Genomic DNA, 112,817 nt, shown 5'->3' on the forward strand with positions numbered 1-112,817 from the left:
CCCTGAACAACGCCTTCGCGCAGCGCCAGATCTCCATCGTCTACAGCCAGCGCAACCAGTACATGGTGGTGCTGGAGATCGATCCGAAATTTCAGACCGATCCGTCGAACCTCGATCGCATCTATGTCGCGGGAGCAGGGGATGCCCAGATCCCGCTGTCGGCGCTGGTGAAGGCCGAGCGCGGCCTGTCGCCACTCGCGGTGTTTCACTCGCAGTCGCTCCCGTCGACCACAGTGTCGTTCAACCTGCTGCCGGACGTGCCGCTGCAGATCGCGACGGCCAACATCCAGCGCGCCGTCGACGAGCTGCACATGCCCGAGGGCATCCGCGGCATGTTCGACGGCAATGCCGGCGATTTCAACAAGGGCAGCGGCCGGCAGCCGCTCTTGATCCTGTCGGCGCTGGTCGCGATGTATATCGTGCTCGGCGTGCTCTATGAGAGCCTGGCGCATCCGCTGACGATCATCTCGACCTTGCCGTCAGCCGGGCTCGGCGCGCTGCTCGCGCTGCAGGTGACCAACACGCCGCTCACGGTGATCGCCTTCGTCGGCATCATCCTGCTGATCGGCATCGTCAAGAAGAACGGCATCATGCTGGTCGACTTCGCGCTCGAGGCCGAGCGGCAGCGCGGCATGTCCTCGGCGGATGCGATCTTCGAGGCCTGCCGGGTGCGTTTCCGGCCGATCCTGATGACCACGCTCGCGGCGCTGTTCGCCGGCCTGCCGCTGGTGGTCGCGACCGGTCCCGGGACCGAGCTGCGCCGCCCGCTCGGCATCACCATCATCGGCGGCCTGCTCGTGTCGCAGATCCTGACGCTCTACACGACGCCGGTGATTTATCTGCTGATCGACCGGCTGCGCCGCCGCTCCGGGCCGGAGCCGCTGGCCGCGCCGGCCGAATGAGCCGTTGTGGTGGTCCCTGCAGACGCGTATAGGCGCGCCATGTCCGACCATTTCCATGATCACCCGCCGCTCGCCGCCGAGCCGCCGCCCGACTGCCCGCGCTGCCAGAAGCCCGAGCCGCTCTGCATCTGCGACAGCGTCACGCCGCTCGAGAGCCGGCTAGGGTTGCTGATCCTGCAGCACCCGCAGGAGCAGGACCGCGCGCTCGGAACGGCGCGGCTCGCCGCGCAGCATTTCCAGAACGCCGTGGTGAAGGTCGGGCTGTCCTGGCCGAGCCTCGCCAAGGCGCTGGGACGGCCGGTCGACGATCCCTCACGCTGGGCGATTCTCTATCTGGGCTCCGCCAAGGCCGCCGAGCTCGATCCCGAGAGCGAGGTCGTCGCGCTGACCCGCAAGGGCGAGGTCGCCGAGAACCAGCGCGCCATCCTCAAATCGATCGAGGGCGTGATCCTGCTCGACGGCACCTGGAGCCAGGCCAAGGCGCTGTGGTGGCGCAATCCCTGGATGCTGAAGTGCCAGCGCGTGATCCTCGGCCCGCGCCGTCCCTCGCGCTACGGTCAGCTGCGCCGCGAGCCCCGCAGCGACGGGCTGTCGACGATCGAGGCCGCCGGGCTGCTGATGGCGGCGCTCGAACGCCGCCCGGAGATCGCCGCGACCCTCGAGGCGAGCTTCGAACGCATGCTGGCACGGTATCGGGAGGTGGAAAAAGCCCATCCGGAGCTGACGCCGCGGCCCAAGCCCCGCGCCAAGCCGGGCTGGCGCCGCCGTAAACGGCGGGTTTAGGAACCGCGGGTACGCTTCTTGCATTGCAGCATGGAAAAGGATTCAAGCCATGCAGGAAGCAGAAAAGTCCAATGTGGTGCAGTTCCGGGATTACGCGCCGCGCCTTACCGGCCGGTCAGGTTCCGACCGCGCCAATGTGTCGGCGGGCGAGCGGGGCGCGGTGCTGACTTGGCCGCGGGCCCAGGCCGCCTATCCCGGCGGGATCGACGATCTCCCGGTCTGACGCCGGGTCCGGCGCAGTCGGTGGTCGAACCGCTTGATTTGATTGAGTGGAGGCCACGACCAGAATTGAACTGGTGTAAACGGTTTTGCAGACCGCTGCGTAACCACTCCGCCACGTGGCCTTATGGGCGGAGCAATATAGGCAATCGCTCGGTTAGGCAACCACTCTCATCGTGTGGCGGACAGCAGCGGTGATGCCTGTGGGGCGACGGGACATCCGAGACTCTCGACCGGTTTGATCAACTCCGCAGGCGAGGTCTGGGAGAGGCTGCCTACCGTGCGTTGCGCGAGAACTCGGCTGCGGCTCACCTCGGGACCGAGCGCAGGCATTCGTCGATCGACCCGACTGGTGTGCAGGATTCCATCTCACGCGCCGGATGACTGCTGCACGCGCGATGACGCGCAGCAGCGACGATTGTTGGAAAGATCGCGGCGAAATCGCGCAGCGCGCCTTGATTTCGTCAGGTTGTGTTGTTCTAATTATTCTATGTCAGGGTGCGCTGCGGGATGCGGGCTGAAGAACAGCATTCCCTGAACTCACACGACATCACGCGCAAAACATCACACGCAAAGAGCAGAGATGGACGATCACCCGACACGCCGTTCGGTGGTTCTCGGCACGCTTGCCGCTTGCGCATCGGTTGCGAGCGCCGCCGCCGATGATGATGATCCTCGCAAGGAGAAGCGGCCGCAAAAAGGCGACGTGCTCGTGTTCTCGGAGGACGCGCGAGAAGGTCAGACGATCACGCTCGACGACATGAAAGTCGGTGAGCCGCCGGTTCACGCATGGCCGAAGGATGCGGCGAACGCGATCGTGCGCGACGGCTCCCGTTTGAACGAAGTGCTGATCATCAGGCTCGATCCCAACGAGCTCGATGACGACACGCGCCCGCGCGCTGCCGAGGGTATCGTCGCCTATTCGGCGATCTGCTCGCATGCGGGATGCCCGGTGACGGCCTGGATCAAGGCCAGCGAAGGCAACGACGACGTCTTCAAATGCATGTGCCACAACTCCGAATACGATCCGCGCCGCGGCGCGCAGGTGGTGTTCGGTCCCGCGCCGCGCCGGCTCGCCGCGCTGCCTCTGGTCATCAAGGACGGTGCGCTCGTGGTCGCTGCCCCGTTCATCGGAAAGGTAGGTGGCCAGCAGGGCTGATGAGATCTCGTGTGCCTATCGGAACTCGCATCGTCACAGACAACGTCGTGAGCATCGCCACGGCGAGCCAAGAAGCGAACAACGAAGCAGGGGAGGTTTGTCCATGTCCGTCACGTCCAGCACGATCAAGCAATGGCTCTTATCGAGCGCCGTCGCATTCACCTGTCTCGCCGCACCCGCGGCAGTGGCCGGCCCGATCGACAACTACAGTCCCGTCACGCCCGCTCGGCTCGAGAACCCGGAGCCCGGCAATTGGATGCTCTATCGCCGCACCTATGACGGCCAGGGCTACAGCCCGCTCGATCAGATCAACACCACTAATGTGAAGAGCATGGTGCCGGTGTGGACCTTCGCAACCGGCGTGATCGAGGGCCATGAGGCGCCGCCGCTGGTCAACAACGGCGTCATGTTCATCACCACGCCGATGGGGCAGGTGATCGCTCTGAATGCCAAGACCGGCGATCAGTATTGGCGCTACAAGCGCGAGCTGCCCGACGATCTGTTCCAGCTGCATCCAACCAATCGCGGCGTCGGCCTGTGGCAGGACAAGCTCTACCTCGCCACCACGGACGACCACCTCGTCGCGCTCGACGCCAAGACGGGCAAGGTGCTGTGGGACAAGAAGGTCCAGGACTACAAGAAGGGCCAATATCTGACGCTGATGCCGCTCATCGTCGACGGCAAGGTGATGGTCGGCGGCTCCGGCGGCGAGTTCGGCGTGCGCGGCTACGTCGTGGCCTACGACGCTGAGGACGGCAAGGAGCTGTGGCGTACCTTCACCATTCCCGGCGAGGGCGAGCCCGGGCATGACACGTGGAGCGGCGATGACTGGAAGTCAGGCGGCGGCTCCGCCTGGATGACCGGCACCTACGACAAGGATACAAAGACGGTTTATTGGGGCGTCGGCAACGCGGCGCCGTGGCCGGGCGGCTTGCATCCCGGTGACAATCTTTACACCAGCTCGGTGATCGCGCTCGATCCTGCCACCGGCAAGATCAAGACGCACTTCCAGTATCACCAGAACGACTCATGGGATTGGGACGAGGTCGATGCGCCCATGCTCGTGGACCTGCAGCGCGACGGCCGCAGCTTCAAGAGCCTGATCCATCCCGGTCGCGACGCCATCTTCTGGGTGCTCGAGCGCGCGCCCGAGCGCATCAACTACGTCAACGGCTGGAACTTCGTCCACACCGACGTTTGGAAGGGAATCGAGCCGGAAACCGGACGGCCGATCGTCGATCCCGCGCACAAGCCGACGCTCGGCAAGCGCGTCGATTTCTGTCCATCTCTGTGGGGCGGCAAGGATTGGCCGTCAGCCGCCTACAGCCAGAAGACGCGGTTCGTCTACGTGCCGGCGAACGAGAACTTCTGCGGCGGCTTCACCGGCGAGAAGCTGCCGCTCGTTCCCGGGCAGCTGTGGCTCGGCACCAAGGCCGAGGACATCGGACTGACAGTGCGGCCCGGCGCTGATCATTTCGGCGAGCTGCAGGCGTGGGATCCGGCCTCCGGTAAGAAGGTCTGGTCGCACAACTTCCCGAAGTCGCAGCTGTTCGGCTCGGTCACCGCGACGGCAGGCGATCTCGTTCTGGTGGGCGGCACCAACGACCGGATGTTCCGGGCGTTCCATGCCAAGACCGGCGAGCTGCTGTGGGAGCAGAAGACGAACTCCGGGATCATGGGCATGCCGGTCGCCTATGAGGTCGATGGCACGCAGTACATCGCCGTGCAGTCCGGTTGGGGCGTCGACGCGCAACGCATCCAGGATGCGCTCGCCAAGGGGAATACCGGACTGGAGGACAACGTGCCGCAAGGCGGCGTCGTCTGGGTCTTCGCCGTCAAGAAATAGCTGGCGTCACCTGCATGGCGGTGGCCGCGTGCCGCCGCCATGCAGTCACCTCAAGCACCGGTCAGGCGAGGGGGAGTGAGGCGGAGGGATATGATCTCTGTTTCAGGCCGCGAACGAATCCCGTCCGGAAGAGAACGGCGGATGCGACTCAGCAGGCCGCGAACCAGCCATCCGGAAACGGGATCAGCGGCCAAGCGCCTTGGTTGTCGTTGGCTGCTTTGGGGAGGGGACGAACTGAAAACAAGCGGGCCATGGAATCGGTCTCAAGCTCTGGCGCAATAGCCGTTCTGACAACGTCCATCAACAGTTCGTATTCAGCTTCGCTCATCGTCCCCTCGCGCTATCGCGAGCAGAATGGCAAAGCTCCACTTTGTTCAAATTGAGCGGATCATTCAAAATTTAACGATCGCGCATTGACGACCTAATTGGTTACCGGTGCCTTTCGTTCCTGTCACAGGTATCGCAGTCTGCGCATCTGCGGTGTGAACGAGGTCACATCCGCTGGAACATAATCGATCCTAGATGGCTCCTCGCGCCGAGCCTCCGGGTTGGGTGCCAGGATACGCGGGAGATCGTGGATGAAGACGCGAAGCGTACGACGATGTGTCCCTGGTTGCCGCTCCTCGCAACGCGCAACGCTGAGGCTCTTCATCGCCCGCTACGTCCGGAACGCGGTCAAGCGGCAGGCGAGACCGGTTGCGGTGCAGCAGCGATAGCGGTCTATCGATGCTACGGCGAGTGGCGGGCGAATCGCTGTGCGCCTCAGTGTCCGACGCGGCGTCTGCCGTTTGACTTTATTGCCGCGTCATGGCTGGGACGGCGAGGGGCTCACTCTCATGCATCAGAATGTCGCGCATCAATTGCGACAGATCCCGCGGCTTGAACGGCTTCGCCAGCCGATGCAGGCCGACGACCCTTGCCGAGAGACCGAGGAAGTCGGGAGTGCCGCGTCCGGATTCCAGCACCAAGCCTGACATCATCACGATCGGCATGTTCGGCCGGGCCGCTCGCGCCGCCCTGATGACGTCATTGCCGTCCATATCGGCGAGGTTCAGATCGATCAGGGCTGCGGCAAAGTCGTCGCGGGCGACCGCATCCATCGCCAACCGGCCATCGGTGACGGCCGTGACCGCGTAGCCTTCGCGAACCAAAAGATGCTGGATGACACAGCACACGCCGACTTCGTCATCGACGACCAGGATGTTCGTCATGATGCTCTCCTGACAGATGTAGACGCGGCACCAGGTTGCCGGGCTTCGATCAGCAGTCGCTGACGAACTTCGATCGCACGATCCACCGCTTCGAGCAGATCGAGAATGTCGAACGGCTTCTGCAACGCTGCCGTCGCGCCGAGCTTGATGGCCATGCCGAGGAAGTCGGGAGCTCCCTGCTTCTTATCGGTGAAGGCGTAGCCGGAAATCGCGATGAACGGCACGGTCGGATCGATCTTGATCAGCTCGCGGATGGTTGCGATCCCATCCATGCCCGGCATGAACATGTCGATCACGACGGCGTCGAACGACACGCCGCCAATCAGTCGGATGCCCGTTGGACCGTCCGGCGCAAGGAAAACGCCAAACCGCTTCTTCTTCAATAATGTTTCCAGCGCTGCGCGCGTGGCGGAATCATCGTCAATAATGAGTACAGTAGGCATGGGCCACCATCAGTATGGGATGGACTGAAGGACGCTCACGCTACAAGGACAACGGACTCGTAAAGGACAAAGTAATTAACACTGAATTAGTTGTTTCAATTTTGCAACCAGGAGTTTTACGGAACCCTCCGTTAGTCTGTCGCTGACATGCGATGTGCACTATGCGATGAACATGGAACTATGAGAGCAGCTTAGACGGTAATTAGTTATCTAGCGGCTCAGACTGGCTTGAGCACTGCGACAATCACCAGTCCCACTGCTATGAGCGCGGCGCAGCCCAGCCGCTGCGGTGTTGCGCGCTCCTTGAGGACCAGTACGCCGATCAACGTCGCAAACAGGACGCTGCATTCGCGGAAGGCGACCACGTTCGCGATCGGATTACGGCTCAGCGCCCACAGGAACACGGCGAAAGACGTGAGACCCAACAGGCCTGCGATCAGCACGGCCACGAGGGACTCGCGGATATCGGACATGATGCCCGGACCGCGCTGTAGTGTCGCCACGATGAAGAACACGAGGCTGTCGAGCACGATCACCCAGGCGGTGAACGAGGCCCATCCCTCCGGTTGCCGCGTGCCTGCGGCATCAATGACGGAGTAGGCGGCGACCATTGCAGCGGCAAGAATCGCGGCCGCGAACGCACGGCGGTCAATCGCACCGTGAACGCGGTCGCGCGCCAGCCCGAGAATGCCGACGACGATGACTGCAATGCCGGTCAGCTGTCCGGCGTGAGGCCATTGTTGCAGCCCGAGATAGGCGAGCAGCGTGGCGAACAGCGGCACGGTTCCGCGGGCGATTGGATAAGCGCGTCCGAACTCGGCCGAGCGGTAGGCCGTCGCGAGACTGATCTTGTAGCCGGCGTGCAAGACCAGCGAGGCGAGGAGGATTGGCCAGGTTGATGGCGAAGGCGCCGGGACGAAGAACAGAAAGGGCAGCGTCAGCACGCTGCTCACAAGGCCCATGCCGGCAAGGATTGAGACGCTGCTGCCGGTCTTGACGATGGCATGCCAGGTCGCGTGAAGCAGACCTGCGAGCAGCATCAGGATTGTGGCAATCGGGTCCAACCGGTGCGGGCCTTGATGAGCGACGACAGGCGATCAGCTCTCAGGCCGCCAGCCCGCTGCCGCAAAATAGGGAACGGGGTCGCGATCGAACGCCTGGCGCGAGATGATTCGGCTCGATGGCGAGACCGGGAGCTGTTCCCATTCCTGCCGATCGACGAATCTCAGCGAGGCAATCTCGTCTCCATCGGGCGTCAGCGTGCCGCCGATGACCACTGCCTCGAAGGCGATCACCGTATAGTAGGTCAGGTCGCCATTGGGGTAGCGAATCATGAATTCGGGGCCGCCGAATACGCCGAGCAGGCGCTGCGGCCGGACCACGAGCCCGGTCTCCTCGAAACATTCGCGGCTGGCCGCGTCGGCTGGATGCTCATTCGGGTCAATGGCGCCGCCAGGCAGGGTCCAAAGATTCGTCTCGGCGTCGCGCCCCAGCAAGATGCGGCCGGTATCGTCGAACACTGAGATGGAAACTGCGGTGGTTGCCAGGAGGTCGTGGCCGATCTTGCTGCGCACGGCTTTGAGATGATCGGAAATCGGCATCGCTGATGGTCGCCTGAGAGGGAGGCCTCGCTTGCCCGAGCGCCCCCGCGCCGTCAAGGCAGGGCATCTCGCGCCGTCATCGCCTTGGCCGCGTGATCCGTGGACGTCAGATTTCAGTCGCATACTCAGCAAGCGAGCAGCGAAAGGGACGGCCGGGGATGTCTTGGGAAGAAGAACCATTCGGCGCGGCCAGAATGGCTCCCCGGGCTGGATTCGAACCAGCGACCATTCGATTAACAGTCGAATGCTCTACCGCTGAGCTACCGAGGAACAAGCGAAGCAGTGTTCGCGAGTGCGGCTGCGTATAACAAAGCCTTTTCGCCTTGCATAGAACGAAATCGCATCCCGGTGACATTTGCGGGATCGCTGGATTTATATTTTAAATTCAGTGGCTTGTCTTGATTTTGAACGCTGAATGGGCAGCCGCCGCCCACAGTTGGATGACAGGAATTTCACTTGGAGGGGATCAAATCGACATCGATAGTCAGGAGGAACTTGCCAGTGCCGGGGTCACGGAGTCTTGTCAGATGCCGAACACCATCGTCCAGTTTACCCAGACAGTCACCGCGCCGTCGCTGATTCCCGACCCCGTCGCGCGTCTCAGCGATGACGAGTGCCTCACCCGATTGGCCGACGCGGTGACGCGCGGCGATTCGGAGCATCTGGATGAGATCGTGCAGTTGATCGGCCGGCTGGCCGTGGTGATCGAGTAGTCTCATCCGTCGCATCACAGCATCTGCCGTGGACGGTCCCGCGGCAACGCGCGGTGTATCCGTTGAACCGCGTGTTGCCTTTTCGGGAGCCTTGTACCAAAAGATTGCGCAGATCGTTCGCGGTTCGTCCGCTTTGCTTGCAGGTCTGCTCATGTCTTCATTCGCGACGGCGCGCCAGAAAATGGTCGATGGTCAGGTCCGGACCAACGACGTCACCGATCACCGCGTGCTCGACGCATTGCTGACCGTGCCGCGCGAGGCCTATGTGCCAGCCGATCGGCAGGCGCTGGCTTATCTCGATCTCGACCTCGATGTATCTGAATCACCGGCAGCGAAGCGGTTCCTCATCAAGCCCATGCTGATCGGGAAAATGTTGCAGGCCGCCGAGATCAAGCCGACCGACAGTGTGCTCGTGGTGGGCTGCGCCACCGGCTATCTCGCGGCCCTTGCCGCCAAGCTGGCCGGCAGCGTGATCGCGACCGAGGTCGACCCGGCCTTGGAAGGGCACGCCAAGCAGTTGCTGGCTGCTGCGGAAGGCTGCCCGGTCGCGATTCGCGTCGCACCCGCTGTGCAGGGCGATCCGGCCGACGGTCGCTTCGACGTGATTCTGTTGAATGGCGCCACCGAGATCCCGGTGGATGGCCTTTGCCGCCAGCTCAAGGAAGGCGGCCGCCTGGTCGGCGTGTTTGCCAAGACGAAGCCCGCACGTGCCATGATCTTTACGCGATCGCATGGTGACATCGGCAGCAGGGTCCTGTTCGATGCCGCGGCACCGGTTGTTCCCGGTCTCGAACGCGTCCCCGAGTTCGTGTTTTAAGTCGTCCTACGAATCGTCCTGCCGACTCGGTTGAGCGCGCGGTGATCCCGCTCGCGCAATGGGATTTCGTTTGGTCGTCTTCACGGCTGCAGACGGGCGAAATTCTGTTTCAAATCAGAAGTGTGGCCCGGATGCTGCACGTGCGGAGATTTCGGCAGCAGTTCCAGGGGAGGGTGGTTCCGTTGCGCTTGCTTGGGGAATAAGGTGCCAAGTGCGCGGGAGTCTCTTCAACAGGTTACGGCCCGGCTCTGGCGTTCGAGCCGGTAACAAAAGAATGGAACAGGGATGTTTGGGGTGAAGCTCGTCACCGCGGCGGCGGCTGCGGTTCTCGTGATGGCTTGTGCAGGCCCGATGCCTGCGCTTGCCGACACGATCGAGGCTGCGCTGGTGCGCGCCTATCAGAACAACCCGCAACTGAACGCGCAGCGGGCTTTCGTGCGCGCGACCGACGAAGGCGTCCCCCAGGCGCTGTCGGGATATCGCCCTAACGTGAAGCTGCAGGCGACCGGCGGCGTCTCGTATACGGACTTGCAGACGGCTCCTGGCGCGCCGGCGGCCCACGGCCTGCAGAGGCCGCGTAGCGTCACTTTGATGGCCAACCAGACGCTCTACAACGGTCAGCAGACGGCCAATGGCGTCCGGAAGGCCGAGGCGAGCGTCTCCGGTGAGCGCGAAGGCCTGCGGGTCCTTGAGCAGAACGTGCTGTTGTCGGCCGCCACCATCTATATGGACTATCTGCGTGACGCGGCGATCGTCGAGGTGCAGCGCAGCAATACGCGGGTGCTGGAGCAGACGCTGAAGCAGACGCGCGACCGCTTCAATGTCGGCGAAGTCACCCGCACGGACGTTGCGCAGTCCGAGGCGCAGCTCGCGGCCGGCCGGACGCAGCAGCTCACGGCCGAAGCGAATCTGACTGCAACCCGGTCCAATTTCCGCCGCATCATCGGCAGCGAACCAGTCAATCTCACGCCGGGCTCACCTGTCGATCGGTACCTGCCCCCGACGCTCCAGCAGGCGGTGGAGACGGCCCTGACCGAAAGCCCCGCCGTCACCTCCGCGATGTACGGCATCGATATTCAGTTCCTTACGCTGAAGATCAACGAAGGAGCTCTGCTGCCGACGGTCACGCTCCAGGCCTCGGCGAGCGAATCGTATGAAACCTCGGTCCAGTCGTACAAGGCGTTCAATGCCGCGGCGACGGCAACCCTCACCGTGCCGATCTATCAGGGCGGTGGTGAATATGCGTTGATCCGGCAGTCGAAGGAGACGCTCGCTCAGCGCCGTCTCACCCTCGAACAGACGCGCGATCAGGCTCGTTCCGACGTGGTATCGGCATGGGGCAAGCTGCTGGCCGGCAAGGCTCAGGTGCAATCGGCGCAGGCTCAGGTCTCAGCCTCGGAGATCGCCCTGAACGGCGTCCGCGAGGAAGCCAAGGCCGGCCAGCGTACGACGCTCGACGTGCTCAACGCCCAGCAGGCGCTGGTCAATGCCCGGGTATCGCTGGTGACCGCCCAGCACGACCGCGTCGTCGCGTCCTATTCGGTTCTGCAGACGGTCGGGCGTCTGTCGCCGCAGGTTCTGAACCTGCCAACCACCACCTACGATCCGAGCGTGCACTACCAGCAGGTCCGGGACAGCTGGGCGGGTGTGCGGACCCCCGATGGTCGTTAGTCAAATCTTAATATCAGTGCAGATCCCCCGGTCCTTGGCCGGGGGATTTTTTTATGGCACATGCTGTAGTTGTGATGAATGCGCGACGCTTGGCTGGCGAACTCCGTGCTCCACCGGTTCGCGGCGGGCGTTGCTTGCATTCATTTGTTGCCATGACATAGCCTCAAAATGGCCGCCGAACGATTCGGACTACGTCGGATGTTCTTCCAAGAATAGACGCCGATATGGACAGTATCGTTCTGTTGTTTTGCATCGATCTGGCCTCGTCTGGAGACAAGTCGGCATGTCCGTTGAGAAGTTCACGCCACTTGAATCCGGCGCCCGGGACTTTTGCGCTGAGCCGGTTCGTGCTGCGGCGTCGCTGATTTGGAGTCGGAAATGACGCAGCCTGCAAAGGTCCAAGAACCCTCCATGGAGGAGATTCTGGCGTCGATCCGGCGTATCATTGCCGACGATGAAGCCAAGCCGCCGGCCGCGGAGAAGGCGGCGGCGCCGGAGCCCCTGAAGGCCGAGAAGCCGGCTGCGCCCGCACCGGCGCCGAAGCCGGTCATGAACGACATCCCGCCGTCCAAGATTGCTCCGGCTGCCGCGAAGCCCGCGCCGCCGCCGGCACCACCGCCGCCTGCGGCAGGACCGAGCAACAGTCAGGACGACATTGACGCATTGCTGGCGGGTTTGGATGAGACGCCTCCAGTCGCAGAGGCTCGGCCACCGGAACCCGAGCCTGAGCCCGAACCAGAAGTACTCGAGTTGACGGACGACATGGCCGTGGCACCACCACCCGCTCCAGCACCCGCCCCAGCCGCTGCTTCCTTCAAGAAAGTGGAGCCGCAGGACGACATCGAATTCATCGAGGCAGGCCGGTTGAACAAGAAGGCTGTCAGCTTCGAGACCCCGTTCGAGCCGGTGGCGCCGAAGCAGCCGATCCTGGCCCCGCAGACGGTCAATGCCGTTGAGTCGGCGTTCAACGCGCTCGCCAATACGGTGCTGAGCAACAACGCCCGGACGCTGGAGGATCTCGTCAAGGAGATGCTGCGCCCGATGCTCAAATCCTGGCTGGACGACAATCTGCCGGCCTTGGTCGAGCGCATCGTCAAGGCCGAGATCGAGCGCGTCTCGCGCGGCGGCCGCTGAGGCTCCGGGCCCAGGCTGGCGCGCCGGTTCGACGTGTGGGAGCGTTGCGGCGGCTCGCCGTCTGCTCTCATTGTTCGCCGCCGCTGTTGACTTGGCGGGCGGCGGCGGCTTTCTAGCCGTTTCAAGCTGATGCTGCCCGTCGGATCGGGGAAACGCTCTCCTTAAGGGCGCGATCCGTGGCCGGACATCGGTCCGAAAAGAGCCCAAGCACCAAGAGCTTGCGCGAGCTTTTTCAGGTCGCGACCAAAGACCAGGACAAGTTCCGCGACATCCCGAATTGGACAGCCGGCCTCGAGCCAGCTGGGAAATGTCATGATCGAGAAGAATTACCAGCCCGCCGACCTCGAAGGCCGCATGTCCCTGGTCTGGGAGGATGCGCGCGCGTTCTCCGCCGGCCGCCCCGACCGCCGTGGGGCCGACCCCTTCACCATCGTGATCCCGCCGCCGAACGTCACCGGCTCGCTGCATATGGGGCACGCGCTCAACAACACGCTGCAGGACATTCTGTGCCGGTTCGAGCGCATGCGCGGCCGCGACGTGCTGTGGCAGCCGGGCACCGACCATGCGGGTATCGCCACCCAGATGGTGGTCGAGCGCCAGCTGATGGAGCGCCAGCAGCCGGGCCGCCGCGAGATGGGCCGCGAGAAGTTTCTCGAACGCGTCTGGCAGTGGAAGGACGAGAGCGGCGGCACCATCATCAACCAGCTCAAGCGCCTCGGCGCGTCCTGCGACTGGGGCCGCGAGCGCTTCACCATGGACGAGGGCCTGTCCAAGGCCGTCGTGAAGGTGTTCGTCGAGCTGCACCGCGCCGGCCTGATCTACAAGGACAAGCGGCTGGTCAACTGGGACCCCAAGCTTTTGACGGCTATCTCTGACCTCGAGGTCCAGCAGATCGAGGTCAAGGGTAACCTCTGGTATCTGCGCTATCCGATCGAAGGCAAGACCTTCAGCCCCGAGGATCCCTCGAGCTTCATCGTCGTCGCCACCACGCGTCCCGAGACCATGCTCGGCGACAGCGCCGTGGCCGTGCATCCCGATGACGAGCGCTATCAGCATCTCGTCGGCAAGCGCGTGATCCTGCCGCTGGTCGGGCGCGAGATCCCGATCGTCGCCGACACCTATTCCGATCCGGAGAAGGGCACCGGCGCGGTCAAGATCACGCCGGCGCACGACTTCAACGACTTCGAGGTCGGCCGCCGCCACGGCCTGCCGCAGATCAGCATTCTCGATCGCGAGGGCTGCATCGCCCTGGTGGACAACGAGGACTATCTGCGCGGCCTTCCCGAAGGCTCCGAGGAGTTCGCCAAGGAGTTTCATGGCGTCGAGCGTTTCGCCGCGCGCAAGAAGATCCTGGAGCGGCTGGAAGCGTTTGGCTTCCTCGAGCGTATCGAGCCGAACACGCACATGGTGCCGCATGGCGACCGCTCCGGCGTCGTCATCGAGCCGTATCTGACCGACCAGTGGTATGTCGACGCCAAGACCCTGGCGCAGCCGGCGATCGCGGCCGTGCGCTCGGGCGCGACGACGTTCGTGCCGCGCAACTGGGAGAAGACGTACTTCGAGTGGATGGAGAACATCCAGCCCTGGTGCATCTCGCGCCAGCTGTGGTGGGGCCATCAGATCCCGGCCTGGTACGGTCCCGACGGCAAGGTGTTCGTCGCCGAGACCGAGGAGGAGGCCGTCGGCCACGCCATCGGCTACTACGTCGAGCAGGAGGTCATCACGGCCGAGCAGGGCCGCGAGATGGCGCTCGACCGCAACAAGCGCGAGGGCTTCATCACGCGTGACGAAGATGTCCTCGACACCTGGTTCTCCTCGGCGCTGTGGCCGTTCTCGACGCTCGGCTGGCCCGACGATACGCCGGAGGTGAAGCGCTACTACCCGACCAACGTGCTGGTCACCGGCTTCGACATCATCTTCTTCTGGGTCGCCCGCATGATGATGATGGGCCTGCACTTCATGAAGGAGGTGCCGTTCTCGACCGTCTACATCCACGCGCTCGTCCGCGACGAGAAGGGCGCCAAGATGTCGAAGTCGAAGGGCAACGTCATCGATCCCTTGGCGCTGATCGACGAGCACGGCGCCGACGCGCTGCGCTTTACGCTCGCCGCGATGGCCGCCCAGGGCCGCGACATCAAGCTGTCGACGCAGCGCGTCGAGGGCTACCGCAAGTTCGCCAACAAGCTCTGGAACGCCAGCCGCTTCGCCGAGATGAACGGCTGTGCCGTTCCCGAGGGTTTTGATCCCGCCGCGGCCAAGGAGACGCTCAACCGCTGGATCGCGCACGAGGCGGCCGCCGCGACGCGCGAGGTCACCGAGGCGCTGGAGGCCTATCGCTTCAACGATGCGGCCAACGCGATCTACCGCTTCGTCTGGGACGTCTATTGCGACTGGTATGTCGAGCTCTCCAAGCCGACCTTGCTGGGCGAAGAGGGGCCGGCCAAGGACGAAACCAAGGCGATGGTCGCCTGGGCTCGCGACGAGATCCTCAAGTTGCTGCATCCCTTTATGCCCTTCATCACCGAGGCGCTGTGGGAGTCGACGGCGAAGCGTGAGAGCCTGCTGACGCTGGCGCCCTGGCCGCATCGTGTCGATACGCCGACGGTTGCCGAGATCGCCGCGTTGTCGGCCGCGAGCTTCGGCGATCCGCTGGTGCCGCCGGTGCTGGTGTCGTTCGACGCCGCCAGCTTCAAGGACGAGGCGGCGGAAGCGGAGATCGGCTGGGTGGTCGATCTCGTCACCGCGATCCGCTCGGTCCGCGCCGAGATGAACATCCCGCCGGCGACCCTGATGCCGCTCGCTCTCGTCGGCGCGTCCGCCGAGACGAAGGATCGCGCGCCGCGCTGGAGCGAGGTCATCAAGCGCCTCGCCAGGCTGTCGGACATCTCCTTCGCCGACACCGCGCCGGAAGGCTCCGCCCAACTCGTCGTCCGCGGCGAGGTGGCGGCGCTGCCGCTCAAGGGCGTCGTCGATCTCGCCGCCGAGCGCACCCGGCTGGGCAAGGAAATCGCCAAGGCCGATGCGGACATCGAGCGCGTCGACAAGAAGCTCGGCAACGAGAAGTTCGTCGCCAACGCGCCGGAGGAGCTCGTCGAGGAGGAGAAGGAGAAGCGCGAGGCGGCGCTGGCGCGCAAGGCCAAGTTCCAGGAGGCGCTGTCGCGGCTGCAGGGCGTCTGACACGACGCTCTCTCTCCTCCGTCATTGCGAGCGCAGCGAAGCAATCCAGGGTCCCACGCGCAGCCCCTGGATCGCTTCGTCGCTTACGCTCCTCGCGATGACGGTGGGAAGGGCTTGCTCAGGAAGCGCGAGCCTTTCAGGCCGAAGCGCCAAGGCTTCTCCACTGCCTTGGTGATGCCGATGCGGACGCCCGTGACGACCTCGACATCGTCAGGTCGCGCGAACAGCTCGATCGGGGAAGCATCGAGCGGCAGCGCGTTGTGCGCGATCGTCACGCCCATCGCCTCCGTCAGCTTGCCCGGCCCCGAGCATAGCATCCGCACATCCTCCAGCCCGCGCCGCCGCCTCATCTCGTCGATCCCCAGCGTCGGCTCGATCGCCCGGATCAGCACGGCGCTCGCCGAGCCCTCCGGCTCGCAAACGAAGTTCACGCACCAATGGATGCCGTAGGAGCGGTAGACGTAGGCAAAGCCGGGCGGGCCGAACATCACCTGGTTGCGCGGGGTGGGCCCGCGGAACGAATGCGCGGCCGGGTCGGTGTGGTGATAGGCCTCGACCTCGACGATCACGCCGCCGACGCCGTCGACCAGGAACGTCGCCCCGATCAGTTCGGGGGCCACCTGGAGCACATCGCGGGCGAAGAACGACCGCGTGAGCCGCTTGCCTGCGCCGCGTGTCCGAGGCCGTGAAACTCCGGGAGTTTTTGCCGGTTTTTGCGCCATTCTCGAGAAAATCTGCCGGGATGAGCGCCCGCAGGCGCTGCCCATATCTGCCATGCCCTGGTATCCTCGGCCAGCCGGTTGCGGCGCGGCCCGGCACGGAATAGCTAGGGCGCAACAGGATTTGCAGGTCCCATGGTCACGATCGTCGACATCAACGCGAACACGCCGCTGCGCCCTCGCCACCCCGAGAAGGTGAACCGGCCGGACTCGGTCTCGCCGGCCAAGCCCAGCTGGATCCGGGTCAAGGCGCCGACCACCCGCGGCTATGCCGACACCCGCAATATCGTGCGCGAGAACGGTCTCGTCACCGTGTGCGAGGAGGCCGGCTGTCCGAACATCGGCGAGTGCTGGGACAAGAAGCACGCCACCTTCATGATCATGGGCGACACCTGCACGCGGGCTTGCGCGTTCTGCAACGTCAAGACCGGCATGCCCGCCGCGCTCGACGCCGTTGAGCCGGAGCACGTTGCCGAAGCGACCTTCAAGCTCGGCCTCGCCCATGTCGTCGTCACCTCGGTCGACCGGGACGATCTCACCGACGGCGGCGCCGCCCATATCGCCGCGACCATTCGCGCCATCCGCGCGAAGTGCCCGACCACCACGATCGAGGTGCTGACGCCGGACTTCCTGCGCAAGGACGGCGCGCTGGAGCAGGTCGTCGCCGCCAAGCCGGATGTCTTCAACCACAATCTCGAGACGGTACCGTCGCGCTATCTCTCGGTCCGCCCCGGCGCGCGCTACTTCCACTCGATCCGGCTCTTGCAGCGGGTCAAGGAGATCGATCCGACCATCTTCACCAAGTCCGGCATCATGGTCGGGCTCGGCGAGCAGCGCCACGAGGTGCTGCAGGTGATGGACGATCTGCGCTCGGCCGAGGTCGATTTCCTGACCATCGGGCAATATCTGCAGCCGACCAAGAAGCACCACGCCGTGATGAGCTTCGTCACGCCAGAGGAGTTTTCGAACTACGAGACCGTCGCCTACACCAAGGGTTTTCTGATGGTGTCGGCGAGCCCGCTCACGCGCTCCTCGCACCACGCCGGCGAGGATTTTGCCAAGCTGAAGGCCGCGCGCGACGCGCTCGCGCGCTGATCGAGACCAGATGCCGAGATTTTCCAACAAGCGCCGCGTCGCGCACACGGCCGACAAGATGTTCGACCTCGTCGCCGATGTCGAGCGCTATCCGGAGTTCGTGCCGCTGTGCGAGCGGCTGGTGGTGCGCCAGCGCAATGCGAAGCCTGATGGTACCGAGGTCGTCGTCGCCGACATGACGGTGTCGTTCAAGCTGGTGAAGGAGACTTTCACCAGCCGCGTTACGCTGGATCGCGCCAAGCGCAACATCCTGGTCGAATATGTCAGCGGGCCGTTCTCCAGCCTGGAAAACCGCTGGAGCTTCGAGCCGCGTGAGCAGGGCGCCTGCGAGGTGACGTTCTTCATCGCCTACGAGTTCAAGAGCCGCATGCTGGCGATGCTGATGGGCTCGATGTTCGACACCATCTTCGCGCGGATGTCTGCGGCGTTCGAGAAGCGGGCGGACGCGATCTACGGGCGCAAGCCGGCGGTGTCGTCGACCTAAGGCTCGTTGATCGCCGCCAGCGATTGATCTCCGGCGGCGCCTCAATCTCCGCTGTCGTCCCGGCGAACGCCGGGACCCATAACCACAGGATCGCGTGTGGCGGCACGCGCGTGACTCCGATCTCGTCTCACAACATCCGCCGCGGCGTATGGGTCCCGGGTCAAGCCCGGGACGACGGCGGTGGGTGGGGCTCGCGGTCTACCAACTCACAGCGAACGCTGTATCAACTCACAGCGAAACGAACGCCGATCGAACAGCGTCGCTGTAGGATTCCTATCCACGTTTCAAACAGCTGCCCCGCGGCATCGTCGCGGAGCCGGTCTGATCGCGGACCTGTCAGCCTGCGATCTTTCCTACGCCGCCTGCACGGCGGTCAAAAAGTCCTTCACCTTGCCGCGCAGGTCGTCGGCATGCTTGGAGAGCTGCCCGGCCGCGCCGAGCATCTGCCGCGCGGCGCCGCCGGCGGATTCCACGGTCTGGCTGACCGAGCCGATATTGGTCGCGACCTCGCGGGTGCCACTGGCGGCCTGGCTCACCGAGCGTGCGATCTCCTGCGTGGCGTGGCCCTGCTGATCGACCGCGGTGGCGATCGTCTTTGCGATCTCGCTGATCTGGCCGATGGTGCCGCCGATGCCCTGGATCGCCGCGACGGTGTCGCTGGTGGCGCGCTGCATGGCGCTGATGTGGGCGGAGATCTCGTCGGTCGCTTTCGCGGTCTGGCTCGACAGGCTCTTCACCTCGGAGGCGACCACAGCAAAACCGCGGCCGGCATCACCGGCGCGCGCCGCCTCGATGGTGGCGTTCAAAGCGAGAAGGTTGGTCTGGCTCGCGATCGCATTGATCATGTCGGTCACGGCGCCGATCTTGGCGGCGGCATCTGCCAGGCTGTTGACGAGGTCATTGGTACGGGAGGAGGCCTCGACTGCCTCGGCGGCGATGGTCGAGGAGGTCGCGACCTGGCGGTTGATCTCGCTGACCGAGCTCGATAGCTCCTCAGTGGCGCCGGCGACCGACTGCACGTTGGACGAGGCCGAGCTCGAGGCGGAGGCCACCAGCGCCACGCGCTGGGTAGCCTGGTCGGCCGTGGCGGTCAGCGACGCCGCGGTGGTCTCGACCTCGCGCGAGGCGCCGGAGATCGCGTTGGCAATGGCGCCGACGCTAGCCTCGAAATCCTTGGCGATCCGGTCGAGCGCGCGCTTCTTCTCCTCGCGCGCGGCGACGAGATCGGAGAGATCGCGACGAAAGCTCATGACGTAGGTCTGGCCTTCGATCGTGGTCGGCACCAGGGTGATCTGCACCAGAGCAGGGCTGCCGTCGGCGCGCTTGGTGGTCCACTCGAAGCTGGCATGGCCCTCGCGCCTAGCCTTGGCGTCCATCTCCTTGACCACCTCGGCGGACCGCTTGCCGTTGGGCTGGAATTCCGGCGCCATCGTCGCCGGCGAGCGCGACAGCAGATCCTGCTTGCTGCGGAAGCCGCCAAAGCGCACCGCCGTCTCGTTGCAGGCGATGATCTTGCCTTCGGACATCACCAGGATGGCATCGCGATTGCGTTCGAACACCTCTGCCATCAACAGGTTATGCGTGCGATCAGCCGACTTGCCGGAGAAGAAAGCCATTGGGGGTCCCGAATCCACTGTCAGAGAAGAATGAGCGAGACGTAGCAGGGCAAAATTAACCAAAACCTTTCCGGCCGCGGTCGCTGCCCGTAATCTTTCGATCCGTCGGACCGGACAATGACGGAGGCCCGACGCAGCCGCCGATGTCCCGCGGCGCAAGCGCGCCCGAGCTGTTGGGATCGACGGACCCCCGGACAATCACGAGGGCGCAGGGAATGCCGGGCGCTGGCCGCAACCCATGGCCCGCCTGCAACAAAAAAGCAGGCGGCAGTCACCACAGGTCCAGCCGACATCCGGCATTCCCTGCGCGATGGTCTTCACGCTTATACGCAGTCTCCCCGGGGACCGGCTGTCTTGCCCCCGTGGCCGGCGGATCATCACCGCCGGCGTGACACCAGCATCGGGGTGTCAGGACGCTGCGACTTCACGTCCGCCAAGTGCCGTTCGTCGGCACGCCCGAAGGCGCGCTGCGGCCCCTCGGCGGCCATCGCCTCCCCACCTCGCGTATCGTGACGATCGCGATGCGCCCCTCGTGTCGAGGTGGGATGAGGGGAGGGAAACATGAATTCTGGAAAGACGAAAGCGGAATATTTTCGCGGTGAGGACTGGACAGTGAGTCGGGCGTTGAGCGCGCTGGAGAAATTCGTCGTGCCGCGCACGGTTTCTTGTTCACCCTCGGCCGGCTGAAGGCTCAGCAAGGCGGCTGACACATGTCGGCGGCGCAGCTGATTTGCCCGACGGGTGGGCTATGCTGACGCACGACCTCTTGGGAATGCTCCATGTGACCCTGCGGCTATGCTCTGCTGAATTGAACGTTCGACTGTCTGATCCCCAACCATTCGGAGAAGAAAGCAAACTGATGTCACTCTCTCAACGCTACGACGAGGCGCTGGTCTATGCAGCGCAGCTCCATCGCACCCAACTCCGCAAGGGCAGCAACGTACCCTACATCGCGCATCTGCTGAGCGTCTCCAGCCGCGTGTTGTCGGCCGGCGGCAGCGAGGTGCAGGCCATCGCCGGCCTGCTGCACGATGCCGCCGAGGACCAGGGCGGCCAGGCCACGCTGGACGTCATCCGGCAGCGGTTCGGCGACGGTGTCGCCGAGATCGTCGCGGACTGCACGGATTCCTGGGTCGAGCCGAAGCCGGAATGGCGCCCACGAAAGGAAGCCTATCTCGCCAAGCTGCCGCATAAGCCGGCGTCTTCGCTGCTGGTGTCGCTTGCCGACAAGGTCGACAATGCCGAAGCGATCGCGCGCGATCTCGACGATGTCGGAGACGCGGTCTGGCAACGCTTCACCGGCGGAAAGCACGGGACGATCTGGTACTACCGCACGCTGAGCAGGATTTTCGATCAGGCGTTGCCGGGGCCGTTGGCGCGGCAGCTTGCACGGACGGTGGGTGCTTTCCCGTCCTGACCGGTTGGACAGGACAGGCGTCGGTCCTGGGGCGTCTCCTGGGCGGGTCTATCGGCCGAGCTTCTCGGAGAAGAACCTGACGACCTCTGCGTCAAACATCCGATGAAATGCCGCGCGGTCGAATGTCGAAGGCGTGTCAGTACAGATGCGCGGCACAGCGGCTGCCAGCCCGGCAGAGCAGGGTGCAAGGAACGCATAGTGGCCCGATGGCACGATGTGAATTTCCGGCTGACCCGGCAGGCTGCCCGCAACCCGCGCGGTGCTCTCGGGATCGGCGCCGTAACCGCCGAATTGGGAGCGCCAGATCTGTAGCGGAATCTGAATGCTCGCCAAGTTGGCGTCGGCGAACGGTCCGGATGGCACCGTGTCGGCGAGAACAGTAGCCCTGATCCGGCGATCACGGGCGAACGATCTGGGCACATCGCCGTTGCGGACCTGATCACAGAAGGGCGAGGATTCGGTGCAGTAGCGCATGACCCGGCTGAAGTCCGGATCGGCGCCCGCCAGCACCAATCCCGTAAAGCCTCCCTTGGAGAAGCCGAAGAATCCGATCCGCTCAGGATCGATCGCACCTTTGTCCTTCCAGTCGCTCACCATGAAGTCGATCAGGCGTACGATGTCGGCGGGCCGTGACGTCCAGGTCGAGAGGCTGTCGCGCTGGGCGTCGTCGCCAACACTGTCGCCGGGATGGCTGATCGCAGCGACGATGAAGCCGGCGTCGGCCAGGGCCTCGTTGAGATCGTGATGCTGGCCGAACCAGCCGCCGCGGCCGTGCGAGAACACGATGAGCGGGAGCCTGGCGCCCTTGATCGGGCAGTCCTTGACGCCGGGCAGCGTCTTGGTGCCGGTGACTTCAAGGTTGCCGAGAGGCACCTCCTGTGCCGCAGCAGTGCAAGGCGTCCAGATCGCGCCTTTCAGCTCGGGATCGCCGTCGAGAAGTTGAAGGCCGGCGGCGTGAACGGAGGAGCTGAGGAGCAGCAGCGCCAGGGCGAGCGCGGGATAAGTTCGATACAAAGCATGATCTCCTGGAGGTGAACGATGGGGCCGTGCTATCGTAGATTGTCATGCATAGTCGTATGTCATGACGGCGCCCGTTGCGTTCACTGCGTGGGCAGCGAGCGAACACAAGATGGTTTGATCGCGCCGTAGCTTTGGTCCGCAGACCAATCGTGCGGCATGCACCATTCTGTAGGGTGGGCAAAGGCGCGCCCCCATCGCAACTTGGTAACGCACTGCGCGACCGCGCCGTGCCCACCGCTCCCGCGCACCGCCACCGCGGTGGGCACGCGTCCGCCCAATGGCGGTCGCTTTGTCCACCCTACGAGGCCGACGAAGCGCTGGAGGACTACGGCCTCACGCGCGCGAACGGTGGAGACCTTTCCGTCCTAACAGTTTCGACAGGCGGGTGTCGATCTTTCGCTGGATTGGCAGATGACAACCTCTGATCGATCAGGTATAGAGCCGGCCATGATCACCGTCGCCACCCATCGTTTCGGTCGTTGGACGCACCGTAGCTCGCGGGCGGCGGGAGGATCACGCATGATCTGATGATATGCAGTCTTTGATCCGAACAGCCGCCAGCAACCTGGCGGCTTTTTTATTGCCGGCAGGTTCTTCTTTTCGAGGGGAGCACGCCATGCCGAGCACGACCGACGATCCGAGCCTCAGCGTCACCGAGACGCGTGGATTGCGTGGTGTCGCGCATGCGCCGCGGATCTTCGAGCGCGGTCGCGATCACTCAGCGCGACGTCCTGCCTCGCCGAAGCCTGGGGCCAACGTCTACTACTTGCCGCATGCGGCTGCCGAGCCCGGCGGCGCTGAGCCCGAGTCAAAATCGCTGCTTCGGCTCTGGTGGGCACGCTGGCGCGAGCGCCGCCGATTCGCCAGGGAGCTCCCCTGGCTCGCCGACGAAGTGCTGGAGGACTACGGCCTCACGCGCGACGAAGCGCGGCGGTTGTGCCGACGGCCATTCTGGCGGGAATGAAGGCTTGAGCTGAGACGGACACGTCAACCCACCCGCACCTGTCATCCCGGGCAAGCCGGAACGGCGCACAGCGCCGGGGAGGCGCCGACCCGGGATCCATACTCCGCAGCAGGTGTGGTGAGAGAAGATCGGAGTCACGGACGTGCCGCCACACGACATCCTGTGGTTATGGATCCCCGCTTTCGCGGGGATGACGACTGTGGGTGGGGCGGCAGCTTCGCTCAACCTGGCGAGCGCAGGCGCACCAGATCATCGAAGATCGTCCGACCCGGAATAATCCGAACCAAGCCGCCGAGTCGCGAGCGGTGCAGGACTTCCCACCTACCGCTTGCGGGTCTATATTCATCCATGACCACTTTGCTTGACAAAGCTTTCGATGTGGCACGCCAGCTTCCGGCCGAAGAGCAGGACGAGTTGGCGCGGGTGCTGCTGCGGCTGACGGGGCACGACGAGGCTCACGTCGAGTTGACCCAGGCAGACCTTGCTTCGTTGGCAGGATCTCTTCGCGAGGCGGATCGGCGCCAGTTTGCGACAGATGACCATATCAATGCGATATGGGCCAGGCACGGTCTCTGAAGCTTCGCTTCAGGACTCGCGGGCACCGAGGGCTCGAGAGCGTTCTCCACTATCCCACGATCTGAAATAGGGTGAACTCGAGGTCGGCGCGGTCCGAGTGCCCCAAAAGGGCTGCTACCCTCGCGGTAGCACTTGAGTGCAGACGGGATTTGTGTCGGCCAATATCCATCTCTTACTGTTCGCCGGCACCCGCGCTTGGACGGCTATGCCGGTGAGGAACTGAACGAGTCGGCGATGACGTTGAATAACTCAATATGAGCCTTGACGCCGAGAACGTAGTCGGCCGCATCCCGGCAGCGAGCGTACTCCTCGAAGCCCGGTACGAGCCGCTCGAGCGCCAAACCACCTTGCAGATCGTAGACGAAGTCGCGCTCGTCGGCATGATAGATCTTGAACTTCAGAGGTGGCGTGATGCAGGAGGGATTGCCACCCAGGTCGACGCTGACCTCGAAGACCAGATCGCCGATGTTCTTTCGCCAGCATTTGCGTAACGCTTTGAAGTCCAGTGACTTGCAGAATGCGTCGACAAAAGGGATGACTTCCCGCTTCCTTCCCGTCCATCCCGTCGTCTGAACGGCGAAGCGGTCGGTTTCCGCTTTGTGTGCCTCGTCGAAGAAGGCCACCTCCGCTTCCCGAAAAGCCGTATCGACCCATATCCTTTTGAATCGATGGAAGAGACATTTGATGAGAGATGGATAGGGATAGTCCGGCTCCAGAAAATCCCTGGCGGCGAACAACTCATCGAGAAAGGACGAGCGATATTCAGGCTCTATCTGAAAGACGCGCTGGTCAGGCGCACTCTTTCCAAGGGTCTGCATCGTCTCCCGCGCCGTCTCATCCCAGTATCGATTGACCAGGTTCGACTGCTCTTCGCCGCAAAACTGAACAACCCGATCCTGCCAGATTCGATGAAGCCCAAAGCCAAGCGCCTCGAATGCAACCTGGGTTGGCTGTCGGCCGGACCAAGTCGTCACGGCGCGCAGCAGCGGATGACCACTCATTGGTCCCTCAAGAAGGCTCCTTCACTCGCAATCACGATGCTGCGTGAGCACTGAACTTTCAAGGGCAACTAAGCCCGCGGCCGCCTTGGTGGCCGCTTCACTGGATGCAACCGCGGCGTACGCGCCACGCGGGGACGCAGCCGCGTCGCCGCGGCGCGCTTCGGCTTGGCCGGCACTTGCGGTCTCGCCAACTCCATCAACATCCGCAACGCCTCCAGCACCGACCGTGTCCGCACCGTGCTGCGGCCGATGGCGCCGAAGCGGTGTTCGCGGTGGGTGATGCGGCCGTCGCGGGCGGCGACGGCGAAGTGGACGAGGCCGACCGGCTTGCCGGGGGTGGCGCCGCCAGGGCCGGCGATGCCGGTGATGGCGACCGCGAGGTCGACGTCGGCGCGCTCGAGGGCGCCGACAGCCATCTGAATCGCGGTCTCCTTGGAGACGGCGCCGAAGGTCTGCAGGGTCGAGGCCTCGACGCCGAGCATCGCGCGCTTGGCCTCGTTGGAATAGGTGACGAAGCCGCGGTCGATGACATCGGAGGAGCCGGGGATCTCGGTGAGAGCGGCGGCGACCAGGCCGCCGGTGCAGGACTCGGCGGTCGCGATCATCAGCTTGCGCGACCGGCAGAGGTCGAGCAGCGAGCGGGCCAGCGCGCTGGTGGAGCCGATTTGACGTTCGCTCGCCATGTCCCCGGTCGTCCTCGAACAAATCCAGCTGCAGAACTGACTTTTCCTGCGGGGGTAGCGTTTGAGTCGAGACGCTGCCGCGGGCTCGGTTCACCTCGCCCCGCTTGCGGGGAGAGGTCGGATTGCATCGTCAGATGCAATCCGGGTGAGGGGGTACAGGTCTCACCGCACACACCACCCGTGCGGCTGCCCCTCACCCCAACCCTCTCCCCGTGAAGAACGGGGAGAGGGAGCGCAGCGCCGTCGCGGCGCGAGCGCGAGTCCATCTTCAGGACGAGACCTGTCTCGTACCTCAATCTGCTGGTCGGTCGGCTACAATCAGATCAATCCTGCCTCAATCAACTACACGCCCCACGGCAGCCGGATCGTCGCGCTGGCGGTTGCGGCGATGCCTTCCTCGCGGCCGGTGAAGCCGAGGCGCTCGCTGGTGGTGGCTTTCACGGCGATGCGGGAGATGTCGACGCCGGAGATTTCGGCGATGCGGGCGCGCATCTGGTCGCGGAGCGGGCCAATCTTCGGGCGCTCGCAGATCATCGTGACTTCGAGATTGGCGATGCGGCCGCCGCGCGCGGCGACGCGCTCGATGGCGTATTTGAGGAACTGGTCGGAGGAGGCGCCCTTCCACTTCATGTCGGAGGGCGGGAAGTGCGAGCCGATGTCGCCGTCGGCCAGGGCGCCCAAAATAGCGTCAACCAGAGCGTGCAGGCCGACATCGCCGTCGGAGTGCGCCAGGAAGCCCTTGCTATGCGGCACGCGCAGGCCGCACAGCCAGATATGGTCGCCTTCGCCGAAGGCGTGCACGTCGTAGCCGGTGCCGGTCCTGATATCGCCGAGCGATGCGGCCAGGCGCGCTTCCTCGCGCACGAAATCTTCCGGGGTGGTGAGCTTCATGTTTGCAACATCGCCTTCAAAGGTCGCGACGGTCAATCCCGCCCATTCGGCAATCGCCGCATCATCTGTGAACTCGGTGAGGCCGTCGTGCGCCGCGCGGCGATGCGCCTCGAGGATCGTGTCGAACTTGAAGGTCTGCGGCGTCTGCGCGATGCGCAGCTTTGCGCGCTCGGGTGTCGCGGTGATGTCGCCGGCGGCGCCGACCTCCTTGATCGTATCGGTGACGGGCACGACAGGGATCGCGGCGCCGGTCTTGTTCGCAGCTTGAATCGCGCGCGAAATCACCGCTGGCGTCACGAAGGGACGGGCAGCGTCGTGGATCAGGACGATGTCCGGCTTGTGCGGCACCAGCGCTTCGAGGCCTGCGAGCACCGACGCCTGGCGTGTCGCGCCGCCATGCGCGGGCGCTTCGTGGCGCAGGCCAGACACGGCGGCATTGAAGACGTCGATGTCGTCGGGGCTCACCACCGGCTGCACCACGCTGACGTCGGGATGCTCCGCGAAAGCCGCGAGCGCGCGATGGATGACGGTGCGGCCGCCGATCGTGCGATATTGCTTCGGACCGCCGGCGCCGGCGCGCAGGCCGCGTCCGGCCGCGACGAGAATGGCTGCAGTCCGCTGAGAAGTCGTCATGGGAACAGGGTATCGATGCTGATGAGATGAGGGAGCGGTGAATGGTCGCGGCTTCTTACATCCGCAGAAGATGTTAAGCGAGCGGGATCACACATCGCATGAGGCGCGGGGGCGAGTCGGGCTGAGGTGAGTGGTGCATAATCACCTCACGGGACAGCTTGGTTTGGGCTCTCGGCCTGTCTGCACCGAGCCATGCAGAAATCCGGCAGCTCCCGGGTTTACCATGACTGCCGAACAAGCATATTTTGCTGCACTGCACTTGAAATGCTGATGGTCTTGGCTAAAGTGTAGGCATGACGCTTGACTGCCCAAGAATTGTGCTTGAGAGTGCTGGGCAGACGCAATGATGCGGCGATGAGCTTTAAGAGTCGTTCGTGACCGGTCCGGCCAATACACCAGCCAAAGCTTTGAAGATAGGCGACGTTTCGCTCGCGAACCGCGCCATCCTCGCGCCGATGTCGGGCATCACCGACGCACCCTTTCGCCGACTCGCCGCCGAATTGGGCGCGGGCCTGGTGGTCTCCGAGATGACCGCGAGTGATGATCTCGTACGCGGGCGGTGGATATCCCGGTTGCGCTGCGAGGCGAACGGTGTCGGTCCCCATGTCGTCCAGCTCGCCGGCTGCGAGGCGCATTGGATGGCCGAGGGCGCCAAGGTCGCCGCGGACGGCGGCGCCGATATCATTGATATCAACATGGGCTGCCCGGCGCGCCACGTCACCGGCGGCCAGTCCGGCTCGGCCTTGATGCGCGATCTCGATCATGCGCTGACCCTGATCGAGGCGACCGTCGAGGCCGTCGACGTGCCCGTGACCCTGAAGATGCGGCTCGGCTGGGACGAGCGCAGCCTGAACGCGCCGGAGCTGGCGCGCCGCGCCGAAGCGGCCGGCGTGCAACTGATCACGGTGCATGGCCGCACCCGGCAGCAGTTCTACAAGGGCGAAGCGGATTGGCGCGCGGTGCGCGCGGTGAAAGAGTCCGTCGACCTGCCGGTGATCGTCAATGGCGACATCACGAGCTTCGAGGACGCCCGTGAGGCGCTGGACGCCTCCGGCGCCGATGCGGTCATGATCGGCCGCGGCGCGCAGGGGCAGCCTTGGCTGCCCGGCCAGATCGGTCGCCGCCTCGATGGCGGCGCGGAAGAGGGCGCGCCGGAGCTTGCGCAGCAGCTGGTTTATCTCACCGCGCTCTATGACGAGATCTGCCGCCACTATGGCGAGCGGGTCGGGCTGCGCCACGCCCGCAAGCATCTCAGCTGGGGGCTCGACGTCGCTGCCCAGCACGCGAATGCGCCGGCTGAAAAATTGAAGGCGTGGCGCGAACGTATCCTGACATCCGAGCAGCCGTCCCAGGTGCGCCGGGCGCTGCGCGAGGCCTTTGACGATTTTGCCTGGAGTGCAGCCGCATGAGCTCAGCCGCAGAACAGCGCAAGCGCCTTCCGTCCGATGGCGATGCCATCCTCAACGCTCTGCCGAATCCGGTACTGGTCATCGGCCCGGACGGCATGATCATGGACGCCAACATGGCGGCGGAATCGTTCTTCGATTCCTCAACCCAGTTCCTGCAGCGGCAGTCGCTGAAGAAGCTGGTGCCGTTCGGCTCGCCGCTGCTGGCGCTGATCGACCAGGTGCGCACGACCAACGCGCCGGTCAATGAGTACAAGGTCGACCTGGGCACGCCGCGCACCGGCGCCGACCGGCTGGTGGATTTGCACGTCGCGCCGCTGCCGGAGCGGGCAGGGCACATCGTCGTGATGCTGCAGGAGCGCACCATCGCCGACAAGATGGACCGGCAGCTCACCCATCGCAGCGCCGCACGCTCGGTGATCGCGCTGGCCGCGATGCTGGCGCATGAGATCAAGAACCCGCTGTCGGGCATCCGCGGCGCGGCGCAACTGCTGGAGCAGCAGGCCTCGTCGGAGGACCGAATGCTGACGCGGCTGATCTGCGACGAGGCCGACCGCATCGTCACGCTGGTCGATCGCATGGAGGTGTTCGGCGACGATCGCCCGGTGGCGCGCGGGCCGGTCAACATCCATTCCGTGCTGGACCACGTGAAGCGGCTGGCGCAGTCCGGCTTTGCCCGCAACATCCGCTTCATCGAGGACTACGATCCGTCGCTGCCGCCGGTGCTCGCCAACCAGGACCAGCTGATCCAGGTGTTTTTGAACCTAGTGAAGAATGCCGCCGAAGCGGTCGTCGACCTCGGCGCTGACGCCGAGATCCAGCTCACCACGGCGTTCCGCCCGGGCGTGCGGCTGTCGGTGCCCGGCAAGAAGTCGCGGGTGTCGCTGCCGCTGGAGTTCTGCGTCAGGGACAACGGCCCCGGCGTGCCGGAAGATTTGATGCCGAACCTGTTCGATCCGTTCGTGACCACCAAACCGACCGGAAGCGGCCTCGGTCTTGCATTGGTCGCGAAGATCATCGGCGACCATGGCGGGATCATCGAGTGCGAGTCGCAGCCGCGCAAGACGACCTTCCGGGTGCTGATGCCGATGTACAGCGCCAGCAAACAACCAGACCAAAGCAATCGCGATGACGTTTCGGGGACGCCGTTGCGTGCCTCACAGGGATCAAATTGAGGACCACCTATGCCTGCAGGTAGCATTCTCGTTGCCGACGACGATACGGCCATCCGCACGGTCCTGAACCAGGCGCTGTCACGCGCCGGCTACGAGGTGCGGCTGACCGGCAACGCCGCCACCTTGTGGCGCTGGGTGAGCCAGGGCGAGGGCGATCTCGTCATCACCGACGTGGTGATGCCGGACGAGAACGCGTTCGACCTGCTGCCGCGGATCAAGAAGATGCGGCCGAACCTGCCGGTCATCGTGATGAGCGCGCAGAACACCTTCATGACCGCGATCAAGGCCTCCGAGCGCGGCGCCTATGAGTATCTGCCGAAACCGTTCGACCTTAAGGAGCTGATCGCGATCGTCGGCCGCGCCCTGGCCGAGCCGAAGGAGCGGGCGGCGAGCCAGCCCGACGACAGCGAGTTCGAATCGATCCCGCTGGTCGGCCGCTCGCCGGCGATGCAGGACATCTACCGCGTGCTCGCGCGGCTGATGCAGACCGACCTCACGGTGATGATCTCCGGTGAGAGCGGCACCGGCAAGGAGCTGGTGGCGCGCGCGCTCCACGACTACGGCAAGCGCCGCAACGGTCCGTTCGTCGCGGTCAACATGGCGGCGATCCCGCGCGACCTGATCGAATCGGAATTGTTCGGCCATGAGCGCGGCGCCTTCACCGGCGCCAACACCCGCGCCTCCGGCCGCTTCGAACAGGCCGAGGGCGGCACCTTGTTCCTGGACGAGATCGGCGACATGCCGATGGAGGCGCAGACGCGGCTTTTGCGCGTGCTGCAGCAGGGCGAATACACCACCGTCGGCGGCCGCACCCCGATCAAGACCGACGTGCGCATCGTCGCAGCCTCCAACAAGGACCTGCGCATCCTGATCCAGCAGGGGCTGTTCCGCGAGGATCTGTTCTTCCGCCTCAACGTCGTGCCGCTGCGGCTGCCGCCCTTGCGCGAGCGCATCGAGGATCTGCCGGATCTGGTCCGCCACTTCTTCGCACTGGCCGAGAAGGACGGGCTGCCGCCGAAGAAGCTCGACGCCGCGGCGCTGGAGCGGCTCAAGCAGCATCGCTGGCCGGGCAACGTGCGCGAACTGGAGAACCTCGCCCGGCGCTTGGCCGCGCTCTACCCGCAGGACGTCATCACCGCTTCGGTGATCGATGGCGAGCTGGCGCCGCCGGCCGTTACCACCGGCTCGAACGCGCCGACCTCGATCGACAATCTCGGCGGTGCCGTGGAAGCCTATCTGTCGTCGCACTTCCAGGGCTTCCCGAACGGCGTGCCGCCGCCGGGCCTGTATCACCGCATCCTCAAGGAGATCGAGATCCCGCTGCTGACGGCCGCGCTCGCGGCCACCCGCGGCAACCAGATCCGCGCGGCCGACCTGCTCGGCCTCAACCGCAACACGCTGCGCAAGAAGATCCGCGACCTCGACATCCAGGTCTACCGCAGCGGCGGCTAGTCCCGAACACATCTCCCCCGACGAGGTCGGGGGAGACCGCCTGCCAATCAGGCGCAGTGCGACCGCGGCTCGCAGCACAAGCCCGCACTCAAAGCACTCGTCAGCACGGCACACGTCGGCACCCCTCAGGGCGCAGATGCGTCTTTGCGCGTGCTCGGAGGGGCTCGGCATGCCGTTTCCATAAAATGAAACGTCGTTGCATTCGTATTCTTCGTCCCCTATGGTGCCCGCAAGCTTGGCCGGCAGACGGCCCAACAAGGCACCACGGAGGAACGGAATGGACAGCGTGGCTGCGCGCGCGGCGCCGGCATTCGACATCACGCCGACGATGCGCAAGGTGATGCGACGCATCATCCCGTTCATCTTCGTCTGCTACGTCGTCAGCTATCTCGACCGCATCAATGTCGGCTTCGCCGGCCTGCAGATGAACCGCGATCTCGGCCTGACGCCGTCGCAGTTCGGCTGGGGCGCCGGGCTGTTCTTCCTCGGCTATTTTCTCTGCGAGATCCCCAGCAACCTGATGATGCAGCGCGTCGGCGCGCGGCTGTGGATTGCGCGGATCATGATCACCTGGGGCCTGCTGTCGACGCTGACCTGCCTCGTCACCGGCCCGGTGAGCTTCTCGGCGATGCGCCTCCTGCTCGGCATGGCGGAGGCCGGCTTCACGCCGGGCGTGTATCTCTATTTCACCTACTGGTTTCCTGGCGTCTGGCGCGGCCGCGCGACGGCCGCCTTCCTGGTCGGCATTCCCGTCGCCAACATGATCGGCTCGCCGGTCTCGGGGGCGCTGCTGACGATGGACGGCTTTGCCGGCCTTGCCGGGTGGCAGTGGCTGCTGATCATCGAGGGGCTGCCGGCCGTGCTGCTCGGCATCGCCTGCCTGTTCGTGCTCTCGGACCGTCCGGGCGAGGCCAAATGGCTCGATGCCGACGAGCGGCGCGAGCTCGATGCGCGATTGACGGCGGAGCAGGCGACGCTCTCCGCCCGCCACGGCAACACACTCCGCGATGCCTTTGCCAATCCGAAAGTGTTCGTGCTGGCGCTGGTGAATTTCTGCGGCATCTGCGGATCGCTCGGCGTCGGTCTGTGGCTGCCGCAGATCGTGCGCGGCTTCGGCGTCAGCTATGTCGCCGTTGGATTCATCTCCGCAGCTCCCTACGCGCTAGGGGCGGTCTGCATGCTGCTCTGGGCGCGCCTGGCCAATCGCGCCCGCCATCGGCTGTGGTTCGTCTGCGGCGCGCTGGCGACCGCAGGTGTGGCGCTTTCGGTCAGCGCGAGCTTCGCGTCGCCGCTGCCGGCCATGCTGGCGCTGACGGTGACCGTGGTCGGCATCCTGTCGTTCCAGGCGACCTATTGGGCGATTCCATCCGGCTTCCTGACCGGACGCGCGGCAGCGGCCGGGCTCGCGCTGATCGTGTCGGTCGGCAATCTCGGCGGCTTCGTCGGTCCCTACATGATCGGCTATCTGCGCGAGACGACGAAGAGCTTCTCGGCGCCGCTTTATGTCCTCTCCGCGATCCTGCTTGTCGGGACCGCCGTGATGTTCGCGCTCGGCGACCCCGCCCGCGACACAGCCTCAGCAAAGGAGATCGCATGATCACCCGCCGCCGCCTGTTGGCAGCCGGCGCCGTCGCCGCGATGGGCGTCCGGACTGCAGCCGCCGACACCGTGCCCAACTCGGCCGGCTCGGAGCCGCCCAAGCTCAAGGCGCCGGCCAACGCCTGCGACAGCCATCACCACATCTACGACGCGCGTTTCCCGGTCTCGCCGCACTGGCGCGGCGGGCGGCCGGACGGCGCAACGGTTGCCGACTATCGGCTGTTGCAGAAGCGGCTCGGCGTGGTGAGGCATGTGATCGTGCAGCCCTCGACCTACGGCGTCGACAACCGCTGCCTGCTCGACGCGCTCGATCAGTTCGGCGCGGAGGCGCGCGGCATCGTCGTCATCGACGAGACCATCGATGATGCCGAGTTGAAGCAGATGGACCAACGCGGCGTCCGCGGCGTCCGCGTCAACTTTCTGACGCCGCAATCCTGGGGCGTCACGACGGCGGAGCGGCTGGAGCAGACTGCGAAGCGGATCGCGCCGCTCGGCTGGCATGTTCAGGTCCTGATGTCCGGCGATCAGATCGCGCAGCACGAGGCCGTGCTGGCGGCGCTGCCGGTGCCGGTCGTGTTCGACCATCTCGGACGCATCCCGCAGCCGATCGGCCTGGCGCATCCCGGCGCGCAGGCGATGCTGCGTCTCGCGGACAAAGGCCGCGGCTGGATCAAGCTGTCGGAGCCCTATGCCGACACCAAGGTCGGTCCGCCGGACTACACGGACACGAGCGCGGTGGCGCGCGCCTGCGTGCAGGCGGCACCGGACCGGGTGATCTGGGGCAGCGACTGGCCGCATCCGACCGAAAAGGAGAAGCCGGACGATTCGCTGCTGTTCGACCTGTTGTCGAGCTGGGCGCCGGATGCTGCGATTCGCGAGAAGATCCTGGTCGGCAATCCGGCGCGGCTGTTCGGCTTTGCCTGACGCGAGGGCGTCAGGCGTGCGAATACATCGGCAATCCCGGCGTCTCGAGATCGGCGCGAAGGATCGAGCCGGTCCGGCTCTCGGTGATGAAGAGGCTGCGATTGTCCGGGCCGCCAAAGGCGAGATTGGTGGTGCCGACGCCAGCACATGAGACGATGCGGTCGAGCGGCTCGGCGACAGGCGAGACACGCCAGACTGATCCGAAGCCGGTGTGACAGATCAGGAGATTGCCGTTGCGATCGAGCGCGAGGCCGTCGGGTCCACCGGGACCGCCGTGCAGGTTCACGAACACGCCGACCTTGGTGGTGATGCCGCTCGCCGGCAGCGGAATGCGCCAGACCTGGTTGGCGCGGGTGACGGCGACCAGCAGGAACGTCTCCTCGGGGTCGACCACGATGCCGTTCGGGCTCGGGATCGTGTTGACAAGACAACTCAGCCGACCGTCGGTGTCGAGCCGCCAGACACGGCCAGTCGGATCGTGCATGCCGGTCTGGCCCTGATCGGTGAAATACAGCGTGCCCGAGCGTCCGAACACCAGATCGTTCACACCCTTGAAGCTTTCGGTTGCAGCGGTCTCCAGGAACGGCGTCACCCGGCCGCTGCTGGGATCGAGCAGCATGAGGCCGCGCTTGTAGTCGGTGATGAAGATGCGGCCATCAGCATGGATCTTGAGCCCGTTGGGCCAGCCGTCATATTCGCTGATCAGCGTCCACGTGCCGTCGGGATCGATCCGGAAGATGCGGCCGAACGGAATGTCGGTAACGTAGAGCCGGCCCTGGCGGTCGAAGGAGGGGCCTTCGAGAAAGCTGTCGATGGCGCGGCCGCCTTGGTTGGCGTCGGCCCAGGCGCTGCGCTGGGGCTTGCGGAAATGATCCGGCAGCCGGGTGAAGACCTGCGTGTCGACGCGGCGCGGCGGTGCGAACCAGCTCATGTCGGAAATCCATAGAGTTCGGCGGGCGAGTCGACCAGGACCCGCTGCAAGGTCGCCTGGTCCGGCATCGCGTTAGCCATCAGGTCGAACAACTCCGCATCATCGGGTTTGTCCTCCGCCTTGCGGGTGGGATGCGGCCAGTCGCTGCCCCACACCATCCGCTCGGGAGCCGCGCGAACATAGGCCGCCGTGATCGCGGCGCTCTCGGCAAAAGGCGACCGGCTGCTGAGGTAGGCGCCCGACAGCTTGACCCAGGTGTTACCCTTGTCGAGCAGCCGGCGAATGATCGCATAGGACGGGCTTTTGACTCCCTCGGCCGGCAAGGCCCCGAGATGATCGATCACGATCCGCGACGGCAGGCGCAGCAGCATGTCCTGCGCGGCCTCGAGCTGCTGCGGGCGCATGTTGATCTCGCAGTGCCAGCCGAGCGCCGCAAGCCGCGGCGACAGCTTTTCGAGCGAGCCGACCGACAGCGGGCCGGGGAAGGGCAGGTTGAAGCGCACGCCACGCGCCCCGAGCGCGTCGAGCCGTTTCAGCTCGGCGTCTGACACGTCCTCGGCGACGACGGCCACCATGCGGAAGTTATCGGCGCCGAGCGCCTTCATCGACGCGAGTTGCAGGCTGTTGTCGGTGCCATAGGTCGACGGCGTCACGAGCACGCCGCGGGTGGTGCCGATCCGGCGCTGCAGCGCCTTGTAGTCGTCAGGCGACGCGTCGGGCGGCGTCAGCGCGGCGCCCGGCGTCGTCGGATAGCTGGCGTCGTAGGTGTGGAAATGGCAGTCAGTCGCGCGCGGCGGCACCTTGCTGGCGGGCGGCGCGGTCCCCGCCGACCAACGCACGGCGTCGGCGGATTGGCTCCATGTCGAGCGGGGCAGGGTGGCGAGCGTCGCGGCGCCGAACAGCAGGCCGCGCCGCGAGAGCTGAGAGACTTGTCCCATGTCACGCCTCCTTCGCGGCGGCCAGGATCGTCGTCTCGGTGCTACGTGACCGGCTGATGACGAGGACCAGCCCGGCGCCGATCATGGTGACGATCGCGATTGGCAGCAGCGCCAGACCATAATTGCCGGTCGCATCCAGCACGCTGCCGTAGATGTTGACCATCAGGCCGCCGCCGATCAGGTTCGACACCGCATTGATCATCGCAAGGCCTGCTGCGACCGATCCCGCACCGAGCCATCCCGACGACAGCGCCCAGAACGGGCCCTTGAAGGCATAGGCGCCGACAAGGACCAGGCTGAGCAGAATGACCGTGCCGATCAGGGAATGGACAACGAAGACACCCAGGAAGCCGAACGAGATCAGCAGCAGCGTCAGCGCGGTGTGCCAGCGGCGTTCGCTCGTTCTGTCGGAGTGGCGGCCCCACAGCACCATCAGCACGCAGGCCACGCCGTAGGGAATCGAGTTGATCAGGCCGGTCTCGAGGTTGGTGAGGCCGAATGACTTGAGGAACTGCGGCTGCCACACCCCGAGCACCGATCCGGCGGCCGAGGCGCCGGAGCAGGCGAGCGCCATGGCCCAGACGATCGGGTTGCGCAGCAGATGCAGGAACGATCCCCAGCCGGTCTTGGCGGCGGCCGATGGGCGGCCCGCCTTCTCGCGGTTGAGCTCATTGCACAGCCAGGTGCGCTCGTCGTCACGCAGCCATCGTGCGTCCTCTGGACGATCGGTCAGAATGGCGAGGCAGATCAAGCCAAGCACCACGGTAGGAACGCCTTCGACGATGAACAGCCATTGCCAGCCGCGAAGGCCGAGCAAGCCGTCCATACCGAGCAGCAGGCCGCCGAGCGGCGAGCCAATGAAACTCGCGGCCGGGATGGAGATGCCGAACAGCGCGATCATGCGGCCGCGATAGTTCGCGGGCAGCCAGTAGGTCAGATAGAGCAGCACACCGGGAAAGAAGCCGGCCTCGGCGGCGCCGAGCAGGAAGCGCATCACGTAGAAGGAATGTTGGCCCTGCACGAAGGCCATACCGGCCGAGATGATGCCCCAGCTGATCATGATCCGCGCGATCCAGCGCCGTGCGCCAAAACGCTGCAGGGCCAGATTGCTCGGCACTTCCATGAGAAAATAGGAGAAGAAGAACAGGCTGGCACCGAACCCGAACACAGCCTTCGACATGCCGAGATCGTGCACCATCTGCAGCGACGCCATGCCGACATTGCCGCGATCGAGAATCGCGAACAGATAGCAGATCATCATGAAAGGCATGATGCGCCACGACACGCGGCGCATGGTCGTCTGTTCGAGCGCACTCGGCGCCGCCGCAGCTTCAGCCATGTTGTCCTCCCAGATTGTTTGTTGGTCGTTGCTCAGGCGATGCTGAGCTGCTTCCTGTTGACGATCGCCCGTCGGTCGATGGTCTTGCCTTCGAGAACGTCCAAGACGTGATTGACCGCGACCACACCCATCGCATCGCGGGCTTCCTGCGTGCTGGCGCCAGCATGCGGGGTCACGACCACATTCGGCAAGGTCAGCAGTGGCAGATCGGGCCGCGCCGGCTCCTCCGCGAACGAATCCAGGCCGGCGCCGGCGATGACGCCGTCGCGCAGCGCCTCGAACAGAGCGGTCTCGTCGATCAGCCCGCCGCGGGCGGTATTGATCAGGATGGCGTTGCGACGCATGCGGGCGAGCTGGTCGCGGCCGATCATGTTGCGGGTCTGCGGCGTCAACGGGCAGTGCAGGCTGATCACGTCGCTCGCTGCGAGGATCGCATCGAGGCTGTCGACACGCTCGGCACCCGCTATTTTGGCGTCATCCGGCATGTAGGGATCGAAAATGCGCACCTTCATCTGCAGCGGCTGAACCAGGCCGACCAGGATGCGGCCGATCTCGCCGAAGCCGATCACGCCGAGGCTGCGGCCGAGCAACTGCGCCCCCTTCGTCGTCGCCTTGTCCCAATGTCCGGTCTTGATGCGCGCGTCGAGGTGAGGGATCTCGCGGGCCACAGCGAACATCAGCGCGAAGGCCAGCTCGGCGACGGATTGTGAATTGGCGCCGCGCGCAACGAACACGGGGATGCCCCGCCGGTCGGCGGCGTCGACATCGATATTGTCATAGCCGACGCCGTGCTTGGCGATCGCCTTGAGCTTCGGCGAGGCGCCGATCACCTGGTCGTCGATCTTGCCTTGCCGCACAATGATGCCGTCGGGCTGTTCGCGGGCTGCGATCTCCGCCAGCTCCTGAGGGCTCGCATATCGCGGGTTATCGACCAGCACCGCACCGCGCTGGGCAGCGATCGCCGTCGCCTCTGCGGTGAGGGCCGGGCCGGTGATGAGAAGTTTGTACCGCATGTCGCTGCCTCTGCTTGCTGGCGGCAACGCCCACCCACGGGCTCGCGATGGCGGCTCAGCCCGACCACAGCATTGTGCTGCAGGCCCGCTCCTTGACGAGATGCTGACCGTTTCCCGCGCCGTATTTTCAAATTGAAACGGCGTTGCATTTTTTGTACGTATCGCCGCGACGGCTCATTTTGTCAACCGCCGATCGGCAGAGCCGCAGGGACGATCGCAACGAGGAGCCAGCCATGACCGTCGGTTTTCGTATTTATCCAAATCCGAAGCAGAAAGTTTCCAAGGACCTGGTCGAGCGGTATCGAACGCTCCCGGTCGCCAATGTGAGCGACAGCATGTCCCGCATGACCGCCGCCGGCCCGCGGCTGCGGCCGATGCATGGCGGCGGCGTGCTCGCAGGCCCGGCGATCACCGTGAAGGCGCGCCCCGGTGACAATCTCATGCTGCACAAGGCGCTGGACATCGCGGAGCCCGGCGACGTCGTCGTGGTCGATGCCGGCGGCGACCTGTCCAACGCATTGATCGGTGAGATGATGATTGCGCATGCCGAGCGGCGCGGCCTCGGTGGTGTCGTCATCAACGGCGCCGTTCGCGATGCCGCCGCGATTCGCGCCGGCAAGTTTCCGATCTTTGCCGCTGGCGTGACCCATCGCGGCCCCTACAAGGACGGTCCCGGCGAGATCAATGTCCCGATCGCGATCGACGGCATGGTGATCCATCCGGGCGACCTCGTTCTCGGCGACGACGACGGCCTCGTCTGCGTGCCGCTCGCCGACGCTGAGGCGGTGTTCGCCGCGGCGAAGAAGAAGCATGAGGCCGAGACAGCGCAGCTCGAGGCGATCGCGGCCGGCCGCAACGACCGGTCTTGGGTCGATGAGGAATTGAAGAAGCGCGGCGTCGAATATATGGGCTGAGCCTCTGTTCGAACGGCGTGAACTTCGCCTCGCGGATGTGTATACGATCCTGAAACGGCCGCCCGATTGGCGGCCGCTTCGGGAATCACGACGTGGCGAAGAAATCGAGCACTTTGAAATCGAGCACGCGCAGCAAGACACCAAAGTCCGCGGCGCCGTCCGGCCTGAAGGGCGTCTCTGCCGTCGATCGCGCGTTGAGCATCTTGACGGCGTTTCAGCGCGGCGACGGCGAGGTCAGTCTCGCGGAGCTGACCAGGCGTACCGGACTGATCAAGACGACCGTCATGCGCATGGCGCTGTCGTTGGAAAGCTTCGGTCTGATCCGGCGCGTCGACGACGGCGGCTACCGGCTCGACGCCGAGGTGATGCGGCTCGCGGCCTGCTATCAGCACGCCTTCGGCCTCGCCGATCATGTCACGCCCGTGCTGGAGAAGCTGGCGCGCTCGACCGGCGAAACCGCTTCGTTCTACACGCGGCGGGGCGATCAGCGCCTCTGCCTGTTCCGGGTCGAAAGCGCGAACCAGATCCGGATGCACGTCCAGCCTGGCGATCTCCGCCCGATGGACAAGTCGGCCATCGCCCAGGTTCTCCGCCACTTCGACCGCGGCCGCGCTGCGGCCGAGATCGAGGTGCCGATCTTTACCAGCGGCGTCACCGACCCGCATTCGGCGGCGCTTGCGACGCCCGTGTTCGGCCCGGGTGGTGCTTTGCTGGGCGCTCTTGCTTTATCCGGCCCGGTGACCCGGTTGACCGCGGAGCATGCCGAGGAGATCCGGCCGCTGCTGAGGACGGCCGGGGTCGATTTGACCACGGCATGTGGCGGCTAGGGGCCAAGTCCGCCCGGCGGATGCGGGTACGATGGTTCCAAGATACCGCCGTCCGGAAAGCGCCGCAGATGAGAAATATTGTAGACAAACCCGCGACGCGCTTCCGCGCCGTGGATTTGTCGCAATTTGGCAACAGCGTGGTAGGAATGCATCAGTCCGATTCTTCAGGACGTGCCGCGTTCACATCACCCAATTTGCCGGAATGACCAGCGCAGACACCTCGGCCACCCCCTTCGATTCGACGCCCGGCGAAAGCCGGCGCTGGACCTGGCGCACCTGGCTGGCGCCGGTGGCGGTCGGGCTCGCGCTGCTGTCGGCCTTCCTCACCTTCATCGTGCTGGTCGGCCTGAGCCCCATCGAGCCGACGCCCGAGGTCGTTAGCACCTTCCTGCTGATCGATGCCGGAACGATCCTGATCCTGGTCGGGATCATCATCCGCGAGGTCTGGCAGATGGTCCAGGCCCGGCGGCGCGGCCGGGCGGCGGCGCGGCTGCACGTCCAGATCGTCAGCCTGTTCTCGGTGATCGCGGTGCTGCCGGCGGTGCTGGTGTCGCTGGTCGCCAACGTCACCATCGACCGCGGCCTCGACCGGCTGTTCTCAGGACCTGCGAAAGAGGCGATCCAGAACTCGCTGACGGTCGCACGCGCCTACACCTATGAGCATGCGCAGCTGATCCGCGGCGACATCCTCGGTATGGCCAACGACATTGCCCATGCGCGGCCGCTCTATGATCAGGACCGCGGCACCTTCCGCGAGCTGCTCACCGCCAGCGCCGCCTCGCGCAATCTGCCGGGGGCGATGCTGATCGACAAGGACCGAACGGTCCTGGAGACCGCCGAGACCGGCATCCAACAGACCTTCCAGACGCCGCCGGCCGACTTCCTCAGCAACGTCAACGAGACCGAGCCGCAGATCGCGGTGTTCCCCGACGCCAACTACGTCGCCGCCGTGATCCGCCTGCGCGCGTTCAACGACACCTTCCTCTATGTAGCCCGGCTGCTCGATCCGCGCGTGATCGCGCAGCTCAAGCAGACCGAGACCTCGGTCGCCGAATATGCCGTGGTCGAGTCGCGCCGTCTCGGCATCCAGGTCGCCTTCGCGCTGATGTTCGCGGTGATCGCGCTGACGATTTTGATGGCTTCGGTGCTGATCGGCTTGAACTTCGCCAACTGGCTGGTGTCGCCGATCCGGCAACTGATGAATGCCGCGCATACGGTGGCGACCGGCGACCTCAACGTCCAGGTCCCCGTGCATCGCTCCGAGGGCGACCTTGCCCAGCTCGGCCAGACCTTCAACAAGATGACGCAGGAGCTGCGCACCCAGCGCGACGAGCTGGTCAGCGCCAGCGATCTGATCGACAGCCGGCGCCGCTTCATCGAGGCGGTGCTGTCCTCGGCCTCAGCCGGCATCATCGGCGTCGATGCGTCGGGCAGCGTGGGCATCCTCAACCGGTCGGCCGAGAAGCTGATCGGCCACGCCGAGCAGGAGGTGCTCGATCATCCGCTCTCCGAGGTGCTGCCCGAACTCGACGACATGATGAAGACCGCGCGCGAGGGCAAGCAGCGGCTTGTGCAGGGACAGATCACGATCCAGCGCGACGGCCACGAGCGTAATCTGTCGGTAAGGGTCACTGCGGAACAAACAAACCAGGCGCGCGACAGCTACATCATCACGCTCGACGACATCACCGAGCTCGTCTCAGCGCAGCGTACCTCGGCATGGGGCGACGTCGCGCGGCGGATCGCGCACGAGATCAAGAATCCGCTGACGCCGATTCAACTGTCCGCAGAGCGGATTCGCCGCAAATTCGGCAAGGTCATCACCGAGGACAAGGCCGTATTTGAGCAATGTACCGAGACGATCGTGCGGCAGGTCGACGACATCAGGCGAATGGTCGACGAGTTCTCGCGCTTTGCTCGGATGCCGAAGCCGGTGATGGAAGGCGAGGACGTTGCCGACGCCGTCCGTCAGGCCGTGTTCCTGATGAAGGTCGCGCATCCCGAGATCGATATCGAGACCGACATCAAGCAGGATCCGCTGCGCGCGCAGTTCGACCGCCGGCTGATCTCGCAGGCGCTGACCAACATCATCAAGAACGCGACCGAGGCGATCGAGGTGGTGCCGGAAGAGGAGCTGGGCAAGGGCCGCATCGATGTCGTGGCGTCGCGCGAGGGCGATGACGTGTTGATCGACGTGATCGACAACGGAATCGGCCTGCCGAAGGTGGCGCGGCAACGGCTGCTCGAGCCCTATGTCACGACGCGCGCCAAGGGCACGGGCCTTGGTCTTGCGATCGTCGGCCGCGTGCTTGAGGACCACGGCGGCAAGCTGGAGCTGAAGGACGCCTCCGATTTCCGTCCGGGCCAGCGCGGCGCGTGGATGCGGCTGCGTTTTGCCGTCTCCGGCCAGGCCGCGCAACCAGGAGCGAAGGAGCAGGCAGCCGCCTCCAGCAATCCGCAGATGACAGAGCCGGGCGGGGAAACCCCGAGCACGGTTCAAGCGACCAACGATCAACCAAAAATCCAAGCTGCAACCGGCAGCTGACGAGACAGGCGTGACCCATGGCGAGTGATATTCTGATTGTCGACGACGAAGCCGATATCCGGGAGCTGGTTGCCGGCATCCTGGACGACGAAGGCTTCACGACTCGAACGGCTCGCGACAGCGATTCGGCGCTCGCCGAAATCGCGGGCCGCCGGCCGAATCTGGTGTTTCTCGACATCTGGCTGCAGGGCTCCAAGCTCGACGGTCTGCAACTGCTCGAGCAGATCAAGAAGGATCACCCGGATCTGCCGGTCGTGATGATCTCCGGCCACGGCAACATCGAGACCGCGGTCGCCGCGATCAAGCGCGGCGCCTATGACTTCATCGAGAAGCCGTTCAAATCGGACCGGCTGATTCTCGTCGCGACGCGCGCGCTGGAGAATTCGCGTCTGAAGCGCGAGGTGCGCGAGCTCAAGCAACTCGCGCCGACCGCCAGCACGATGACCGGCCGGTCGCCGTCGATGAACCAGCTGCGCCAGACCATCGAGCGCGCCGCCAAGGCCAACAGCCGCATCCTGATCGTCGGACCTCCAGGCTCCGGCAAGGAGCTCGCGGCCCGCACGCTGCACGCGCAATCGCCGCGCGCCGAAGGCCCGTTCGTGGTGATCAACGCGGCTGCGATCACGCCGGAGCGGATGGAGGAGGAGCTGTTCGGCATCGAGCAGTCCAATGGCGAGCAGTCGCGCAAGACCGGCGCGCTCGAAGAGGCGCATGGCGGCACGCTGTTCGTCGACGAGATCGCCGACATGCCGCGGGAGACGCAGAACAAGATTCTGCGCGTGCTGGTCGACCAGACTTTCCAGCGCGCCGGCGGCACCACCAAGGTGCACGTTGATGTGCGTATCATCTCCTCGACGGCACGGAACCTGGAGGAGGAGATCGCCAGCGGCCGCTTCCGCGAGGATCTCTACCACCGCCTATCGGTGGTTCCGATTCGCGTGCCGCCGCTGTCGGAGCGCCGCGAGGACATTCCCGAGCTGATCGACTATTTCATGGACCAGATCTCGATCACGACCGGCCTGCCGAAGCGGCAGATCGGCCAGGACGCGATGGCCGTGCTGCAATCGCATGTCTGGCCGGGCAACGTCCGCCAGCTTCGCAACAATGTCGAGCGCGTGATGATTCTCGCCGCCGGCGGTCCGGAGGTGATCATCACCGCCGACATGCTGCCGCCTGATGTCGGCTCGATGGTGCCGGCGATGCCGACCAGCAACAATGGCGAGCACATCATGGGCCTGCCATTGCGCGAGGCGCGTGAGGTGTTCGAGCGCGATTATCTGATCGCGCAGATCAGCCGCTTCTCCGGCAACATCTCGCGCACTGCCGAGTTCGTCGGCATGGAGCGCTCGGCCCTGCACCGCAAGCTGAAGGCGCTCGGGGTCGGCTGAGGCGATCGCTAGGCAAAGTTTGCCGGGTTGGACGAATTTACATTGGAAAATTCGTCCGGCACCGGATATTTACGGGCGAATCCGGGTGTTTTGGAACCAGGGTCGACGCAAGCGGCTTGCCTAATATGCTCGCCTGTCCTCTAATCACGCGTCCCGTGATCCCTCGAGGGGGATCTCAATGGATCATGGGTCACCGCGGCGGCACCGAAGCCGGCAATCGGGTCGTCGCAGGTCCAATAAGAAAAAGCACAAGACTGCGAGATAACAACAATGGCGGCAGACCGCGCACAAAACCTACAAGACACCTTTCTCAACCACGTCCGCAAAACCAAGACGCCGCTCACGATCTTCCTGGTCAACGGCGTGAAACTGCAGGGCATTGTCACATGGTTCGACAATTTCTGCCTGTTGCTCCGGCGCGACGGTCACTCGCAGCTCGTCTACAAGCATGCGATCTCCACCATCATGCCGGGCGCCCCGATCCAGCTGTTCGAGGGCGGCGAGGACGCCTCTGCGTGAGAGTAACCTGATTGGAACCCCGAGATCGCGAAGGGGCCATCGGCCTTTCGGGGCCCGATGACGTCAAGACAACGGGCCGAGTCATCGTGGTCGGCCCGTATTTGCGGACACGCCCTGGCGATGACGGTGCGGCCAGCCAATCCGACATGCGTGATGTCGAGGCGCGGATCGACGAGGCCGCCGGGCTCGCGCGCGCCATCAACCTCACCGTGGCCGAGTCCATTCTCGCGCTGATCGGACAGATCCGTCCGGCAACCTATCTCGGCAAGGGCAAGGTCGACGAGATCGCAGGCGTGATCGCGGGCCAGGGCGCTGAGCTTGTCGTGATGGATTGCGCGCTGTCGCCGATCCAGCAGCGGAATCTGGAGAAGGCCTGGAACACCAAGGTGCTCGATCGCACCGGCCTCATCCTGGAGATCTTCGGCCGTCGCGCGAAGACCAAAGAGGGCGCGCTGCAGGTCGAGCTCGCGCATCTGAACTATCAACGCAGCCGCCTGGTGCGGTCGTGGACCCATCTCGAACGGCAGCGCGGCGGCTTCGGCTTCATGGGCGGTCCGGGCGAGACGCAGATCGAGGCCGACCGCCGGCTGATCGGCGATCGCATCACGCGGCTCGAGAACGAGCTCAAGAAGGTGCAGGCGACGCGCCGGCTGCATCGCGCCGGCCGCCAGCGCGTGCCGTATCGCGTGGTCGCGCTGGTCGGCTACACCAATGCAGGCAAGTCGACGCTGTTCAATCGGCTGACGCGCGCGGACGTGCAGGCGGCCGACATGCTGTTCGCCACGCTGGATCCGACCCTGCGCGCGATCAGCCTGCCGCATGGCGGCAAGGCGATGCTGTCGGACACCGTCGGCTTCATCTCCAACCTGCCGACGCAACTGGTCGCCGCCTTCCGCGCCACGCTCGAGGAGGTGCTGGAAGCTGACGTCATCCTGCATGTCCGCGACATGTCGCATGAGGATGCCGAGGCGCAGCAGCACGACGTCGAGCTGGTGCTCAGCCAGCTCGGCATCGATCCCGAAGCGACCGACAGCATCATCGAGGTCTGGAACAAGATCGACCGGCTCGACGAAGCCGCCCGCGAAAACCTCGCCAACATCGCCGCGCGGCGTCCGCCGGAGCGCCCATGCCTCATGGTCTCGGCCGAAACGGGCGAGGGCGTCGACGTGCTGCTGCAGGCGATCGAGGACCGCCTCGCGGCCGCGCGCACCACGCTCGATCTCACCATCGACGCGGCCGACGGCGCCGGCATCTCCTGGCTGCACCGCAATGCCGAGGTGCTCGCAAAGGAGCTGCACGAGGGCCACTACGACATGACCGTGCGTGTCGACGCCACCAAGCGCGACATCGTGGTCGAGCGCTATCACGGCGTGCCGCGAGTCGCCTGATCGACGCTCTCGCGACGAACCCAGCCTGGGCTTGTCCTGTGCCGGACAGATGGCCCACCTGCATCCTGATCTCATCGCGGCTTTAGAGCGGGGTGACGTCGACGTGCAGCACTGCCGCGCGTCCGGCGTCGACGGCTGCGAGGCAGCGCTCGATCGCTGCATCGAGCGCTTCCGGATCGTCGACGCGCTCGCCATGGGCGCCGAAGGCACAGGCGATGTCGGCGAGACGACGCTGCTCGTCCTGGCGTCCGGTCGAGAGCCGCGACAGGAAAGCGTCGCTCTGCTGTGCGGCGCCATTCGGATAGACACGTTGGACCGAGGCCTTCACCGCCTGCCATCCGGCATTGTCGAGGATCACCGTGAAGATCGGCAGCTGATACTGCTGCGCGACGGCGTAGACGGAATCCGGGGCGGCGAAGTGATAGGCGCCGTCGCCGATCACCTGCACCACGCGCGTTTTGGGATTGGCGAGCCTGAGGCCGAGCGCCATGCCGCCGCTGAAGCCGAGGCCGCCGCCAGCGAGGCCGACATAAGTCATCGGCTTGGTGCGACGGATCTGCTGTTGCAGGACGGGCGCGTTGCGGACCGCTTCGTTGAGCACGATGTCGTTCTCCGACAACAGCGCCTGCAGCCGGGCAAACAGATGGGCCGGGTTGATTGCGCCGGTTCGGCCCTTCTGCGCGGCCGCGGCGATCCGCTTGGCCTGGGCCGCCTCGCGCGCCGGCTGCCAACTTGCGATCCGGTCGCGCACTTTTCTCAGATAGACGTCGTCGCCGCGCGCGACGACGATCTCCAGCACCTGGCGCAGGATCACGGCTGAATCGCCCTGGATGCGCAGATCCGTCGCAAAGCCCCACATCGGGATGTCGGCCTTGAGGGCGTCGACATCGATCTGGATCCAGCGCAGTTGGTCGGCCACTTTCAGCGCCTGCGGAATGAACGGCACGTCGATGTCGATCAGGAGCCCGAGGTCGGCATCCGCAATGAGCGCGGCAGGATCCGAGCCGGCGAAGCAGGGCGAGTCCTGGCAGATGTTCATGGTGACGGGATTGAACTCGGCGACGCGGATTCCGCACACCAGCGCCAGCCGCTCGAGCACGGAGACGGCCTCGGCACTGCGTCCAAGATAGGCCGTCAGCGCGATCGGATTGTCCGCGGTCATCAGCGCGTCCGCGATCGCCTCTGCGCGCTCCGGCTCGATCCCTCCGGCTTTGACGCTGCCGTAACGCGCGGGCAGGTAGGCCGGCATGGCGTCGGCGGGCCACGTCTCGGCGAGGGTCTCGCGCGGCAGCATCATGTAGACCGGGCCGGGCGGATCGCTGTGCATGAAGGCGGCCGCGCGCGCCAGCGCCTCCTTGACCACCACGCCCGAGGGCAGCGTGTAGTCCCACTTGACGTAGGGCCTGACGATGCTGGCCTGGTCAAAGCTGTGCTGCACGAAGTGGACGTAGGTATCACGTCCTCCCGGCAACTCGCCATGAACCGCGAAGGGCGCGCATCCCGCGACCAGCAGCACCGGCAGCCGGTAGCGGAACGCATTCTGGATGGCCATGGAAGCGTTGGCCGTTCCCGCATCGACGTGGACGAACACGGCCTGGCCGCGGCCGGTCAGCGCCGCATAGCCCATCGCCATGTGCACCGCGACCACCTCGTGGGGGCACAGGATCACCTCGGGGTGAACACGGCCCTCGCTGTCCCAGCGCGCGATTTCCTCGATCAGCGATACGTGATCCGTGCCGAGATTGGCAAAGATGTAGTCGATGCCGAGGTCGACGAGCGCCTCGAGGAAATAATGCGCGGTGGTGTGGCTGGCCATGGCGCGCGGACGCGGCTCAGGCGAGGACGGCATCGTCACGGCGCATACCCTCGGGCTGCTTTGCGATGCCCCGCAGGCGCTGGAACAGCTGTCCCGGCTCGCGCGGCGCGGTCAAGCCGCGCCAGGCGATGTGCGAGTCCGGCCTGAGCAGCAGCAGGTTTTCCGCGAACGCATAACCAGCCTTGGCGCGGTCGACGTCCACGAGCGTCAGCGGAACGCCCTGGTCGGCTGCGGTCTTCAGCATCGAGCTCGCATCGACCGAGGGATCGAACCGGACCAGCGTGTAGGCGGGACCGAGCGCATCCAACAACGATCGTCCGTCCGCGAGCCAGACGTGCGGCGCGCGCGCGCCGGGCACTGTGGACGCGGTGAAATGGCCCATCCCGTAAGGCGGCGGCGTCTCGCCATCATAGGAGATGGCCGGCGACTGATCGTAGTAGTAGCCGAAGTTCAGGCCTGCGCAGCAATATTGCTGCACGTTGAGGTCATAGGCGGCCTGTCCGACCTTGCTGCGCGCCGCATCGCCGGCGGGACCGTCCATCTCCACCTCGGCAGGGACCGAGCGGCGCTGGCTTATCACGGCGAGCGCGTGGTTCATCGCGAAATGCGACACCTGCTCGGTGATCGGCTGGCGCTCCGCTTCATAGGCGTCGAGCAGGGCAGGGGCGGCCCATTTATGGATGACGCCGGCGAGCATCCAGCACAGGTCGACCGCATCGGCGATCCCGGCATTCATGCCGTAGCCGGCATACGGAATCCACAGATGCGCGGCATCGCCACAGATGAAGGCGCGGCGATCGCGGAAGCGATCGGCGACCAGGCGGCGGCCGATCCAATCCTCCTTGCTGATGATCTCGTATTTGAAGTGGTCGTCGACGCCGAGAATGGTGCGCAGCGCCCAGTCGCGATCGACGCTGTCGAACTCGACCTCCTCGGCGGCGAGGTGGTTGTGGATCAGCCAGTTGTCGCGGCCGTCGATCGCGACCGTGGTGCCGCAGCGGCGCGGGTTGAGCGACATCGTCATCCACGCCGGCTTCTGCGTGATGAGGTCCTTCAGCGCGGGCGCGTGGATGTAGGTCGACTGTACCCGCTGCACGACATCGGTCCCGCCAAGGCGGGAGCCGATCAGCCGGCGGACCGTTGAGCGGCCGCCGTCGCACCCGATCAGATAGTCGGCCGAGATGGTGATGTCCTGGTCAGAGTCGAGATCGCGGGCGTGGGCGATCACGCCGCTGTCGTCCTGCTCGAAGCGGTCGAGTTGAACCCGGTTGAGGATCTTGATGCGGGGCTGCGCCTCCGCGCAGGCGAACAGGATGGGCTCGAGATAGATCTGGTTGATCCGATGCGGCGGCTCGGGCGTCGGCCAATCCGTGTCGGGCCCGCCAGTGGCCGTGTAGCGATCCCGGCGGGAGGGGATGGGGATGCGCGTCAGCTCGCGGCCGACGACGGCGGTCCGGTACGCGCAGTCGTTGGGGAAATCGGCGGGCAGGCCGCCTTCGCGCACCTCGCGGACGATGCCGAGCCGGCGGAACACCTCCATCGAGCGCGCGGAGACGTGGTTGCATTTCACGTTCGGCGGCTCGCCTGCGCGCCTGATCTCGGCGACCACGACGTAGATGCCGCGCGAGGCGAGATCCATGGCCGCGGTCAATCCGACCGGGCCGGCGCCCACGATGAGGACCTGGGTTTGTAACGTCTTCATGTCAGTGTCTCTTGCTTGAATGCTACGCGCGCTCGGCGGCCGAGAGCGGATTGCGTTGGGTGTCGTCGGCGATCGGAAGGCTGCCGCGCATGCTGAGGACGGCCAGTCCCAGGATTACCAGCGCGGAGAACAGTTGCGGCACCGCGCTGGCCTGGAACAGCGAGGCGACGTCCCATTTGGCCGCGAGCATCATCCCACCGATGGTGACGCCGAGGATCGAGCCGAAGCGGCCGATGCCCAGCGCCCAGCCGATGCCGGTGCCGCGGATGTAAGTCGGGTAGATCCGCGCCGCGTAGGCGTTGCAGCCGATCTGTCCGCCGATGACGGCGACGCCGGCAATGAAGACGGCCGGCACGAGGATCGGCAATGAGGCGCCGGCGACACCGATGGTGATGATCGACAGGAAGCCGGCGACATAGGTCACGAACAGGACGCGGTCGAAGCCGAACCGTTCGATCAGCAGGCCGAGCCCGATGGTGCCGAGCATGCCGCCGAGCTGGAACGCCACGCCGACGGCGATCGCCGCCTGGACCTCGAGGCCGACACCATGCGTCAGCGTCGGCAACCAGCTGTTGAGGAAGTAGATATCCATCATGTTCATGAAGAACATCACCCACAGCAGCAGGGTCGGCACCAGGCGGCGGTTGGTGAACAGCTGCGGCAGCAGGAAGCCCTTGCCCTTCTCCTCGACGATCGTGAACTGCGCATCGGCCGGAAGCCGCGCCGAGGGATCGATGCGCATCAGCAGCGTGCGCACGCGGTCGTTCTTGTTGGCGTCGAGCGCGAGCAGCGACAGCGACTCCGGCAGCCACAGGATCAGGATCGGGCAAAGGATCAGCGGCAGCGCGCCGCCGACGATGAAGATGACCTGCCAGCCATAGGCGGTGATGAGCTTGGCCGCGACCGCTCCGCCGATTGCCGAGCCCAGCGACACCGTCATGAACATCAGCATGATCAACAGCGTCCGGCGACGCTGCGGCGCGTACTCGCCGGTGAGCGCGATGGTGTTCGGCAGGACGCCACCGAGCCCGATGCCCGTGACGAAGCGCAACATCACGAGGTCGGAGACGCTCGTGGCCTGGCTCGTCGCCAGCGATCCCAGCGCGAACACGAGGACGCCGGCGACGACCAGCCATTTGCGTCCGAGATAGTCGGCGAGGGCGCCGAACACGAGCGAGCCGACCATGACGCCGAACAGCGAGGCGCCGAACACGGGGCCCAGGGCTCCCGGCGCGACGTGCAGGTCCTTGCTGAGGACGGGCGCGACGAAGCCGAGCGCCTGGGCATCGAAGCCGTCGAGCCCGACGACCAATGCGCACAGGCAGATCACCCTGATCTGGAATTTCGATAACGGTCGTTCGTCGACGTAGCGTGTGAGATTGATCGCCTGCGACAATTGTCCCTCCCCGTGAGCTTGTTGTTACCTCGCGCCTTCGGTGGCGCCGGCTGTTTGCAAATATGTTGCATGTTCAAAATCTTTCGATTAGCCACAAAATTCTCATTCATTCATGAGGAAAGCTAATGCCCCCGACCCTGCGGCAATTGGAGGCCCTGGTCCTGGTGTATCGGCTCGGCAGCATCACCAAGGCGGCCGCGGAGCTGCGGGTCACGCAGTCGGCGATCAGCCTGCTGATCCGGCAGATCGAGGAGAATTTTCAGCTCAAGCTGTTCGATCGCACGACGCGGGCGCTGCACCCGACTGCGGCCTGCCGTGAGGCCATCACGGCGGCGGAACGCATCCTGGCCGGCGCACAAGGGCTGTCGCAGCGGATGCGCGACCTCGCCGAGATCAAGACGGGCCGAATTTCCATCGCGGTGTCGGCAGGTGTCGCCTCGGCGCTGCTTCCGCGGGTGTTCGCGACCTTTCGGTCGCGGCATCCCGAGGTCAGCATCGATCTGCGCGACGTCGCGCCCGACGAGCTGTTCACGATCGTGATGGCCGGACAGGCCGAGTTCGGCCTCGGCAGCGTCGAGGATGAGGGCGTGCCGGAAGTGCGGGTCGAGCCGCTGATGCAGAGCCCGCTGTCAGCCATCGGCGTCAGGGACGGCCGGTTCGAGAAGCACCGCCGGCTGACCTGGGACAGCATCATGAGCTCCGACCTGATCACGATGCGTCGCGGCACGCGCATTCGCCGCCAGATCGACGAGGCGCTGGCGGAGAGCGGGCGCGCGCTGAAGCCCGCATGGGAAGTGTCGCTGATCACGACCGCGCTGGCTCTCACGGCGGAGGGCGCGGGGTTGAGCATCCTGCCCGCGCACATGCTGCCGAAGACTCAATTCCCGATGCTCGCTGCCATCCCGCTCTCGCAGCCGACCATCTCCCGGCATGTCTCGCTACTGAGCCGTGCCGATTTCGGCTTGTCGCCGGCGGCGCAGCGTTTCGTGGAGATCGCCAAACGGATGCTGTCCAACAAGGCCGGCTGATTTCGGCGCCGGGGAGAAAGGCTACTTCTCCAGCGCCTTTGCCTCGTTCCAGAGTTCGTCCATTTCGTCGAGCGAGGCCTCTTCGAGCGTGCGGCCTTTGGCGGCGAGGGCTTGCTCGATATGGCCGAAGCGGCGTTCGAACTTGGCGTTGGTGCCGCGCAAGGCGGTCTCAGGATCGACTTCGGCGTGACGCGCGAGGTTGACCAGTGCGAACAGCAGGTCGCCAGTCTCTGCGGACAGCTCCGTCGCGTCCTTGTTGTCGAGCGCGGCCTCGATCTCGTCGGCCTCCTCGCGGATCTTCTGCAGCACCGCACGCGGATCGTTCCAGTCGAAGCCGACGGTGGCGGCCTTCTTCTGCAGCTCCATCGCGCGCACCAGCGCCGGCTGTCCGGCTTTCACGCCTGACAGCAGCGACGATTTGCTTGCCTGCTCCTCGGGCGGCCGGCGCGCCGCGCGCTCTGCCTTCTCCTCGGCCTTGATCCGGTCCCAGGTGCCCTTGGTCGGCTGTGTGACCTTGCCGTCCTTGTCCGGAAACACGTGCGGATGGCGACGGATCATCTTCTTCGTGATGCCCTCGACGACGTCGCCGAACGCGAACGCGCCTTGCTCCTCGGCGATGCGGGCATGATAGATCACCTGCAGCAGGAGATCGCCGAGCTCCTCGCGCAAATCGTCGAGATCCTCGCGCGTGATCGCATCGGCGACCTCATAGGCCTCCTCGATCGTGTAGGGCGCGATGGTCTGGAAGGTCTGCTCGACATCCCATGGGCAGCCGGTGACGGGCGTGCGCAGCGCCGCCATGATCTCGATGAGGCGGGAGATGTCGCGGGAAGGGGTCATGGGCAGGTCCTGGCAGCGTCCTCGGATCGCGCCCTGTATGCCTCAAGGGGCAGGCGCGTCCCAGCAAAAACGGCTGGAACGCGGTCGCCTCCGACGGGTTGGCCGGACCGGGTGATGGTGCTAAGCGGAGCCCATGAGTGAGCAGGATGCAACCGCCCTGGTGCTGTTCTCCGGCGGGCAGGATTCCACGACCTGCCTGGCCTGGGCCCTCGACCGCTTTGCGCGCGTCGAGACGATCGGTTTCGCCTACGGGCAGCGTCACGCGATCGAGCTGGATTGCCGCGCCCGACTGGTGGAAGGCCTCGCGCAGCTGCGCCCCGAATGGGCGGACAAGCTCGGCGACCACCATACGCTGGACATCCCGACATTGGCCTCGATCTCCGAGACCGCGCTGACGCGCGACGTGGCCATCGAGATGGGCGCCGACGGACTGCCCAACACCTTCGTTCCGGGCCGCAACCTCGTCTTTCTGACCTTTGCTGCCGCCTTGGCCTATCGGCGCGGCATCCGCCACATCGTCGGCGGCATGTGCGAGACCGACTATTCCGGTTATCCGGACTGCCGCGACGAGACCATCAAGGCACTGCAGACCGCGCTGAGCCTCGGTATGGCTCGGCCGTTCGAGCTGCACACGCCGTTGATGTGGCTGTCGAAGGCATCGACCTGGCAGCTGGCCTACGATCTCGGCGGCCGCGGCCTGGTCGATCTGATCCGCGACCAGTCGCACACCTGTTATCTCGGCGAGCGCGGCGCGCGCCACGAATGGGGCTATGGCTGCGGTCAATGTCCCGCCTGCGAGCTGCGCGCAAGAGGCTGGCGCGAGTACATCGCCGTCGGCGGATCGTCCTGAATAAAAGCGGGGCCGTCCGGCCCCGCGTCAGATCGGCAATGATCGTGTACGGAGGTCAGGCCGCCTCGTGATCGGACGGCTCGCGCTTGCTGACGATCACGAGATCGCTGTCGGCGTCGTCATCGGCTTCGGAGGCTTCGTTGGCGGCAGCGGAGGCCGCCTGGGCGGCGAGACGCGCGGTGATGTCGTCCTTGGCGTCCTTGCCGCTCTTCTCCCAGGCCGGCGCATTGAGCACGACGATGTCGTCGTCATCGGCGTGATCGGCGGGCACGATCGAGGGCGACTTGGCTTCGACCACGCGCAGCGTCGGCGCCTGTGCCTCTGCGGCAACCTCTGCTTCTGCGTCAGCTTCCGCCTCTGCGTCGGCCTCGACGTCCGCAGCCTCGGCGGCGGCAGGCTCTTCCGCGACCTCGACAGCCACGTCGGCGTCGCTCTCCTGAGCAACCTCAGGCTCGGCGACGGCTTCCGCTGCTGACGCGGTCTCGTTCGCTTCGGCAGATGCGACGGCAGCCTCAGGGGCGGGCTGATCGGATGCTGCAGGCGTGCTCGGCGCCGGCGCCGCGTCGTCGCTGGCGGCGAGGCCGAGGTGCTGCGAGATTTCCTTGATCACCTTATCGATCGCCACGAGCACGCGGTACTCCGGGATCGAGGCCATGTGCTGCTCGAAGCGGGTGCGCGCATATTGCAGCGAGTCGATCACGTCGGTCGCGATCGATGACGACGACGCGGCGGTGCCGTGCAGGGCTCCGGCCGCCTTCTCGGTCGAGCTTTCGATCAGCAGGAAGGCCTCGTATTGCGGGATCGATTTGAGCTTCTCGTGGTAGTCCTGACGCACGCTCGCGAGCGTGTCGACGATCGCAGCGAAAGACTCTGACGCAGGCATTTCGACGTCCCCTCAACTCCATCAAAGAAGATGCGCGGGACGCTACGGACGGACTGATGAACGTTCAATTTCGCGCGAATACGGCTCTTCGCATCATGTATACCCGGCCGTTAAGCTGGGACGGTCAAATGCCACGCAAGCTGGTCACGCAAGCTTAACGATACGTGGTGGGCTCAGCCGGCGAAGTCCTCCGGCCGCAGCTCGATCGGCTTGCCATGCGGGGTGCGGTCGGCGGCGTGATCCCACGCCTCGCGGTAGCGCGCGAGGCTGGTGGACGTGGTGACGCCCTTCTCGGCGACCAGTCGCTCCAAGGTCGCGAGCCAGTGCCTGTAATAGGTGTCGCCGCAATCGGCATCTCCCGCAGCTTGCGCGTGAGAAATCTCCTCGGCGAGTGCAGCGGCCCATTCCGGCCAGCTGAACAGGCCGCGCGCGTGCAGCGTCACCGCCATCGCGAAGGCGTGCGCCTCCCATGGCTCGCGAAACACCGGCCCGTCGGCGTCGACGGGAATGCCGGGGAGGGCGCGTGTCGCCTCCAGCGCAGCGTCACGATCCGCCAACGTCATGCGCGCTCCAGATACGGCTCGAAGGCGTCGACCGTCACCTCCAGCAGCGGATCGGGCGCGTCGGCCCACAGCTCGGCGCCGCTGAACGACACCGTGTAGAGCCATTGCGGGTCCTCGCCATGGCCATGCGCGTTGCTGTCCGGGAAGACGTGCACGCCCCTGACAGCCTCGACCCGCCCGACATGGCCGCGCACATAGCGCGGCAGACGGATATGTGTCGGCGGATGGATGTCCTTGGCGCGCACGCGGTCTCCCACCGCAAACAGCGCCGGCTTGGTCGCCGGACGCTCCGTCGGGCCGCCCCGCCGCAGCACCGCAGGCACGTCATTCGCGGTCAGGATCTTGGCGACCGGCTTCGCCGGATGCAGCACCTTGCCCGCGGCGAGCTCGTCGGCCTCGACGAGATGACGGTCCTGCATAAGGCGCTCGAGACCGGCAAGCCAGATCTGGTAGTAGCTCATGCCGAGGTAATCAGCGGCGGGCCGGTTCTCGCGCGCGAAGCGCGACGCGTCGATGTTCCAGCCGCCGGGGAGTGCCATCGCCAGCGTGATCGCCAGTGCGCGGCGCTCCCACTCGGCGTGAAACACCGGCTCGTTCGGCTCGGGGCGGACCGGGCCGAAGCCGGAGACTCCGCCCATGTTGTGTGCGCCGTCCATCAGGATGTCCTCGCGGAGCGCTGCACCTGATCGGGCTGCTTCGGCAGGCCGGTGCCGATCATGCTGTCGCGGGTGACGAGTTCGGCGAGCTCGTCCTCAGTCCAGCCCTCGGTGCCTTCGGGGCGCATCGGCAGCACGAAATAGCGGACCTCCGCGGTCGAATCCCAGACCCTGATCTTGGTCGTCGCCGGCAGCTCGAAGCCGAAATCACGGAGCACGCCGCGCGGGTCTTTCACCGCCTTGGCGCGATAGGGCGCCGATTTGTACCAGACCGGCGGCAGGCCGAGCACCGGCCAAGGATAGCAGGAGCACAGCGTGCACACGACCATGTTGTGCAGCTCCGGCGTATTCTCGACGGTGACGATGTGCTCGCCCTGGCGTCCGGCATAGCCGAGCTCGCCGATCGCCGGCGTGGCGTCGGACAGCAGCCTCGATCGAAACGCTGGATCGGTCCAAGCCCGCGCCACCACCTGGGCACCGTTACGCGGGCCGACCTTGCTCTCATAGGTCTCGATCAGCACGTCGAGCGCGGCCGGATCGATATAGCCCTTCTCAGTAAGGATGGTCTCGAGCGCGCGGACGCGCAGCTCGGTCTCGGACAATTCCGAGTGATCATGGTGATGATGGTGATCGTGATCGGTCATGACGCAACCATAGGCGTAATCGGGCACCGCTGTCGAGCGGCGCTCACCACGAGGCTGCACGATGGCGCGTTGCGGGGCGCGCACGCCTGTGTGACATTCAATGCTATTTGATGGGAATTGGAAGTTTGAAACATGAATGTGACGCGCTACCGCGCTTTGAGCCTCGTCATTCTGATTGCATTGTTTGCTTCGGTCGGCTCGCCCCGCGCAGAGGATGATCCTCCCCCCGTATGGGCATACCCGATCGCACCGAAGGACTACGTGCCGCCGTCCGACGATGGATCGGTCCGCCACGTGCCAGGCAGCAGCGCCGGCTTCACCCTCACGGAAGTCCGCGACCTGTTCTTCGCGCTGGACTGGTTCCCCGACGCGCATGCGCCGATGCCTCCGATCGTCGCGCGCGGTCGCCGGCCGAACCTGCGGCCGTGCGGCGTCTGTCATCGACCTGAAGGGATCGGCGGCCCGGAGAACGCGAGCCTCGCCGGCCTTCCGGCCGACTACATGCTGCGCCAGATCGAGGACTATCGCACCGGCAAGCGCACCACCGGCGTGCCGGCGCGGGCACATGTGTTTCGGATGATTTCCGCGCTCAAGGAATTGACCGATGACGAGATCAAGGCGGCGGTGGCGTATTATGCGGCGATGAAGCTGCCCGCGCGGATTAAGGTCGTGGAATCCGACACCGTTCCCGCGAGCTATGTCCCGAACTGGTATCATACGCCCAAGAAGGACGGCACCAGCGAGCCGCTCGGGTCGCGCATCATCGAAATGCCCGACGACGAGGAGGCATTCGTCAACCGGGATTCCCGAGTGACCTTCACGGCCTATGTTCCGCCCGGAAGCGTTATGCGCGGCAAGGAGCTTGCGCTCGGCAAGGAGGCGGATCGCATTCCGGCGTGCGGCGGCTGCCATGGTGACGATCTGCGCGGACAGGCCGACATCCCGCCACTGGCCGGACGGTCACCCAGCATGATCGTTCGCCAGCTCTACGAGTTCAAACACGGTCTGCGCAACGGCGCCATGGCCGAGCCGATGAAGGATAACGCCAGCAGGATGTCGCTGTCGGATATGACCGCGCTCGCCGCTTATGCCGCGTCGCTGCCACCGTAGCCAGCCCGAACGCCGCTATTGGCCGTCGCGGCCTCAGGGGCATCTCGGACTGTTCAAATTGGCGCCCAGATGTGGTTCCTAAACGGCTGACCGCCGGGCTCGGGCGCGAAAAAGACCAGAGGATTGAGGTTCATCAATGCCGAACGACGTCTCCCGCCGTGATCTTGCGAAGCTGGCAGGACTGGCTGCCCTCGGGGCGGCCAATGCGCCGGCGCAAGCGGAGGAGGCCGTCGTGAGGGATGATGCCAGCCGTCGTTTCCCCGCCGATTTCGTCTGGGGCACGGCCACCTCGTCCTACCAGATCGAGGGCGGCGCCACCGCCGATGGCCGCGGGCCGTCGATCTGGGACGTGTTCACGCGCATCCAGGGCAACATCGAGGACGCCTCGACCGGCGACATCGCCTGCGATCACTACAATCGCTACAAGGAGGACGTGCGGCTGATCAAGGAGCTCGGCTGCCGCGCCTATCGCTTCTCGATCGCCTGGCCGCGGCTGTTTCCCGATGGCGGGCTGACGCCCAATCCGAAGGGGCTGGACTTCTACAATCGCCTCGTCGACGAGCTGCTCGCCAATGGCATCGCGCCCTATGCGACGCTCTATCATTGGGACCTGCCGCAGGCGTTGCAGGACCGCATCGGCGGCTGGCGCTCGGCGGAATCTGCGAAAGCCTTTGCGCATTATGCGGGCTATGTCGCGCAGCACCTCAGTGATCGCGTGAAGACCATCTTCACCATCAACGAATGCGGCCGGTTCATTCCGTTCGGCTACGGCCTCGGCATCGATGCGCCGGGGCTGAAGCTGCCGCCGCAGGAGGTCAACCAGGCACGCCATCACGTGGCGCTGGCGCACGGCCTCGCCGTGCAGGCGATCCGCGCCCAGGGGCGGGCCGGCACGCGCGTCGGCATGGCCGAGAACATCACGGCGTGCCTGCCGGCGATCGACACCGCGGAGAACATCCGCGCCGCCGAGATCGCGACGCGCGAGATGAATGCCGGCTTCCTCAACGTCATCCTCGAGGGCCGCTACACCGAGGGCTTCCTGGCCTGGTCAGGCAAGGACGCGCCTGTGTTCACCGCGGACGAACTGAAAACGATCGCGACGCCGGTCGATTTCGTCGGCCTCAACATTTATGCCCCGCAGGCTTATGTCGTGGCGTCAGACCGCGCGCCTGGATTCGACGTGCTGCCGATGCCGGCCTCGTTCCCGCATATGAGTTCGCCGTGGCTGCTGGTCGGGCCGGAGACCGCTTATTGGGTGCCGAAGCTCGCCGCCAAGATCTGGAATCTCAAGACCATCTACATCACCGAGAACGGCACCTCGTCGGATGACAAGCTGACGGCCGACGGCAAGGTCCACGACCTCGACCGCGTGATGTATCTGCGCAACTATCTGGCGCAGCTGCAGCGCGCGACGTCGGAAGGCGTGCCCGTGAAGGGGTATTTCCTGTGGAGCCTGCTCGACAATTTCGAGTGGGTGTTCGGCTACAAGCAGCGGTTCGGCGTCTATCACGTCGACTTCGACACCCAGGTGCGGACACCGAAGCTGAGCGCCTCCTATTATCGCCATGTCATCACGCGCAATGCCGTGAGCGCCTGAGTGCGCCACCGGAGCGCGATAACCTCGCCTGGTCCTCGCGCTGAAATTGCGCAGCGATGGTGCGGAAGGCACACCACGTGCGGCGATTTTGCGCGAGCGAAGATTTGAAGGAGAAAGGTCAGCCGAATTGACGTAGACGGTGACAGCGTGATCCACAAGTGAGACCGTTGTCCATGTCAGTATCTGTCGTTCGTTCGCCTGTCGGCCGTGTGTGCGCTGGCGTTCTGTTCTGTGTTCTCGGCGCGATCGGGAGCTCTGCCAGCGCGCAGAGCGATGCGGCCAAACCCGCCACGGAGCAGCCCGCGGTTACAGCCGACAAGCCCGCTGAGGCCGAGCCGAAGCCCGCGGCTATCGAGGCCAAGCCGGCAGAGCAGGCGGCCGAAAAGCCGGCCGCTGCCGCAGTGGAGCCGGAGAAGGCAGCGGACAAGCCCGCTGAGCCAGCTGCACCGGCCGAGAAGGCGACAGCCGAGAAGCCGGCGTCGACCGAGAGCGCCGCTGAGACCAAGCCGAGCGAATCCAAGGACGAGGCCAAAGCTGCGCCGAAGTCAGAGCCAAACTCCTCTGAGGCCAAGTCCGAGACCCCGTCTGAGCCCAAGCCTGAATTGAAGGCCGAGCCGAGGCCGGAGACCAAGCCTGAGTCGGACGCAAGCCAGAAGCCGGCTGTCACCGAGGCGAAGCCTGCGGATCCCGTAGCCCCGGCGCCCGCCGCTGCCAAGGATGCGCCCGCGCCTGAAAAGGCCGAGGCAAAGTCCGCCGAGAAGGCCGCCGAAAGCAGCAAGCCTGTCGCCGCTCCGGCCGAGACCAAGAAGGCCGAACCGACGATCGCGGCTCCCGCTGCAGTCACCCCGCCAGCCGCACCGCAGAAGGCCGGCGCGAAGCATGACGCTGCCGGCGCGTCGGACAAGGCCGAGAAGCATCGTCATCGCGAGCATGCCCACGAGGACGACAAGCCCGCCAGGCACAAGCATCGCGCCAAGGCCAAGAGTGAGAAGAAGCACCACGCGCGGCGCAGCGGCCGTGACTGCAAGAGCTTCCGCACCTATGACGCCGAGAACGGCACGTACCACGGCTATGACGGCCGGGTGCATCGCTGCTCGTAACGAGCAGATCGCGTCGGCAGCGGCGATGTCCGCTGCCGATCGCCCCGATCAGCGCGGCAGCGGCGACTGGATGCCCGAAGTGTTGCGGGTCAGGAACGTTCCGATCGTCGATCCCTGCTGCTGGGGCTGCGGCCGGGCCAGTCCGGTCGTGGTCCGCTGCTGCGGCGTCACGATGATCTGCTGCGGCGAGCCCGCCGGCACGGCCGCGCCGCGCGCCTGCGCGGCCTGGGTCGACATCCGCGACACCAGCCGCATCAGCTGGTCCTGACCAGCCTGCAGCTGTTCGATCGCACGGGTATGATCGCGGCTGGCCTGATCCTGCGTGCTCTTGATCTGCTCGATGCCCTGCTGCAGCTCGGCGATATCGCGCGCCATGCGTTGCATCAGATTGCCAGGGCTGCCGCTGGTAGCGTCCTCGCTGCCGCGCAACGAGGCATTCGACATCATGCCGTCTTCGTTGCCCTGCTGCTGCTGTCCCGACGCCTCCTCCTGTGAGGTCTCGCTGGAGCCGGGCATCCAGCGGTCCATCAGTGACGATCCGGCGTCGCGCTGCGACCACGCCACGGAGCCGCCGACCAGCAGCACCAGCAATGCGAGACCGACCGCGTTGCGCCCGCGCAGCTTGCTCAGCGGCGCCTTCACGCGCGCCCAACGGCTGCGCTCCACCCCTGCCGCGTCGCTCGTGCTCGCAGCGGCGGCGGCATCGGCTGCGACGCCGGGCTTCTCGATCGCCGCCAGCCGCGTGTCGATCCGGGTCAGTACCTCACGCAGGACCCGGCGGTACAGCTGATCGTAACTGGTCTTCTCCGGCTTTTCCGGAGCGAGCCCGATTTCGCCCGGATCGATCTGTTGCACGTTCTGTGTGGACTGCATTGGTGATCCCCAAACCCTGTACGCCCGCCGCCGACGCTGTTTTGTCTTTGAATTTTCAAACGTGACTCGACCCGCCGCTTTGGCCGAAAGCAAGACAGCGTCGTGACGAGGAGGGGGCCATTTCGGACAATCTTCCCTTGGCCGCAGGGCTTGCGGATCAAGCGGGGAGGGAGAAGGGCCGAGTCCTTGCATGGTTGCAAGCGATCACGGTAGCATTCGACCTATCTTCTCGGGCTGAAGGCTTGGGGCTGGTGAGAGCCTGGGGTGCTATCGAGCGCGCCGCGCTTGGAGCAATATGTGTGATCTCATCTGTTCTCGTGCAGGCGCGCCGGCCGATGAGAGGGCGCAAGGCGGAGTTGATGGCGGTCTGGCTGGCTGCGAGCCAGACCCGCTTGAAGCTTCCCGCCAACTACCTCTTCGTGCCGAAGAACGAGGGCCTCCGGGTGCTTCGGGCTGGCGGCAACGTCGTGAACGTATCTCGCGCTCGCGGCACTTCTCGTGTCATGACCTACGACGTGCGTGAGATGCTCAGCCACGTACGACCAACTGGCTGAGAGCTGTTTCTGCTGCGCTGGCATTGAGCTCTTCTGATATCGTCCGCTGAACGGAAATTAGTTCCGCTCCCTTCGAGGAAATACGCTGCAACGCGGCAGATTGACTGCGTAGCAGCGCTGCTGCGCTGCGGGACTTTCACCAGTCATGAGCTGAGCGCGCCATCACAATGCGCTGAACGCAGAGCAGGAGTTAGCGTGTGCTCTTGCTCGCTGGCATGTGGGAGACCAAAGTCCAGCTGCCCGTCAGAGGCATAAGGAATCGGGAGGTCTCATGTTGTCGCTCAAGTCATTCTTGCTTGCGAGCTGCGCCACTGCGCTCATGTCTTCGGCCGCGTGGGCCGCTGATCCGATCAAGATCGGCGTCATCGCGGAAGCTCAAGCGGTTGCCGGCTCGTCGATTGCCCCCGCCGCGCAGCTGGCCGCGGAGGAGATCAATGCGAAGGGTGGCGTCGACGGGCGCAAGATCGAGATCGTCGTCTACGACAACCATTCATCCTCGGCCGAGTCGGTGCGTGCCTTCCAGCGCGCCGTCAGCGAGGACAAGGTCAACGCGGTCATCGCCAGCTACATCTCTGAGGTCGTGCTGGCGCTGGAGCCATGGGCAGGGCGCCTCAAGACGCTGATGATCACGCCCGGCGCGGCGTCCGATGTCATCACCCAGAACATCGCCAAGAATTACGACCAGCTCAAATACACCTTCCACGGCTATCTGACCTCGACCTCGCTCGCCGGCCTGGTCTGCGACGCGGCCAAGGACCTGTTGGTCGAGCCCTATAAGATGAAGACCGCTGTCATCATGAGCGAGGACGCGGCGTGGACGACGCCGCTCGATGCCGGGTACGAAAAGTGCTTGCCCGAGATCGGCGTCAAGGTTGTCGACCACATCCGGATGTCGCCCGACACCACCGACTTCACTCCGATCTTCAACAAGATCGAGGCGCTCAAGCCGGACGTGATGATCACCGGCATCTCCCATGTCGGCACCCAGCCGACGGTGCAGTGGAAGAGCCAGCAGGTGCCGATCCCGATGTTCGGCATCTCCTCGCAGGCCACCAATTCGACGTTCTGGAAAGACACCAACGGCGCGGTCGAGGGCGTGATGTTCAACGCCGTTTCGGGCCCGGGCGTGGCGGTGACGCCGAAGACGCTGCCCTTCGTCGATGCCTATCAGAAGAAGTTCGGCAACATCCCGTCCTATGCCGGCTACACCTCCTATGATGACGTCTACATGATCGCAGATGCCATCCATCGCGCCGGCGGCACCGATCCCGACAAGATGGTCGAGGCGATGGAAGCGACCGACTATGTCGGCACGATCGGCCGCGTGTCGTTCAAGCCGAAGGGGGATCCGAACCCGCATGCGCTTCGCACCGGCAAGGGCTACATCACCGGGCTGATGCTGCAATGGCAGAACGGCAAGCAGGTCAATGTCTGGCCCAAGGAGCTCGCCGCTGGCACCGTCACGTGGCCGTCCTTCATCAAGCTCAAGGCGGCCAGCAACTGAGACATCACGGGGCCGCCCCGCAAGGGCGGCCCATTTTCTTGGTGCCTCGGTTGACGCTTGGATCCATTCTCAATGCTTTTCTGGCAGATCTTGATTGATGGCTTCGCCATCAGCGCTCTCTATGCGCTTGGCGCGACCGGCTTCACGCTGATTTTCGGCGTCTCCGGCGTGCTCAACCTCTCCCACGGCGCCATCATGGTCGGTGCCGCCGTTGCAGCCTGGGCCGCCGCCGGCGAGCTGGGCGTGGGCCCCTATACGGGCGCGCTCATCGGCGTCCTCGCCGGCATGATCCTGGCCTTCGCCACCTACTTCATCGCCGTCCGGCCGATTCAGCGCTCCAAGGCGATCGCGGAATCGGAAAAGGAGATCTTCATCCTGACCGCGACGCTGCTCTGGGGCATCATCATCCAGGAAGCGATCGCGTATCTCTTCACCAATAACGCCAAGACGGTGTTGCCGATCGTCGAGGGCGTCGTCACGGTGTTCGGCGTGCGGACGCCGCGCAACGAATATTTCACGGCCGTGATCTGCTGGGTCGCGATCGGGTTGCTGTGGCTGCTGGTCAATCGCACGCGGCGCGGCAAGTCGGTTATGGCGGCGTCGATGAACCCGCGTGGCGTCACTTTGCTGGGCATCGAGCTGTCGTCGATCTATCTCACGGTATGGGCGATCTACGGCCTGCTAGCAGGCGTCGCAGGCATACTGCTTGGCATGTTCCTAGGGGTCAGCTCCTACAGCGTCGGACCGCTGACGGCGAGCGCGTTCTCCATCGTCGTCCTCGGCGGCCTCGGCAGTGTCTCCGGCTCGCTGATCGCGGCCTATGTCGTCGGCTATCTCGAGACCGGAACCGCCTATTTGATTTCACCGGCCTACCGAACGATCCCCGCGCTCTTGCTGCTGGTGGTCGTCATGTATCTTCGCCCGCAAGGGCTGTTCGGACGGAGGTGAGCATGCCCGCATTCGTCTCCTCCCGGCTGTTCTGGATCGGCGCGCTCACCGTGATCGTCGCTTTGGTGCTGCCGACCTACGTCTCCGGCTACGTCCTCGGGCTGTTGACGGTCGCGTACTATACGGCCGTGTTCGCAATGTCCTGGGACCTGCTGTTCGGCTTTGCCGGCGAGGTCAATTTCGGCCCGACCTTCCTGATCGGCGTCGGCGCCTATACGGCCGGCATTCTCGACGCGCATTACTCGCCGGGACTGTCGATCTGGATCTGCATCGCAGCGGGCGCGCTGGCTGCGGTCGTCGGCGGCGTGATCCTGGCATTGCCGGCGCTGCGCGTCAGCGGGCCGTATTTCGGCCTGACGACGTTGGTCGCCGTGCTGATGCTGCAGAACTTCATCGTGGTCGCGGCCGGGCTGACGGGCGGCGAGATCGGACTCGCCGTGCCCGACGTGATCTCGATCGATGCCAAGACCAACTACTGGATCGCGCTCGGCTTCATGATGGTGTCGGGCGCGATCCTGTTCGGGCTGTCGCGCAGCGCGATCGGCCTGATCCTGCAGGCGAGCGGCCAGGACAAGATCCAGGCCGGCGCGCTCGGCTTCAACGTCACCAAGCACAAGCTGGCGGCGTTCGTCGTCAGCGCGTTCTTCTCCGGGCTCGCCGGCGCACTGATGGTGTTCTACATGGGCACGGCCTCGGTCTCGACCTTCGTCGATGTCGGCGTCGGCGTGCAGATCATCATCGCGGCGGTGCTCGGCGGAAGGCGCACCGTCATTGGCGCCGCGATCGGCGCGATCTTCCTGATCGGCATGGGCGAGCTGCTGCGGCCGCTCGGCGAGCTCGCCACGCTGATCGTCTCGGTGATCGCGCTGGTGGTGATCCTGTTCTTCCCCGACGGCTTCCTCGGCATCATCAGGGGAGGGGCCAAAGCATGAGCGGCGCTCCGATGCTGGAGGTCAACGGCCTCACCAAGCGTTTCGGCGGCCTTGTCGCCGTCAAGAATCTGAGCTTCTCGATCAGTCCCGGCGAGATCCTCGGCCTGATCGGACCGAACGGCTCGGGCAAGTCGACCGCGATGAAGAGCGTGATGGGCGTGGAGCGGCCAACCGCGGGCTCGGTGAAGCTCGACGGCGTCGAGCTGGCCGGCCAGCCGTCGCATCGCATCGCGCGCATGGGCGTCGGCCTCGTGTTTCAGCATTCGCGGCCCTTGGCGCGCCAGACCGTGCTGGAGAACATCAAGGTCGCGCTGCTGCCGGACAAGCTGACCCGGCTGTTCGCCGACAAGGATGTCGACGCGCGTGCACGCGCCATCGCCGAGCGCGTCGGTCTCGGCGGCGTCATCGACCGGCGACCTCCGACGCTGGCCTTCGCCGATCTGCGCCGGCTGGAGCTTGCCAAGGCGGTCGCGCGCAGCCCGAAGCTGGTGCTGGTCGATGAACCTTTTGCCGGACTAACAGCATCGGAAGTCGCGGACTTTTCCAACCTCATCCGCGAATTCCGTGATGACGGCCGCGCGGTGCTACTGGTCGATCACAACGTCAAGAGCGTGTCGGCGCTGGTCGACCGCGTGCTGGCGATGTATCTCGGCGAGAAGATCGCCGAGGGCAGGGCGACCGAGGTGATGCAGGACAAGACCGTGCGCCGGGTCTATCTCGGTGGCGCGCTGGTCTCGACCGCGCGGCCCGAGGCCAGCTTCAAGGACGTCACGCCGGCGCTGCAGGTCGACAAGGTCGGCGTGCTCTATGGCAAGGCGCAGGCGCTGCAGGACGTCTCGTTGCACGTCCACGAAGGCGAGTTCGTCTCGGTCGTCGGCCTCAACGGCGCCGGCAAGACGACGCTGTTCAACGCGATCTCGGGCCTCGTGCCGTATTCCGGCGCGGTCAAATGGGCAGGGCGCAATCTCGCCGGCGGCACGGCGGCGCAGATCGCGCGTGACGGCATCGTGCAGTGCCCGGAGACGCGCGAATTGTTCGGCGACATGACGGTGCGCGAGAACCTCGAGCTCGGCGGCAACGCGTTGTCCGACGCCGAGCGTGGCGAGCGTTTGGAATGGCTGTTCGGCCTGTTTCCGATTCTCAAATCGAGGCAGCCGCAGCTGGCGCGGACGCTGTCCGGCGGCGAGCAGCAGATGCTGGCGATCGCGCGCGCGTTGATGATGAAGCCGAAGCTCTTGATCCTCGACGAGCCCACGCTCGGACTCGCGCCGGTCATCCTGGAGACGCTGTCCAAGGCGCTCGATCGTCTGCGTGAGACTACGAAGATCACGGTGCTGCTCGGCGAGCAGAACGTCACCTTCGCGCTCCCGCACGCCGACCGCGTCTACGTGCTCGATCACGCCAAGATCGTCTGGGAAGGGCCGCCGGACCGCTTCGAGGCCGAGGCTGCGGCGAACTATCTGTGAGAGCAGGGGCAGGGAGCAGGGGGCGCCCTGCCCGAACCATGAGATCAGACGCTAGGGGAAGCGAGGCGGGCGCGCCTGCCCTTGCGGCGACCGCGGGATGATGCGCACGGCCGTGACGCCGGGAGGCGCATCTGTCTTTGTTGCGCGGACGGCGCGCGCAAGCTGCTCCTGGCTGGCCTGCAATTGCTCGATCGCCTTGGCCTGGTCGCGGCTGGCCTGCTGCTGGCTGGCCTTGAGATCCTGCAGACCGGCCTGTAGCTCGGCGACGTCGTGCGCGATCTTCTCCACGAGCGGGGCGAGTTCGCGATTCTCGGCGGGTGGCATGTCGCGCTCCGGCGATGCTTCCGCCATCGCCGAGGACGGGTCGCTCGTGCGAGCCGGTGACGGCTCAGGTGACATGGTGGTGTCCGGGAGCGATGCTGCAGAAGAGGACGGTGCAGCAGGGGTGTTCGGCGCGGCCTCGGGCGAGCTCGCACCGCTCATCGCCGTCTCCGACGGACCACCAGGATTGAGTTTTGGGATGCCGTCGCGGCGAATGGACTGGATCGCGGCCTCGATGCGATCGGTGACCGAGGTGATCGTCTCCGTATGATCGCGCGCCAAGGTCGCCACGGCACCGACCAGGCCGGCCGAGGCGGCCAGCGTGACGGCAGCGCGCATCAAGGGACGGCGCTTGGCTGTCGGCGCTGCGGCGCTCGTATCGCCATCCTCGGTCGCTTCAGCGGCCTCTGACGCCGCCTGAGCCTCGATGGAGGCGATCCGATCATCGATGCGGGCCCGCACCTCGGCCAGGACCCGCTGATAGATCTCCTCGCAAATCTCGGTCTCGGGCGACAGCGCGACATCGCCCGGATCAACTTCCTTCAGCGTCGTTTGAACTGGCATGTCCTCGGGTCCCATTCGCGATACGCCCCGTGCCCATCCTCGACACGGCATTGAGCCCTGGGCTTTGACCAAACGAAGACGGGGCGGTGGCGAGTGAGGGGCGATTTCGCACAGCGGAGAAATCGCGCGGGACCGCACACCGGTCCGGCGAACCTCGCGCAGCCAATTCGCATAAGGTATATTATGGAATATTTATATGCTGAGGGATATCATGGGCTTGGCGCCAAAAGCTCGAATCGGCCATGAGCATCCGCGCCTTCTAGGACGCGCCTGTGGGTTTGACCACAGCGTCCACGAGGGCTCTCAAATCCGTTTCACAAGCTCTGCTGCGAACGGCGATATTGCTGCTGCGCCTCATCGCTGCAATAAGCGCAGATGACGCTGCTGACGTCGCCGGATTCGAACCGTGCCGTCATCCGCCGAGCATGAACAAGAAGAAGCATCTCCAGGGAGAAACGAGAATGAGCCTGTCACGACGCGCGCTGTTGAAGGCCACTGCGGCCTCGGCCGTCCTGGGTGGGATCGCGGCCCCGCATGTCGCGCGCGCGCAGAGCGCCGAATTCACCTACAAATACGCCAACAACCTGCCCGACACCCATCCGCTGAACGTCCGCGCCAAGGAAATGGCGGCGGCGATCAAGGCTGAGACCAACGGCAAGTTCGACCTGCAGATCTTCCCGAACAACCAGCTCGGTTCCGACACCGACATGCTGAGCCAGATCCGCTCCGGCGGCGTCGAGTTCTTCACGCTGTCGGGCCTGATCCTGGCGACCTTGGTGCCGGCCGCCTCGATCAACGGCATCGGCTTCGCGTTCCCGGATTACGACACGGTCTGGAAGGCCATGGACGGCGATCTCGGCGCCTACGTGCGCGGCCAGATCAACAAGGCCGGCCTGATGGTCATGGACAAGATCTGGGACAACGGCTTCCGCCAGACGACGTCGTCGACCAAGCCGATCAGCGGCCCGGACGATCTCAAGGGCTTCAAGATCCGCGTGCCGGTGTCGCCGTTGTGGACCTCGATGTTCAAGGCGTTCGACGCGGCGCCCGCCTCGATCAATTTCAGCGAGGTCTATTCGGCGCTGCAGACCAAGGTCGTCGAGGGTCAGGAGAACCCGCTGGCGATCATCTCGACCGCCAAGCTGTACGAGGTGCAGAAATACTGCTCGCTCACCAATCACATGTGGGACGGCTTCTGGTTCCTGGCCAACCGCCGTGCCTGGGAAGCCGTGCCGGCCGACATGCGCGCGATCGTCGCGAAGCACATCAACGCGGCCGCTGTGAAGGAGCGCGAGGACGTCGCCAAGCTCAATGCGGGCCTGCAGCAGGATCTCGCCGGCAAGGGTCTGACCTTCAATCAGCCCAACGTCGCGCCGTTCCGCGACAAGCTGCGCACCGCCGGCTTCTACGCCGAGTGGAAGGGCAAGTATGGTGACGAAGCCTGGGGGCTGTTGGAAAAGGCCGTCGGCAAGCTGTCGTAAGTGCAGGGGCGTCGTAAGCGCGTTCGGGTGACGTATGGCGCATGCCGAGTTCACGGAAATTGCGATCGGCGAGGTGGTCATCGAGACCCCTCGCCGCTGGTCCTGGCTTGACCGCCTGGAGGCCCTGCTCGGCCTTCTGGTCGAGATCCCGGCTGCGCTGCTTGTCGTGGCCGAGATCGTCATCCTGTTCGCCGGCGTGGTCGCGCGCTACGGCCTGCACCGGCCGCTGATCTGGTCGGACGAACTGGCGTCGATCCTGTTCCTGTGGCTCGCGATGCTCGGCGCCGCGGTGGCGTTTCGCCGCGGCGAGCACATGCGCATGACCGCCATGGTGGCGCGCGCAAGCCCGGGCTTGCGCGGCTATCTCGATCTGGTGGCGACCTCCGCCGCGCTGGCGTTCCTGGTGATGATCGCCTGGCCGTCCTGGGAATACGCCTACGAGGAAAGCTACATCACCACGCCGGCGCTGCAGATCTCCAATATCTGCCGCGCCGCCGCGCTACCGGTCGGCATCGGGCTGATGGCGCTGTTCGCGCTGATCCGCCTCGCGCGCACGGCCAACGTCCGGACCATGCTGCTGGCCGTGATATCCATTGCAGCGATCATCGCGCTGTTCTGGCTGGCGCAGCCGGTGCTGAAGCCGCTCGGCAACATCAACCTGGTGATCTTCTTCGTCGGCGTGGTCGGCTTCTGCGTCTTCGCGGGCGTGCCGATTGCGTTCGCGTTCGGGCTCGCGATCTTCGGCTATCTGGCGCTGACGACGCGCACGCCGCTGATGGTGCTGGTCGGCCGGATGGACGAGGGCATGAGCCACCTCATCCTGCTCTCGGTGCCGCTGTTCGTCTTCCTCGGCCTGCTGATCGAGATGACCGGCATGGCGCGGGCCATGGTCGCGTTTCTGGCGAGCCTGCTCGGCCATGTCCGCGGCGGGCTGCACTACGTGCTGGTCGGCGCGATGTATCTCGTGTCCGGCATCTCCGGCGCCAAGGCGGCCGACATGGCCGCGGTCGCGCCTGTGCTGTTTCCTGAGATGAAGGCGCGCGGCGCCAAGCCCGGCGATCTCGTCGCCCTGCTCGCGGCCACCGGCGCCCAGACCGAAACCATTCCGCCGAGCCTGGTGCTGATCACGATCGGCTCGGTCACCGGCGTCTCGATCGCGGCGCTGTTCACCGGCGGCCTGCTGCCAGGCGTGGTGCTCGCTATCACGCTGTGCGCGCTGGTATGGTGGCGCTACCGCAACGAGGACATGAGCGGCGTCCGCCGCGCCACCGGTGCCGAGATCGGCAAGGCGTTCATTGTGTCGGTCCCTGCCCTGGCCCTGCCCTTCGTGATCCGCGCCGCCGTCGTCGAGGGCATTGCGACGGCGACGGAAGTCTCGACCATCGGCATCGTCTATGGCGTGCTCGCCGGCCTGTTGGTCTATCGCCGCTTCGACTGGCGCCGCCTGATGCCGATGCTGATCGAGACGGCGGCTTTGTCCGGCGCGATTCTGCTGATCATCGGCACGGCCACCGGCATGGCCTGGGGCCTGACCCAGTCCGGCTTCTCGCGCTCGCTCGCGGCCGCCATGACCGGCCTTCCGGGCGGGCCTGCGACCTTCATCGCGGTCTCGATCGTGGCCTTCACGATCCTCGGCAGCGTGCTCGAGGGCATTCCGGCGATCGTGCTGTTCGGCCCGCTGCTGTTTCCAATCGCGCGCGCCGTCGGCGTGCACGAAGTGCATTATGCCATGGTCGTGATCCTGGCGATGGGCATTGGCCTGTTCGCGCCGCCGTTCGGGGTCGGATATTACGCCGCCTGCGCGATCGGCCGGGTCGATCCCGCCGAAGGTATCCGGCCGATCTGGGGCTACCTGCTGGCGCTTCTCATCGGCCTGATCATCGTTGCGATTTTTCCGTGGATTTCGATCGGGTTCCTGTAAACTCCAGGGGTGACAAGGGAGGGCAGCCATGAGCACCAACCAATACCAGCTCGGCCTCGACAAGAACCCCGCCAACTACGTGCCGCTGACGCCGCTCAGCTTCCTCGCGCGCAGCGCGGCCGTCTATCCTGACCATGTCAGCACGGTCTATGAGGGCCGCAGCTTCACCTGGCGCCAGACCTATGAGCGCTGCCGGCGCTTCGCGTCCTATCTCGCCGGCCGCGGCATCGGCGTCGGCGATACGGTCGCAGCGATGCTGCCGAACATCCCGGCGATGAACGAGGCGCATTTCGCCGTGCCGATGACCGGCGCCGTGCTCAACACGCTCAACATCCGCCTCGATGCGCCGTCGATCGCGTTCCAGCTCGATCATGGCCAGGCCAGGATCATCCTGGTCGATCCGGAATTCTCCGGCGTCATCAGCGAGGCGCTAAGGCTGATGAGTGGCCCCAAGCCGTTCGTGATCGACGTCGATGATGCGTCCTACACGGGCGGCAGCCGCATCGGCGAGATCGAATACGAGGCCGCCGTCGCCGCTGGCGACCCCGCTTTCGAGCCGCGTCGTCCCGCCGATGAGTGGGACGCGATCGCGATGAGCTACACGTCGGGCACGACCGGCAATCCCAAGGGCGTCGTGACGCATCATCGCGGCGCCTATCTCAACGCCGTCAGCAACATCCTCGCCGGCGGACTCGGCCAGCATCCGGTCTATCTCTGGACCCTGCCGATGTTCCACTGCAACGGCTGGTGCTTCCCCTGGACCATGGCGGCCGCGGCCGGCGTCAATGTCTGCCTGCGCAAGGTCGAGCCGACGAAGATCTTCGAGCTGATCAAGGCTCACGGCGTCACCCACATGTGCGGCGCGCCGATCGTCTACAACGTGCTGATCAATGCGCCTGACGCGCCCAAGGGCAGGCGCGAGAAACCGGTCGTCGGCCTGATCGCCGGCGCCGCGCCGCCGGTCGCGGTGCTTGAGGGCGCCGAGAGCATCGGCATCAAGCTGACCCATGTCTACGGGCTGACCGAGGTCTACGGCCCCGCCTCCGTCTGCGCCGAGCAGCCCGGCTGGGACGATTTGCCCGCGCCGGAGCGCGCGCGGCTGAAGCGCCGCCAGGGCGTGCCGTATCCGCTGCAGGAAGCCGTCACTGTGCTCAATCCGGAGACCATGCAGGAGGTGCCGCGCGACGGCGAGACCATCGGCGAGGTCATGTTCCGCGGCAACATCGTCATGAAGGGCTACCTGAAGAACGAAAAGGCGACGCAGGACGCCTTTGCCGGCGGCTGGTTTCACACTGGCGATCTCGGCGTGCTCGATGAGCACGGCTACGTCATCATCAAGGACCGTTCCAAGGACATCATCATCTCCGGCGGCGAGAACATCTCCTCCGTCGAAGTCGAGGACATCCTCTACAAGCACCCCGCCGTGCTGTTCGCCGCCGTCGTCGCCAAGCCCGATCCGAAATGGGGCGAGGTCCCCTGCGCCTTCGTCGAGCTGAAGGACGGCGCCCAGGCGACGGAAGCCGAGATCATCGCCTATTGCCGCAGCCACATGTCCGGCTTCAAGACGCCGAAGGTGGTGGTGTTCGGCCCGATCCCGAAGACGTCGACGGGGAAGATCCAGAAGTTCCTGCTGCGGAACGAGGTCAATTCGGCGAAGGCGATCTCGGCCTGAGCTATAATAGCGTTCACGGAGGCGAGTGAATGTCGGCTTTGTTGCCGGATTGCGTTAACAGACCAGCAGTTTCTCCTCCGCGCGCAAATATCGATTTGATGGATCAACTATGTCGGATTCAAAAGAAGCTGCGGCTGAGCCACAACCAAAGTCTGCCTTAACTCTCAAAGACGTCGACGCTCATCTTAAGTTAACGCTGGCGATCTCGGCGCTCTCGCTCTTCGTTACGGCGCTTAACGTGGCAGCTACGTGGTTCCCCAAAGAACGAGAGCTTGGAATTAAAGAAGCCGAGATTGCGCTGTCCGTATTGCGGTCTCCAATAGGAGATGGGCTTGATCCTCTGAGACCGAGGGCAATAGAGATCGTTGAAAAAACTTGGAATATGCAATTCTCAGCCGACGTTCGATTCGCTCTTCTGAGTAGAGGATTGCCGGGCTCCATTCCTTCAAGCGTAACGGTTAAGAGTAAGCTCATCAATAAGCAGGTCGACCCGCTATTTCTTGGAAGCCCGAAATAATAGCGATTGTCTATCTTCTGACTTTCTCCGGATAGTATTGCGGCGCCTCGCGGCGGTCGTACATGCCGTAGTCTCTGGCGACTTCGACAACGCGGATGTTGTCGACTCCTGGTTCGGAGAGCAGCTGAACGCTCAGCGTCAGGCCGGCGGCCTCGTCCGGCAGCTCGACCAGATGCGCGAAACGGCCTTCGCGATAGACGCTGCAAAAGCTCTCAACGGTGCGACCCGTTACGGCGTTCAGCTTCGGCTCTGCCGTCTCCAACACCAGCACATAGGTCGGCGCACGCCGCTTCGGGTCATTGTACGTCCCACGCCGCTCCGGCTGCCAGGCCGCCTGCCCCGGCCTCACCTCATGGATCAGCTCCGCGACGCGCAGGCGATAGTCGGAAAACACCTTGTCGCGGCCGAGGGTCTGGATGTCGTGGTGATGGGCGTGCACGCGCCAGGCGGTCATGGCGCCCTCGTCCTGCCAGATCTGATAGGACAGGATCAAATTGTCGCGCGACAGGCTCTTGAAGCGGTCGAGGAACAGGCAGCCGCCGAGCGCATCGAGCTCGGGCCGCAGGGAGGCTGCGAGCTGGAGGTACCGGTCGAGATGGCCGGGCTTGACCTCGACCTCGAAGAACAGCGACAGCATGGCAAGCTGCTCCTTGTGAGTTCAGTGCAAATTTCTGCGTAGGGTGGGCAAAGCGGCGCCGTCAGGCGACGCGTGCCCACCGTCGGACGGCGTACTCATCGGCAAGATGGTGGGCACGGCGCCATGGCGATCTCGTGCGCGGAAAGCGCATGCCCGCGCCTTTGCCCACCCTACGCAGTCAGTTCCAGCCGCATCCCATCATAGGCCGGCACGACGCCGGCCGGCAGGCTCTGGCGCAGCACCTCGTAGTCGAGGTCGGCGGTCATGTTGGTGATGACGGCGCGCTTCGGCTTGAAACGCTCGATCCAGGCGAGCGCGTCGTTGACCGAGAAATGGCTCGGATGCGAGGCGGGACGCAGGCCGTCGACGATCCAGAGGTCGAGATCTTCCAGCGCGCCCCAGCTCTCCTCGGGAATGTCGTTGAGATCCGGTGTGTAGGCGGCGTTGCCGATGCGGTAGCCGAGCGCGGGGATGTTGCCGTGCTGGACCAGGAAGGCCGTCAGCTTCATTTCACCGCCCTTCCCTTCCACCGCCTGGGTCTCGCCGGCCTCGATCGAGTGCTGCGTCAGGATCGGCGGATAGTCGCTGCCCGGTGGCGAAATGAAGCAATACGAGAACCGGTGCATGATGTCCTTGGCGGTGGACTGGTTCAGGTAGACCGGGATGCGCCGCCGCTGATGCAGCACCACGGAGCGCAGATCATCGATGCCATGGGTCTGATCGGCATGCTCATGCGTCAGGAACACCGCGTCGATGTGGTCGACCTGGGTGTCGATCAGCTGCTCGCGCAGGTCAGGCGAGGTGTCGATGACGACCCGGGTCACGCCATGCGCGCCCCGGCGCTCGGCCAGCAGCGAGCAGCGGCGGCGGCGGTTCTTGGGGTTGTTCGGATCGCAGGCGCCCCACCCCAGCGCCGGGCGCGGCACGCCGGCCGACGAGCCGCAGCCGAGGATGGTGAGCGTCAGGGTCATGCCAGCACCTCGGGTCGCGGCACCTTGGAGAACAGCTTGAAGAACGTCTCGGTGGTCTGGCGCGAGAACTCCTCGAGCGACACGCCGCGGGTTTCCGCCAGCACCTTGGCGGTCTCGACCACATAGGCCGGCTCGTTGCGCTTGCCGCGGAATTTGCCGGGCGCGAGATACGGCGCGTCGGTCTCGACCATGATGCGGTCCGCTGGCACCTCGGCGGCGAGCGCGCGCAAGCTCTCCGACTTCTTGAACGTCACGATGCCCGTGAACGAGATGTGCAGTCCGAGATCGATCGCCTTCATCGCCAGCTCGCGTCCGCCGGTGTAGCAATGCAGCACGGCCTTGAAAGGTCCGCGCGCCATCTCCTCCTCGAGGATGCGGCTGCACTGCTCATCGGCCTCGCGGGTGTGGATCACCAGCGGCAGGCCGGTTGCGCGGGCCGCCGCGATATGCGCGCGGAACCCGCGCTCCTGCGCGTCCTTGGAGCCGTGGTTGTAGAAATTGTCGAGCCCGGCTTCGCCGAGCGCGACCACCTTCGGATGCCTGGTCAGCGCGATCAGCTCCTCGGCCGTGATGCCGTCCTCCTCATCCGCATTGTGAGGATGGGTACCGACCGAACAGAACACGTTGTCGAACCGCTCGGCGATCGCGAGCAACTCGGGCAGCCGGCGCACCCGCGTCGAGATCGTCACCAGGCGGCCGACGCCAGCGGCGGCGGCACGTGTGACGATGCCATCCAGATCCTCGGCAAAATCCGGAAAATCCAGATGGCAATGGCTGTCGACCAGCATCACGCCGCCGTCGGTTCGATGTAGCGCGGGAACACCGCCTGCGGCGCCGGCAGCTGCGTGCCCGCCGCAATGCGCACCTCGCCGCCGAGCTGTGCGAAGGTCCGCTCACCTTCGGGGATCCCCAGGCTGTCGAGCAGCTTCGCCGAAGCCGCAGGCATCACCGGCTGGGTCAGGATCGCGACCTGCCGGATCACCTCGGCGGTGACATAGAGCACGGTGTGCTGGCGCTTCGGATCGGTCTTGGCCAACGCCCACGGCGCCTCGCCCGCGAAATAGCGGTTGGCCTCGGCCACGACCGACCACACGGCGTTGAGCCACTGGTGGATCTGCTGCGTCGCCATGGCTTTCCGCGCGGCGCCGATCATAGCGTCGGCCTCGGCGAGGATCGCCTTGTCGTTGGCCGAGAACTCGCCAGGCTCCGGCAGCACGCCGCCGAGTTGCTTCGCTATCATGGACAGTGAGCGCTGCGCGAGATTGCCGAGGTCGTTGGCGAGGTCGGCGTTGATGCGCGCGACGATCGCCTCGTGATTGTAGTTGCCGTCCTGGCCGAACGGCACCTCGCGCAGGAAGAAATAGCGCAGCTGGTCGACGCCGTACTGGTCGGCGAGGTTGAACGGGTCGACGACGTTGCCGACCGACTTCGACATCTTCTCGCCCCTGTTGAACAGGAAGCCGTGCGCATAGACCCGCTTCGGCACGGGCACGCCCGCCGACATCAGGAACGCCGGCCAGTACACCGCGTGGAAGCGGATGATGTCCTTGCCGATGACGTGCACGTCGGCGGGCCAGTATTTCCAGTTCTTGTCGCTCTCGTCGGGGAAGCCGACGCCGGTGATGTAGTTGGTCAGCGCGTCGACCCAGACATACATCACGTGCTCGTCGTCATGGGGCACGCGGACGCCCCAGTCGAACGTGGTGCGCGAGATCGAGAGATCCTTCAGGCCGCCCCTGACGAAGCTCGTGATCTCGTTGCGCCGCGCATCCGGCCCGATAAAATCGGGCTGGTTCTCGTACAGCGCGAGCAGCCTGTCCTGATAGGCGGACAGGCGGAAGAAGTAGCTCTTCTCCTTGACCCATTCGACCGGCGTGCCCTGCGGCCCGCGGCGGACATTGTCCTCGCCGACTTTGGTCTCCTCCTCGGCGTAATACGCCTCGTCGCGCACCGAGTACCAACCCGAATAGGTATCGGCGTAGATGTCGCCGTTCTCGAGCATGCGCGTCCAGATCGCCTGCACCGATTTGTGGTGAGCGGGCTCTGTGGTGCGGATGAAGCGGTCGAACGAGACGTTCAGCCGCTCGTCCATCTCGCGGAAGCGGCCTGCGTTGCGGGTCGCGAGCTCCGACGGCGTCAGGCCCTCGTTCTGCGCGGTCTGAACCATCTTCAGGCCGTGCTCGTCGGTGCCGGTCAGGAAGAACACGTCCTTGCCGTCGAGCCGCGCAAAACGCGCGATGGCATCGGTCGCAATCGCCTCATAGGCGTGGCCGATATGCGGGCTGCCGTTGGGATAGGCGATCGCGGTCGTGATGTAGAATGTGTTGCCGTCGGCTGGCGCAGCCGCCACAGGCTCGGCCGTTTCGTCGGTCTCCGTGACCTCGATCTCGACGATCTCAACCTCAGCCACCTCGACCTCGACGACATCGATCTCCGGATCCGCGACGGTCTCGACCTTCGGCTTGCGCGGCGCCTTGGGCTTTGCGGCGCGCGGCGGCTTGGGGCTTTCGACGGCCGCCGGTGCGGCTGGCTTCGGAGCCGGCGGCGCCTTCGTCGCAGCTGGCTTCTTCGAGGGCGCGGGCTTGGCGGCGGCGGCTTTGGCCGCGATCTTCTTGGCAGGCGCCGCAGGCTTGTTAGCACGTGCCACAGGCTTGGCTGCAGCCTTCTTGGCCGGCGCCTTCACAGCCTTCTTTGTCGTCGCATTGCTGGCAGCGACCTTCTTTGCAGCCTTCGGTGCCTTGCTCTTGGCCGGCGCGGAAGACGTCTTGCCTTTCGTATCCTTGGCTTTCGCGGCCTTGGCCTTCTTGTCCTTGTCCGCCGCCGCCTTCGCCTTGGCCTTGGCTTTGGTCGCGCCGGCCTTGGCCTTCGCGGGGGACTTCGCAGTCTTCTTGGCGGCAGCCTTGTTCGCGGCGCCCTTGGTCGCCGGCTTGCCCTTCTTCACGGTTGTCTTGCTGGCCTTGGCCACGGCAGATTCCTCTTTGACGCCGTCGGTGGACGGATTGATCCTGATGATCCCGGGATGATGGTCGGCGCGTTACCGCGTGGCTTCGGCGAGCATCCCGAACACCGAGAAAACCAGCGGTTTTCGCTCCAGATTATAGGATTCGGTGTCGCGCGCGGCGCGGACGATCTTTTCCCATACCTCCGCCAGCCGTGCAAGGCGCGGCAGTTCCGCGTTGGGATCTTGCGCCCGCAGCCGTTCCGCGACCCAGCGCTCGATACTGTCGAGGAAGCTCGCCAGCGCGACGCGGTCGCTGGTGCCGAGCGCATCGCCCAAGGCGTGCAGCTCGCCGGCGTCGATGCGCGGCAGGCCCGCCAGCAGCGCCGCGGTCCGGGTCTGCAGCTGCAACCCGTCGCCGCCCATCAGCATCAGGGTCCTGGAGACGCTGCCTTCGGAGGCCTTGGCCGCCTCCCGCAGCGCCGGATCGCCGCCGTCCATGCCGGTGGCCTCGGCGGCGGCGCTGATGACGTCCTCGGTCGACAGCGCCCGCAGCGCAAGCCGCCGGCAGCGCGACTTGATCGTGGCGAGCACCCGGGCCGGGGCGTGGCTGACCAGCAGGAACAGCGATTGCTGCGGCGGCTCCTCGAGGATCTTGAGCAGCGCATTCGCGGCGTTGGGATTGAGCTCGTCGACGGTGTCGACGATGCACACGCGCCAGCCCTCGACCGCGGCCGTCGAGCCGAAGAACGAGATCGTCTCACGCGTCTCGTCGACGGTGATGACCGTACGCAGCACGCCCTTGTCGTTGGCCGAGCGCTCCAGCGTCAGCAGCCCGCCATGCGCTTCCGAGGCAATCAGGCGGGCCACATGGTCGTCAGCATCGACGTGGAGCGACTCGGCTGCGCGGACTTCGGGCGCCAGGGGATCGCGATGCGTCAGGACGAACCGCGCCATACGATAAGCCAGCGTCGCCTTGCCGATGCCCTGCGGGCCGCCGATCAGCCAGGCATGCGCCATCCGCCCGCTGCGGTAGGCGGCCAGCAGCGCCGCCTCCGCCTCGCGGTGCCCGAACAGCGCCGTGGTCTCGCGCGGATGCCGGACCGCGATCTCCGGCTCGACCTTGCGCGCGCTCATGACGCCGCCGCCACGGCCGTGAACAGGCGCTCGCGCACGGCGTCCCAGACGATGTGCGACACGGCCTCGGCGCTCGCCGTCGCGTCGATCAGCACGCAGCGCCTAGGATCGCCGGCCGCGATCTTGTGAAACGCGTCGCGCAGACCTTTGTGGAACTTGATATCCTCGCCTTCGAAGCGGTCGGGCGTGCTGCTGCCGCGCCGCGCCGAGGCGCGCTGCAGGCCGACCTCGACGGGTACGTCGAGGATGAGCGTCAGGTCCGGCTTGAGATCGCCGATCGTGACCCGCTGCATCGCATTGAGCACGTCAGGCGCAACCTTGCCCTGGCTCCCCTGATACGCCCGGGTCGAATCGAAGAAGCGGTCGCACAGCACCCAGCTGCCCTGGTTGAGCGCCGGCAGAATCACGTTGCGCACATGGTCGTCGCGGGCGGCTGCGAACAGCAGCGTTTCCGCCTCCGCGCCGAGCAGCTTGCCCATGCCGGACAGCACCAGATGCCGCATGATCTCGGCGCCGGGCGAGCCGCCGGGCTCGCGGGTCAGCACGACGCGCACACCCTCTTTCTCCAGACGGTCCGCCAACATCTTGATCTGCGTGGATTTTCCGGCGCCCTCGCCGCCCTCGAAGGTGACGAATCGGCCGCGGCCAGGACCACGTTTCAAAGCTGCATCCGCCATGTCTCTAGAGCTTCTCGGCCCCGGCGCGGAACATTCCGATCACGAGCTCGCTCGCCCCATCGATCGCCCGCCGCATCGTGGACCCCCTGCCCACCGCCTCCGCAGCATAGACGGGGGCCTCCATGGCGATATTGGGGCCGCGCCAGACCCTGACAACCCCGACCTTCTGACCCGGCTCGATCGGCGCCTTCACCGGGCCGCTGTAGATGATGCGCGCGAGCAGCTTCTCGCCGCCGTTCTTCTGCACCATCACCTTGACCGGCACCGGGCTCGACAGCTTCACCGATCGGCTCTCGCCGCCGAACACTTTTGCGTAGCCGAGCGTCTGGTCGGCCGCGAACAGGGTGCGGGTCTCGAAATTGCGGAACCCCCATTCCAGCATCTTCTTGGCCTCGGTGGCGCGATCCTCGGGATCCTCAAGGCCGTTGACCACGACGATCAGCCTTGTGCCGTTCTGCACGGCCGAGCCGACCATGCCGTAGCCGCCTTCCTTGGTGTATCCGGTCTTCAGACCGTCGGCGCCTTCCATCGCGTTCAGCAGCGGATTGCGGTTCTGCTGGCGGATCTTGTTCCAGGTGAATTCCTTCTCGCCGAAGATCTTATAGAACTCCGGGAAGTCCAGGATGATGTGCCGCGCGAGCATTGACAGCTCGCGCACCGTCATCTTGTTGCCGGGATCCGGCAGACCATTGGAATTGGCAAAGGTGGATTTGGCCAGGCCGAGCTCGCGGGCCCGCTTGGTCATGTAGTCGGCGGCAAAGATCTTCTCGTTGCCGGCCATGCCCTCAGCGAGCGCGATGCAGGCGTCGTTGCCGCTCTGGATGATCGCGCCATGCAGGAGGTCGCTGACCGAGACCTTGCTGTTGAGTGCCGCGAACATCGTCGAGGTGCCCGACGGCGCGCCGCCCCTGCGCCAGGCGTTCTCGCTGATCCGGTATTCGTCGTTGAGCTTGACCGTGCCGTCCTTGACGGCGTTGAAGACCACCTCGGCGGTCATCAGCTTCATCATGCTGGAGGGCGCGCGCAGCTCGTCGGCGTTCTTCTCGAACAGCACGCTGCCGCTGTTCGCCTCGACCAGGATCGCGGTCGGCGCATCGCCGTCAAAGCCGCCATCGTCCTTCTTCGCACCCTGGACGCTCTGGTTGGCGGCGTAGAGCATCCCGCTCCAGCCGACCGCCAGCGCGGCCGCCAGGACGATGAGGGCACGCGTCGTCCGCCCGGAGGTGGTGCCGGCGCGGCGGAACGGCAAAAACATGAGATTCATCGGCTAAGCTCTGGAGCGCGCTTGGAATCTAGCATCTGTGCGGTGCGCAAACAACTCGGCAGTCCGCCGCTGCGGCCGCTGTCCCGCGATTTGCACCGCCCAGCGCGCGATGCGATACCGTTGGACCAAGAACGAGAAATCGACGGGGAGGACGCGGTGTCACAGGCGCGGATCGTCAAGGCCAACGGAATTGAGCTGTTCATGCGCGAACAGGGCGAAGGTCCGCTCGTTCTGCTCTGCCATGGCTGGCCCGAGCTGTCCTATTCGTGGCGGCAGCAGATCCTCGCCCTTGCCGCGGCGGGCTACCGCGTCGTCGCGCCCGACATGCGCGGCTTCGGCCGCTCGCCGGCCCCTCGCGACATCGCCGCCTACTCGATCTTCGACACCGTCGGCGACATGGTCGCGCTGGTCGGCGCGCTGGGAGAACGACAGGCGGTGATCATCGGCCATGATTGGGGTGCGCCGGTCGCCTGGCACGCGGCGATGTTTCGCCCGGACATCTTCACCGCCGTCGCCGGACTGAGCGTGCCGCCGCCGTTCCGCGGACGCGGACGGCCGCTCGAGACGCTCCAGGCCAGCGGCATCGCCAATTTCTACTGGCAGTATTTTCAGACGCCGGGTGTCGCCGAGGCCGAGCTCGAGCGCGACGTCGCGCTGACGATGCGCACGATGCTGGCGCGCGGCTTCTCCGATCCGCAGTCGCTGTTCGTTGCGCCGGATCGCGGCTTCCTTGGCGATGCAGATCCCAACCTGCCGCTGCCGGCATGGCTGAGCGAGGCTGACCTTGGCGAGTTCATCGCGGCCTATCGGACCTCCGGTTTCCGCGGTGGCCTCAACTGGTACCGCAACATCGATCGCAATTGGGAGCTCACCGCGCCCTGGCAGGATGCGCCAATCCGGCAGCCGTCGCTGTTCATCGCCGGCAGCGACGATGCCGTGATCAAGGGGATCATCGGCGCCAAGCGCGTGCAGGACATGGAACGCGTGCTGCCGGATCTCCGGCGGAAGCTGATCATCGACGGCGCCGGTCACTGGATTCAGCAGGAATGCGCCGCCGAAGTGAATGCAGCGCTGATCGCGTTCCTGCGCGAAGTCGCGCCGGCTGGCTAGGGCGCGAGCACAAGCTCCATCCGGCGATGCGAGGCCGTGGCCGCCTCCGCGATGTCGGAGAAGCCCAGCCGCGCATAGAAGCGGATCGCGTCCTCATTGCTCGTCGCGACCGCAAGCGAGAGGACACCGGCGCCCTGCTCCCGCGCCGCGGCGGCAACCGACTGCATGATCTCGCGTCCGACCCCGGCGTTGCGCGCGCCCGGCAGCAGCGCGAGATCGACCACGTGCCATCGCGTGGGTGAGCGGTCGAGCAGCAGCCGCCCGACCGGCGAACCGTCGCGCAGGATGATCAGCGATTGCGCCGCCGGACAGTGCGCCGCATAGCCCGCGACCTGCGCGCGATACTGTTGCGCCACGACGGTATCGAGCATTGCGGAAGGCAAGTCGGCGGTCGCGAGCTGCGCCGCTTTGACGGACTTGAACAGGTCGCGCAGGAAAGGGTCGTCGCCGCTTTCGGCGACCCGCAGTCGCAAGCGCGCATCCTGCGAGACGATCTCGCTTGCGATCGACGTCACCGCGGGCGCGCGAGGTCAGGAGTTGTTGAACGACGGGAAAACGCCCGCGTAGCAAATGCACCAGATCAGCGCCTGAGTCGGCTGCATGTTGTCGTGCGGAAGACTCTGCCCGTTGGGCGTGACCTCGTTCACCGCCAGCGTCGTGTTGCCCGGCGGCGCCAGGAAGCCGTTGAAGCCGGGATCGATCGCCACGATCCCTACGCCCGTGCCTGGCCCGGGCGTGGCATTGGTCGCCGACTTGGCTCCGAGCTGCAGCGTATGGCTATGCATGGGCATTTCGGCCGTCGTCAGAAAAGCCGTGCTGGTCCCCATCGTCTCGCCGATGACCCGCGGCTCCAGACCTGGTCCGTTGCCCTGCCCGTTGGTGATTGCGCCGCTCAGATTCGGCAGGGCGAAATTGGTGGTGCCGTTGCCGCCATAATAGGTGCCGATCAGCGCGAACAACGGCGAGTACCGCTGGATCGGAAGCAACTGGCCGAAGCACGGCAGCCACGCGCTGTTGAAGCCGTCGGCTGCGAAGGTGAACGGAAAGGCCTGGATTTCGCCGATGAAGGGATCTGACACGACGTCTCTCCTGAAGATGCGCAATAGAGCCGATCGAACGCGAAGGCGTCAGCCCGGCGAAGGAAAGACGCCGCTGATGCAGATGCAGTAATTGCCGACGACGGTCGGCATGATGTTGTTGTGAGCTATGCTCTGCCCTGCTGGCCCGACGCAGGCCGCCATCACTTCGTAGGTCCCGGCGTTAGCACTGGGCGCGTAGAGATTGCCCGTTGTCGCGGTTCCCAGGACGGTATTGGTCCCCGGCGTTGCCGTGTCGGCGACGGTGGTCGAGGCCAACAAAGCGTGGCTGTGCATGGGCATTTCGGGCGTGGTCAAGGTGTGCTCGTCCTCACCATCCAGTTGCCCCAGCAGATAGGACGCGCCACCGGGCGGCGTGCCCTGCCCGATCGGAACCCGGCCGCGCAGATCCGGCAGGTTGAAGGTCTGGACCCCGTCGCCGCCAAAGGTCGTGCCAATGACTGCATAGAGCGCATCGTTGTTGGAAATGGACAATGAGCTGCCGTCGCAGGCCAGCCAGCCATCCGGGATGCGCGGAAAGCCAAACAGCCTGATCTCGCCGAGAAATGGGTCTGACATCCCGACATCCTTTCAGGTGCGGTGGGCTCCGCGAAAGCAGGCGCAATGCGGAGGAGCCAACGATGGTTTGAAAACGAGAGCGCCGAGCGGTCTCAGTTGCGCGAGGGGTAAACCCCGTTGATCGCGATCAGATAACTGATCACGAGATAGGGCTGCATGTTGTTGTGGGGCTGCCCGCCGCCGATGTCGACGATGTTGGTGCTGAGCGACAGCGCCACCTGATTCGTCCCCGCGGTCGTGAAGATCAGCGTCGGATTGTCTGGCGGGACCTTGTTGGTCGCGAACACGTTGTTGGTCGCCGACGCTCCGCGCCCCGTGCCGTCATTGCTGGACGCCTGGATTGAATGATTATGGGTCGGCATCTGCGCCGTCGTGAGCGTGACGTTAGTCTCTCCGCTGACCGTGCCAGCGGGAAACTGGCCACCGCTGCCGGTTGAGCCGAGGATCGCCCGTCCGCGGAGATCTGGAAGCGCGAACGTCGTCACACCATTGCCGCCGTAATAGGTTCCGAGCAGGGAGAACAATGCCTGGTTCGTCTGGATCGCCAACAGCGCACCGTTGCAGAACGCCCATCCCCTCGGTGGCTGGCTTCCAGCAAATGGCATGATTTGCCCGAGCACAGGCGTAAGCGGCATGCGTTCCTCCAAATGATTTTGTGCAATTCAACGCAAGAGACAACAAAGAATGTCACAGCGAACGCGAACAACCGAGCCGCTCGATCTTCGCCGTGTGCAATTCCAAAGTGTCACGCATCGTACGGGAACAGTCAAGCATGAACCCGCATAGGATGTGACGGCGGGTTCCGAGACTTTCCCCAATTAACGCGCGGAATGGTCGCAGTGTTGCGGCCATGCAACTGGCCTGGAGAAAGGCCGCGCGACGGGGCGGTTCCACGCATCACCGGCTTGCGACGCAGGAGAAACGAAGCTTAATCACGGTAAGTTTTCGGTAATCTTTATTGCAGTCGCAAGAATATTTGGGGTCGTGGTCCGGAGTCGGCCGCGATCTCGGGGAAGCGCAGGGGCAAGGTGCAGCTTTTCTCGATCATGATCGGTGCGTGGAAGACGGTGTTCCAGCAGTTTATGATTCGCTGGTTGTCGGCCGCCAGCTACGTGAGAACGTTGGCGGTGACGGCATTTGTCCTTCTCGCGGCCATGGGCGCTTCGATCTCATCGGCGCAGGCGGCCTGCGATCAAACCAGCAGCTCCACCAGCGGTGCGACGATCACTTTCACGTCGACGCCCCAGACCTATACCCTCTGTCTGAACGTCCCCGGCACCAACACCGGAAACGACGCGGTCATCTACGGCCTCTACGGCACGTCCGCACGGATGCGTCGACCTTCTTCCCCATCGGGGGCAGCAGCACGAGCGCCTTCAGCAACTATAGTCCGACGACGTCCAAGGCCAGCTACACGCTGGTTCCGAGCAGCGGAAACGACAACGGCCAGAACGCAAATACGGGCAATGCAAAGATCACCATCACGCTGAACAGCCTGACGGGCGGCGGTCAGGATACGATCACGCTCTACTATGCGTCCAACTGTAGCGACGCTCTTCTGTCATGCTCGTCCAACCCGGCGCCGGCCACCACGCCCTGGGTCATCACCGTCAACCTGCCCGGCCCCACCGCGACTCAGGCGATCGCGTCCAAGGGGCTGACCGTCAACACCGCGACGACCTCGTTCACGCCGGTCACCGGTTCCGGCGGCACCGGGTCGCTCACTTATGGCATCAACCCGGGGCTTCCGAACGGCCTGTCCTTCAACACAGCCACGGGCGCGATCACCGGCACGCCTACGGTCACGAGCCCCGCAACCACTTATACCGTCACTATCACCGACACCAACAGCGCCACCGCCAGCAACACGTTTCAACTGACGGTCAACGGCCCGGTGACGGCGACGCAGTTGGTGGCGTCCAAGACGCTGACGCAGAATCAACCCTCGGCTAATTTCACGCCGATCACCGGCGGCGGCGGCACTCTGAACTACACCTACAGTATCTCACCGTCCCTGCCCTCGGGCCTGACGCTCAGTGCGTCGACCGGCGCGATCACGGGTACGCCGACCGCCACGAGCGGGTCGCAGACCTATACGATCACCGTGACCGACGCCAACTCGGCGACCGCCTCGAATACGTTCACGCTTGCCGTCAACGGCGCGGTCACGGCGACACAGTCGGTCGCCTCGAAGATACTGACCCGGAACCAGCCCGCGACCAACTTCACCCCGGTCACCGGTGGCGGCGGCACGACCTCACTGACCTACAGCGTCTCGCCATCGCTGCCCGCGGGCCTTTCGCTCAGCAGCAGCACCGGCGCGATCACGGGCACGCCGACCGCGACCAGCGGTGCGACCACCTATACGATCACCGTCACCGACGCCAACAATGCCACCGCGAGCAACACGTTCAGCCTGACGGTCAACAGCGCGGTCACGGCGACGATATCGGTGACCTCGGCCACCGTCACCGTGAACACGGCGATCACACCGTTCATCCCGATCGCAGGCGGCGGCGGCACGTCACCCCTGTCGTACGCGATCTCGCCGGGCCTGCCGTCCGGCCTCAGCTTCAACACGGCCACCGGCCAGGTCACTGGCACGCCGACCGTGACCAGCACCACCACCACCTATACCGTGACGGTGACGGATGCCAACAACGGCACCGCCAGCAACACCTTTCAGGTGACGGTCAACGGTCCGTTGAGCGCGACGCAGGCGATCGCCTCCAAGTCGCTGACACAGAATACGGCGGCAACCTCGTTCACGCCGGTCACCCCAGCAGGCGGCACGCCGTCCTACGCCTACAGCATCTCACCGTCCCTGCCCACCGGCCTCACGTTCAGCACGAGCAGCGGAGCGATCACGGGAACGCCGACGGTGATCAGCGGCGCCACCAACTACACGGTCACGATCACCGATGCCAACAGCGCCACTGCCAGCAGCAATTTCAGCCTGACGGTGAACGGCCCGGTGACCGCGACGCAGGCGGTCGCGTCGAAGGTCGTGACCGCAAACCAGGCGGCCACCGCCTTCACGCCGGTGACCGGCGGCGGCGGCACCACGCCCTACACCTACAGCGTATCGCCTTCGCTACCCGCAGGTCTGACGATCAACAGCTCAACCGGCAGCATCAGCGGCACGCCGACGACCGCGAGCGGAGCCACCACCTACACTGTCACCGTGACCGATGCGGCCAGCGCGACCGCGACCAACACATTCAGCCTGACGGTCAGCGGCGCGGTCGCCGCGACGACGGCCGTGCCGTCCACCACGCTGCCGTACAATCAGCCGGTCACGCCGTTCACGCCGGTGACCGGATCGGGCGGCACGGGGACGCTGACCTATGCGGTGTCTCCCACTTTGCCGGCCGGCCTCAGCTTCAATACGTCGAACGGCCAGGTCACCGGCACGCCGACGGTGCCGACTGCGGCGACGACCTTCACGGTCACCGTCGCCGACATCAACAGCGCGACCGCGAGCGCGACCTTCAGCCTGACCGTCAACGGTCCGGTCGCGGCGACGACGGCCGTGCCCTCCACCACGCTGCCGATCAACCAGGCGGTGACGCCGTTCACGCCGGTGACGGGCTCCGGCGGCACCGGCGCGCTGACCTATGCGGTGTCTCCTGCCTTGCCGGCGGGGCTCAGCTTCAATGCGTCGAATGGCCAGATCAGCGGCACGCCGACCACGACCACGCCGGCGGCGACCTATACGGTGACGGTGACCGACACCGTCAGCGCGACCGCCAGCGCCACGTTCAGCCTCTCGGTCGGGCGGCTCGACACAAAGGTGGCGCTGACATCGTCGCAGAACCCGAGTCAGTTCGGCCAGCCGGTGACCTTCACCGCGACCGTGACGCCGCAAGTCGTCGGCGGCGGCACGCCGACCGGCACCGTCACCTTCAACGACAATGGCTCGCCGATCGGTACGGCCACGCTGACGGGCGGCGTCGCGACGCTTGCCATTTCGACGCTGACCGTCGGCAGCCATACCATCACGGCAAGCTATGGCGGCAGCGCGCTGTTCACGGCGAGCACGTCGCCCGGGCTGGCTCAGACCGTCAACGTGCCGATCGACAGCGTGCGGCTGCGCTCGCTGCAGCAGACCGTCTCCAAGATGGTGGCGCAGAACTCCGGGCAGGCGATCTCCGGCGCCATCGATGATGCCATTGCCGATGGCTTCAGCGACGGCGGCGGGGCGTTCCTGACGCCGGGCGGTACGCGCATGCGCTTCAACTTCTCGGCCGATCCACGGGATCAGGACGAGCGGCCTCCGGCCGCGGACGGCGCCACGGGCACCAATGCCGCGTCCTCCCTGCTGCCCGGCCGGGAGCCACCGCGCGGTCGCGGCCGCGGCCGGGTTGACGATGCCTTCGCCGCGATCGACCGCGGCGACAAGAAGCAGGCGGTGCCGAAATGGCACGAGCAAAAGGAGTGGCTGCTGTGGGCCGACGTGCGTGGCACCGGCGTCGACCGCTTCGGCACGACCAGCACAGGCGGCGTCACCCAGTCCAGCCAGGCCTCGCTCTACGGCCAGCAGCTCAACGCCATGATGGGGCTGACCTATCGCGCGTCGCCGAGTATCCTGGTTGGCGTGCTCGGCGGCTACGAGACGTTCAGCTACACCCAGCAGGACATCAACGGAAAGCTGAAGGGCGACGGCTGGACGACCGGCGCCTATCTCGGCTGGAAGATCGTGCCGACCTTGCGCTTCGATGCCGCCGTCGCCTATTCCGGCATCGGCTATGACGGCAGCGCGGGCACCGCGCAGGGCAGCTTCAACGGCCAGCGCTGGATGCTCTCCTCCGGCCTGACCGGCACCTACAAATTGGCTGGCGTAGTGCTGGAGCCGTCGACCAAGGTCTACGCGCTGTGGGAGCACCAGAACGCCTACACCGACTCGCTGGGCACACGGCAGGGCTCCTACGACTTCGCGAGCGGCCGCGCCTCCAGCGGTCTGCGCGCCGCCACCCCCGTCGCCTGGCTCGATAGCGGCCTGCTGCTGACGCCGTTCCTCGGCATGTATGGCGACTATTATTTCAACAAGGAGGACGCCAACGCGCTCGTCGCCGGCGCGCTGGCCTCGACGCCACTGCTGCAGGGCTGGTCGGCCCGCTTCACCGGCGGCCTCGGCATCGAGACCGCCGGTGGTGCCGGCCTGGGTCTCGGCGCCGAATATGGCGGCATCGGCGGCAACACCCGCGTCTGGACCTTCTCGGCCAAGGCGCGGGTGCCGTTCAGCGCCCGGTGAGGCGGCAGCGGCTCCTCGAATCAAAACCGCCCCGGATGGGGCGGTTCACGGCATTCAGATCAGTGTCGCGCGATCAATAAAGCCGGGAATCAGTAAAGGCCGCGGCCGCCCATGATGTCGCGTGCTTCGTCGGCGCCGTCATTGGCGGTCGTCTCTCCCTGCGAGACGTAGCGGCCGCTCTGGTCATAGGAAACCGCGCGCGGATTATCGAGGGGGCGTCCCCTCGAGCGGCTGGAGGCCGACAGCTCGGAGGTCGCGCCGATCGAGGCCATGTCGGCCGAGGTGTTGCCGAGCGTGTAGGGCCGGCCCTCCGGCATCGGGATCTCGCCGCGGATCGGACGGCTTGCGCCCATCTCCGGCACGAACGGTTTGGCCGAGGCGACGCGGACCAGCGACGGCGCGGGCGCCGGGATGCCGGTGCGCAGGGTCGCCATCAACTGGGTATCGTCGGAGCCCTCGAGCGGCGCCCGGCCGACATATTCGACGCGCACCTTGGCGATGCCGTTGCCCTTGAACTCGAGCAGGTCGGCGGCCTTGTTGGAGACGTCGATCAGCCGGTTGCCGTGATACGGCCCGCGATCATTGATTCGCACGATCAGTGATTTGCCGTTGGCCAGATTGGTGACCCGCGCATAGCTCGGCAGCGGCAGGGTCGGATGCGCCGCCGTGAGCGAGGCCATGTCGAACACCTCGCCATTGGCGGTCAGGCGCCCGTGGAAATCGTCGCCATACCAGGACGCCATGCCCTCGGCGCGATAATTGGTGTCCTCTTCCGGCACGTAGGTCTTGCCGGCGACCGTATACGGCTTGCCGACGCGATAAACGCCGCCGCCCTTCGGCACCGGCTCGCCGAAACCGACGACGCGTGGGCTCGACGACACGCCGTATTTCGGATCGACCTTGCTGGCGAATTTGTTGGAGGAGGCGCAATTCGCGACCATCAGGCAGGCGAGAATCGCGACAGCGCCGCGCACCGCTCTCCCGGCCGGATCTGTTTGATCAATCCCCATCGACCCCAAATACCAATTCGCCGGTGGTCGTTCGAGCCGCGCCCCGCAGGCCCTCACGTACCGGCTTCTCCCCGAGTCGCATCCCCGCAACTCACTGCATAAGGATAACGCAACCCGAACACGGCGGAAATGGGGTGGGCCCCGCCGTGGTTAACCGGAGCTTTCCCGAGCCCTTCGCGCCTATCACGGCGGTTGTTCGTGCTGTGCGATAGGTGCCCTCGCGTGCACGGATCCGCCCCGCCATGTTGCGAGTGCACCTTTTTGGACACATATGTTGCGTGAAAACCTCACTTAGGGGCGTTCTCATTTACCTCCCCTGAATCATTTTGACTGTGCAGGGCTGCACGTCGTTTCCTTCACACGGGGCGCAACAAGGGTGTGTTCACGATGATCGAAGCAATGACAGCGGTGATGGGCTTGGTTGGCGCCGGCATCTTCCTCGCTCACGCGTTTGAAGGGGTCCGTTCGCGGGCCTGATGCTGCAAAGGTCGGACAGCCGACGACACGGTCGGCTTTCGTCCGCTTCAACCACGACCCTTCAGGATTGACCTGAAGCTGCACTCTCTCCGAGCCGGGCCTTCGATTGAACAAGCCCGCGAGTTCGGACCGCAAATCTGGCCGCAGCGGGTGGCCCATGCGACACCAAGATCTGTTTTCGGGCGGCTTTCTCGCCCTGGCAGCCGTGAGCACCGCCGTATTGTGCTCGAGCCTGATGGTTTTTGCGTTCATGTAAACGAGGCCGGGCGCTCCGAGCGCCGGCGCGATTGACCGTTGCCCTGGGCGACGGGGATCCCGCGCGAAGCTCGCCCCGACCGGCGATTCGAACGCCCGAGATTCGCCTCGGCGCGAAACCGCCGTTGACGAGCCGCAAGCCAGCACCCTAAACAGGGCTCGCGAGGACGCTGCTCATCATGCCGACTCGCTCGCGCGCATTCCGGAACCACGCCGGATTGGAAGGGTGGCCGAGTGGTTTAAGGCACCGGTCTTGAAAACCGGCGTGCCCGCAAGGGTACCGTGGGTTCGAATCCCACCCCTTCCGCCAGATGTTGTTCGCCGTTGTTCTGAATTTTAAAATTAATACCTATGATCTAACCGGTGGTCCTTTACTTTGGCGTTCTCCGACGTTCTCGCCAATCAGGGCCTTGAGTTCTGCGCAGGCTTTTCTTCGGAACACCCACGATCCCGGGGCGTAAGTGGGGCAACGCCCATCGAGCGGAAGCGCGCGGCGCAAGGCTTTAGTACCCCGCTCAATTCCGATAGAAAGCTCCGGCTTCGTGCTGATTGACATTACTTTGAAAGATCCTCCGGCTTGGAATTCTGAGCATGACAACAACCATTCAGACTCCAGCAGAATTTCTTACGCATGTAGTGGATCCTGACTTGGCGGCATTCGCGTCAAGTGTCCAACTCCGGCTTGCATATCACGCGTGCAATTCGCTCTTTGCATTGCGAGATTGGGTATATGAAACCCACAAAGGTAAGGTGTGGAGCTTTCAAGGAACACAGTTCCAGGCGATCTCGGGTAAAACGAAATTTCTAGCCGACCTCCGCACTATTGAAGCCGATTTTGAAATAGTAGCAGACATCGCCAACGCCTCGAAACATATGGTCTTGGACAGCGGGCGCCGTCTTACGAGTTTGTACGGCTCGGCGAACGTCCACATTCACACCTCCGGTGGCTCAGGGCTGCTTGGGTTCGGCGCGATAGGAGCCGGCGCCATCGGATCCGTGCCCACAACGAGCGTCTTCGTTCAAATCGGAACCGGCTTCCATGACGTTCAGCAATGCGCGAACAAGGTCCATGCGGTCTGGAAGCAACTGTTCTCCGAGAACGGCTGGTGACCAGAATGACCGAGCTTTTGATTTTCCGCGCAGCCGGCCACCACTCGTGCTACCGCACCGAATGGCACGCGCAAGCAGTGTTAACCGCAGTCGACCATAGTCGAAAGAGACTGTGCCCCTCGACTAAGCGACATACGGCTTGAGGGGGCGACGTGCTCGCTCCGCTAAACTAATCCAGCCCCCTCTCCCGGCTTAACCTCACCATCTCGTCAATAAAGATCTGCTTCTGCTTGTCGTCGAGGCTGGTGAACAGCGGCTCGGAGGTGTCGGCGACGGCGCGCTGGTCGGCGGCGCGGTCGACTAGGAATTGGGCTTCGTTGCGCATCTGCTCGACGAAGTCGTCGGGCGGGTCACGCTTGGCCCTGGCGATACGCAAATTGAGGCGATCGGCGCCGTTGCGGCCGAGGGCGTGCATCGCATTGGCGAACGGGCCCCAGTTCTTGGCCTGCTCCTCGGTCAGATTCAGCCCCGTCTTCAGACGCTCGACATTGGCGTCGCTGTTGGCCACGATCTGCTCGGCTGTGAGCTCAGGCACACCCGGCTGCGTCAGCATCGGCGCGGCCTTTGCGACCTTGCTGGCTTTCGGCATCTTGGCTGACTTCGCCTTCTTGCCCTCCGGAGCAGGCGCTGCCGGCGCGGGTTGAGCGTTTGGCTGCCCGTCGTTTCCCGTCAGCACGCCGGTCACGCCCGTGACCACGCCGACGACGCCGCCGATCGCGCCACCCAGCACGCCACCAACCGGGCCGGCCGCCTTGTTACCTTCGCGGGCGCCCTGCTCGACACCTTTGAACAGTCCCTGCGCGGCAACCTGACGCGGCAGCGCCATCGTGGCGCCGAGCATCAGCAGCACGGCTGCTGCGCTGCAGAGAGGACGGCGCACCCCTCTTCCCCATTGGCCGCTCGTCATCAGCTCGAACTCCTTCGCCCCGACAGCAACGACCGCAGCAGCGATGCCGGCGATCCCTTGTGAGTCGGCGGAAATTCTAGCGTTGCCGCAACGCGCAAGTCCATCTGCCGCACGACGTAGTGCATCGAGATCAGTCGACTCTCGCGGTCCGATCCCGGAGCGCTTTGCGTTGCAACGCGTCTCATTGCGACGCAATCGACCGGGCACCCTGCGACGAATTGTGCACGCCATCAGTTCTAAGTTTCGCCGCACCTGCTTTCTCGACAGCCGCGCGCAATTCTGCTCTGATTACACCCAAGCGAAATCCAAGCGCGCATGACGCGACGCACAACTAACAAACAGGATTCGCGGTCAACCGAATGCTTGGCTCACCAGGGAGGGAACGCCATGTCACGGAGGAAGCTGAACCGCCGACAATTCGTTGCTGCGACCGCTGCCACATCGGCGGTCATGATTACCGCGCCTTATGTGCGCGGCGCCTATGCCGCCGGCAAACTGTCGATGGGATTCTGGGATCACTGGGTTCCCGGCGCCAACCAGGCCTCGACCGATCTCGTCAATGAGTGGGCCGCGAAGGAGAAGGTCGAGGTCCAGATCGACTACATCACCAGCCAGGGCAAGAAGATCGAGCTGACCATCGCTGCCGAAGGTGCGGCGAAATCGGGCCATGACCTGATCGCCATGCCGACCTGGTGGCCGCATGCCCATGCCGAGCTGCTCGAGCCCGTCAACGACATCATGGGGCCGATCATCCAGGAGAATGGCGAGGTCAACGGCACGGTCAAATATCTCGGCCAGTCCGGCGGCAAGTGGCTCGCGGTGCCCTCCTGCGTCGGCAGCCAGATCAAGGGTCCCTGCACCCGCATCGACCTGATGAAGAAGCACGCCGGGATCGATGTGCAGGAGCTCTATCCGGCCGGCAGCCCGCCGAAGGCGGACAGTTGGACCACGGAGACGTTCCTGAAGGCGGCGGAGGCCTGCCAGAAGGGCGGCGTGCCCTTCGGCATCGGGCTGGGCGAGACCACCGACAGCGTCGACTCCGCGGGCGCCTTCTTCCAGGCGTTCGGCGCCGAGCTCGTCAACGCCAAGGGCGATGTCACGGTGAAGACCGACGCCGTGCGCCAGGCGCTCGAATTCTACAAGCGGCTGATCGCGGCGCTGCCGCCGGATGTCGCCTCCTGGGACGATGCCTCGAACAACAAATGGCTGGTGTCGGGCAAGGGCGCGATGATCATGAATCCGCCGAGCGCGTGGGCGGTGGCCAAGCGTGACGCGCCGCAGATCGCCGAGCAGTGCTGGACGCACGGTTTCCCCGTTGGCCCCAAGGGCCGCTATGCGCCGTTCCTGCCGTACTTCTGGAGCATCTGGTCATTCTCGAAGAACAAGGAAGCCGCGAAGAGCCTGATCGTGCACCTGTCGAAGCCGGCCTCGATCGAGAAGATGGTGGCGGCGAGCGGCGGCTACGATCTGCCGGCGTACGAGAAGCTGACCACGCTCAAGATCTGGCAGGAACAGGGACCGCCGAAGGGGACGCTCTATCACTATCCCAATCCCTACAACCACCAGACGCTCTCGATCGCGGCCTCCCCTGCTCCCCCGAAGATCGCGCAGCAGATCTACGCGCAGGCAACCATGACCAAGATGTGCCTGCGCTACGCCCAGGGCGAGAAGATGGAAGCGACGCTGGCGTGGGCCGAAGGCGAGTGCGAAGGGTTTATGCGCAGCTGAGCACGCGCGACTTCCAATCCCGGCGGCCCGCCTCGTGCGGGCCGCCGCCACCAGCATCGTGTGCCCGCAAAGGTCCCATGCCCGTCACGTGAAGCCCGGCCCGCCGCCGGGAGCGCCACGAGGAGCCTGCTCTCATGGTTGATGCCGCCATCGGCGAAGACACCATTGCCCGCCCCCGCAGGGCCGCCAGCCGAAGAGGCTTGCGCAATGCGCTGAAGCGAAAGTCGACCACAGCCTTCCTGCTGACCCTGCCGCTGATCCTGCTGATCGCACTGTTGGTGGTCTATCCCGCGATCTATTCGGTGCATCTGGCGACCTTGAACAAGTCGATGCAGCGTTTCGTCGGCCTCGGCAATTTCGAGTTCCTGTTCAAGCGCGACACGTTCTGGCTGGTCGTCAAACAGTCCTGCATCTTCGCGATCACGGCCGTCGTGTTCAAGGCGCTGATCGGTTTCATCGTCGCGCATTTCGTCCACAACATCCCGGCCAAGGGCCAGCGCAAATGGCGCGGCATGCTGCTGGTGCCCTGGGTGATCCCGCCGGCGATGAGCACGCTCGCCTGGCTGTGGTTGTTCGACCCATCCTACAGCGCCTTCAACTACACGCTGGCTTTCTTCGGCATCGGCCCGATCCCGTGGACGGGAGACGCCGCCTGGGCGCGTTTCTCGGTGATCCTGGTCAATGTTTGGTACGGCGCGCCATTCTTCATGATCATGTACCTGGCGTCGCTGAAATCGGTGCCCGACCAGCTCTATGAAGCCGCCGCCATCGACGGCGCCAATTGGTGGCAGCGGATCTGGTACGTGACCCTGCCGATGATGCGCAACATCATCGCCATCACCACGCTGTTCTCGCTGATCGTGACCTTCGCCAATTTCGATATCGTGCGCATCCTCACCGCCGGCGGCCCGCTCGACAAGACGCACATCTTCGCGACCTGGGCGTTCCGCGTCGGCATCGAGGGCAGCGACATTCCGCTCGGCGCCAGCGTCTCGCTGTTCATGGTGCCGATCCTGGCGGTCGCGGCGATCTTCATCCTGCGCGACGTCAACAAGCGGGGCAACGAATCCTGATGAGCACGATGACCGTCGACAAGGCCGGCCCGACTCGCAATGTCAAATACGGCTCGATGAGCCGCGACCGCGCCTGGGCGCTGCGCTGGTCGTATTTCTTCCTGACGCTGTTCGCGATCTTCTCGCTGGTGCCGCCGCTCTACATGCTGATCACCTCGCTGAAGGGCAGCGCCGAGATCTCGGCCGCGACAAATCCGTGGTGGGTGTTCCATCCGACGCTCGAGAACTACATCGGGCTGCTGACGTCGAACCAATTTCTCCGGTTCTTCTTCAACTCCGCGATGGTCTCGATCGTCGTCGTGATCATCACCATGCTGATCAGCATTCCCGCCGCCTTCGCGCTGTCGCGGATGAAGTTCTGGGGCTCGGCGACGCTCGCCACCGGTGTGTTCCTGACCTACCTGATCCCGGACAGCCTGCTGTTCATCCCGCTGTTCAAGATGTTCGCGCTGATCGGCGACGTCACAGGCATCCAGCTCATCAACCGCTGGTACGTGCTGCTGTTCATCTATCCGACGCTGACGGTGCCGTTCTGCACCTGGATCATGATCGGCTATTTCGCCTCGATTCCGAAGGAGCTCGACGAGGCTGCGATCATCGACGGCGCCTCCTGGCTGCAGACGCTGACGCGGATCTTCATCCCAGTCGCCCTGCCCGGCCTGATCGCGGCGACGATCTTCGCCTTCACGGTGTCCTGGGCGCAGTTCCTGTATCCGCTGGTGTTCACGACCTCCGCCGACCAGCTGGTGCTGCCGGTCGGCATCGTCACCACCCTGATCAAGGGCGACGTCTTCAACTGGGGACAGATCATGACCGGCGCGCTGCTCGGCGCGGCGCCGCCGCTGATCATCTACGCGTTCCTGATGGACTACTACATTGCCGGCCTGACGGCCGGCGCGACCAAAGGCTGATGACGGGGGTTGATCCGATATGGCTGAAGTGAGCTTGCGCAAGGTCGTGAAGCGTTACGACGACGTCGAGGCTGTGAGAGGCATCGATCTCGACATCGCCGACCACGAATTCGTCGTGCTGGTCGGCCCGTCCGGCTGCGGCAAGTCGACGACGTTGCGGATGATCGCGGGGCTCGAGGACATCTCCGATGGCGACATCGCCATCGGCGGCGACGTCGTCAATGACGTGCCGCCGAAGGACCGCGACATCGCGATGGTGTTCCAGAACTACGCGCTCTACCCGCACATGACCGTGGCGGAGAACATGTCGTTCGGCCTGCGCCTGAAGCACTATCCGAAGGCCGAGATCAAGAGTCGCGTCGCGGAGGCCGCGCGCATGCTCGACATCGCCGATCTGGTCGACCGCAAGCCGAAGCAGCTGTCCGGCGGCCAGCGCCAGCGCGTCGCGATGGGCCGCGCCATCGTGCGCAATCCCAAAGTGTTCCTGTTCGACGAGCCGCTGTCCAACCTCGACGCCAAGCTGCGCGTCCAGATGCGCATCGAGATCAAGAAGGTGCACCAGAAGGTCCGCACCACCACGGTCTACGTCACCCACGACCAGGTCGAGGCGATGACGCTCGCCGACCGCGTTGTGGTCATGAACAAGGGCCGCATCGAGCAGATCGGCACGCCGACCGAGCTGTACCACAACCCGGCGACGCGCTTCGTTGCCGGCTTCATCGGCTCGCCCGCGATGAACTTCGTGCCGTGCCGGCTGGAGGAGGCCAACGGCCAGCTCCACATTCGCCTGACCGACCGCATCAGCTTCCCGCTGCCGCCGGCGCGCGCGGCGCGCTATCAATCCGTGTCGCGGAATGACCGGCTGCTGCTCGGCATCCGGCCGGAGCACATCACCGAAACCCGGCCGCATACCGAGCCCGGCATCGAGACGTTCGAGGCCATGCTCGACGTCACCGAGCCGATGGGGATGGAGACCCTGGTCTACTTCAGCCTGAACGAGACGCCGGTGTGCGGGCGGGTCAGCCCCAATGCCGGCGCGCGGGATGGCAGCCCCCTGCGCATGGCAATGGACCTCAACAACATGCACCTGTTAAATGAGGCTTCAGGCCTCGTCATCTGACGAGCACAAGAAGCTTCAAGGGCAGGACATGACCACCAGGACGGCAAGCAACAAGAACAAGATCCTCGTCACGGAATCCTTCTCGGCCAAGGGACGCGCGCTGCTCGCGGCGCGCGACGACGTCGAGATGATCGAATTCCCCAACATGATCTCGGCTGCCGATTTCTCCGCGCTGCTGAAATCCCATGCGCCGGTGCATGGCGTCGCGCTCGGCGCCACGCGCTTCGGTGAGCCGGAACTGATCGCAGCCGGCGACATGAAGGTCGTGACCCGGATCGGCGTCGGCTTCGATGCGGTCGACGTGCCCGCGCTGTCCAAGCACAAGGTGCCGCTGATGGTCGCGGGCACCGCGAACTCGCCCTCGGTCGCCGAGCAGGCGCTGTTCATGATGCTGACGCTCGCCAAGCGCGCCAACGAGATGCATGCGATGGTCAGGGACGGCACCTGGGCGACGCGGCTCGGCGTGCTGCCGTTCGATCTCTACGGCAAGACCGTGCTGATCATCGGCTTCGGCCGCATCGGCACCCGTACCGCCAAGCGCTGCCTCGCGATGGAGATGCAGGTCCTCGTCTACGACCCCTACAAGCCCGCCGCCGACATCACTGCCGCCGGTTGCGAACCGGTCGCCGACCTCGACGCGGCGCTGCCGCGCGCCGATTTCGTCAGCATCCACTGCCCGAAGTCGCCGGAGACCGTCGGGATGTTCAACGCCGCGCGCCTCAGGCTGATGAAGCCGACAGCATACCTGATCAACACCGCGCGCGGCGGCCTGGTCGACGAGGCGGCGCTCCATGATGCGCTGTCGTCCGGACGGCTCGCTGGTGCCGGCCTCGACGTGTTCGAGCAGGAACCGCCGCCGGTCGGCCACGCACTGCATGCGCTGCCGAACGTGATCATGGCCCCGCACGTCGCCGGCGTGACGCGGGAGGCCGTCGACCGCATGAGCGAGCAGACCGCCCGCAACATTCTCAGCGTGCTGGATGGCGATCCGATTCGGCAGAACGTGATCAACCAGGACGTCTTGTAGTCGCGCCGCCGGTGCAATGGTCCTGTCGCGTCGGCTACGCGGCAGGACCAAGTCTCGGCTCCAATCTCATCACGCGGATGTCAGGACCTTTCTCCCCCGCTTTGTCGCCCAACTTTCAACGCATTCTTGCAACTTGGCCAAATCCAGCTACAACTGTGATAATCGGCGCCGGCGTTTACGCGCGCCGTAGGAACAGAGGCGGCCATGAGTGTTGCGACCGAGCACGCGCTCGCAACGATAGCGAGCATTCTCGATCAGCCTGAAACTGCGAGGTCGGCAGACAAGGTGACGCCGCCTGCGAAGAAGGCTGCCGCGACCGTGGTATCTTTCGATCAGGCCGACGGCTACACCAAGGTCGGACCGGGACCGATTTCCGCGATCCGGTTCCGCTGGACAGCGCGGCGCGGCGAGGACGGCTACTATGTCGACGAAACCGTCGGGCCGACCTCGATCGCGGTGAGCAGCGGACCGATGACCCCCGAAGCCGCCGTGAAGACGGTCGACACCCGCGCCCGCGAGGCGATCGAGCGCTTCGAGGCGCTGAAGAACGAGATGACCGGCAAGGGCCCGTTCACCGCGGCTGGGCCCGCCGAAAGGTAACTCTTTCGCAGACGATGCGTCGAACTCGTGATGGCCGGCTCTGTGCCGGCCATTCTTATTTCTGCAGAGCTCGGCGCCCTGAGCTCCGCCGCAACGAAATGCTCATTCCCCTTCCCGCCCCCTCGTCGCGCGTCGTCACCTCCGCTATGAAGAGCGCAGCCACATCATGCGAGGTCATTGAAAGATGGGATTCTTAAGCCGGATTGTCGCCGCCCTGACCACCGCCGTGCTGGCCTGCGGTGTCGCCACCGCCGCGTTGGCCGATCAAGCCTCGCGCCTGGACGAGATCATGCAGCGCGGCAGCCTTCGGGTCGGCATGACCGGCGACTACAAGCCCTTCACCTATCTCGACAAGGCCACCGGAAAATTCTCCGGCTTCGACGTCGACATGGCCGAGGCGCTCGGCAAGGCGCTGGGCGTGAAGGTGGAGTTCGTGCCCACCAGCTGGCCGCAGCTGATGAAGGATTTCGAGGCCGACAAGTTCGACGTCGCGATGGGCGGCGTGTCGATCACGCTTGACCGCCAGAAGAAGGGCTACTTCTCGACCGCGATCATGCGCGAAGGCAAGACCCCGATCGCGCGTTGCAGCGACACCTCGAAGTATCAGACGCTCGCCGACATCGACAAGCCCGGCACCCGCGTCGTGGTGAATCCCGGCGGCACCAACGAACGCTTCGCCCGCGCCAACATCAAGGCCGCCGACATCCGCGTCCACACCGACAACGTTACCATCTTTGACGAGATCGCCAAGGGCGACGCCGACCTGATGATGACCGACGCCTCGGAGACCCGCTACCAGCAGAAGCTGCATCCGGGCGTGCTGTGCGCAGTCCACCCCGACAAGCCGTTCGACTTCTCCGAGAAGGCCTATTGGCTGCAGCGTGACGTCGCGCTCAAGGCGTTCGTCGATCAGTGGCTTCACATCTCCACCGAGAACGGCAGCTATCAGGCGATCTACAAGACCTGGTTCGACTGACGGGAGACCTGATCCCGGAGCGATAGTGGGCCAGCCAGCCCTGTGGGCTGGCCTCTCTCATCGGACGCGGCTCGAAAAGCCGCCGGTCGGATCTGTGCTATAACCAAATATTCCTGAGCCGTTCCAACGGGAAGACCATCGTCATGTCGGGCCCGTAGATATTGTTGTTGCGTTTTTCCGAAATCTATGATTTACTACCGCTATCCCGCCTCAACGAGAGGGGCGTTGCGCGCGATCGTCACGACACGCGAGGTGGGATGCGATGGCCGCGAGATGCCGGAAGCGTGCTTGCACGCGGACGAACGGCGGATTGCGGACGCCAAGTCGTGTGGTCCTGACGCCGCGGTGCTGGCGTCAAGTCATCGGGAATGATTATCCCGAGGACGACGGTGGCTAGAGAGCCGTACACCGGGGAGAGCACGAAGGACGCGTTAAGACCATCGCGCAGGGAATGCCGGAGTTCGGCTGAACCTGTGGTGACTGCCGCCTGCTTTTTTGTTGCAGGCGGGCCATGGGTTGCGGCCAGCGCCCGGCATTCCCTGCGCCCTCTTCTGTTCAAGAGGGTTCGACTGATGGATCACTCGGACGTCATGCGTCGCGAGAACGCGGTTTGGCGTCTCGTAGTATGTGGATTGCCCCTGCGACGCATTCGGTGTCGTCCCGGCCTCCGAGCCGGGACCCAGACTCACAGGCGGTTGTTTGTGGCAGGCGCGGAGATGCAGTGCTCTACAACACTACAGCCGGTGGTTATGGGTCCCGGCTCGGAGGCCGGGACGACAGTTGTGTGTGTTGCGGCACCTCGGCTCATCGCGAGGAGGCAGCGGCAGCCGCAGCCGCCCTCAGCCGTTGCGATAGGTGTAGCTGTAGCCGTTGATCGCGGGGGCGCCGCCGAGATGGGCGTAGAGCACCTTGGAGCCTTCCGGGAAGTAGCCCTTCTTGACCAGGTCGATCATGCCCTGCATCGACTTGCCTTCGTACACGGGGTCGGTGATCATCGCCTCGGTGCGGGCGGCCAGGCGGATCGCCTCGTTGGTCTCGGCGCTCGGCACGCCATAGGCCGGATAGGCGTAGTCGTTGATGATGACGATCTCGTCGTCGCGCACCTTGCGGCCGAGCTCGACCAGCTCCGCGGTGTTGTCGACGATCTGCCGCACCTGGTTGCGGGTCTGCTCCGGCGTGCCGGAGGCGTCGATGCCGATGACGCGGTCGGCGCGGCCGTCGGCGGCGAAGCCGACGATCATGCCGGCCTGGGTCGAGCCGGTGACGACGCAGACGATGATGTAGTCGAACTTGATGCCCATCTCGGCTTCCTGCGCCCTCACCTCCTCGGCGAAGCCGACATAGCCGAGGCCGCCGAACTTGTGCACGGAGGCGCCGGCCGGAATGCCGTAGGGCTTGCCACCAGCATCCTTCACCGACTGGATCGCGTTCTCCCAGCTCTTGCGGATGCCGATGTCGAAGCCGTCCTCGACGATGCGGCTGTCGGCGCCCATCAGGCGGGTCATCAGGATGTTGCCGACGCGGTCATAGACGGCGTCCTCGTGCGGCACCCAGCTCTCCTGCACCACGACGCACTTCATGCCGATCTTGGCCGCGGTCGCCGCCACCATGCGGGTGTGGTTCGACTGCACGCCGCCGATCGACACCAGCGTGTCGGCGTTCGACTCGATCGCGTCGGGCACGATGTATTCGAGCTTGCGCAGCTTGTTGCCGCCCATCGCGAGGCCGGAGTTGCAGTCGTCGCGCTTGGCGTAGATCTGCACCTTGCCGCCGAGCGCCTCGGTCAGGCGCGGCAGATGCTCGATCGGGGTGGTGCCGAAGGTGAGCGGATACTTCTTGAACTTGTCGAGCCGAAGCACGGGTCTCTCCGTGGATGGTGGAATGGGTCGGCCGGAATATACAAAAAGGCATGCGAAAGGTGCTCTCTTTATCGCCCGTCTTTTCCGTGCTTACGTCCGCTAAGAGCCCATATGGCGAATAATTCTCTCACTTGATGGTTCTTTCATGAAAGAAGCTTCCGACCCCGATCTGGACCGCGTCGACCGCCGAATCCTGCAGCTGTTGCAGAAGGACGGCCGGATGAGCAACGCCGAGCTGGCCGGCGCCGTCCATGTCAGCCCGGCGACCTGCCACCGCCGCACCCAGCGCCTGTTCGAGGACGGCTACATCAGAAGCGTGCGCGCGCAGATCGCGCCCGACAAGGTCGAGCGCAGTGCGCTGGTGCTGGTCGGCGTGGTGCTCGACCGATCGACGCCGGAAAGCTTTCGCACCTTCGAGGCCGCGATCCGCAAGCTGAAATTCGTGCTCGACTGCCATCTCGTCGCCGGCGACTTCGATTACTTCCTGAAGATCCGCGTCCGCGACATGAACGACTTCAACCGGATGCATGGCGATCAGCTGATCTCGCTGCCGGGCGTGCGCCAGACGCGCACCTTCTTCGTGATGAAGGAGGTCGTCGACAATGCGCCGCTGGACTTCTGAGCGGAGCAGGCATTGAACCGAGCTTGCCGCATCGGCGACTTAATTGCGCGTGAGCTCGCTCACATCAGCAACCGACATCGCGGAGATCCTGATGAAGAGGCTGTTGGCCGTTGCTGCCGTGGTTTTGGCCAGCAGTGCCGCCCAGGCGCAGTACGTGATCGAATACGGTGGCAAGACCATCCGCATCGATCCCGACCGCGGCACGGTGCAGATCCCCGGCGTCTACGACAACACCGAGCAGAAGAAGACCAAGCGCAGCAAGCGCGAGCAGGATACGACGGCCAAGCCGCAGCCGGGGGCGGACAAGCCGGCCCCGGCGCCCGCCGAGGCGGCCGTCACGCCGGCTCCGCCCGCGCAGGCTGCCCCTGCCCCTGTTCCATCTCCCGCGGCGCCGACGACTGCAGCACCCGCGACCCCGACGGCGGCGCCCGCCGCGCCTGCGCCAGTCCAGGCCGCCGCCCCGCCTGCTCCGGTGCCTCCGGCATCGACGCCCTCAGCCCCGGCCATGGTCACGCCGCCGGCGGCTGTGACACCGCCTGCTGCGCCCACCGCTCCTGCGGCCGTGCAGCCACCGACCAGGCCGGCGCAGGCCCCCGCGGCCGTGACCACCGCCGCGGCCCCGCCTGCTGCGGCTGCACCGGCGGCCGTGCGCGATCCGAACTCTCCGGTCGGCATCTGGTTGACCGAGGAGAAGGAAGGCAAGATCCGCATCGAGCCCTGCGGGACCAATCTGTGCGGCTACGCCGTCAACGCCAAGACCAATCAGAACGGCGAGCAGATCCTGATCAACATGCGCCCGAGCGACAAGGCGCAGGACAAGAAGTGGAGCGGCCGCATCTACGATCCGAACAGCGGCAGCACCTACGATTCCACGATCGATCTGAAAAACCCGGACAGTCTGCGCGTGCAGGGCTGCGCATTCGGCGGCATGTTCTGCGGCGGTCAGACCTGGACGCGGGTGAACTGAGCGCGGCCCGGACAAAACAAAAGCGCGCGGCCTTGCGACCGCGCGCTGCGCATCTTGTTAGTCCTGCATCAACCGACCGGCGTCGCGTATTCCTCGTCGGTGACGTGCTCCATCCAGTTCGAGTAGACGCCGTCGAGCGCCTCCTGCATGGCGATATGCGTCATCTCGTTGTCCGGCGAGGCGCCGTGCCAGTGCTTCTCGCCCGGCGGGATGAAGATCACGTCGCCTGGACGGATCTCGCGCACCGGACCGCCCTTGGCCTGGATGCGGCCGATGCCGGAGATGACGTAGAGCGTCTGCCCGAGCGGATGGGTGTGCCAGGCGGTCCGTGCGCCTGGCGCGAACGACACGCGCGAGGCGTTGAGCCGCGCCGGCGCCGGCGCCATGATCAGCGGGTCCTGCAGCACGTTGCCGGTGAAGTACTCGGCGGGAGCCTTGCGCGTCGCGCGGGAGCCTGCGGGATGAAAATCCATGATGAGCCTTTCTGCGGCTGTTCGAGCTTACTTCTTCGACGCGGCGTAGCGCGCCTTGGTCTCGGCATTCATCGGATAGAGGCCCGGCAGCACCGCGCCCTTGTTCACCTCGTCGACGATCCAGGCCTCCATGCGCTCCTGCTCCGGGCCCTCGGCGAGCACATGGTCGAGCATCGCCTGCGGGATCAGCACCGCGCCGTCCTGGTCGGCGACGATGACATCGTTCGGGAACACCGCGACGCCGCCGCAGCCGATCGCCTCGCCCCAGCCGACGAAGGTCAGGCCCGCGACAGACGGCGGCGCGGCATAGCCGTCGCACCACACGGGAAGGCCGGTGCCCATCACGCCTTCGAGGTCACGCACCACGCCGTCGGTGATCAGCGCGGTGACGCCGCGCTTCACCATGCGCGCGCACAGAATGTCGCCGAAGATGCCGGCGTCCTTGACGCCCATCGCATCCACGACGGCGATGCAGCCTTCGGGCATGGCCTCGATCGCGGTGCGGGTCGAGATCGGCGACGACCAGGACTCCGGAGTTGCCAAGTCCTCGCGCGCCGGCACGAAGCGCAGGGTGAAGGCGGGGCCGACCAGCCGCTTCTGTCCCGGGCGCAGCGGCTTGGCGCCGCGCAGCCAGACATTGCGCAACCCCTTCTTCAGCAGGACCGTGGTGATGGTCGCGGTGGTGACTTGCGACAGGGTGGCGATGGCTTCGGGCGTGAGGGACATTGTGAGACTGGCGCTCCAAACAGGCTGGCGGAAAAAGCAGGCGCATCTTGCGAGCGACGGTCGCGCCGTCAAGGGCATGCTCAGTGCGTTCAGCGCATGCGGGCCCTGCAGCGGCCCGATAAAAGATCCTTATCGCGAAACATCCGATTAATTTATTGAATTTCCGAGACTTTTTGCCTTTGACCCAATTCCACTCAGCATCGAAACCAGCTAGACCAGGGATCACGAACGCGGATCCTTTCGGACTCATGGCCGATCCTCTTCCACCTCCTCGCCTGCTGCCCAGCGGCGACAGCGCCGTCACCGTCGAGTTCAGCCGGACCATCGACGAGACCGCGAACCGGCGTGTGCTCGCGCTCGATCACGCGTTGGCGGCTGCAGCGATCCCCGGCATTACCGAGACAGTCCCGACCTATCGCTCGCTGCTGGTGCACTATGATCCCGGCGTGATCGACCATGCCGCGCTCAGCAGTCAGCTGCTCGCGCTGTCGGCCGGCTCGCTCGCGCCGGAGAACGACATCAGGCGCTGGCGCGTGCCGGTCTGCTATGGCGGCGAGAACGGCATCGACCTCGAGGATGTCGCCAAGGCGCTGAACCTCACTACGGACGAGGTGGTCGCTCGTCACGTCGCCGGCACCTATCGCGTGGCGATGATCGGCTTCACGCCCGGCTGGTCCTATCTCTCGGGACTCGAGCCATCGCTGCAAATGCCCCGCCGGCAGAACCCGCGGCTGGCGACACCCGCAGGGATTGTCGCGATCGGCGGCATTCAGACCGGCATCCAGTGCCTGGCCGGCCCCTGTGGCTGGCACCTGATCGGCCGCACGGCCATGCGGACGTTCCAGCTGCATCGCACGCCGACTTTCCTGCTCGAGCCCGGCGACGAGGTGAGCTTCACGGCCGTCGACGAGAAGACGTTTGCCGAGCAGGAGCGCGCCGCCGACGCGGGCGAACTGATCGCGGAGCGGATCGCGGCATGAGCACGCTCGTCGTCTCGCAGATCAGTCCGGCGAGCTCTGTCCAGGATGGCGGCCGCTTCGGCGCGCAGCGCTACGGGCTGACGCCGTCGGGCGCAATGGACAAGTTGGCGCTTGCCGCCGCAAACAGTCTGGTCGGCAATGAACTGATGGCCGCTGCCATCGAGATCGGCCCGTTCGGCGCGACGTTTACCGCAAAGGACGGAGCCGTCCGCGTTGCGTTGTCTGGCGCGCCGCGCCCCGCTGACGTCGCCAAGCGCCCGGTCGAGATGAATACATCGGTGACGCTGAACGAGGGCGAGAAGCTGACGGTTGGTTTTGCGCGCGGCGGCTCGTTCAGCTATCTCGCGATCGAAGGCGGCATTGCCGGCGAGCCGGTGTTCAACAGCCTCTCCGTCAATGCGCGTGCGGGCTTGGGCAGCCCCTACCCGCGGCCACTGCAGTCGGGCGATGAGTTCGAGGTCGCAGCCGCGAGCCAGGCGCCGGAGATGCAGATCGAGCTTCCGAAGACGAGCGGCGCGATCCGGGTGGTGATGGGCCCGCAGGACGATGAGTTCAGCGACGAGATGAAGGCGCTGTTCCTCGGCAGTGACTGGAAAGTGTCTGCCACCAGCGACCGCATGGGCTATCGCCTCGAGGGTCCCGTGATCCGTCACCTGCACGGCCACAACATCGTCTCCGACGGCACCGTCGAAGGCAGCATCCAGGTGCCCGGCAACGGCTCGCCGATCGTGCTGATGTCGGACCGCGGCACCAGCGGCGGCTATCCTAAGATCGCGACCGTGATCACAGCCGACTACGGACGTCTTGCGCAGACACCGGCCGGGACGCCATTCCGATTCAAGGCGGTGAGCTTGGCCGAGGCGCAGAGCGAGCTGCGCCGCTACACGGACCTGCTGCGCAGCCTGCCCGACCGCGTCAGCGAGCTTGCGAGCAGTGAGTTCAACCTGGATGCGCTGTTCACGGCGAATGTGGCCGGCCATGCGGTCAGCGCAACCGACGTCACCACCTGGCCCGGAGTGACGCCCGATTAACCCGATCGCCGCTAACGCTGCTTCCGACCCCTCAACGCGCGGAGCCCCGACATGACCAGCACCGTCGACCTGAACTGCGACCTCGGAGAAAGCTTTGGCCCGTGGGAGATGGGCAATGACGCCGCGATGATCGAGCTGGCGACGTCCGTGAACGTCGCCTGCGGCTTCCACGCCGGTGACGCCGACATCATGCGCCGCACGGTCGAGATGGCGAAGGCCAAAGGCGTCAGCGTCGGCGCGCATCCCGGCTATCGCGACCTGCACGGCTTCGGCCGTCGCCCGGTGCCGGGGCTGAAATCATCTGAGATCGAGAACCTCGTCGCCTATCAGATCGGCGCGCTGCAGGCGATCGCGACCGCGGCCGGCCACAAGGTCACGCATGTGAAGGCGCATGGCGCGCTGTCCAACGTCGCCTGCGAGGATGACATGACGGCGAACGCGATCGCCAAGGCGATCAAGGCCGTCGATCCCAGCCTGATCTTCGTCGTGCTCGCGAACTCGAAGCTGGTGACGGCCGGCGAGAAGGCTAATCTCTCGATGGCCCACGAGGTGTTCGCCGACCGCGCCTATGACGACAACGGCCTGCTCGTGTCGCGCAGCAAGCCGGGCGCAGTGCTGCATGATCCCAGGGTGATCGCTGATCGCGTTGTCCGCATGGTGCAAGACGGTGCCGTGGTGTCAGTCACGGGCAAGGTGATGAAGATGCGCACCGACACGGTCTGCATTCATGGCGACACCGCCGGCGCCGTCGAGATCGCCCGCGAGGTGCGCAAGGCGCTCGACGCGGCAGGGATCAAGGTGGCGCCGTTCAAGACGGCGCCGTGACCGAAGGAGTCTGATCAGAACGGATGGGTGAAGGGCATGCCCAGCGTGATCGCCGCGATCAGCGCGAGCGCGCCGTAGAGGGCAACCATTGCGGCCACTGTGCCACGCTCACGAATGGCGCGAGCCTGAGGCATCTGTCGCAGGGGCGTCGAAAGCGTCCGCATGGCCGGTCTCCTGAAGTTCCGGCCATGAGAAAAGCGTTCCCGCAGGCCGATGCAAGGCAACCGGCCAAATAACGACAAGCCTCCTGTTTCGGGTCCGCTTGGAACCATAAAATTCTCAGCCGATGTTCCAGCTGAGAATTTTATCCGCAGGGTTGCGGCCCGCTTCGCGTGGTTAATAAACGTCGAGCTGGAACCGCCCCTTCTTCTTGAGGTCCGCCACGAAGCTGACAGCCTCGTCGGTGGAGCGCGCCCCGAACTGGGCGACGATGTCGACCAGCGCGCGCTCGACGTCCTTGGCCATGCGCTTCGCATCGCCGCAGATGTAGAGATGCGCGCCGCCTGCCAGCCAGGTCCAGACCTCGCGGCCGACCTCGCGCATGCGGTCCTGGACGTAGAATTTCTTGTCGCCGTCGCGCGACCACGCCAGCGACAGCCGCGTGAGCAGCCCCGAGGTCTTCATCGCGTTGAGCTCGTCGGCGTAGAAGAAATCGCAATCGCTGCGCTGGTGGCCGAAGAACAGCCAGTTCTTGCCCGGCGCACCCGTTGCCCTGCGATCATGCAGGAACGCGCGGAACGGCGCGATGCCGGTGCCCGGGCCGACCATGATGATCGGCGTCTTCGGGTCGGCCGGCAGCGCGAAGCCATGCGCCTTCTGCACGTAGACGCGGAGCTTGTCGCCAGGATTGATCCGCTCGGCCAGGAATGTCGAGGCAAGGCCGAGACGCTTCCGCTTGCCGACGACGTAGCGGACGCAGTCGACGGTCAGCGAGAGCTTTCCGGGCGTGGCGTTGTGAGAGGAGGAGATCGAGTACAGCCGCGGCTGCAGCGGCTCCAGTGCCTCGACGAAGGCTTCGGGATGGGGTCGCACGCCGGAGAACTTCTGCAGCACAGCCATGACGTCGAGCGTGGCCGCATCGCCATCGGGATCCTCGCCCTGCGCCAGCCGCCGCGCCTTCTCGCGCGTCGCGCCGCCGGTGATGAAGGAGATCAGTTCGAAAAGCGAGTCCGGCGCCGGCGACAGCGAGACGTCCTCGAGCAGGCACTGGCGCAGCGGTTTGCCGTGCACCTCGGTGATGTGCGAGGCGCCGAGCAGCGCGATGATCTGATCGACGAGGCCGAGGTCGTTCTTGGCAAAGATGCCGAAGGAATCGCCGACGACGTAGTCGAGTCCGGCCTCGGCGAGATCGAACTCGATGTGCCAGGTCTCCTTCTCCGAGCCGGGCTTGTTGAGCAGGCGCCGCGACAGGAATGTCGCTTCGACCGGATTGTCGCGCGAGCGCCCGGGCTCGCTGACGACGACCGAGACGGTGGCCGGCGTTGCTGCGGCAGCTGGCTTGACCGCCGCCGGCGCCTTGTCGATCTCCTCATACAGCGCCTTCAGCATCCGCGCGGTTTCCTTGCCGCCGGGCACGCACAGATTGAGGCGCGCCTCGCTACGATCGGCGATCGCATCCGAATAGTCGCTGCAATTGTAGCCGCACTGGCCGCAGTCCTGCTGCGCCATCGCCGCCATCATGCGCCGGCGCAACGGGCGGCCCTCGGCCAGCTTCATGCGATCGGCGATCGGCATCGTCTGGTCGTGCCACGGCGCCTCGCCGTCGTCGGCATCGCCGGTAGGCGCGAGTACGGCTCCGTTCTGCGCCGGCGACAGCGGCGTCGACCCGTCGAGGTTGAGCGCGCCGGCGAGGAAGCCGTTGAGCCAGGAGCGCTGTGCCTCCGAGAACGGTGCGGATGCAGGAATGATCTCGATCTTCGGCATGGGCGTGATCTGGTTCATGCTGACACCTCGGACGAATTCTGGGCCTCGGCGAGCTGGCGTAGCGCGTCGCCATCGTGCCTGCGGGCAAACGACAGAAACGGCTCATCGGGCGAGGCGCGATGGGCGAGATAGGCCTTGAGCAGCTTCTCGACGGTCCCAGGCGCGTCCGCAGCCTTCAGGTCGCGATACACCTCGCGGCCGATATCGGCCTGCGGGCCGAAGCCGCCGCCGGCGAACAGATGATAGCCCTCGACGGTGTCGTCGCCGTCGCCGACCGGCACCTTGGCTGCGATCATGCCGATGTCGCTGATGTAGTGCTGGGCGCAGGAGTGATGACAGCCGGTGAGATGGATGTTCAGCGGGGTATCGAGCTCCACCCTGCTCTCGCACCAATCGGCGATCTCAGCCGCGTGCTTCTTGGTATTTGCTGCCGCGAACTTGCAGCCAGCATTGCCGGTGCAGGCGATCAGTCCGGCCCGGATGTGCGATGCCTGTGTCGAGAGCCCGATCTGCTCGATCGCGGCGCAGGCCATAGCCACGTTCTCGTCGTGCACGCCGGGGATCAGCAGGTTCTGCCAGACCGTCAGCCGGATCTCGCCATCGCCGAGATTCGACGCGATCTTGGCCAGCGCGCGCATCTGATCGGTGGTGAGCTTGCCGAGCGGCAGCACCACGCCAATCCAGTTCAGACCGGCCTGCTTCTGCGCGTTGACGCCGATATGCGCCATGCGATCCGCTTCGGGCCGCGGCTGCAACGCCTCGTCCGGCACGCGCGCTAGCTTGCGGCCGAGCCGTTCCTCGACGGCTTGCATGAACTTGTCATGACCCATGCTGTCGAGCACGTATTTGAGACGCGCCTTGAGGCGATTGGTGCGATCGCCGGTCTCGATGAACAGCCGCACGATGGCATCGGCCACTTCGGTGGCGCGCTCCGGCTCGACGATGATGCCAGTCGGCTTGGCAAAATCCTTGTGGCCGGTGATGCCGCCGAGGCCGAGCCTGAACCACACGCCCGACGTCACGCCAAAACCGTCCTTCACCTCGACGGCGGAGAACGCGATGTCGTTGGTGTCTTCCAGTGCCGCGATGCGGCCGGCGCCGTCGAAGGCGACGTTGAACTTGCGTGGCAGGCCGTACAGCGAGCGATCATTGAGGATATGGAAGTGCCACTCGCGCGCGTAAGGCCGCGTGTCCAAGAGCTCCTGCGGATCGATACCGGCGGTCGGCGTGCCCGTGACGTTGCGGATGTTGTCGGCGCCGGAGCCGCGCGCGGTGAGTCCGAGATCGGAGAGTCCTTCGAGCAGCATCACGGCATGCTTGGGCGGGATTTCACGAAGCTGCAGATTGGCGCGCGTCGTGACGTGGCTGTAAGGGCCGCAGAGCTGATCGGCGAGATCGGCGAGCCCGGCAAGCTGCCAATGCTTCATGATGCCGTTGGGGATGCGCAGCCGGCACATGTAGGAATCCTGCGCAGGCGCTACGTGAAACAGACCGTGATAGCGCCAGCGGAAATTGTCGGCGGCCGACGGCGCGGCGTTGCTGCGGGCCTGCTCCTTCAGCCGCTCATAGGCATCGAACGGATGCAGCTCGCGCTTGATCTTCTCCTGGTCGGCGAGCTTGCGGCCCGACGCGAGAACCTTGTCCTGCGCCTTGATGTGGATGGCGTCGGGGCCGGTCGGCTCAGTCGCCGCTGTCGTCGTGCTCGCAGCGCCGCGGCTGGCGAGGGTCACCTTGAGGCCGGCAGCCAGCCCCTCGAGGTAGCGCTTCTGCTCGTCGTTGAAGTCGACAGACAAGTGTTCGATTTTCATGATGGCGCACGAAGCTCCAGCGGCCAGGGGATGGCGTTCGGGGATGGGATGAGGATCGCGTCGCCCGAACGGCCAGCCTTGGTGTGTTCACCTTGGCGTCCTTCAGGAGAGCGATCCGACCAGCTTCGTTGCTGCGGAAATCCGACACGGATTGCAGCCAGCGGCATCTGCGGCGGCTGACTGCACTGCAATATTCAAGTTGCGTGCCAGCCGCGTAGCTTGAGAAATGTGTGGAAATTCAGAGAGCTGCCCGAATCGCTGAACTCGCGATCACAGCCTCAAGTCTCGAAATGCGAGCACTCCGCCCAAATTTTGATCGGCGGAGAGCGCTGCCCGAATTCTATTCGAAAGCGAGATCAGGCCGTCCAGCGGCCGATCTTGAAGGCCTTGAGATGGCCCAGGACGTCGTCGGCCGCGAAAGGTGGGCCGGCGAACGCCCCAATCGCGGCATTCTGGGCCTGCGCCTGGGTGCCAAGCGCAGCGTCATAGATGTCCGGCCGGAACACGCCCATGGCGGTCGCCAGCGCCTCGCTGCTGAGCGGCGTCTGCCCCCAGCGGACCATCTGGGCATACAGCCATGCAGCCTGGATCTTCTCCGGCCGCCCTGCTCCCTCGCGGCCCACCAGCAAATAGCGCGGGCTTTCACGGAAGGTGCCATCGGGGGAGATCTTCAGCCGGCCGTCCAGCGTGCGCTTGAGCACCTCGGCATCGACGCCGATCCGCTCGGGCTGAGCCAGGATGCGTGCGGCGTCCTCGTGGTTCTGCTCGATGAAATCGGCGCCGCGTGCGCACGCCCGAACCAGGGCGGACAAGGCGTCGGGATTCTTGTCTGCCCAACTCTGCCTGACGGCCAGCACCTTTTCGGCGGCCCGCACCAGAACGTCGGAGACAAAGTGCAGGATGTGGCCGATGCCGAGGTCGACGGCGATCGAATTCCACGGCGCGCCCACGCAGAAGGCGTCGACGTGACCGTTGGCAATGCTCTCGACCATGTAGGGCGGCGGCAGCACCACCAGACGGACGTCCTCATCCGGATCGACGCCGCCCGCGGCCATCCAGAACCGGAGCTGGTAGTTGTGGGTCGAGAAAGGAAACGTCATGCCGAAGGTCAGCGGTTCGGCGCCGGCCTTGCGGCGGGCGGCGACGACGCGCGACAGCGCCAGCGCGGTCGCCATTGGATCGAACCGGTCGCCGTCGAGATGCGCCATCAGCTCGGCATGCAGCGCCGGCGTCACCGTGATCGCGTTGCCGTTCACGCCGAGACTGAACGGCGCCACGATCGGGACCTTGACGTGACCGATGCCAAGGCTGGAGGCGATCGCGACCGGCGCCAGCAGATGCGCCGCGTCGAACAGGCCGATGTTGAGCTTGTCGCGGACGTTGGACCACGAGACCTCGCGCACCAACGTGACGTCTAGCCCCTCGGCGGCCGTGAAACCCTTGTCGACGGCAACGATCAGCGCCGCTGCATCGACCAGCGGAATGAAGCCAATGCGAAGCGAGCCGGTCATTTCAGCATCTCCGAGGCGGTCAGGATCGATTGCGCGATCTCACCGATCTTCTTCTTCTCACGCATCGCCGTGGAGCGCAGCAGAACGTAGGCTTCCTCTTCGGTGAAGCCCTTCATCTTCATCAGGATGCCCTTGGCGCGGTCGATCACCTTGCGATCCTCGAGCGCCGACTTCGTGCGCTCCAGCTCGTCCTGCAGCTTGGAGAAGGCATTGAAGCGGGAGATGCAGAGGTCGAGGATCGGCTTGATGCGCTCCTTCTTCAGGCCGTCGACGATGTAGGCGGACACGCCCGCCTCCACCGAGGCCTGGATCGACGCTGCATCGCTCTGGTCGACGAACATCGCGATCGGCCGCCGGACCGCCCTGCTCACCTGAAACATCTGCTCGAGCACGTCGCGGCTCGGGTTCTCCAGGTCGATGACGATGACATCCGGGTCCAGGGCATAGATCCGCGCCAGCAGACCCTGCATTTCACTGACATGCACGACGCCGCTGAAACCAGCTTCCCGCAGGCCCTCCTCGAGGATGGCGGCGCGGATCGGGCTTTCGTCGACGATCACGATTTTAGGCGACTGCTCGGCGCTCATCGTTCACCAGTTGTCCGAGCCGGTATCCATAGCATGGACGCGACCGGCTTAAAGCCTTGTCTTTCTGAGCAATTCGGACTAGCTGACGCGTATCTCATCAGGCAGTTCCAACATGCAGCAGGGTTCCGCGCCCAAGATCAGCTTTGTTTCGCTCGGGTGTCCGAAGGCGCTGGTTGATTCCGAGCGCATTATCACGCGGCTGCGCGCCGAGGGCTACGAGCTCGCCCGCAAGCATGACGGCGCCGATCTCGTCATCGTCAACACCTGCGGCTTCCTCGATAGCGCCAAGCAGGAGTCGTTGTCGGCGATCGGCTCGGCCATGGCCGAGAACGGCAAGGTCATCGTCACCGGCTGCATGGGCGCCGAGCCGGAACAGATCGAGCAGGCCTATCCCGGCGTGCTCTCGATCACCGGTCCGCAGCAGTACGAGAGCGTGCTGGACGCGGTCCACCGGGCGTCGCCGCCGGTGCACAATCCGCATTTGGATCTCGTTCCTCCCCAGGGCATCAAGCTCACGCCCCGCCACTACGCCTATCTGAAGATTTCGGAGGGTTGCAATAACAGGTGCAGCTTCTGCATCATTCCGAAGCTGCGTGG

101 protein-coding genes and 3 tRNA genes (2 of these 104 cut by a window edge) are annotated in these 112,817 nt (G+C 65.2%); 56 read left to right on the forward strand and 48 right to left on the reverse strand.

Annotated features, from left to right (window positions below; translation table 11 throughout):
* The 3 genes in view from BRAD285_RS15445 to BRAD285_RS35780 are tightly spaced (at most 49 nt apart) and all read left to right on the forward strand, a layout consistent with a single transcriptional unit that may run on beyond the window.
* Positions 1–902: the final stretch of an efflux RND transporter permease subunit gene (locus tag BRAD285_RS15445; RefSeq protein WP_006610439.1), read on the forward strand. The gene continues 2,203 nt to the left of window position 1, outside the view; only the last 902 of its 3,105 coding nucleotides appear in the window; its start codon lies beyond the left edge, outside the window; its stop codon occupies positions 900–902.
* Between the two features lie 39 nt (positions 903–941).
* Complete coding sequence (locus BRAD285_RS15450) at positions 942–1,685, forward strand: tRNA-uridine aminocarboxypropyltransferase (protein WP_006610438.1); 744 nt, start codon at positions 942–944, stop codon at positions 1,683–1,685.
* Positions 1,686–1,734: 49 nt separating this feature from the next.
* Entirely contained in the window at positions 1,735–1,908 is a 174-nt protein-coding gene (locus tag BRAD285_RS35780) for a hypothetical protein (RefSeq protein WP_006610437.1), read from the forward strand.
* 47 nt (positions 1,909–1,955) lie between these two features.
* Here BRAD285_RS35780 and BRAD285_RS15455 read toward each other — a convergent pair.
* A tRNA-Cys gene (locus BRAD285_RS15455) sits at positions 1,956–2,029 on the reverse strand.
* Between the two features lie 458 nt (positions 2,030–2,487).
* Here BRAD285_RS15455 and BRAD285_RS15460 point away from each other — a divergent pair.
* Entirely contained in the window at positions 2,488–3,063 is a 576-nt protein-coding gene (locus BRAD285_RS15460) for a ubiquinol-cytochrome c reductase iron-sulfur subunit (protein ID WP_006610436.1), read from the forward strand.
* Between the two features lie 103 nt (positions 3,064–3,166).
* A complete protein-coding gene (locus BRAD285_RS15465) occupies positions 3,167–4,909 on the forward strand; it encodes a methanol/ethanol family PQQ-dependent dehydrogenase (protein WP_006610435.1) in 1,743 nt (580 codons plus the stop codon).
* A gap of 148 nt (positions 4,910–5,057) precedes the next feature.
* Here BRAD285_RS15465 and BRAD285_RS15470 read toward each other — a convergent pair whose 3' ends face one another.
* The 6 genes from BRAD285_RS15470 to BRAD285_RS15495 all read right to left on the reverse strand — a co-directional run bounded on the left by BRAD285_RS15470 (position 5,058) and on the right by BRAD285_RS15495 (position 8,434).
* Positions 5,058–5,237 (reverse strand): hypothetical protein, encoded by a 180-nt coding sequence (locus tag BRAD285_RS15470; RefSeq protein ID WP_006610434.1) that lies wholly within the window; start codon positions 5,235–5,237, stop codon positions 5,058–5,060.
* Positions 5,238–5,703: 466 nt separating this feature from the next.
* A complete protein-coding gene (locus tag BRAD285_RS15475) occupies positions 5,704–6,120 on the reverse strand; it encodes a response regulator (RefSeq protein WP_006610433.1) in 417 nt (138 codons plus the stop codon).
* Positions 6,117–6,563, reverse strand: a complete 447-nt coding sequence (locus BRAD285_RS15480) for a response regulator (RefSeq protein WP_006610432.1) — start codon at positions 6,561–6,563, stop codon at positions 6,117–6,119. The genes BRAD285_RS15475 and BRAD285_RS15480 overlap by 4 nt, the downstream gene beginning before the upstream one ends.
* Positions 6,564–6,781: 218 nt before the next feature.
* Positions 6,782–7,627 carry a GRP family sugar transporter gene (locus tag BRAD285_RS15485; protein WP_006610431.1) on the reverse strand — a complete coding sequence of 282 codons (846 nt, stop codon included), beginning with the start codon at positions 7,625–7,627 and terminating at the stop codon, positions 6,782–6,784.
* A gap of 33 nt (positions 7,628–7,660) precedes the next feature.
* Entirely contained in the window at positions 7,661–8,164 is a 504-nt protein-coding gene (locus tag BRAD285_RS15490; protein WP_006610430.1) for an NUDIX domain-containing protein, read from the reverse strand.
* A 195-nt stretch (positions 8,165–8,359) separates the two neighbouring features.
* Positions 8,360–8,434, reverse strand: a tRNA-Asn gene (locus BRAD285_RS15495).
* A gap of 257 nt (positions 8,435–8,691) precedes the next feature.
* Between BRAD285_RS15495 and BRAD285_RS15500 the strand changes: the two genes are divergently transcribed.
* The 5 genes from BRAD285_RS15500 to BRAD285_RS15520 all read left to right on the forward strand — a co-directional run bounded on the left by BRAD285_RS15500 (position 8,692) and on the right by BRAD285_RS15520 (position 15,676).
* Complete coding sequence (locus BRAD285_RS15500; protein WP_006610429.1) at positions 8,692–8,877, forward strand: hypothetical protein; 186 nt, start codon at positions 8,692–8,694, stop codon at positions 8,875–8,877.
* Positions 8,878–9,028: 151 nt separating this feature from the next.
* Entirely contained in the window at positions 9,029–9,694 is a 666-nt protein-coding gene (locus BRAD285_RS15505) for a protein-L-isoaspartate O-methyltransferase (RefSeq protein ID WP_006610428.1), read from the forward strand.
* A 285-nt stretch (positions 9,695–9,979) separates the two neighbouring features.
* Positions 9,980–11,365: a TolC family outer membrane protein gene (locus tag BRAD285_RS15510; protein ID WP_006610427.1), complete on the forward strand. Its 1,386-nt coding sequence runs from the start codon at positions 9,980–9,982 to the stop codon at positions 11,363–11,365.
* 378 nt (positions 11,366–11,743) lie between these two features.
* Positions 11,744–12,499: a PopZ family protein gene (locus tag BRAD285_RS15515; protein ID WP_006610426.1), complete on the forward strand. Its 756-nt coding sequence runs from the start codon at positions 11,744–11,746 to the stop codon at positions 12,497–12,499.
* Positions 12,500–12,811: 312 nt separating this feature from the next.
* Positions 12,812–15,676, forward strand: coding sequence for a valine--tRNA ligase (locus BRAD285_RS15520; RefSeq protein ID WP_006610425.1), 2,865 nt, complete (start codon positions 12,812–12,814; stop codon positions 15,674–15,676).
* Positions 15,677–15,759: 83 nt separating this feature from the next.
* Here the strand turns inward: BRAD285_RS15520 and BRAD285_RS15525 are convergent, their stop codons facing one another.
* Entirely contained in the window at positions 15,760–16,398 is a 639-nt protein-coding gene (locus tag BRAD285_RS15525; protein WP_035645190.1) for a DNA-3-methyladenine glycosylase, read from the reverse strand.
* A gap of 132 nt (positions 16,399–16,530) precedes the next feature.
* Between BRAD285_RS15525 and lipA the strand changes: the two genes are divergently transcribed.
* Together lipA and BRAD285_RS15535 are read left to right on the forward strand one after the other, a co-directional pair.
* The gene (lipA, locus tag BRAD285_RS15530) at positions 16,531–17,490 is read left to right on the forward strand and encodes a lipoyl synthase (RefSeq protein ID WP_006610423.1); all 960 of its coding nucleotides are present in this window, start codon (positions 16,531–16,533) and stop codon (positions 17,488–17,490) included.
* Between the two features lie 10 nt (positions 17,491–17,500).
* Positions 17,501–17,974 carry a type II toxin-antitoxin system RatA family toxin gene (locus tag BRAD285_RS15535; protein WP_006610422.1) on the forward strand — a complete coding sequence of 158 codons (474 nt, stop codon included), beginning with the start codon at positions 17,501–17,503 and terminating at the stop codon, positions 17,972–17,974.
* Between the two features lie 353 nt (positions 17,975–18,327).
* Here BRAD285_RS15535 and BRAD285_RS15540 read toward each other — a convergent pair whose 3' ends face one another.
* Entirely contained in the window at positions 18,328–19,590 is a 1,263-nt protein-coding gene (locus BRAD285_RS15540; protein ID WP_006610421.1) for a methyl-accepting chemotaxis protein, read from the reverse strand.
* A gap of 859 nt (positions 19,591–20,449) precedes the next feature.
* On the opposite strand from BRAD285_RS15540, the gene BRAD285_RS15550 reads away from it, so the two are divergent.
* Positions 20,450–21,007, forward strand: a complete 558-nt coding sequence (locus BRAD285_RS15550) for an HD domain-containing protein (protein WP_006610420.1) — start codon at positions 20,450–20,452, stop codon at positions 21,005–21,007.
* A 48-nt stretch (positions 21,008–21,055) separates the two neighbouring features.
* Here BRAD285_RS15550 and BRAD285_RS15555 read toward each other — a convergent pair whose 3' ends face one another.
* Positions 21,056–22,021: a prolyl oligopeptidase family serine peptidase gene (locus BRAD285_RS15555; protein ID WP_006610419.1), complete on the reverse strand. Its 966-nt coding sequence runs from the start codon at positions 22,019–22,021 to the stop codon at positions 21,056–21,058.
* Between the two features lie 622 nt (positions 22,022–22,643).
* On the opposite strand from BRAD285_RS15555, the gene BRAD285_RS35785 reads away from it, so the two are divergent.
* A complete protein-coding gene (locus BRAD285_RS35785; RefSeq protein WP_035645187.1) occupies positions 22,644–22,991 on the forward strand; it encodes a DUF1127 domain-containing protein in 348 nt (115 codons plus the stop codon).
* 348 nt (positions 22,992–23,339) lie between these two features.
* Positions 23,340–23,567, forward strand: coding sequence for a hypothetical protein (locus BRAD285_RS15565; RefSeq protein ID WP_006610417.1), 228 nt, complete (start codon positions 23,340–23,342; stop codon positions 23,565–23,567).
* 203 nt (positions 23,568–23,770) lie between these two features.
* Here the strand turns inward: BRAD285_RS15565 and BRAD285_RS15570 are convergent, their stop codons facing one another.
* The 3 genes from BRAD285_RS15570 to BRAD285_RS15580 all read right to left on the reverse strand — a co-directional run bounded on the left by BRAD285_RS15570 (position 23,771) and on the right by BRAD285_RS15580 (position 26,775).
* Complete coding sequence (locus BRAD285_RS15570; RefSeq protein ID WP_006610416.1) at positions 23,771–24,568, reverse strand: hypothetical protein; 798 nt, start codon at positions 24,566–24,568, stop codon at positions 23,771–23,773.
* A gap of 68 nt (positions 24,569–24,636) precedes the next feature.
* Positions 24,637–25,251 carry a CinA family protein gene (locus BRAD285_RS15575; protein WP_006610415.1) on the reverse strand — a complete coding sequence of 205 codons (615 nt, stop codon included), beginning with the start codon at positions 25,249–25,251 and terminating at the stop codon, positions 24,637–24,639.
* 342 nt (positions 25,252–25,593) lie between these two features.
* On the reverse strand, positions 25,594–26,775 hold the full coding sequence (locus tag BRAD285_RS15580; RefSeq protein WP_006613892.1) for a bifunctional 2-C-methyl-D-erythritol 4-phosphate cytidylyltransferase/2-C-methyl-D-erythritol 2,4-cyclodiphosphate synthase: 1,182 nt from the start codon (positions 26,773–26,775) through the stop codon (positions 25,594–25,596).
* Between the two features lie 455 nt (positions 26,776–27,230).
* Between BRAD285_RS15580 and dusB the strand changes: the two genes are divergently transcribed.
* The 5 genes from dusB (at position 27,231) to BRAD285_RS15605 (ending at position 33,331) form a co-directional block, all read left to right on the forward strand.
* Positions 27,231–28,184 carry a tRNA dihydrouridine synthase DusB gene (gene dusB / locus BRAD285_RS15585; protein WP_006613893.1) on the forward strand — a complete coding sequence of 318 codons (954 nt, stop codon included), beginning with the start codon at positions 27,231–27,233 and terminating at the stop codon, positions 28,182–28,184.
* Complete coding sequence (locus BRAD285_RS15590; RefSeq protein ID WP_006613894.1) at positions 28,181–29,356, forward strand: nitrogen regulation protein NR(II); 1,176 nt, start codon at positions 28,181–28,183, stop codon at positions 29,354–29,356. Before dusB ends, BRAD285_RS15590 begins: the two co-directional genes overlap by 4 nt.
* Before the next feature lie 9 nt (positions 29,357–29,365).
* Positions 29,366–30,808 (forward strand): nitrogen regulation protein NR(I), encoded by a 1,443-nt coding sequence (gene ntrC, locus BRAD285_RS15595; protein WP_006613895.1) that lies wholly within the window; start codon positions 29,366–29,368, stop codon positions 30,806–30,808.
* Positions 30,809–31,085: 277 nt separating this feature from the next.
* The gene (locus BRAD285_RS15600; protein WP_006613896.1) at positions 31,086–32,405 is read left to right on the forward strand and encodes an MFS transporter; all 1,320 of its coding nucleotides are present in this window, start codon (positions 31,086–31,088) and stop codon (positions 32,403–32,405) included.
* Positions 32,402–33,331: an amidohydrolase gene (locus BRAD285_RS15605; RefSeq protein ID WP_006613897.1), complete on the forward strand. Its 930-nt coding sequence runs from the start codon at positions 32,402–32,404 to the stop codon at positions 33,329–33,331. Before BRAD285_RS15600 ends, BRAD285_RS15605 begins: the two co-directional genes overlap by 4 nt.
* Before the next feature lie 10 nt (positions 33,332–33,341).
* Here the strand turns inward: BRAD285_RS15605 and BRAD285_RS15610 are convergent, their stop codons facing one another.
* The 4 genes from BRAD285_RS15610 to BRAD285_RS15625 are packed head-to-tail and all read right to left on the reverse strand — an operon-like array spanning position 33,342 to position 37,552.
* Positions 33,342–34,262 carry an SMP-30/gluconolactonase/LRE family protein gene (locus tag BRAD285_RS15610; protein WP_006613898.1) on the reverse strand — a complete coding sequence of 307 codons (921 nt, stop codon included), beginning with the start codon at positions 34,260–34,262 and terminating at the stop codon, positions 33,342–33,344.
* Positions 34,259–35,200, reverse strand: coding sequence for an amidohydrolase (locus BRAD285_RS15615; protein WP_006613899.1), 942 nt, complete (start codon positions 35,198–35,200; stop codon positions 34,259–34,261). The genes BRAD285_RS15610 and BRAD285_RS15615 overlap by 4 nt, the downstream gene beginning before the upstream one ends.
* Before the next feature lies 1 nt (position 35,201).
* Positions 35,202–36,539, reverse strand: a complete 1,338-nt coding sequence (locus BRAD285_RS15620) for an MFS transporter (RefSeq protein WP_006613900.1) — start codon at positions 36,537–36,539, stop codon at positions 35,202–35,204.
* Between the two features lie 32 nt (positions 36,540–36,571).
* Positions 36,572–37,552 carry a hydroxyacid dehydrogenase gene (locus BRAD285_RS15625; protein ID WP_035647890.1) on the reverse strand — a complete coding sequence of 327 codons (981 nt, stop codon included), beginning with the start codon at positions 37,550–37,552 and terminating at the stop codon, positions 36,572–36,574.
* Between the two features lie 233 nt (positions 37,553–37,785).
* Here BRAD285_RS15625 and BRAD285_RS15630 point away from each other — a divergent pair, with 233 nt between their 5' ends.
* The 6 genes from BRAD285_RS15630 to hflX all read left to right on the forward strand — a co-directional run bounded on the left by BRAD285_RS15630 (position 37,786) and on the right by hflX (position 45,133).
* Positions 37,786–38,466: an RraA family protein gene (locus tag BRAD285_RS15630; protein WP_006613902.1), complete on the forward strand. Its 681-nt coding sequence runs from the start codon at positions 37,786–37,788 to the stop codon at positions 38,464–38,466.
* Between the two features lie 92 nt (positions 38,467–38,558).
* The gene (locus BRAD285_RS15635) at positions 38,559–39,293 is read left to right on the forward strand and encodes an IclR family transcriptional regulator (protein WP_006613903.1); all 735 of its coding nucleotides are present in this window, start codon (positions 38,559–38,561) and stop codon (positions 39,291–39,293) included.
* A 202-nt stretch (positions 39,294–39,495) separates the two neighbouring features.
* The gene (locus BRAD285_RS15640; RefSeq protein WP_006613904.1) at positions 39,496–41,838 is read left to right on the forward strand and encodes a PAS domain-containing sensor histidine kinase; all 2,343 of its coding nucleotides are present in this window, start codon (positions 39,496–39,498) and stop codon (positions 41,836–41,838) included.
* A gap of 17 nt (positions 41,839–41,855) precedes the next feature.
* On the forward strand, positions 41,856–43,226 hold the full coding sequence (locus BRAD285_RS15645; protein WP_006613905.1) for a sigma-54 dependent transcriptional regulator: 1,371 nt from the start codon (positions 41,856–41,858) through the stop codon (positions 43,224–43,226).
* Between the two features lie 270 nt (positions 43,227–43,496).
* On the forward strand, positions 43,497–43,745 hold the full coding sequence (gene hfq / locus BRAD285_RS15650; protein ID WP_006613906.1) for an RNA chaperone Hfq: 249 nt from the start codon (positions 43,497–43,499) through the stop codon (positions 43,743–43,745).
* Between the two features lie 11 nt (positions 43,746–43,756).
* Positions 43,757–45,133, forward strand: a complete 1,377-nt coding sequence (gene hflX / locus BRAD285_RS15655) for a GTPase HflX (protein ID WP_006613907.1) — start codon at positions 43,757–43,759, stop codon at positions 45,131–45,133.
* 82 nt (positions 45,134–45,215) lie between these two features.
* Here the strand turns inward: hflX and BRAD285_RS15660 are convergent, their stop codons facing one another.
* From BRAD285_RS15660 to BRAD285_RS15670, 3 genes are read right to left on the reverse strand one after another with little or no spacing between them, the layout of a single operon-like run.
* Positions 45,216–46,949 (reverse strand): thiamine pyrophosphate-requiring protein, encoded by a 1,734-nt coding sequence (locus BRAD285_RS15660; RefSeq protein ID WP_035647910.1) that lies wholly within the window; start codon positions 46,947–46,949, stop codon positions 45,216–45,218.
* Positions 46,950–46,965: 16 nt separating this feature from the next.
* Positions 46,966–48,651 (reverse strand): FAD-dependent oxidoreductase, encoded by a 1,686-nt coding sequence (locus BRAD285_RS15665; RefSeq protein ID WP_006613909.1) that lies wholly within the window; start codon positions 48,649–48,651, stop codon positions 46,966–46,968.
* A 22-nt stretch (positions 48,652–48,673) separates the two neighbouring features.
* Positions 48,674–50,047 carry an MFS transporter gene (locus tag BRAD285_RS15670; protein WP_006613910.1) on the reverse strand — a complete coding sequence of 458 codons (1,374 nt, stop codon included), beginning with the start codon at positions 50,045–50,047 and terminating at the stop codon, positions 48,674–48,676.
* Between the two features lie 125 nt (positions 50,048–50,172).
* Here BRAD285_RS15670 and BRAD285_RS15675 point away from each other — a divergent pair, with 125 nt between their 5' ends.
* Positions 50,173–51,075 (forward strand): LysR family transcriptional regulator, encoded by a 903-nt coding sequence (locus BRAD285_RS15675; protein ID WP_006613911.1) that lies wholly within the window; start codon positions 50,173–50,175, stop codon positions 51,073–51,075.
* Positions 51,076–51,096: 21 nt separating this feature from the next.
* On the opposite strand, the gene mazG is transcribed toward BRAD285_RS15675, so the two are convergent.
* Complete coding sequence (gene mazG, locus BRAD285_RS15680) at positions 51,097–51,915, reverse strand: nucleoside triphosphate pyrophosphohydrolase (protein ID WP_006613912.1); 819 nt, start codon at positions 51,913–51,915, stop codon at positions 51,097–51,099.
* A gap of 133 nt (positions 51,916–52,048) precedes the next feature.
* On the opposite strand from mazG, the gene queC reads away from it, so the two are divergent.
* Positions 52,049–52,765: a 7-cyano-7-deazaguanine synthase QueC gene (gene queC, locus BRAD285_RS15685; RefSeq protein ID WP_006613913.1), complete on the forward strand. Its 717-nt coding sequence runs from the start codon at positions 52,049–52,051 to the stop codon at positions 52,763–52,765.
* A 55-nt stretch (positions 52,766–52,820) separates the two neighbouring features.
* Here the strand turns inward: queC and BRAD285_RS15690 are convergent, their stop codons facing one another.
* From BRAD285_RS15690 to nthA, 4 genes are all read right to left on the reverse strand, one after another.
* Positions 52,821–53,648, reverse strand: coding sequence for a hypothetical protein (locus BRAD285_RS15690; protein ID WP_006613914.1), 828 nt, complete (start codon positions 53,646–53,648; stop codon positions 52,821–52,823).
* Positions 53,649–53,821: 173 nt separating this feature from the next.
* Positions 53,822–54,211, reverse strand: coding sequence for a nitrile hydratase accessory protein (locus BRAD285_RS15695; RefSeq protein WP_006613915.1), 390 nt, complete (start codon positions 54,209–54,211; stop codon positions 53,822–53,824).
* On the reverse strand, positions 54,208–54,867 hold the full coding sequence (nthB, locus tag BRAD285_RS15700) for a nitrile hydratase subunit beta (protein ID WP_006613916.1): 660 nt from the start codon (positions 54,865–54,867) through the stop codon (positions 54,208–54,210). Before nthB ends, BRAD285_RS15695 begins: the two co-directional genes overlap by 4 nt.
* The gene (nthA, locus tag BRAD285_RS15705; RefSeq protein WP_006613917.1) at positions 54,867–55,511 is read right to left on the reverse strand and encodes a nitrile hydratase subunit alpha; all 645 of its coding nucleotides are present in this window, start codon (positions 55,509–55,511) and stop codon (positions 54,867–54,869) included. Before nthA ends, nthB begins: the two co-directional genes overlap by 1 nt.
* 132 nt (positions 55,512–55,643) lie before the next feature.
* On the opposite strand from nthA, the gene BRAD285_RS15710 reads away from it, so the two are divergent.
* From BRAD285_RS15710 to BRAD285_RS15720, 3 genes are all read left to right on the forward strand, one after another.
* Positions 55,644–56,621: a c-type cytochrome gene (locus BRAD285_RS15710; RefSeq protein WP_006613918.1), complete on the forward strand. Its 978-nt coding sequence runs from the start codon at positions 55,644–55,646 to the stop codon at positions 56,619–56,621.
* Positions 56,622–56,757: 136 nt separating this feature from the next.
* On the forward strand, positions 56,758–58,218 hold the full coding sequence (locus BRAD285_RS15715; RefSeq protein WP_006613919.1) for a GH1 family beta-glucosidase: 1,461 nt from the start codon (positions 56,758–56,760) through the stop codon (positions 58,216–58,218).
* A 173-nt stretch (positions 58,219–58,391) separates the two neighbouring features.
* Positions 58,392–59,318: a hypothetical protein gene (locus BRAD285_RS15720; RefSeq protein WP_006613920.1), complete on the forward strand. Its 927-nt coding sequence runs from the start codon at positions 58,392–58,394 to the stop codon at positions 59,316–59,318.
* A gap of 48 nt (positions 59,319–59,366) precedes the next feature.
* Here BRAD285_RS15720 and BRAD285_RS15725 read toward each other — a convergent pair whose 3' ends face one another.
* Entirely contained in the window at positions 59,367–60,191 is an 825-nt protein-coding gene (locus BRAD285_RS15725) for a hypothetical protein (protein WP_006613921.1), read from the reverse strand.
* Between the two features lie 359 nt (positions 60,192–60,550).
* Between BRAD285_RS15725 and BRAD285_RS36315 the strand changes: the two genes are divergently transcribed.
* The 5 genes from BRAD285_RS36315 to BRAD285_RS15750 all read left to right on the forward strand — a co-directional run bounded on the left by BRAD285_RS36315 (position 60,551) and on the right by BRAD285_RS15750 (position 65,595).
* On the forward strand, positions 60,551–60,745 hold the full coding sequence (locus tag BRAD285_RS36315) for a hypothetical protein (RefSeq protein WP_244563591.1): 195 nt from the start codon (positions 60,551–60,553) through the stop codon (positions 60,743–60,745).
* 217 nt (positions 60,746–60,962) lie between these two features.
* Positions 60,963–62,249 (forward strand): ABC transporter substrate-binding protein, encoded by a 1,287-nt coding sequence (locus tag BRAD285_RS15735; protein WP_006613922.1) that lies wholly within the window; start codon positions 60,963–60,965, stop codon positions 62,247–62,249.
* Between the two features lie 72 nt (positions 62,250–62,321).
* Positions 62,322–63,197, forward strand: a complete 876-nt coding sequence (locus tag BRAD285_RS15740) for a branched-chain amino acid ABC transporter permease (RefSeq protein WP_006613923.1) — start codon at positions 62,322–62,324, stop codon at positions 63,195–63,197.
* Positions 63,198–63,199: 2 nt separating this feature from the next.
* Positions 63,200–64,129 (forward strand): branched-chain amino acid ABC transporter permease, encoded by a 930-nt coding sequence (locus tag BRAD285_RS15745; RefSeq protein ID WP_006613924.1) that lies wholly within the window; start codon positions 63,200–63,202, stop codon positions 64,127–64,129.
* Positions 64,126–65,595, forward strand: coding sequence for an ATP-binding cassette domain-containing protein (locus BRAD285_RS15750; RefSeq protein ID WP_006613925.1), 1,470 nt, complete (start codon positions 64,126–64,128; stop codon positions 65,593–65,595). Before BRAD285_RS15745 ends, BRAD285_RS15750 begins: the two co-directional genes overlap by 4 nt.
* Before the next feature lie 51 nt (positions 65,596–65,646).
* Here the strand turns inward: BRAD285_RS15750 and BRAD285_RS15755 are convergent, their stop codons facing one another.
* Positions 65,647–66,480: a hypothetical protein gene (locus tag BRAD285_RS15755; protein WP_006613926.1), complete on the reverse strand. Its 834-nt coding sequence runs from the start codon at positions 66,478–66,480 to the stop codon at positions 65,647–65,649.
* A 461-nt stretch (positions 66,481–66,941) separates the two neighbouring features.
* Here BRAD285_RS15755 and BRAD285_RS15760 point away from each other — a divergent pair, with 461 nt between their 5' ends.
* The 3 genes from BRAD285_RS15760 to BRAD285_RS15770 are packed head-to-tail and all read left to right on the forward strand — an operon-like array spanning position 66,942 to position 71,554.
* Positions 66,942–67,961 carry a TRAP transporter substrate-binding protein gene (locus BRAD285_RS15760; protein ID WP_006613927.1) on the forward strand — a complete coding sequence of 340 codons (1,020 nt, stop codon included), beginning with the start codon at positions 66,942–66,944 and terminating at the stop codon, positions 67,959–67,961.
* Positions 67,962–67,995: 34 nt separating this feature from the next.
* Positions 67,996–69,882 (forward strand): TRAP transporter large permease subunit, encoded by a 1,887-nt coding sequence (locus tag BRAD285_RS15765; protein ID WP_006613928.1) that lies wholly within the window; start codon positions 67,996–67,998, stop codon positions 69,880–69,882.
* Between the two features lie 28 nt (positions 69,883–69,910).
* On the forward strand, positions 69,911–71,554 hold the full coding sequence (locus BRAD285_RS15770; protein WP_006613929.1) for an acyl-CoA synthetase: 1,644 nt from the start codon (positions 69,911–69,913) through the stop codon (positions 71,552–71,554).
* 527 nt (positions 71,555–72,081) lie between these two features.
* Here BRAD285_RS15770 and BRAD285_RS15775 read toward each other — a convergent pair.
* The 7 genes from BRAD285_RS15775 to BRAD285_RS15805 form a co-directional block, all read right to left on the reverse strand.
* Entirely contained in the window at positions 72,082–72,708 is a 627-nt protein-coding gene (locus tag BRAD285_RS15775) for an antibiotic biosynthesis monooxygenase (protein WP_006613930.1), read from the reverse strand.
* Positions 72,709–72,878: 170 nt separating this feature from the next.
* Positions 72,879–73,679, reverse strand: coding sequence for an MBL fold metallo-hydrolase (locus tag BRAD285_RS15780; protein ID WP_006613931.1), 801 nt, complete (start codon positions 73,677–73,679; stop codon positions 72,879–72,881).
* Positions 73,676–74,467, reverse strand: a complete 792-nt coding sequence (locus BRAD285_RS15785) for a TatD family hydrolase (RefSeq protein WP_006613932.1) — start codon at positions 74,465–74,467, stop codon at positions 73,676–73,678. Before BRAD285_RS15785 ends, BRAD285_RS15780 begins: the two co-directional genes overlap by 4 nt.
* Positions 74,467–76,644 carry a methionine--tRNA ligase gene (metG, locus tag BRAD285_RS15790; RefSeq protein WP_006613933.1) on the reverse strand — a complete coding sequence of 726 codons (2,178 nt, stop codon included), beginning with the start codon at positions 76,642–76,644 and terminating at the stop codon, positions 74,467–74,469. The genes BRAD285_RS15785 and metG overlap by 1 nt, the downstream gene beginning before the upstream one ends.
* Positions 76,645–76,713: 69 nt before the next feature.
* Complete coding sequence (locus tag BRAD285_RS15795) at positions 76,714–77,754, reverse strand: DNA polymerase III subunit delta' (RefSeq protein ID WP_006613934.1); 1,041 nt, start codon at positions 77,752–77,754, stop codon at positions 76,714–76,716.
* Positions 77,751–78,431: a dTMP kinase gene (gene tmk, locus BRAD285_RS15800; protein WP_006613935.1), complete on the reverse strand. Its 681-nt coding sequence runs from the start codon at positions 78,429–78,431 to the stop codon at positions 77,751–77,753. Before tmk ends, BRAD285_RS15795 begins: the two co-directional genes overlap by 4 nt.
* Before the next feature lie 4 nt (positions 78,432–78,435).
* Positions 78,436–79,686: a D-alanyl-D-alanine carboxypeptidase family protein gene (locus BRAD285_RS15805; protein ID WP_050886937.1), complete on the reverse strand. Its 1,251-nt coding sequence runs from the start codon at positions 79,684–79,686 to the stop codon at positions 78,436–78,438.
* Between the two features lie 210 nt (positions 79,687–79,896).
* Here BRAD285_RS15805 and BRAD285_RS15810 point away from each other — a divergent pair, with 210 nt between their 5' ends.
* Positions 79,897–80,805 (forward strand): alpha/beta hydrolase, encoded by a 909-nt coding sequence (locus BRAD285_RS15810; protein ID WP_085962854.1) that lies wholly within the window; start codon positions 79,897–79,899, stop codon positions 80,803–80,805.
* On the opposite strand, the gene BRAD285_RS15815 is transcribed toward BRAD285_RS15810, so the two are convergent.
* The 4 genes from BRAD285_RS15815 to BRAD285_RS15830 all read right to left on the reverse strand — a co-directional run bounded on the left by BRAD285_RS15815 (position 80,802) and on the right by BRAD285_RS15830 (position 83,095).
* Positions 80,802–81,320 carry a GNAT family N-acetyltransferase gene (locus BRAD285_RS15815; protein WP_139020683.1) on the reverse strand — a complete coding sequence of 173 codons (519 nt, stop codon included), beginning with the start codon at positions 81,318–81,320 and terminating at the stop codon, positions 80,802–80,804. The two genes, BRAD285_RS15810 and BRAD285_RS15815, sit on opposite strands and share 4 nt — an antisense overlap.
* A gap of 15 nt (positions 81,321–81,335) precedes the next feature.
* On the reverse strand, positions 81,336–81,884 hold the full coding sequence (locus tag BRAD285_RS15820) for a phage tail protein (RefSeq protein ID WP_035647896.1): 549 nt from the start codon (positions 81,882–81,884) through the stop codon (positions 81,336–81,338).
* A 48-nt stretch (positions 81,885–81,932) separates the two neighbouring features.
* Positions 81,933–82,460: a phage tail protein gene (locus BRAD285_RS15825; RefSeq protein ID WP_006613940.1), complete on the reverse strand. Its 528-nt coding sequence runs from the start codon at positions 82,458–82,460 to the stop codon at positions 81,933–81,935.
* Between the two features lie 92 nt (positions 82,461–82,552).
* Positions 82,553–83,095 (reverse strand): phage tail protein, encoded by a 543-nt coding sequence (locus tag BRAD285_RS15830; RefSeq protein WP_035647897.1) that lies wholly within the window; start codon positions 83,093–83,095, stop codon positions 82,553–82,555.
* A 422-nt stretch (positions 83,096–83,517) separates the two neighbouring features.
* Here BRAD285_RS15830 and BRAD285_RS15835 point away from each other — a divergent pair, with 422 nt between their 5' ends.
* Complete coding sequence (locus BRAD285_RS15835; RefSeq protein WP_244422316.1) at positions 83,518–87,714, forward strand: putative Ig domain-containing protein; 4,197 nt, start codon at positions 83,518–83,520, stop codon at positions 87,712–87,714.
* Between the two features lie 89 nt (positions 87,715–87,803).
* On the opposite strand, the gene BRAD285_RS15840 is transcribed toward BRAD285_RS15835, so the two are convergent.
* Positions 87,804–88,724 (reverse strand): septal ring lytic transglycosylase RlpA family protein, encoded by a 921-nt coding sequence (locus BRAD285_RS15840; protein WP_083846446.1) that lies wholly within the window; start codon positions 88,722–88,724, stop codon positions 87,804–87,806.
* Between the two features lie 952 nt (positions 88,725–89,676).
* Between BRAD285_RS15840 and BRAD285_RS15845 the strand changes: the two genes are divergently transcribed.
* Positions 89,677–89,766: transfer RNA gene (locus BRAD285_RS15845), tRNA-Ser, on the forward strand.
* Positions 89,767–90,047: 281 nt separating this feature from the next.
* Positions 90,048–90,566, forward strand: a complete 519-nt coding sequence (locus BRAD285_RS15850) for a hypothetical protein (protein WP_139020684.1) — start codon at positions 90,048–90,050, stop codon at positions 90,564–90,566.
* Between the two features lie 169 nt (positions 90,567–90,735).
* Here the strand turns inward: BRAD285_RS15850 and BRAD285_RS15855 are convergent, their stop codons facing one another.
* Positions 90,736–91,392 (reverse strand): Spy/CpxP family protein refolding chaperone, encoded by a 657-nt coding sequence (locus BRAD285_RS15855; protein WP_371507718.1) that lies wholly within the window; start codon positions 91,390–91,392, stop codon positions 90,736–90,738.
* A 468-nt stretch (positions 91,393–91,860) separates the two neighbouring features.
* On the opposite strand from BRAD285_RS15855, the gene BRAD285_RS15860 reads away from it, so the two are divergent.
* The 7 genes from BRAD285_RS15860 (at position 91,861) to BRAD285_RS15890 (ending at position 98,908) form a co-directional block, all read left to right on the forward strand.
* Positions 91,861–93,201, forward strand: coding sequence for an ABC transporter substrate-binding protein (locus tag BRAD285_RS15860; protein WP_006613945.1), 1,341 nt, complete (start codon positions 91,861–91,863; stop codon positions 93,199–93,201).
* A gap of 134 nt (positions 93,202–93,335) precedes the next feature.
* Positions 93,336–94,274, forward strand: coding sequence for a carbohydrate ABC transporter permease (locus BRAD285_RS15865; protein WP_006613946.1), 939 nt, complete (start codon positions 93,336–93,338; stop codon positions 94,272–94,274).
* A complete protein-coding gene (locus tag BRAD285_RS15870; RefSeq protein WP_006613947.1) occupies positions 94,274–95,185 on the forward strand; it encodes a carbohydrate ABC transporter permease in 912 nt (303 codons plus the stop codon). Before BRAD285_RS15865 ends, BRAD285_RS15870 begins: the two co-directional genes overlap by 1 nt.
* Positions 95,186–95,204: 19 nt before the next feature.
* Positions 95,205–96,305 (forward strand): ABC transporter ATP-binding protein, encoded by a 1,101-nt coding sequence (locus BRAD285_RS15875; RefSeq protein WP_006613948.1) that lies wholly within the window; start codon positions 95,205–95,207, stop codon positions 96,303–96,305.
* Positions 96,306–96,333: 28 nt separating this feature from the next.
* Positions 96,334–97,332, forward strand: coding sequence for a hydroxyacid dehydrogenase (locus BRAD285_RS15880; protein WP_006613949.1), 999 nt, complete (start codon positions 96,334–96,336; stop codon positions 97,330–97,332).
* Between the two features lie 204 nt (positions 97,333–97,536).
* Positions 97,537–97,932, forward strand: coding sequence for a hypothetical protein (locus BRAD285_RS15885; protein WP_006613950.1), 396 nt, complete (start codon positions 97,537–97,539; stop codon positions 97,930–97,932).
* Between the two features lie 184 nt (positions 97,933–98,116).
* Positions 98,117–98,908: a transporter substrate-binding domain-containing protein gene (locus tag BRAD285_RS15890; protein ID WP_006613951.1), complete on the forward strand. Its 792-nt coding sequence runs from the start codon at positions 98,117–98,119 to the stop codon at positions 98,906–98,908.
* A gap of 839 nt (positions 98,909–99,747) precedes the next feature.
* Here the strand turns inward: BRAD285_RS15890 and BRAD285_RS15900 are convergent.
* Entirely contained in the window at positions 99,748–100,767 is a 1,020-nt protein-coding gene (locus BRAD285_RS15900; protein WP_006613952.1) for a 1-aminocyclopropane-1-carboxylate deaminase, read from the reverse strand.
* A 145-nt stretch (positions 100,768–100,912) separates the two neighbouring features.
* Here BRAD285_RS15900 and BRAD285_RS15905 point away from each other — a divergent pair, with 145 nt between their 5' ends.
* Together BRAD285_RS15905 and BRAD285_RS15910 are read left to right on the forward strand one after the other, a co-directional pair.
* Entirely contained in the window at positions 100,913–101,389 is a 477-nt protein-coding gene (locus tag BRAD285_RS15905) for an Lrp/AsnC family transcriptional regulator (RefSeq protein ID WP_006613953.1), read from the forward strand.
* Between the two features lie 91 nt (positions 101,390–101,480).
* Positions 101,481–102,356 carry a DUF2147 domain-containing protein gene (locus tag BRAD285_RS15910; protein ID WP_006613954.1) on the forward strand — a complete coding sequence of 292 codons (876 nt, stop codon included), beginning with the start codon at positions 101,481–101,483 and terminating at the stop codon, positions 102,354–102,356.
* 68 nt (positions 102,357–102,424) lie between these two features.
* Here the strand turns inward: BRAD285_RS15910 and BRAD285_RS15915 are convergent, their stop codons facing one another.
* Together BRAD285_RS15915 and BRAD285_RS15920 are read right to left on the reverse strand one after the other, a co-directional pair.
* Positions 102,425–102,829, reverse strand: a complete 405-nt coding sequence (locus tag BRAD285_RS15915) for a cupin domain-containing protein (RefSeq protein ID WP_006613955.1) — start codon at positions 102,827–102,829, stop codon at positions 102,425–102,427.
* A 27-nt stretch (positions 102,830–102,856) separates the two neighbouring features.
* The gene (locus BRAD285_RS15920; RefSeq protein ID WP_006613956.1) at positions 102,857–103,555 is read right to left on the reverse strand and encodes a ribonuclease activity regulator RraA; all 699 of its coding nucleotides are present in this window, start codon (positions 103,553–103,555) and stop codon (positions 102,857–102,859) included.
* Positions 103,556–103,803: 248 nt separating this feature from the next.
* On the opposite strand from BRAD285_RS15920, the gene pxpB reads away from it, so the two are divergent.
* Genes pxpB through BRAD285_RS15935 form a run of 3 tightly spaced genes read left to right on the forward strand, consistent with a single transcriptional unit; the run spans position 103,804 to position 106,391 of the window.
* Complete coding sequence (gene pxpB, locus BRAD285_RS15925; protein ID WP_006613957.1) at positions 103,804–104,535, forward strand: 5-oxoprolinase subunit PxpB; 732 nt, start codon at positions 103,804–103,806, stop codon at positions 104,533–104,535.
* The gene (locus BRAD285_RS15930) at positions 104,532–105,566 is read left to right on the forward strand and encodes a biotin-dependent carboxyltransferase family protein (RefSeq protein WP_006613958.1); all 1,035 of its coding nucleotides are present in this window, start codon (positions 104,532–104,534) and stop codon (positions 105,564–105,566) included. Before pxpB ends, BRAD285_RS15930 begins: the two co-directional genes overlap by 4 nt.
* A gap of 51 nt (positions 105,567–105,617) precedes the next feature.
* Positions 105,618–106,391 carry a LamB/YcsF family protein gene (locus BRAD285_RS15935; RefSeq protein WP_006613959.1) on the forward strand — a complete coding sequence of 258 codons (774 nt, stop codon included), beginning with the start codon at positions 105,618–105,620 and terminating at the stop codon, positions 106,389–106,391.
* Positions 106,392–106,405: 14 nt separating this feature from the next.
* Here the strand turns inward: BRAD285_RS15935 and BRAD285_RS35790 are convergent, their stop codons facing one another.
* The 5 genes from BRAD285_RS35790 to BRAD285_RS15955 form a co-directional block, all read right to left on the reverse strand.
* On the reverse strand, positions 106,406–106,555 hold the full coding sequence (locus BRAD285_RS35790) for a hypothetical protein (RefSeq protein WP_172889776.1): 150 nt from the start codon (positions 106,553–106,555) through the stop codon (positions 106,406–106,408).
* Between the two features lie 172 nt (positions 106,556–106,727).
* On the reverse strand, positions 106,728–108,332 hold the full coding sequence (locus BRAD285_RS15940; protein WP_006613960.1) for a sulfite reductase subunit alpha: 1,605 nt from the start codon (positions 108,330–108,332) through the stop codon (positions 106,728–106,730).
* Positions 108,329–110,122, reverse strand: a complete 1,794-nt coding sequence (locus BRAD285_RS15945; RefSeq protein ID WP_006613961.1) for a NirA family protein — start codon at positions 110,120–110,122, stop codon at positions 108,329–108,331. Before BRAD285_RS15945 ends, BRAD285_RS15940 begins: the two co-directional genes overlap by 4 nt.
* Positions 110,123–110,478: 356 nt before the next feature.
* Positions 110,479–111,633: a CmpA/NrtA family ABC transporter substrate-binding protein gene (locus BRAD285_RS15950; RefSeq protein ID WP_006613962.1), complete on the reverse strand. Its 1,155-nt coding sequence runs from the start codon at positions 111,631–111,633 to the stop codon at positions 110,479–110,481.
* Positions 111,630–112,220, reverse strand: coding sequence for an ANTAR domain-containing response regulator (locus BRAD285_RS15955; RefSeq protein WP_006613963.1), 591 nt, complete (start codon positions 112,218–112,220; stop codon positions 111,630–111,632). The genes BRAD285_RS15950 and BRAD285_RS15955 overlap by 4 nt, the downstream gene beginning before the upstream one ends.
* Before the next feature lie 112 nt (positions 112,221–112,332).
* Between BRAD285_RS15955 and rimO the strand changes: the two genes are divergently transcribed.
* Positions 112,333–112,817 carry the start of a 30S ribosomal protein S12 methylthiotransferase RimO gene (gene rimO, locus BRAD285_RS15960; RefSeq protein ID WP_006613964.1) on the forward strand. Its footprint extends 841 nt past the window's final position, so only the first 485 of its 1,326 coding nucleotides appear in the window; it begins with the start codon at positions 112,333–112,335; its stop codon lies off the right edge, out of view.

The organism is Bradyrhizobium sp. ORS 285 (genome assembly GCF_900176205.1).
Lineage (GTDB): Bacteria > Pseudomonadota > Alphaproteobacteria > Rhizobiales > Xanthobacteraceae > Bradyrhizobium.

Excerpts from the sequence above, each read along its gene's own strand:
- BRAD285_RS15565 (WP_006610417.1), top strand. The coding sequence starts at position 23,340 with ATGACCACTTTGCTTGACAAAGCTTTCGATGTGGCACGCCAGCTTCCG.
- ntrC (WP_006613895.1), top strand. The coding sequence starts at position 29,366 with ATGCCTGCAGGTAGCATTCTCGTTGCCGACGACGATACGGCCATCCGC.
- BRAD285_RS15665 (WP_006613909.1), bottom strand. The coding sequence starts at position 48,651 with ATGAAGACGTTACAAACCCAGGTCCTCATCGTGGGCGCCGGCCCGGTC.
- BRAD285_RS15490 (WP_006610430.1), bottom strand. The coding sequence starts at position 8,164 with ATGCCGATTTCCGATCATCTCAAAGCCGTGCGCAGCAAGATCGGCCAC.
- BRAD285_RS35780 (WP_006610437.1), top strand. The coding sequence starts at position 1,735 with ATGCAGGAAGCAGAAAAGTCCAATGTGGTGCAGTTCCGGGATTACGCG.
- BRAD285_RS36315 (WP_244563591.1), top strand. The coding sequence starts at position 60,551 with ATGGCGGTCTGGCTGGCTGCGAGCCAGACCCGCTTGAAGCTTCCCGCC.
- BRAD285_RS15775 (WP_006613930.1), bottom strand. The coding sequence starts at position 72,708 with ATGCTGTCGCTGTTCTTCGAGGTCGAGGTCAAGCCCGGCCATCTCGAC.
- BRAD285_RS15515 (WP_006610426.1), top strand. The coding sequence starts at position 11,744 with ATGACGCAGCCTGCAAAGGTCCAAGAACCCTCCATGGAGGAGATTCTG.
- BRAD285_RS15955 (WP_006613963.1), bottom strand. The coding sequence starts at position 112,220 with ATGAGCGCCGAGCAGTCGCCTAAAATCGTGATCGTCGACGAAAGCCCG.
- BRAD285_RS15915 (WP_006613955.1), bottom strand. The coding sequence starts at position 102,829 with ATGGATTTTCATCCCGCAGGCTCCCGCGCGACGCGCAAGGCTCCCGCC.
- BRAD285_RS15810 (WP_085962854.1), top strand. The coding sequence starts at position 79,897 with ATGCGCGAACAGGGCGAAGGTCCGCTCGTTCTGCTCTGCCATGGCTGG.
- BRAD285_RS15780 (WP_006613931.1), bottom strand. The coding sequence starts at position 73,679 with ATGACCCTGACGCTCACCATCCTCGGCTGCGGCTCGTCGGCCGGCGTG.
- BRAD285_RS15575 (WP_006610415.1), bottom strand. The coding sequence starts at position 25,251 with ATGGCGAGCGAACGTCAAATCGGCTCCACCAGCGCGCTGGCCCGCTCG.
- BRAD285_RS15660 (WP_035647910.1), bottom strand. The coding sequence starts at position 46,949 with ATGGCCAGCCACACCACCGCGCATTATTTCCTCGAGGCGCTCGTCGAC.
- BRAD285_RS15860 (WP_006613945.1), top strand. The coding sequence starts at position 91,861 with ATGTCACGGAGGAAGCTGAACCGCCGACAATTCGTTGCTGCGACCGCT.
- BRAD285_RS15840 (WP_083846446.1), bottom strand. The coding sequence starts at position 88,724 with ATGGGGATTGATCAAACAGATCCGGCCGGGAGAGCGGTGCGCGGCGCT.
- BRAD285_RS15605 (WP_006613897.1), top strand. The coding sequence starts at position 32,402 with ATGATCACCCGCCGCCGCCTGTTGGCAGCCGGCGCCGTCGCCGCGATG.
- BRAD285_RS15865 (WP_006613946.1), top strand. The coding sequence starts at position 93,336 with ATGGTTGATGCCGCCATCGGCGAAGACACCATTGCCCGCCCCCGCAGG.
- BRAD285_RS15570 (WP_006610416.1), bottom strand. The coding sequence starts at position 24,568 with ATGAGTGGTCATCCGCTGCTGCGCGCCGTGACGACTTGGTCCGGCCGA.
- tmk (WP_006613935.1), bottom strand. The coding sequence starts at position 78,431 with ATGGCGGATGCAGCTTTGAAACGTGGTCCTGGCCGCGGCCGATTCGTC.
- BRAD285_RS15465 (WP_006610435.1), top strand. The coding sequence starts at position 3,167 with ATGTCCGTCACGTCCAGCACGATCAAGCAATGGCTCTTATCGAGCGCC.
- BRAD285_RS15950 (WP_006613962.1), bottom strand. The coding sequence starts at position 111,633 with ATGACCGGCTCGCTTCGCATTGGCTTCATTCCGCTGGTCGATGCAGCG.
- BRAD285_RS15725 (WP_006613921.1), bottom strand. The coding sequence starts at position 60,191 with ATGCAGTCCACACAGAACGTGCAACAGATCGATCCGGGCGAAATCGGG.
- BRAD285_RS15720 (WP_006613920.1), top strand. The coding sequence starts at position 58,392 with ATGTCAGTATCTGTCGTTCGTTCGCCTGTCGGCCGTGTGTGCGCTGGC.
- BRAD285_RS15620 (WP_006613900.1), bottom strand. The coding sequence starts at position 36,539 with ATGGCTGAAGCTGCGGCGGCGCCGAGTGCGCTCGAACAGACGACCATG.
- BRAD285_RS15450 (WP_006610438.1), top strand. The coding sequence starts at position 942 with ATGTCCGACCATTTCCATGATCACCCGCCGCTCGCCGCCGAGCCGCCG.
- BRAD285_RS15850 (WP_139020684.1), top strand. The coding sequence starts at position 90,048 with ATGACAACAACCATTCAGACTCCAGCAGAATTTCTTACGCATGTAGTG.
- BRAD285_RS15520 (WP_006610425.1), top strand. The coding sequence starts at position 12,812 with ATGATCGAGAAGAATTACCAGCCCGCCGACCTCGAAGGCCGCATGTCC.
- BRAD285_RS15480 (WP_006610432.1), bottom strand. The coding sequence starts at position 6,563 with ATGCCTACTGTACTCATTATTGACGATGATTCCGCCACGCGCGCAGCG.
- BRAD285_RS15920 (WP_006613956.1), bottom strand. The coding sequence starts at position 103,555 with ATGTCCCTCACGCCCGAAGCCATCGCCACCCTGTCGCAAGTCACCACC.
- BRAD285_RS15750 (WP_006613925.1), top strand. The coding sequence starts at position 64,126 with ATGAGCGGCGCTCCGATGCTGGAGGTCAACGGCCTCACCAAGCGTTTC.
- BRAD285_RS15690 (WP_006613914.1), bottom strand. The coding sequence starts at position 53,648 with ATGCCTGCGTCAGAGTCTTTCGCTGCGATCGTCGACACGCTCGCGAGC.
- BRAD285_RS15770 (WP_006613929.1), top strand. The coding sequence starts at position 69,911 with ATGAGCACCAACCAATACCAGCTCGGCCTCGACAAGAACCCCGCCAAC.
- BRAD285_RS15760 (WP_006613927.1), top strand. The coding sequence starts at position 66,942 with ATGAGCCTGTCACGACGCGCGCTGTTGAAGGCCACTGCGGCCTCGGCC.
- queC (WP_006613913.1), top strand. The coding sequence starts at position 52,049 with ATGAGTGAGCAGGATGCAACCGCCCTGGTGCTGTTCTCCGGCGGGCAG.
- BRAD285_RS15715 (WP_006613919.1), top strand. The coding sequence starts at position 56,758 with ATGCCGAACGACGTCTCCCGCCGTGATCTTGCGAAGCTGGCAGGACTG.
- BRAD285_RS35790 (WP_172889776.1), bottom strand. The coding sequence starts at position 106,555 with ATGCGGACGCTTTCGACGCCCCTGCGACAGATGCCTCAGGCTCGCGCC.
- BRAD285_RS15645 (WP_006613905.1), top strand. The coding sequence starts at position 41,856 with ATGGCGAGTGATATTCTGATTGTCGACGACGAAGCCGATATCCGGGAG.
- BRAD285_RS15875 (WP_006613948.1), top strand. The coding sequence starts at position 95,205 with ATGGCTGAAGTGAGCTTGCGCAAGGTCGTGAAGCGTTACGACGACGTC.
- hfq (WP_006613906.1), top strand. The coding sequence starts at position 43,497 with ATGGCGGCAGACCGCGCACAAAACCTACAAGACACCTTTCTCAACCAC.
- BRAD285_RS15805 (WP_050886937.1), bottom strand. The coding sequence starts at position 79,686 with ATGTTTTTGCCGTTCCGCCGCGCCGGCACCACCTCCGGGCGGACGACG.
- BRAD285_RS15600 (WP_006613896.1), top strand. The coding sequence starts at position 31,086 with ATGGACAGCGTGGCTGCGCGCGCGGCGCCGGCATTCGACATCACGCCG.
- BRAD285_RS15510 (WP_006610427.1), top strand. The coding sequence starts at position 9,980 with ATGTTTGGGGTGAAGCTCGTCACCGCGGCGGCGGCTGCGGTTCTCGTG.
- BRAD285_RS15880 (WP_006613949.1), top strand. The coding sequence starts at position 96,334 with ATGACCACCAGGACGGCAAGCAACAAGAACAAGATCCTCGTCACGGAA.
- BRAD285_RS15625 (WP_035647890.1), bottom strand. The coding sequence starts at position 37,552 with ATGCGGTACAAACTTCTCATCACCGGCCCGGCCCTCACCGCAGAGGCG.
- BRAD285_RS15755 (WP_006613926.1), bottom strand. The coding sequence starts at position 66,480 with ATGCCAGTTCAAACGACGCTGAAGGAAGTTGATCCGGGCGATGTCGCG.
- BRAD285_RS15745 (WP_006613924.1), top strand. The coding sequence starts at position 63,200 with ATGCCCGCATTCGTCTCCTCCCGGCTGTTCTGGATCGGCGCGCTCACC.
- BRAD285_RS15535 (WP_006610422.1), top strand. The coding sequence starts at position 17,501 with ATGCCGAGATTTTCCAACAAGCGCCGCGTCGCGCACACGGCCGACAAG.
- BRAD285_RS15475 (WP_006610433.1), bottom strand. The coding sequence starts at position 6,120 with ATGACGAACATCCTGGTCGTCGATGACGAAGTCGGCGTGTGCTGTGTC.
- nthA (WP_006613917.1), bottom strand. The coding sequence starts at position 55,511 with ATGACCGATCACGATCACCATCATCACCATGATCACTCGGAATTGTCC.
- pxpB (WP_006613957.1), top strand. The coding sequence starts at position 103,804 with ATGGCCGATCCTCTTCCACCTCCTCGCCTGCTGCCCAGCGGCGACAGC.
- BRAD285_RS15905 (WP_006613953.1), top strand. The coding sequence starts at position 100,913 with ATGAAAGAAGCTTCCGACCCCGATCTGGACCGCGTCGACCGCCGAATC.
- BRAD285_RS15940 (WP_006613960.1), bottom strand. The coding sequence starts at position 108,332 with ATGAACCAGATCACGCCCATGCCGAAGATCGAGATCATTCCTGCATCC.
- BRAD285_RS15610 (WP_006613898.1), bottom strand. The coding sequence starts at position 34,262 with ATGAGCTGGTTCGCACCGCCGCGCCGCGTCGACACGCAGGTCTTCACC.
- BRAD285_RS15675 (WP_006613911.1), top strand. The coding sequence starts at position 50,173 with ATGCCCCCGACCCTGCGGCAATTGGAGGCCCTGGTCCTGGTGTATCGG.
- BRAD285_RS15785 (WP_006613932.1), bottom strand. The coding sequence starts at position 74,467 with ATGCTGGTCGACAGCCATTGCCATCTGGATTTTCCGGATTTTGCCGAG.
- BRAD285_RS15870 (WP_006613947.1), top strand. The coding sequence starts at position 94,274 with ATGAGCACGATGACCGTCGACAAGGCCGGCCCGACTCGCAATGTCAAA.
- BRAD285_RS15630 (WP_006613902.1), top strand. The coding sequence starts at position 37,786 with ATGACCGTCGGTTTTCGTATTTATCCAAATCCGAAGCAGAAAGTTTCC.
- BRAD285_RS15885 (WP_006613950.1), top strand. The coding sequence starts at position 97,537 with ATGAGTGTTGCGACCGAGCACGCGCTCGCAACGATAGCGAGCATTCTC.
- BRAD285_RS15460 (WP_006610436.1), top strand. The coding sequence starts at position 2,488 with ATGGACGATCACCCGACACGCCGTTCGGTGGTTCTCGGCACGCTTGCC.
- BRAD285_RS15500 (WP_006610429.1), top strand. The coding sequence starts at position 8,692 with ATGCCGAACACCATCGTCCAGTTTACCCAGACAGTCACCGCGCCGTCG.
- BRAD285_RS15525 (WP_035645190.1), bottom strand. The coding sequence starts at position 16,398 with ATGGCGCAAAAACCGGCAAAAACTCCCGGAGTTTCACGGCCTCGGACA.
- dusB (WP_006613893.1), top strand. The coding sequence starts at position 27,231 with ATGTCGGGCATCACCGACGCACCCTTTCGCCGACTCGCCGCCGAATTG.
- BRAD285_RS15695 (WP_006613915.1), bottom strand. The coding sequence starts at position 54,211 with ATGACGTTGGCGGATCGTGACGCTGCGCTGGAGGCGACACGCGCCCTC.
- BRAD285_RS15540 (WP_006610421.1), bottom strand. The coding sequence starts at position 19,590 with ATGGCTTTCTTCTCCGGCAAGTCGGCTGATCGCACGCATAACCTGTTG.
- BRAD285_RS15935 (WP_006613959.1), top strand. The coding sequence starts at position 105,618 with ATGACCAGCACCGTCGACCTGAACTGCGACCTCGGAGAAAGCTTTGGC.
- BRAD285_RS15580 (WP_006613892.1), bottom strand. The coding sequence starts at position 26,775 with ATGACGACTTCTCAGCGGACTGCAGCCATTCTCGTCGCGGCCGGACGC.
- BRAD285_RS15590 (WP_006613894.1), top strand. The coding sequence starts at position 28,181 with ATGAGCTCAGCCGCAGAACAGCGCAAGCGCCTTCCGTCCGATGGCGAT.
- mazG (WP_006613912.1), bottom strand. The coding sequence starts at position 51,915 with ATGACCCCTTCCCGCGACATCTCCCGCCTCATCGAGATCATGGCGGCG.
- lipA (WP_006610423.1), top strand. The coding sequence starts at position 16,531 with ATGGTCACGATCGTCGACATCAACGCGAACACGCCGCTGCGCCCTCGC.
- BRAD285_RS15825 (WP_006613940.1), bottom strand. The coding sequence starts at position 82,460 with ATGTCAGACCCATTTCTCGGCGAGATCAGGCTGTTTGGCTTTCCGCGC.
- BRAD285_RS15765 (WP_006613928.1), top strand. The coding sequence starts at position 67,996 with ATGGCGCATGCCGAGTTCACGGAAATTGCGATCGGCGAGGTGGTCATC.
- BRAD285_RS15795 (WP_006613934.1), bottom strand. The coding sequence starts at position 77,754 with ATGAGCGCGCGCAAGGTCGAGCCGGAGATCGCGGTCCGGCATCCGCGC.
- BRAD285_RS15830 (WP_035647897.1), bottom strand. The coding sequence starts at position 83,095 with ATGCCGCTTACGCCTGTGCTCGGGCAAATCATGCCATTTGCTGGAAGC.
- BRAD285_RS15550 (WP_006610420.1), top strand. The coding sequence starts at position 20,450 with ATGTCACTCTCTCAACGCTACGACGAGGCGCTGGTCTATGCAGCGCAG.
- BRAD285_RS15710 (WP_006613918.1), top strand. The coding sequence starts at position 55,644 with ATGAATGTGACGCGCTACCGCGCTTTGAGCCTCGTCATTCTGATTGCA.
- BRAD285_RS15615 (WP_006613899.1), bottom strand. The coding sequence starts at position 35,200 with ATGGGACAAGTCTCTCAGCTCTCGCGGCGCGGCCTGCTGTTCGGCGCC.
- BRAD285_RS15945 (WP_006613961.1), bottom strand. The coding sequence starts at position 110,122 with ATGAAAATCGAACACTTGTCTGTCGACTTCAACGACGAGCAGAAGCGC.
- BRAD285_RS15740 (WP_006613923.1), top strand. The coding sequence starts at position 62,322 with ATGCTTTTCTGGCAGATCTTGATTGATGGCTTCGCCATCAGCGCTCTC.
- BRAD285_RS15910 (WP_006613954.1), top strand. The coding sequence starts at position 101,481 with ATGAAGAGGCTGTTGGCCGTTGCTGCCGTGGTTTTGGCCAGCAGTGCC.
- BRAD285_RS15855 (WP_371507718.1), bottom strand. The coding sequence starts at position 91,392 with ATGGCGCTGCCGCGTCAGGTTGCCGCGCAGGGACTGTTCAAAGGTGTC.
- BRAD285_RS15505 (WP_006610428.1), top strand. The coding sequence starts at position 9,029 with ATGTCTTCATTCGCGACGGCGCGCCAGAAAATGGTCGATGGTCAGGTC.
- BRAD285_RS35785 (WP_035645187.1), top strand. The coding sequence starts at position 22,644 with ATGCCGAGCACGACCGACGATCCGAGCCTCAGCGTCACCGAGACGCGT.
- BRAD285_RS15640 (WP_006613904.1), top strand. The coding sequence starts at position 39,496 with ATGACCAGCGCAGACACCTCGGCCACCCCCTTCGATTCGACGCCCGGC.
- BRAD285_RS15890 (WP_006613951.1), top strand. The coding sequence starts at position 98,117 with ATGGGATTCTTAAGCCGGATTGTCGCCGCCCTGACCACCGCCGTGCTG.
- BRAD285_RS15470 (WP_006610434.1), bottom strand. The coding sequence starts at position 5,237 with ATGAGCGAAGCTGAATACGAACTGTTGATGGACGTTGTCAGAACGGCT.
- nthB (WP_006613916.1), bottom strand. The coding sequence starts at position 54,867 with ATGGACGGCGCACACAACATGGGCGGAGTCTCCGGCTTCGGCCCGGTC.
- BRAD285_RS15930 (WP_006613958.1), top strand. The coding sequence starts at position 104,532 with ATGAGCACGCTCGTCGTCTCGCAGATCAGTCCGGCGAGCTCTGTCCAG.